Below are 87,280 nucleotides of genomic sequence, written 5' to 3' on the forward strand. Positions count from 1 at the left end.
TGCGGTCGCCGCATCCCTGACCGAGCCGTGGTCCAATGGCCAGACCGAGGGACAGATCAACCGGCTGAAAATGCTGAAGCGGCAGATGTATGGTCGGCCCGGACGGGACGGTGCCCGGCTTCGGCACGCGATCCCGGCGTCAGGAGACCTTGGCGGCGACCATCCCCTGCCGCGGCTCCAAGGGTCCGCTCCATCTGCTGATCGACGGCACGGGGATCAAGGTCGAGGGCGAGTGGCACGCTCGAAAGCACGGCGGCCCCGAACGGCGGGCTCGCCATTGTCCCCGGAGCAATGGCGGACACAGCTCGCGGCGCAAGATCCACCTCGGGATCGACGGGCAGACGTTCGAATGCCGGGCCGTCGAGATCACCGGGAGCCACATCGGCGATGCGCCGGTGCTGCCAGATCTGCTCGACCAGATCCCGGCGGAGGGGCGATCGGCAGCGTCACCGGCGAGTTGCCAGCGGATGCGCCACCGGTTCGAGCACCGCTGGCGACGCCCATGATCCCCGAAAATGCCATGATGCAATCGCCCATCGTGGCGTCCATGCCGTCATCCCGCAGCTCGGCATCCGCAGGCCGCCCTGGCCGCCGGCGATAGACCCGCGGGTCGATCCCGGCCAAGGCGCAGGCCCGCCGCTGGCTGCAGGTCCTCTCTGTCATGGCCCGGTCCAGAGCGCGTCGCCTTGGACCGGGCTTCGGAAGGGGCGGCAGCTTCTCTCGAACAGTTGGCGTTCGCCTCCCGCCAGTCCCGGCACCTCCTTCAGCGCCGCCGCGTGCGGCATGTGCTCGGCCAGCATCTTCCCGGTCCCGAGCGCCTTCCGCCGCCAGGCCCCGGACACCCCGTCGCCATGCTTGGAGCGCCACTTGCGGAACGTGCCGTCGCGGATGCCGCGCTTCCGGCAGGGCTCCCGGGCGCCCGCTTCCGCTTGCTGCTCCATCAGGATGCCCATGATCTGCTCTTCCGCATCGTCTGTCGCCTCGTTCAAGGATCAGGCGAACTTCGAAATGCGGAGTTTTCAGGGGAGCAGGGCCACAGCGTCCCCCATGGCGATACCGGGAAGGGCGGGGCGCGCACGGACGGACGGTCGCAGGGCTGCCTTGGGGTTAACATTGCAACTTGTCCGAAAGAAAGAAGCGATGTTAAGTTACGCCACCTCCGCGGTGGTGGTTGTCCAGCGTTCCCGGCGGAGCCTGTGTGTTTCGAGTGCGGCAGTCCGGCCGGGCCGAATGCGCCACGAGACTCTATCCCGCTCTGGCGACCGTCCAATCTCGGCCCGGCCGTTCTGCGCTTTGCATCTGCATCCGCCGGCCGGAGATGCCGGGCCCGGTTCGCTACGAGGCGGTGAGGGGCCGGGAACCGGCATGCGCGCCGGAGCCTGCCTCTTCGACGCGGACCTCCACATCCATCGACAGCAGATCGGCCGACGATCCGGAGAAGCTGCCCGCGACCGGCGCGACCTGCGAGATGTTGCGCCCGACCGCCACCGGGACCAGGTTGGCCGAGCCCACCGCGCGGTTGGTCGGGTCGAAAGGGATCCAGCCCGCTCCGGGCACGAAGACCTCTGCCCAGGCATGGGTCGATCCCGGGCCCGCCGAGCCCAGCTGGCCGCTGCCCGCGTCGTGGAGGTAGCCCGAGACGATGCGCGCGCCCAAGCCGAGCGCGCGGGCCGCCTCGGCGAAGAGAACGGCGAAGTCGCGGCAGGTGCCCCAGCCCCGGGCCAGGGTCTCGAGCGGCGCCTGCGTGCCTTCGCTTTCGCGGATCTGGTAGCAGAACTGGGCGGCAATGCCGTTGCCGAGATCCTTCAGCAGGGACAGCGTGTTCGTGGGGCGGGACATCACGAACTCTTCCACCCAGGCGCGGAAACGGCCCGACGGGTCGGGATATTGCGGCTGCGCCAGCGCGCCCAGATCGGTGTGGTCCTCGGCGGCATAGGCAAACGGATAGGACTGCGCAGAGGCGGCAATCGGGAAGACGGGCCAGCTGGGCGCTGTCAGCGAGACCGTCGCGCGCGAGCGGATCGTCAGCGCGTCCGAAACCCCGGTGAAGCTGGCGGTGGCAACGGCATTCCCGGACACGTCCTGCGACCAGTCGATCACCGCGCCGGGCGCGATCTCCAGATCATAGGCGAGGAGTTTCAGATCCGGGGTCTCGCGGGGCCGCAGCATGAGCCTGTGCGGTCCCAGGCCGACGGCCGCGCCGTAGCGGTAGCGGGTGACATGGACGATCGTGATGACGGTCACTGGCGGATCCTAGGCCGGGCGCAGGCGGTCGAGATCCGCCATGGCCTGGGTGATCAGCCCGAGGGACTTCGGGTCGCAGCGGCCGGGCTCTGCGGCGCACTGCTCCTTCAGCGCCTGGAGCGCGGTCATCGCGTTGCTCCAGAGCAGGGTCCGCTCCGATGCCGCCTCGATTTCGATGGCGGCAACCTGCGGAGGCGGAGACTTCAGGTTCGCGGTGTTCCGCCGCAAGCGCGACTTCAGCCGGTCTGCGGTTGTCCGGTGGCGGTCGAGGTCGATCGGCATGCCGGTCATCGGCAGGCCCTAGCGGTCCGGCCGGACCGGGACGCGGCAGCGCCCCGGCGGCGATGGCGGCGGCACGGGCAGGTCATTCGCCGATGCCCGGCCGGGTCGGCACCCGCATCGGACCGGTTCCGTCGAAGGCGCGCCTTGGCGGGGCGATCCGGGGTCCGGCCCCGCCCTGGCGCTGCTCCGGCCGCGATGCGGTGCCGTAGAGGTCGCGCATCTCCGCCTCGCCGACGCCGTCGGCCTTCATCACCAGGCGGATCATCGGATCGGCGAGCATCTCTTCCAGGAAGCGGTCGCGCAGCGTCCAGTCGCCCTGCTTGTCCTTGGCGATCGCGGCTTCCAGATCGGCAAGGGGCAGGGTCAGGGTGCGGTCCAGTCCGGGATGGGACGCCCGGGCATGGAGACGGACGAGCACGGAGGCGGCGCCGGTCCCGGCCGCGATTGTCGCGGGATCGCAGAGTTCGATCTCGTAGTCTCCGGGCGGAAGCAGTTCGTCCAGGCCCGGCAGCTCGAACGGCCGCAGGAAGGCGGCTGTCATTCGGATCGGATACGTCATGTCGTTTCCCCCAAGGGAGGCAACGGCGGCAGCCCGGCCGCAGAGAGGGGCAGGCGGCGCGATTGCGGTGTGCAGAGGCAAAATGCCGGCGGGACGCAGATCGGCCGCGCCCAAGCGCAGCCTCGCGGCAGAAGATCCGGCATTCAGAAGGTTCAGCCCGAAGATATGGAAACATGTGTCGGGCCCACAGGATATGCCCTTCTAACGGCTTCCGGCCGCTTTTGCGAGTCTTTGCACGGCGGGGCGGGCCACTAATCGGATGCGCCGGTGCCCGTCTGCGATGGCGCGAGGGCCCGCGCCCCGCGCAGGCACGCCCTCAAGGGCGCGGCGCGCCTGCGGTTTTCGTTGCGTCAGAAGCCGCGATGTGCCAGCAGCAGTCACGTGCCGGGACGGCTGGCCGCCTGCCAGGGCGGCCGGCGGGCCCGGAAGCCAGTGTTCTTTCCGGTTCCACGACATCACGGGCGCTGACCATCCCGCATGGACGCAGCGCCAGCCGCGGTCCGCGGTCCGGCCGGGACCATGGCCATGTCCGGACGCCCCGCCCGCAACGCCGACCCGGTGCCGCATGAAAGGCCCTCGATGCACTTTTCCGACATAAGAATACGGCTTGGCTGCCGCTTCCGTTTCGACCTGCCTCAGCCGACGCCGATGATTGCGCTTCTGAACGTCCATTTCTCGCGGGTCAGCGATCTGGAACATCCCGATCATCTCGTCGTCTCGCCATCGGTTCCGGTCAGCGCCTACCGGGACGGGTTCGGCAACTGGTGCACGCGGTTCACTGCCCAGCCCGGAGAGCTGGTCCTCAGCACCGAAACCGTCATCGCCGATCGCGGCATGCCGGATGCCGCCCCTCCCGAGATCTGCAATGACCGGGTCGAGACCCTGCCGGATGACGTCATCGTCTTCCTCATCGGCAGCCGCTACTGCGAAACGGACATGCTCTCGGACACGGCCTGGGGCCTCTTCGAGAAGACGCGGCCCGGGCGCGAGCGGGTCCAGGCGATCTGCGACTACGTGCATGGCCATATCCGCTTCGACTACCTGGCGGCGCGGGCCTCGCGCAGCGCGGCGCAGGCCCATGCGGAGGGGGTCGGCGTCTGCCGGGACTATGCCCATCTGGCGATTGCCTTCTGCCGCTGCATGAACATCCCCGCGCGCTACTGCACCGGCTATCTCGGCGATATCGGCATGCCGCCGCCCTATCCGCCGGGCGACTTCGCCGCCTGGATGGAGGTCTGGCTGGACGGAAGCTGGTGGACCTTCGATCCGCGCAACAACATGCCCCGCATCGGCCGTGTCCTGGTCGCGCGCGGCCGCGACGCGGCCGATGTTCCCCTGGTCCATTCCTTCGGCGCGAATACCCTGACGGGCTTCGATGTCTGGTGCGACCAGATCGGATGAGACCTGTGTCCGAACGGACTCATTGCGTGAATCGGCGCGCGCGTGTATGGGGGCTCGGCAATGTTTTTTCGCTTCGCATCCTGTCTCCTTAATTGGCTTCAGTCTGCCAATTGGAACTGACTGAGCCGAGCTGTCGCGCGACGTGGACAGCACCAATCGACAGGAGACATCACGATGGCCAATGGCACCGTGAAATGGTTCAACGCAACTAAAGGCTTCGGCTTCATCGCACCGGAATCCGGCGGCAAGGACATCTTCGTCCACATCTCCGCCGTGGAACGTTCGGGCCTCTCCGGCCTCAATGACGGCCAGGCAGTGACCTACGAAGTCGAGACCGGCCGTGACGGCCGCGAGAACGCCAAGAACCTGGCGCTCGCGTAAGACAATCTAGCGATGATCCGGCTCGTTCCGGGCCGGATCATTCCCATGGGAGTTTCGATGGGCCGCAACGACAAGACAGTCAGCCTCTCCTGGACCGGACCGGTCGAGGACAAGACTGAAAAGACGGAAGCGGATCTGGACCTCGACCTGCAGAAGGAAGAGCGCTCGGAGCTGACTGCCAAGCTTCGCGCGAAGCGCCTGGCCCGCGGGGACGACACCGGGACCGGGCCGGCGGAAGACGGCGACTGACGCCGTCGCGCATCCAGCCCCTCAGCGGGGCAGATGCCGCCCGCCAGGGCGACTTGCCACGATTTCGCCCGCCTCGGCTCCGCCAGAGCCCGGCCGAGAGTTCGACGGAGCGGATGCGGGCCGCTATGCCGATGCGCCCGGCCGACGGCCGTGTTGCATGCACCGGGGCTTCAGGCGTGACGTTCCCTCGTCCCGCCAGGTCCAGGCCCTTCCGAGGGCAGAGCAGCGGTTGATGATGGCGATGCGGATCCGGATTTCGGCGGTCTGGCGATCGCGGGACATGATGCGCTCGCCGAAGAGTTCGAGGCGGTTCATTCGAGCTTCAGCGCGACATCACGCGCGATAGCCAGCCCGCTTCCTCCAGAGTGCCCGGCCCGGACATCGCGTTGCGCGAGATCGCGGCAGGGCAGAGTGGCCTCCGCGCTCGACCATTTCGCCGGATCGGGATGACCGGTCCGGCGTCCTGCGCGAGGATCGCGGCATGGCCGCGCCGCGTATCGTGCGCGCCATCCGCAGTGACCGTTCCGACCGCGTCGTCCTCCGGGATATGCCGGCAGCTCGTGCAGGATCGGGCCGTCGCCGTGACGGCTGGAGGAGAGCTCGACAGCTCGGATGCCGCCGGTGCCTGCGTCCATCGCGTCATGAACCTTGCGCCAGTCGCGCCGTGCATGCGCGCGAGCCATTCTCCATCGCCAGGGAAACAGACCCCGGCGCGGCCCTGCGCAGCAATGTCCCGGGAGGGGAACGGCAGGTTCAGGGGCAGACCGGCACTGGGGTCGGGGAACTGTGCCGCGATCCGTGCCTGGCATCGGCACGGTGTCGACTGGCCAGGGGCAGGCCAGCCGAGCCAGCTCGCGATCAGGCCGACAGCCCGGCGAAGAGGCAAGCCGGGCACGACCTTCAGGGCCCGTCCGGATGGCCGTGTCCGGGAAGGTGCCGGGGTGCACCCGCTTTCCGCTGCCGCGCGCGCCGCTCGGTCTGGGGATCGAACCGGCCCGGAGCGAACCACGCCGCCCCGGCGAGGGGCCGCAATCAGACCGGTTTATCGCGCGCTAACGGGGGCAGGCTGCGGCATCTGGCCAATCCAACCATCAGCGTTCCCGCACGGAATCACTGTCGCCAATATGTGCAACACCGCCTCCCCAACTCGTCATCCGCGCCATCGAAACCCGCCGGGCATTCGCGTGCTGGCGGCAAGTCCGGGCGGCCGGTGGCAGGCGCGTTGCGAGGCAGCGGAGAGCGATCGAGCGGGGCGCGCTAGCGAAGCGGACAGCCCCGCCGTGCTCCTGTCACCTTTCTCGGGGCGACAGGAAATGGGCGCTTTCGGCGCAGCGCCCGGGTTCCGGCGGGCGGCCGCTTCAGCGCAGGCCGTGCGCGAGCCGGTTCTTCTCGGCGGTGAGGCGCGCCTCGATATCCGCCATGGCCTCTGCGGCCGGAAGGCCGGCGGGGATCGTCGGCAGGTAGGACAGGGTGACCGTTCCGGCCGCCTTGCCGGTGTCGGTCCAGAAGCAGCCCGCATTATGGGCGACCGGCACGACCGGGATGCCGAGCTTGCGGTAGAGCGCGATCAGGCCCGGCTGGAACTTGCAGTCCTGGCCGACATCCGCGCGCGTGCCCTCCGGGAAGATCAGGATCGAGCGGCCCTTCGCGACCTCGCGCCGTGCCTCGGTGATCATCGCGGCCAGGGCCCGCCCGCCGGCGCCGCGGTCGATCAGGATCATCGGGGCGTTGCCGAGATACCAGCCAAAGACCGGGATGCGCCGCAGCTCGTGCTTGGCGACCATGCAGATATCCGGCACGAGGTTGTTGAAGGCGAGCGTTTCCCAGGTGGACTGGTGGTTGCAGACATAGATGCAGGGCGTGCCGGGATGCTTGTTCTCCAGCCCCTCTTCGCGGAAGCGCAGGCCGAGCACGACGCGCATCAGCGCCAGGACGCCGCCGGTCCAGAACCGGATGGCGGCCCGGGTCAGCCGGGGACGGCGCAGCAGCGCGAGCCCGGGGATGAGCGGGCTCTGGAGCATGGTCCACAGGGCGAAGAGCCCGTCGAAGAGCTTCGTGCGGACCCGCGTCAGAGCGGGGCGGGGCGGCCGGGACTGCGCCCGGTAACCCGGCTCGGCGGAGGCGTGCAGATCAAGAGACACGGCGCGGGCGCTCCTGGGCCTGCGTCTTGAAGCCGGCCGTCTCGGCGGCGGAGAGGAAGGCATGGCGCGCGCTGCCGACGGAGCACATGCATTCGGCGGCGGCATCGAGCCGCCCGAGCGCCTGCTGGCGGGCCGTGTCGGCCACGGGCCATTTCCGGCGCAGCCAGTACTGCGCCTGCTCGATCGTGGTGATCTTGATCCGGTGGCCGTCCGGCGTTCGGGTGAGGGTGATCGGATCACCCCAGAATATTTCTATCAAGTCGTCGATTCTTTCATTGTTGGGTCTCGGGACTGAATCCCCGGCATGCCGGGGAGGCCCTGCCGGGCCCCGTCTCCGGCATGCTCCGTGCGGCGCGCAATCGGCTGCTGAGCCGGAAAGGGCGACGCTGGGCGGGACGGCCTTGGCCGATCCGCGCCGTCTAGACGGATACGCGGTCCTGTTCAGGGAAGTGTCCGGCGTCTGCCGGTCTCTGTCAGGCTGGGGCTCTCGACCGTGTTCCGGTTCGGGCCGCTCGCGATGTCAACGGACGAGTCCAGTTCCTTTCCGCTAGGGCCGCCCGCAGGATGCGGCGGCGAGGCACAGCTGGAGATCGAAGCTGAGCCGGAAGGAACAGTGTCCGAGACGAGGATATGCCCCGTTTACATAGGCGCTTCGGCCGCAAATTGCGAGAGAAATGCGACATCCGGCAGGGGGCCGCTCCGCAAGGGATTGGATGGGCGGCAATAAAACCGGGTTCCCCGGAAGGCGCGGGCCGGTGCGGCGCAAGGGCAGGGCGGGCGCGTCCCCGCGCGTCTGGCGCCCATGGGACACAGTCCCGCTTTGAAGTTCCGTCCTGCGAATGTCCCGGGACCGTAACAGTGGAAGCGGCTGTTCCCCGGCGCGCACTGCCGATGCAGGTTCTGGCGCCCAGACGCGGCATGTTCGTGCAGCAGGGCTCTTCGGTCTTCCCGCCTTCCGCCGGGCCGGGGACAGGCGGGGCGCCCCGGTTGGGGCTATCTCCTTGGTCCGGCGGGGGCGAAGCTCGTCCGGCGCGTGCCTGCTGGGCAAAACCGGCGGCGAATGCGCCGGAATGAGGCAGATGGGGGCGTTTTCTTTTCCGACTAAAAAACTCGGATTGCCAAACCCGACAAATCTTGTCAGAGTATTCCTTGTCACAGCCACCCCTCGCCGTGCCGTGGGGAAGCCGATGGACCCCACCGGAGACCCGCGATGCACATTTCCGACACTGGCGCCCGGCCAATGCCCCGGCCCGCCGCGCGGCCCGATCCCGCCACCGGCGGGAGGGCTGCAAGCGGCTTCCTGAACCTGCCTTCCCTTGAGGCGCTGCTCGACTGGCTGGAGACGCGACAATGACGTACATGACAAAATCCACACCTTCCCCCGACGCCGTGATCCGCCGCGACGGCATGCCCCCGCTCTATGACGCGCGGGCGCTGACCGATGGCGGGCAGATCGCGCTCCTCGAACTCGACGGCCAGATCTACACGCTGCGGATTACCCGCTCGTCGAAGCTGATCCTGACCAAGTAACGGCCGTTTCCACCGAAGCCCCGGCGCGCCGCGCCGCTGCCACGCAAGCCCAGCCCAAGGACATTCCGATGCCCAAGACCTTCCTGACTTCGACCGCCCTGGCCGTCACCCTGGCGGCTCCCGCCTTCGCCGTCGAGAAAGCCGACGTTCTCGCCAACTACATCGACATGGGCCAGGCCAAGTTCGAGGACAGCCTGGCCACCGCGAAGGTGCTGCAGGAGAAGGTCGCCGCGCTGGTCGCCGATCCCTCGCCCCAGGCGCTCGACGCCGCCAAGCAGGCCTGGCTGGCCGCGCGCATCCCCTACCAGCAGTCCGAGGTCTACCGCTTCGGCAACCCGGTCGTCGACGACTGGGAGGGCAAGGTGAATGCCTGGCCGCTGGACGAGGGGCTGATCGACTATGTCGATGACAGCTATGGCGGCCCGACCGACGAGAACGAGCTGGCCGCGCTGAATGTCGTCGCCACCCCCGAATTCGAGATGGGCGGCGCGACGATCGACGCCTCGGAGATCACCCCGGACTTCATCGAGGGCGTGCTGCACGAGGCGGACGGGGTCGAGACCAACGTGGCCTCGGGCTATCACGCGATCGAATTCCTGCTCTGGGGCCAGGACCTGAACGGCCATGCCGCCGGTGCCGGGGCGCGTCCCTGGACCGATTACGGCCAGGGCGAGGACTGCACCCACGGCAATTGCGATCGCCGCGGCGCGTATCTGCAGGCGGCGACCGACCTGCTGGTCCGCGACCTCGGCTACATGGTGGCGCAGTGGCAGGAGGGCGGCGAGGCCCGCGAGACGCTCGAGGCGGATGTCGATGCCGGTCTGGTGGCGATCGTCACCGGCATGGGCTCGCTCTCCTATGGCGAGCAGGCGGGCGAGCGGATGCGGCTGGGCCTGATGCTGAACGACCCCGAGGAAGAGCATGACTGCTTCTCGGACAACACCTACAACAGCCATTTCTACGACGGCATCGGCATCCGCTCGGCCTATATCGGCAGCTATACCCGGGTCGACGGCACCAAGGTCGAGGGCCCCTCGCTCTCCGCGCTGGTGGCCGAGACCGATCCCGAGCTCGATGCCGAGGTCCGCGCCAAGCTGGACGCGACGGTCGACGCGCTCTTGCAGATGAAGATCGCGGGCGATGCGGGCTTCAAGTACGACATGATGCTGGAGCGCGGCAATGCCGCGGGCGAGGCGCTGATCATGGGCGGGGTCGACGGGCTGGTGGACCAGACCCGCTCGATCGAGCGGGTGGTCTCGGCGCTCTCCATCGACGCGGGCGACTTCGAGGGCTCCGACAGCCTCGACAACCCCAACGCCGTCTTCCAGTAAACCGCATCTGTCCGGAGGGGGTGCGCCCCCTCCGCTCCAGCCAAGGGCAAGAGCACATGGGCAAGCTTCCCTCTCCCTGCCTCGATGTCTGCAAGTTCCGCCTCGAGGGCGGGCGCTGCATCGCCTGCGCGATGACCAAGAAGCAGAAGAAGAGCTACAAGGGCCTGTCGAAGGACAAGAAGCGGCGGGCCTTCATCGCCGAGCTGCTGGAGCAGCAGGCGGCGGCCAATTCCGCCAAGGGCTGGCAGCGCGCCTATCTGCGCAAATGCGCGAAAAAGGGCGCCGAGGCGCCCTTCTAGCCGGTCCTGCGACCGGAGCCGGAGCGGGCCCGCGGGCTCACTCCAGGTGCGATTTCAGCATCCAGGCGAATTTCTCGTGGACCTGGCCGCGGGCAATGCAGAGATCCTCGGTCAGGGTGTCGCCATTGTCGGCGGCCAGCTCGCCTGCGCCCGCCAGGGTCTCGGCGACGATCTGCTGGGCTTCCAGCATGTAGGCGATCATCTCGCGGTCGGTGGCCTTGCCGTCATGCTCCTTGACCTTGGAGCGCTCGACCATGCCGGCCAGCATCCCTTCGGCATGGCCGCCGAGCATGCGGACGCGCTCGGCCAGATCGTCCTGGCCTTCGAAATGGTCCTCGTAGATCTTCTGGAACAGGTCGTGCAGCGGTCCGAAAGCCATGCCCTTGACGTTCCAGTGGAAATTCTGGGCAAGCATCGTGGTCACCGCGGTTTCGGCGACGCATTGGTTCAGCGCGGTGCAAATGGCGGTCTGGGCGTCTGCACCAAGGGCTGCGGCAGTCTGGGTCATGTCGGGCCTCTCTGGTAAATAACTGAATAACAGGTTGGCTGGCTTTTGGCTGGCTATGCAAGCTCGCGACTGGCTGGCGGATAGCTGGCGGTCGGCTCGCTGTTGGGTTTAGAACTATTCCAAACAGCGCCGAATGCAAGAGGCAAAAAACCTGACAAATTCTCTTTTTTCTCCGGCGGTTAGAGTCCGCCGAAGTCCGAGTCAAATGGTATGGTTCTTGCTTGGACCGACGTCCGGCCGGCGTCAGGCGGGACGGTCGGGACGCGACACCAGCCCGTGCAGCAGGAAGGCGACCGAGCGGCGGTAGTCATGCGGCACCCGGCGGCGCAGCAGGAAATGCACGCTGTCATGGTCGCCCGATTCCAGCCGGTCGAGCAGCCGCATCAGCCAGTCCTCGTCGAAGCTGGTCGTGTCGGAGCCGGGGCGCAGGAAGACCGGGCGCTGTCCCAGCGCCTGGCCGAGCACGCGCAGCAGCGCCCGGGCGAAGACGATCGGCGCGCGATCGGCATCGAGGGTCAGCAGGCTGCAGGCGCGGAAGAAATCCAGATGCGGCGCGGTCCGGGCCCGGGCTGCCTCGCGGCGGATCAGGTCCAGGCGTTCGTCGGCGCGGCAGGGCAGCGGCGATGTGGTTTCAGAAGGGCTGCTGAAAACACTGGCGGTCTGGGACATGGGGCCGTTCCATCCTCGGTCTTGCTGTGCCATTTCACTGGCATCCGACTATTCCCGACTGTATTTATCAGGAAAAAGCCGCGTTGAGAAGATGCCCGACAGAAAGATTCTGGTATTGCCGTTCCTGGTCGCTGCGCCCGCTGTCGCGGAGCCTCCGGTCCTTCTGCCCCGCACCGCCGCGGAGGCGGAGCGGATCGCGGCAGTGACCGTGCCTGCGACCGGTTTCGACAGGCCCGAACCCTATGAGGGCAATCCCGGAGGAGCATCGACCGTGCCAGCCCTGGCGACGGACCGGGCGCTGGCGCAGCCCTCGGCGGGGATGGCGCCGGAGCGCGAGCTGGATTTCGTGCTGGGCAACGCGCTGTTCGAGAAGCTCTGGGTGGCGTCGCCCTCGTCGACACGGGCCTCGGACGGGCTCGGGCCGCTGTTCAACGCGCGCTCCTGCCTGCAATGCCATATCGGCGACGGCCGCGGCCATCCCCCGGCGGAGCCCGGCGTGCCGGGCGTGTCGATGTTCCTGCGCGTGTCGATTCCCGCACAATCGCCGCCCGCAGCCGCGGCGGAGATCGAGGGCTGGATCGCCACCGCGCCCGACCCGGTCTACGGCTTCCAGCTGCAGGATCTGGGCAATCGCGGGCTGAAGGCGGAATACCGGATGGAGATCGCCTACGAGGAGGTCCCGGTCGCGCTCTCGGATGGCGAGACCGCCAGTCTGCGCCGCCCCGCCTATGCGGCGTCGGAACTCGGCTACGGCCCTCTGCATGCGCAGGCGATGCTCAGCCCGCGGGTCGCGCCGCCGATGACCGGGCTGGGGTTGCTGGAGGCGATTCCCGAGGCCGATATCCTCGCCCGTGCCGATCCCGGGGATGCCGATGGCGACGGCATCTCGGGGCGGCCTTCCTACGTGCCCTCGCTGGAGGCCGGGCGGCCGATGCTCGGCCGGTTCGGCTGGAAGGCGGGCTCGCCGACGGTGCGCCAGCAGACGGCCGAGGCGCTGTCGAACGACATCGGCATCTCCTCGCCGCTCTTCCCGCATCACTGGGGCGACTGCACAGAGGCCCAGACCGCCTGCCGCGCGGCGCCCGATGGCGGCGATCCGGGGCAGGGCGGCCACGAGATCGACGCGGGCGCGCTGGATCTCGTGACCTTCTATGCCAGGAACCTCGCCGTGCCCGCGCGCCGCGGGCTCGGGGAGGCCGAAGTGCTGCGCGGCAAGCAGGTCTTCCACGAGACCGGCTGCATCGCCTGCCATGTGCCGAAATTCGTCACCGCGCGGATCGACGGGCAGCCCGAGCAGAGCTTCCAGCTGATCTGGCCCTATTCCGACCTGCTGCTGCACGACATGGGCGAGGGGCTGGCCGACCACCGTCCCGAGGGGCGCGCCACGGGGCGGGAATGGAAGACGCCGCCGCTCTGGGGCATCGGGCTGGCGCAGCAGGTGAGTAGAGACGCCGCGTTCCTTCATGACGGCCGCGCGCGTAGCCTCCTCGAAGCCATCCTCTGGCATGGCGGCGAGGCCCAGCCGCATCGCGACGCCGTCATCGCCATGCCCAAACCCGACCGAGACGCGCTGATCGCGTTCCTGGAGAGCCTCTGATGCGACACCTCTTCCTCGCCGCCTGCCTTGCCGCCTGTCCGCTCTGGGCCGCGGCCTCGCCGCAGGAGATCCTCGACACCGCGGTGGAGGACCATATCCAGCCCGGCTTCGACGCGCTGGCGGAGCGCTCGGACGCGCTGGTCGCGGCGGCGGCCTCGACCTGCGACCCGCAGGATCCGGCGCTGCGGGCGGCCTTCAACGACGCCTGGGATGCCTGGATCCGGATGAGCCATCTGCGTTTCGGCCCGACCGAGGTGGAGAACCGCGCCTTCTCCTTCGGGCTCTGGCCGGATGCGCGCGGCTTCATCCCGAAGACGCTGCAGGGGCTGGTCGACAGCGCGGATCCGGCGGTGGACGATCCGGCGGCCTTCCATGACGTCTCGATCGCCGCGCATGGCTTCACGGCGCTGGAATTCATGCTCTACGACCCGCAATTCGCCGATGCCGGCGAATATGGCTGCAAGCTGGTCCGCGCCATCGCCGCCGATATCGCCACCACCGCGCGGCTGATCGCCGATGACTGGCACGGGCCCTATGCCGAGGGGCTGCGCCATCCCGGGCCCGACACGCCCTATCGCAGCGAGGCCGAGGCGCTGGCCGCGCTCTACACCCAGGTCACGACCGGGCTGCAATTCACCGAGGAGGCGCGGCTGGGCCGGCCGATGGGCGAGTTCGACCGGCCGCGCCCGGCCCGCGCCGAGGCGCGCCGCTCCGGCCGCTCGGTCCGGCATGTCGAGCTGTCGCTCGAGGGCACCGAGGCGCTGGCGATGATCCTGGCGCAGGACGCGCCGGAGGATGCCGAGGCGCTGCGCAAGGTCTATGACCGGGCCTATGTCACCCTGGCGCGGCTGGGCGATCCGGCGCTCGGCGAGGTCGCCGACCCGATGGGCCGCTTCCGCGTCGAGACCGTGCAGCAGCGCGTCGGCGACGTGCTGGAGGACGTCAAGGAACATGTGGGCGGGCCGCTCGGCCTGACCCAGGGCTTCAACTCGCAGGACGGAGACTGACATGACCTCGCGCCGCAGCTTCCTTGCAGGACTTCTGGCCGCCGGCGCCCTGCCGCGCCCGAGCTGGGCCGAGGCCGGGGCCCCGGATTTCATCGCCGCCGGCAGGACCGGGCCGGACAGCTTCGTGCTCTGCGGGCTGAAGAGCTCGGGCGAGGTGGTCTTCACCCTGCCGCTGCCCGGGCGCGGCCATGCCGGCGCCGCCCATCCCGAACGCCCCGAGGCGATCGCCTTCGCCCGCCGTCCCGGCACCTTCGCGATCGTGCTGGACTGCCGCAGCGGCGCCGAGCTGGCGCGGCTCGAATCGCCGGAGAACCGGCATTTCATGGGGCACGGCAATTTCTCCCATGACGGCACGCTGCTCTACACCCCGGAGAATGCCTATGACCTGGGCGAGGGGCGGATCGGCATCTGGGACGCGACGGCGGGCTACCGGCGGATCGGCGAGTTCCATTCCGGCGGGGTCGGGCCGCATGACGTGATGCCGCTGCCCGGCAGCGACCGGCTGGTGATCGCCAATGGGGGCATCGACACCCATCCCGACAGCGGCCGCGCCAAGCTGAACCTGCCGCTGATGAAGCCGAATCTGTCCTATGCCGATCCCGACGGCACGCTGACCGAGACGGTCGACCTGCCGCCGGAATGGCACCTGAACTCGATCCGCCACCTGGCGCTGCGCGCCGACGGGCTGGTCGCGGCGGCCATGCAGTGGGAGGGCGACATCGCCCAGGCGCCGCCGCTGCTGATGCTGCACCGCCAGGGCGCGGCGCCGCTCTTTCCGGCCTTCGGCCCCGGCATCCACCACAGGATGAAGGGCTATGCCGGGTCGGTGGCGATGTCGCGCGATGGCAAGGTGGCGGCGATCAGCTCGCCCCGGGGCTCGGTGGTGCAGTGCTTCGACACCGAAAGCGGCGCGCCGCTGGCCTGCATCGAGGAGGCGGATGTCTGCGGCCTGGCCGCCACTGGCGAGGGCATCCTGACCACCGCCGGAACCGGCCGCGTGGCGCGGATCGACGGCGCCCGCCTGGCGGCGCTGTCGCGCCAGGACGTCGCCTGGGACAACCATGTCGTGACGCTGCATCCGGGCCCTGAGTCCCGCGCCTGAGGCCCTGCCGCGCCCGCCCGGCCGCTTCCGCCCCTCCCGGGGGCGGGAATCGCCGTCCGGAGCGGCTCATGGCCCTTGTTTTTCTGACCGAGGACGCCGCCGCATGCCGGCAGGGGTTGCATCGGCCCGTCCTTGCCCATACACCGCCCGGCAACCTAGAGACGGCCTTTCAAGAAGGAACCACCCATGCAGGTCACCGAGACCCTGAACGAAGGATTGAAGCGCGGCTACCAGATCCTCGTCTCCGCCGCGGAACTGGATGCCAAGGTGATGGAGAAGCTCACCGAGGCGCAGCCGGAAATCCAGATGAAGGGTTTCCGCAAGGGCAAGGTTCCGCTGCCGCTGCTGAAGAAGCAGTTCGGCCCGCAGATCCTGGGCGAAGCCATGCAGGAAACCATCGACGGTGCGATGAGCAAGCACTTCGAGGAGTCCGGCGACCGTCCGGCGCTGCAGCCGCAGGTCAAGATGACCAACGAGGACTGGAAAGAGGGTGACGACGTCGCCGTCGAGATGTCCTACGAGAAGCTGCCGGAAATCCCGGAAGTCGACCTGAAGACGATCTCGCTCGAGAAGCTGGTCGTGAAGGCCTCCGACGAGGATATCGACGAGGCGCTGAAGAACCTCGCCGAGAACGCCAAGAGCTGGGAAGACCGGATCGAGGGCGGCTACGCCGAGAAGGGCGACAAGGTCACCATGGACTTCGTCGGCAAGGTCGACGGCGAGCCCTTCGAAGGCGGCGCGGCCGAGGACTTCCCGCTGGAGCTGGGCTCCAACCAGTTCATCCCGGGCTTCGAAGAGCAGCTGGAAGGCGTGCATGTCGGTGACGAGAAGGTCGTGACCGTCTCCTTCCCGGAAGACTACCGCGCCGAGCACCTGGCCGGCAAGGAAGCCACCTTCGACTGCACGATCAAGCACATCGACACGCCGAAGCCGACCGCGATCGACGACGAGCTGGCCAAGCAGTACGGCGCCGAGTCGCTGGACGCGCTGAAGACCCAGATCGGCGAGCGCCTCGAAGCCGAATACGCAGGCGCCTCCCGCCAGGTGCAGAAGCGCAAGCTTCTGGACGCGCTGGACGGCCTGGTCTCCTTCGACCTGCCGCCGACCCTGGTCGAGGCGGAAGCCGGCCAGATCGCGCACCAGCTGTGGCACGAGGAAAACCCCGACGTGCACGGCCATGACCACCCGGAAATCACGCCGACCGACGAGCACAACAAGCTCGCCGAGCGCCGCGTGCGCCTTGGCCTGCTGCTGGCCGAGCTGGGCCGCGTCAACGAGATCGAAGTGACCGAAGCCGAGATGACCCAGGCGGTGATGGCGCAGGCGCGCCAGTACCCGGGCCAGGAACGCCAGTTCTTCGAGTTCATCCAGCAGAACGCCCAGGCCCAGCAGCAGCTGCGCGCCCCGATCTTCGAGGACAAGGTCGTCGACTACGTCTTCGAACTGGCGCAGGTCACCGAGACCGAAGTGTCGAAGGAAGACCTGGAGAAAGCCGTCGAGTCGCTCGAGGACGAGTGATCTCCGGCCATCTGGCGGAATGACGGAAGGGCGGGTCTTCGGACCCGCCCTTTTTCATGCGCTCGGGGCTGCGCTCCGCGGGGCGGCGTTTACCTTGTGTTCACCTAAAAGTTGATCGATTTCGCCTTCTGCGCGACCTCTCCCGGGCCGGGTTTCCGGCCGGAGCCATTGCGCAACAAGGGATATCGTGCATGCATCATCTGACAAGGACGGCCGCAGCGGCCGCGCTCGCGCTGTCGGCCTCTTCGGCGTCTGCCGCCGTGGTCCATATCGACCTGGGCGACCGGACGCTCGCCAGCAACCAGTCCGCGGTCTACGACCTGGATGGCGACGGACAGGCGGATCTGCGGTTCTACGATTACTACAGGCGCCATTATTATCCGGGCTGGAGCACCACTGACAGCGAGGTCACGGCCTCCGGGCTCTATGGCAGCCGGGTCACGGCCGGCGGGGCGCTGGCCTCGGGCAGCCTGATCGATGCCGGCCTGGCCTATGCGGGGGCGTCGAAGCTCGCGGACATGTACTACAGCGGCTATTCCGGCACGCTGAGCTATACCGGCAGCTGGGTCCGGCACAGCGGCGTGGTGCGCGGCTATCTGGGCTTCGCGCTGAATGTGTCGAACGGCCAGCATTTCGGCTGGGCCAGCCTGACGGTCGATGGCGACGGCATCGTCACGCTGCGCGATCTGGCCTGGGAGGATGCCGCTGGCGTCGCGATCGTGGCGGGCAGCCTCGATAGCCTGGCCCCCGAAGCGCAGGTGCCGCTGCCGGCGTCTGCGGGGATGATCTCGGCCGCGCTGGCCGGGCTCGGGTTCCTGGCGCGGCGCCGCCGCCGCGGCTGAGCCGGACCGGGGGGCCTGACATGGAAACGCCCTCCCGTCGGGGAGGGCGTTGCTGTTTTCAGGCTTTGGCCGCGGCTCAGGCGGCGCTGGCCTTGGCCGGACGGCGGCGGCTCCGCGCGCGGCGCGGACGGCCGCTCCCGGCCTTCGCCCCGTCGCCATGGCCATGGCCCTGGCCCTGCGGGCGGCCGTGCTTCGGCGCGCCGCCGGGCTTGCCGCCGCGGCCGCCGCCGGATTTCGCCGGACGGTGGGTGGCGCCGAGCGGACGGTCGCCGAAGCTGGTCTCCAGCACATTGCCGATCAGCTTCTCGATCGCCTTCAGTTCCTTGACCTCGTCGGTCGAGCAGAACGCCACGGCGCGGCCGTCGCGCCCGGCGCGGGCGGTGCGGCCGATGCGGTGGACATAGTTGTCCGGCACGTTCGGCAGGTCGAAGTTGTAGACATGGCGCACCTCGGGGATGTCGATCCCGCGGGCGGCGACGTCGGTGGCGATCAGCACTTTCAGCTGGCCGGTGCGGAACGACTTCAGCGCGCGCTCGCGCTGGCCCTGGCTCTTGTTGCCGTGGATCGCGCCGACGGCGAAGCCGGCCTTCTCGACGGCGCGGGCCAGCCGGTCGGCGCCGTGCTTGGTGCGGGTGAAGACCAGCGCCAACTCGGAGGGGTGGGCGCCGAGCAGGTCGATCAGGTGCCCGGTCTTCTCCGGCTGCTCGATGAAGCGGACTTCCTGCTCGATGCGGTCGGCGGTCTTGCCCGGAGGCGTGACCGAGATCTTCACCGGATCGGTCAGGTAGGCCTGCGCGATCTCTTCCATCTGGTCGGCCATGGTGGCCGAGAACAGCAGCGTCTGGCGCGTCTTCGGCAGCAGCGAGGCGATCCGGCGCAGCGCGTGGATGAAGCCGATGTCCAGCATCTGGTCGGCCTCGTCGAGCACCAGGAAGCGCGTGTCGTGCAGCGACAGGTCCTGGCGGTCGATCAGGTCCAGCAGGCGGCCCGGCGTCGCCACCAGCAGGTGGACGCCCTTCGACAGCTTCTGCGCCTGGCGGTTGATCGAGGCGCCGCCGGTGACGATGTGCAGCCGCAGATGCGCGCCGTCGGTGATCATGGCGAGGTTGTCATGGATCTGCTGTGCCAGCTCGCGGGTCGGGGCGAGGATCAGCGCCTGGGTGCTGCGCAGCTTGCATTTCTGCTGCTCGTGCATCAGCGCCTGGGCGATCGGCAGGCCGAAGGCCATGGTCTTGCCGGTGCCGGTCTGGGCCAGGCCCATGACGTCGCGGCCTTCCAGCGCATGCGGAATGGCCTGCTGCTGGATCGGGGTCGGATCGGTGATCTTGGCGGCGGCAAGCGCCTCCAGCAGGCGGGGCTTCAGCCCCATCTGGTCGAAACTCATGAATGGATATGTCCTGTCGTGGCGGCGTCATTGGCCGCGGAATGGGTCCGGCGAAGTCCGGGGAGGGGCTGCGGGCACCACCGCATCTTCGGAGCGCGGCGGGCGTAACCGCAGACCGGGACGGCCGCATCGAAGGGACATCCGGGCATCCAGTGCATGCGAAGCAGGGGCACCGGGCGATTACGAGTCCGTCAAATGGGGGCAGACGGACCGAAAGTCAATCGGAAACTCCACGAAGCCTGCTGCATCGCGGCAGGGACAGTGCGCGGACGCAGCATTTCCGCGGGTCTCTGCGCCCCGGCAGGCCGGGCGCGCCGGTCCGTCCGCCCCCTGTTGCTGGCTGCCGGGAAAGGGTCTGGGCGCCTGCCGCGATCGTACCGACGACGGGGGCGTCCGGGCCGGGCATGGACGCATGTCCTGCCGCCGCCCGGATCTCTCCTGTGGCAGAGACAGCTTCAGGGCCTGCTCAGGGTGCCCTGGAGTCAGGCAGTCGCGGCATCGCTGGGCGGCTGAAGCGAGGACGGCGCCGTCGGGGCTGATCCGGGGGTCGAAGCTCCCGCGCGGCCTGTGCCGGGAGGGTCCGGGCCGTTCCGCGTATGCACCGGCCGCGGCAGGGGCGAGGCGTTCCGATACGTGCGTCTCCCGCGCCATGCCTGCCGGAAGGTGCGGCCCCGGAACGGCCCCGAAGGCGCAGCGGGGACTCTGTTGGTCTGGGCCGCGCGCCGTCTTCTGCGGCGGCCCCCCGAGCCGCAGGATGTGCGCCGCCGGGGCCGGGCCCGGGTGCAGCTGCGCTATCCTCTCCTGAGCCGTTCATGCAGGGACGCCCCAAGCCGTCCGGTGACGCTGCCGCGCCTTGTCCCGCGCGCCGTCCCTTCCGGGAGGTTTCCGCCGGGCGTTCCGTGACGGCCAGCGAGGCCGGGCTGGCCCGGGGGGCGGAGGGCGCAAGGCGGTGCTTCGCCCGCCCAATCCGCCGGGACGGGGTCCAGAGTCGCCCCGCGGCCGATGCCGGGGGCGGGCCGCGAGGCAACGAGGGGCAGGCGCCCTAGCTGCGCTGCAGCTCCTGCGCCATCCAGGCCGTGAACGCGCCAAGGCGCTCGGCGAAGTCCGCCGGATCGTCGCCGGGGTCGCGCGCCTCGCGCAGGAAGGCACGCAGTGCAGCGCCCTGGCCGGGGTGGCGGCGGGCGAGCTTCTCCGCGTGGTCCTCGAGCGTGTCCGGCCAGTCGCGGTCGTCTTCGCGGCGCAGGACATTGGTGGAGCGGATCAGCTTGCGCGCCGCTTCCCGCATGAGGCGGCGGGCCGGCGCGCCGGGCGGGGCGGCCTCCAGCGCGCTGCGGTAGCCGCCGAGCACGCGCTCGAAATCGCCCTTCACCGCCAGGGCGAGGGCGCGGGAGGGGCGGAAGAGCGGGATGTCCTCGGCCGGGTCCGGCCCGCAGAGGCAGCGGCAGTGATGCCGCAGCCAGTAGCGCCAGGCCAAGCCCTGCTCCGCGGAGCGGAGCTCCGCGAGGGTGCCGATGTCGAAATCGACCTTGCTGGCGACCGGATGCGCCGCCTCGATCTGCCGCCGCAGCGCCTCGAGTCGGCGGCGCCCGGCAGCGGAGGGCGCCGCCCCGAAGATCAGCGACAGGTCGAGATCGGAGCGTCCGGGCACGGCACGGGCCTCGGCGACGCTGCCATAGACATGGAGGCTGTGGATCAGCGGTTCGGCGGCGGGCGAGAGCCGGGCGCAGACCTCCTCCAGCAGGGGGCGGAACGCCTCCTGGAAGGGGCGGTTGCCGACCGCCGTGATCCTGCCGTCGCGGCCGATGCCCATCCTGCCCCCCGTCGCCTCCCCGGAGCAGGGGGCTAGGCCGGATCGGACGCAAGGTCAACTGCCGCGTCCATGTCCGGGGAAGGGGCGCTCCGCCAAGGGCGGGCCGCCATGTCACCGGAACGTCGCCCAAGTGTCGCGGAACTGTCGCGATGGCCGGGCCATACGGGCGCCACAGAAAACGCCTATCCATCGACAGGACAGTGACATGACCGCCCGTATCTCCCGCCGTTCCGTGCTTTCCGGCGGCACCGTGCTTGCCGCTTCGCTCGCCATGCCCGCCATCTCCCGCGCCGATGACCGCCCGGTCTTCACCCATGGCGTGCAGTCCGGCGACGCGACCGCCAATTCCGGCATGATCTGGACCCGCGTGAACATGCCCTCGCGGGTGATGATGGAGGTCTCGACCACCGAGAGCTTCTCCAATTCCGTCAAGCTGCCGCCGCTGAACGCGCTGCCGGGCTCGGATCTGGCGGTCAAGCGGCTGGTCGAGGGGCTGCCCGCGGACCAGGACATCTTCTACCGCTTCACCGCGGCCGACCTGTCGAGCCTCAACGCCGTCTCCGACCCGCTGACCGGCCATTTCCGCACCGCCCCGGCCTCGCGCCGCTCGGTCCGCTTCGCCTGGTCGGGCGATACCGCGGGGCAGGGCTACGGCATCGACGATGACGGCATGCTGACCTATGCCACCATGGCGAAGCACGAGCCCGACTTCTTCCTGCATTCCGGCGACACCATCTATGCCGACGGCGCGATGGAAGAGGAGACCGTCAAGGACGGCAAGCTGATCTGGAAGAACACGCTGCTGATCGACGAGAAGCGCAAGGTGGCCGAGACGCTGGACGAGTACCGCGGCCAGTGGAAGTACAACCTGATGGACCGCCATGTGCAGGCGCTGAACGCCTCGGTGCCGACCTTCTTCCAGTGGGACGACCACGAGGTCGTCAACAACTGGTCGGACAGCAAGGACCTCTCGGGCGACGACCGCTATACCGAGAAGAACGTCCGTGTCCTCGCCGCCCGCGCGGGCCAGGCCTTCCACGAGATGACGCCGATCAGCTACCAGCCGGCCGAGCCGGGCCGCGTCTACCGCAAGATGTCCTACGGGCCGATGGTCGACGTGTTCTTCCTCGACATGCGGGCCTATCGCGGGCCGAACACGGCGAACCTGCAGGAGGCGATCAACGACGAGAGCGTCTTCCTCGGCGCCCGCCAGATCGAATGGCTGAAGCGCGAGCTGACGAATTCGACCGCCACCTGGAAGGTCATCGCCGCCGACATGCCGATCGGGCTGGTCGTGCGCGACGGCGAGTTCTTCGAGGCGATCGCCAATGCCGATGACGGCGCTGCCAAGGGCCGCGAGCTGGAGCTGGCCGACATCCTGCGCTTCATCAAGGCGGCGGATATCCGCAACACCGTCTGGCTGACCGCCGACGTGCACTACACCGCCGCGCATTACTACGACCCGAACAAGGCGCAGATGCAGGACTTCAACCCGTTCTGGGAATTCGTCTCGGGGCCGCTGCATGCGGGCACCTTCGGGCCGAACGCGCTCGACATGACCTTCGGGCCGGAGGTGAAATACGTGAAGGCGCCGAGCGAGGAGCAGGGCCAGAACCTGCCGCCGTCCGCGGGTCTGCAGTTCTTCGGCCTCGTCGATGTCGACGGCGCGACGCAGCAGATGAAGGTGCGGCTGATGGATCGCGGCGACAACGAGCTGTGGTCGATCACCCTCGATCCGGACTTCTCCGCCTGAGCGCGGCCGGGGCGGCCTCGGGGCCGTCCCCTCCCGTCGCGGTTAGCGGCGCATTAAGCCTGGCGGCGTATGACTGCGGGACAGGCTGCCAAGGGGGACATCGCCATGCGCCATTCCGGCTGCTGCTTCTTCCTGCTCACGGTTGTCGGGCTGGGACTGGTCGGTCTCGAAGGCTTCGCCTTCCTCTAGGGACCGCGCAAAGGAAAAGCGCGCCGCTCTGCCGAGCGGCGCGCTTTCCTGTCTTTCGGAAGGCCCGGATCAGGATTCCGGGCGGTCTTCCAGGTCCGGCTGGGGCGTGGAATCGCCGCTCTCGTCGTCGAGCGCTGCGGAGCCGATTTCGTCGAACAGTTCGGCGATCTCGAATTCTGCGGCGGCTTCGGCTTCGGCAGCCAGTTCCTGGATCGACTTGCCGGAGGCTTGCAGCTCGGCTTCTTCCTTGGAACGGGCGACGTTCAGGTGGATGTCGACTTCGACTTCCGGATGCAGGGTCACGTGCACGGTGTGCAGGCCCAGATCCTTGATCGGCTTCGACAGCTTGACCTGCTTGCGGTCGAGGGTGAAGCCCTCGGCGGTCGCGGCATCGGCGGCGTCACGCGGGGTGACCGAGCCGTAGAGCGCACCGGCATCCGAAGCGGAGCGGATCACGATGAACTGCTGGCCGTCGAGCTTGGCGGCCATTGCCTCTGCTTCCTTCTTGGTCTCGAGGTTATCGGCCTCGAGCTGGGCCTTGCGGGCCTCGAAGGATTTGATGTTGGCGTCCGAGGCGCGCAGCGCCTTGCCGGTCGGCAGCAGGAAATTGCGGGCGTAACCGTCCTTGACGGAGACGACCTCGCCCATCTGGCCGAGTTTGGCGACGCGCTGGAGAAGGATCACTTCCATGGGAATCGCTCCTTACTTCACGGCGTAGGGCAGCAGGGCGAGGAAGCGGGCGCGCTTGATGGCACGGGCCAGCTCGCGCTGCTTCTTCGCCGAGACGGCGGTGATGCGGGACGGCACGATCTTGCCGCGCTCGGAGATGTAGCGCTGCAGGAGACGGGTGTCCTTGTAGTCGATCTTCGGCGCGTTGTCGCCGGAGAACGGGCAGACCTTGCGGCGGCGGAAAAACGGTTTGGTTGCCATGTCAGTCTCTCCTTACCGGTCGCGATCGCGGCCGCGGCGGCCATCGCGCTCGTCGCGCTTCTGCATCTGGACGGAGGGGCCTTCTTCGTGGCCTTCGACCTTGATGGTCATGACGCGCATGACGTCGTCATGCAGGCGCATCAGGCGTTCCATCTCCTGCACGGCCGGCGCCGGGGCGTCGGTCTTCAGGAAGGCGTAGTGGCCCTTGCGGTTCTTGTTGATCTTGTAGGCCATCGTCTTGACGCCCCAGTACTCGGACTCGACGACTTTGCCGCCATTGTCCGACAGGACGGTGGAGAAGTGCTCCACGAGACCTTCGGCCTGCGCGTTGGACAGGTCCTGCCGCGCAATGAAGACATGCTCATAGAAGGGCATGCGGGCTCCAGTTCTGTTCAGGCGCGTTTCATAGGAGCAGGTTCCGTCCTCCGCCCCGCTCCGCGAGAGGCCGCGCCGTTCATGTGACTTTGCGAAGGATGCGCCTTCATACACATTCCGCGCGGCTTGGCAAGGGCGGGGCGCGGTCCGGGCGCGGGGGCAATGCACAGATCGTCGCGGTTCTGTTCGCCGGCGCACAGAACCCGTGAGCAAAGCGGCAATGGACTTGCACGGCATGCCAGACGACATTCCGGGCAGCAACCCAATCTTCCGGAGACGTTCCATGAAAAAGTTCCTGCTTGCCACCGCCATGACCGCCTTTGCCGCGACCGGCGCCCTGGCCGCCGACACCTACACCGTCGACACCACCCACGCCCAGATCATCTACCATTACAACCACCTGGGCTTCTCCACGACCTACGGCATGTTCTCGGGCATCACCGGCGACATCCAGTTCGACGAAGCCGATCCGGCCGCCTCCTCGGTCTCGGTCACCTTCCCGATCACCTCGCTCTTCACCGGCGACGACGAGCGCACCGCGCATTTCAAGACCGATGACTTCTTCGGCGCCGAGGCAAACCCCGAAGGCAGCTTCACCTCGACCTCGATCGAAGTGACCGGCGAGAACACCGCCGAGATCACCGGCGACCTGACCATCAACGGCATCACCAAGCCGGTCACGCTGGACACCACCATGACCCAGAAGGGCGACCACCCGATGGCCGGCAAGCCCTGGATCGGCTTCAACGCCACCACCACCATCACCCGCACGGATTTCGACATGGGCATGTACGCCCCCTATGTCTCCGACGAGGTCGAGGTCTTCATCTCGATCGAGGCGATGCAGGCCGACAGCTGATCGCAGCCGCAATTCCTGCCGGAAAGGGCCGTCCGCCGCCGCGGGCGGCCCTTTCCGCGTTCCGGGCTGTGCCCTTTTGCCCGCCCCCCGGAAGCGCCTCGGCCCGCTAGAACGGGAGGGAGGGACGCATCGGAGCAGGGAGGCGCGAGGATGACCGAGACGGCAGCGGCCGTGCTGGCCTGGGACAGCGGCAGCGGCGAGGCGGCCGAGCGGCACAATGCCGAGGCGCTGCGCGCGCTCGACCGGATGATCAAGGCCGGGGCGCGGCGCGAGGTGCTGGCGGCGCTGGCGGCCTGGCCCGCGGCCGACATGCTGGCCGCGATGATCCGGCTGCGCTCGAAGCGCGCGCAGAGGCTGCTGCTGTGGCTGCCCGAGGAGACCAGCCTGGCCATCCTGGCCGAGCTAGACCCGCGGCTGCAGGCGGTGCTGGTCGCGCCGGAGACCCGGGCGCGCTTCGCCAAGCTGATCCGCAAGTTCCGCCCCGAGGCCGCGCTGCGTCTGCTGCGCGAGCTGCCGCCCGGCATGGCCGCCGGGCTGCTGGCGGAGCGGCCGGATGCGGAGGCGCTGCGCGCCGATCTGGCCTATCACTGGGACAGCGCCGCGGCGCATCTGCAATTCGGCAGCCTCTCGGTGCCGCAGGGCTGGACCATCGGAGCGCTGGTCGAGGACATCCGCCGCCGCTCGGGCGAGATCGAGCGGATCGAGGGCGTCCATGTGGTCGATGCCGAACGGCGGCTGGTCGGCTACCTGCGCATCCGCGACCTGCTGCTGCATGCGCCCGGGACGGTGATTTCCGAGGTGATGCGCCGCGATCCGCCGCAGGTCTCGGCCGCGACCGACCAGGAGGAGGTGCTGGCGCTGGCGCAGAAGCGCCATGGCCGGGCGCTGGCAGTGGTCGATGCCGAAGGGCGGCTGCTCGGCGCGATCAGCCGCCGCGGACTGGAGGAGATCGCCCGCGAGGAGGCCGAGGAGGACATGTTCCTGATGGCCGGGCTCTCGCCCGAGTCCTCGGGCGCCGACCGGCTGCCGCAGATCGTCCGGCGGCGGCTGCCCTGGCTGGTGGCGGGGCTGCTCGGCGCGACGCTGACCGCGACGGTGATCGGCAGCTACGAGGCGACGCTGACCGAGGCGGCGATCCTGGCGAGCTTCATCCCGGTGGTCTGCGCGACGGCGGGCAATGCCAGCATGCAGGCCTCGACCGTGTCGATCCAGTCGCTCTCGGGCGGGGCGTCCTGGCGCGGCGACCTGCCGGCGCGGCTGGGCCGCGAGATCGGGGCGGCGGCGTTCAACGGCGCGGCGATGGGGCTGGCGATTGCCGGGCTGATCCTCTGCGTCTCGCTGCTCGGCGGGATCGACCGGCCGGGGATGCTGGCGGCGACGGTCGGGCTGGCGGAGTTCCTGGTGATCGTCATGGCCGGCACGATGGGCACGGTGGTGCCGCTGGCGCTGCATGCGCTGAAGATGGATCCGGCGGTGGCGACGGGGATATTCATCCTCACCGCCAATGACGTCTTCGGCGTGCTGGTGCTGTTCCTGATCGCGACGCAGCTTTACCTCTAGCCGGGCGGGTCCTGCGGCCGGGCGAGCCCGTCGAGCAGGGCGGAGAGATCCTCGACCGTCTCGGCGACCACGTGGGTCACCCCGGCCTCGCGCTGGATCCGCCCGGTGACGCGCAGCAGCCGCCCGGCGATCACCGCGCGGCGGAAGCGCTCGTAGATGCTGCGCCAGATGATGACATTCACGACGCCGGTCTCGTCCTCGAGGGTGACGAAGATCACCCCCTTGGCGGTGCCCGGGCGCTGCCGCACCAGCACCAGCCCGGCGACGGTGGCGCGGGCGCCCTGCGGCGGGCGGTCGAGCCAGCAGGCGGGCAGCGCGGCGGGCGGGCGCGGCCAGGGCGCGGCGGCATCGGCTGGCGGGGCGGGCGGCGAGTCGGGGGCCATGAGAACACATAGCGAACATTTGCGCGTTCACGCAAGCCGGCCGGGGTACTGGCAATGCCCGCCCGCATCGCCTAAATGGACCGGGTCGGTACAGAGCCAGTGAGGATGCGAGCATGCCCAAGATCACCTATATCGAGCATAACGGCACGGAACATGTCGTCGAAGTGCCTGTCGGGCTGACGGTGATGGAAGGGGCGCGGGACAACAGCGTGCCCGGGATCGACGCCGATTGCGGCGGCGCCTGCGCCTGCTCGACCTGCCATGTCTATGTCGACGAAGCCTGGGCGGAGAAGCTGCCGGCGATCGAGACGATGGAAGAGGACATGCTGGACTTCGCCTTCGAGCCGAAGCCCGGCAGCTCGCGCCTGACCTGCCAGATCCCGGTGACGGCGGCGATGGACGGGCTGGTGGTGCGCATCCCCGAGAAGCAGATCTGATCCCCGGGGAGGCGCCGCGACAGCCGTGGCGCCCGTGGCGGCGCCCGGCCCGCGGCGCTGCCCGTCCGCGCGCCCGAGGGCCGCGGAGAGCGGCGGCGGGGCGCCTGACCCCATCGTGACCGGTGCCGGGCTGTTGGCCGGGCGCCATCCGGTGTAGGGTGGCGCCGCCCGCGCCCCGCTTTCCTTCCGCCGGGCCCAGACGGAGACTGCGATGACGCGACGGATGCATGCGATGGCAGCGGCCGCTGCCGCCCTGGTGCTGGCCGGGGAGGCTGTCCTGGCCGGGCAGCCGATGTCGGGCGACGAGTTCGGCGCCTATGTCGACGGCCACACCGTCACCTATGCCCATGACGGCCGGGTCTACGGCATGGAGCAGTACCTGCCCGGCCGCAAGGTGATCTGGCGGCAGATCGGCGGCGAGTGCGAAGAGGGCACCTGGTACGAGGCCGGCGGGCAGATCTGCTTCGACTACGGCGACGGGATCCCGCTGCAATGCTGGCAATTCGTCAACGAGGGCGGGCGGCTCGGCGCGAGGGCGGACAGCGATCCGCAGGGGACCTGGCTCTACGAGGTACAGCGCTCCTCCGAGCCGATGCAGTGCCCGGCGCCCTATCTGGGCGCCTGAGACGCGCGCGGGGCGGCAGTGTTTCCGGCCCGGACCGGGCTGTGCGGTCCGGGGGTCTCCGGAGCCTCGGCCATATTGGCGGGAAGCGCCGCCAGATGCGGAGAGGGGGCGCTATCTGCGATCCCAGGGCAGCCCGGCACGGTCCAGTCGCAGCCCGTCGCCGCCGCTTCAGCTCTAGGACGCATCTTCAGCTTCGGGACGCATCGCTCGATCAGGCTGCGCCAGCGGTGGAACTCCGGTTGGCACCGCTCCTTGCGGTTCCGGCCCATCGGGATGAGCGCGGCGAAGCGGAGTTCCTCAAGTTCTTCCAGCGCATTGTCGGCATTCTAGCCTGTCCTGGGCAGGACAACCTGGGCAGGGCAAATGTGGGCTCTGGCAAGTCCTTTGCCATGACGGAGGCGAAGACGGCGGCGAACCCTCTGAAGCCCGCCGCCTCGCGCCGCACCGGCTTGGGGGCCGGAATGGCGCAGCCGGACTCTCGATCCTTCAGGTCCGCATGGGCGCTGCCTGTTCCACGGCCCGCATGCGCCGTGATCTGCGCCGAGCGCTCCTGCAATGGCATCCCCCTGTCCGGAGGCGCGGCCGGTGTCCTGCGCCTCGCGTGTCCCCTGTTCGACGCCGCCGCCACGCCACCGTGATCCTCGAAGGGCGGTGGCCTGCCGCGCGGATGCCTGGGCGTCCTGGGCGCCATCGCCAGCGGCGCTTCATCAGGTGGCGCCTCGGCCGTGAACTCGCGTCAGGGGCGGTCGCGCAGAGTTGCCTGCGCCTGCCCTTGGCACGCGGCAGCCCTTCGACGGCATCGAGCTGCTGCACGATCAGCGCATCCTTGCGGGCAAGGGCCCGGATCGCGGGGGCCTCCATGCGGACCGTCTCGGCCTTGGCCAATCCCGCCTTCCGGCCCTGCCGGGCGACCCGCGCGGAGACCGTCCGGAGCGTTTCTCCGCAGGGGCGCTGCCGGGGGCGCGCGACGAGGGCTCCGGCAGTCCCTCGTGCAGCGCGCGGCGCAGCGGATCGGCAGGTCCACCTGCGCTTCCCTCCCGAGCCACCGGCGCCGGACGATTCCGGTGCGGAAGCCCGCCAGCGTCAGGGGGATCGCAGCGCCGGGGGCCATGCCCGGGCGGCCCTTGTGAGGAATGCGGGGGGGACCGACGAGTGACCGCATCAACCCGCAGGAGCAGGTGGGCGGGCGGGATCAGGCTGCGCAGCGATCCGGTGCCGGACAGGGCGGGCCGCCCCTGCGGCTCGTGTGCCGGCATCGCCTTCGCCTCGTCAGCACGGGACCGGTGAACCTGCCCGAAGCGGCTTTTCCAGCAGCGCCAGGACCCTGGCCGGGCGAATTCTGCGGGCATGTCACGCCAGGATGCGCCGGACCGTGCGATCCTGGGCAACATGTTCCGAACAAGGTGATGACTGGCTGGCTCGCGGCTGCAAGGGCTGCGGATTGCGGCGATGACATGCTCGGAGGGCCGTCATTCCGCGTCGCACGTCAAATTGCGTGCCGGGACCGCCTCTGCCGCGATGGTGATCCCGAGACACGGAAGTGCCCAGGCGTGATTTGCCCTTGCCAGCGGCCTGGCCGGGCATTTCCGCGTGCTGCGGGCGGTCGCCCTGAAGGAGGGGCGGGCCTCTGGCTGTTTGCTCAGGGATATCTCGGTGGACCACCCGTGACACGCGGGCCAGCCCCGAGTTTGCCGCGGCGCGGCGCGGGGCGGGCGGAGCAGAGCCGCGCGCGATGGGACCGGAGGGACAACAGCCGGTTGGTGTCGCGAGGAACAGGCCGTCGGGCCTTTTTTGCCGCGGCGCGGGGCGGGCGGAGCCGAGCCGCGCGCGATGAGACCGGAGGGACAACAGCCGGCCGGTGCCGCGAGGAGCGGACCATCGGGCCTTGGCGGGCCGTTCGTCGACAGCTCCGCGCCTGTCCGGGACGCCGCGCCGGTCTCTGCGCGCTGCCGCTATGCGGCCGCGGCCTAGTCGGGGCCGGCGGTGGCGGCGCGGCGGCCGTCGGAGAATTCCAGCTCCAGCGCTTCGCCCGGCTTGGCCGTTGCGCGGCTGGTGACGAGCGCGCCCGATCCGTCGCGGACCAGAACGAAACCGCGGGCCAGGACCGCGCCGTGGTCGTAGCTCTGACGGATGCGCTCCAGCGCGGTCAGGCGGGCGGAGAGCTCGCGCAGCCGCGCCTCCTGCGCCTTGGGCAGGCGCGGGGCGAGGCGGGAGAGATCGGCGGCGCCCTGCGACAGGCTGCGGCGCAGCGGCACGGCGCTGAGCCGGAGCGTGCCGAGCCGCTCGCGGCGGCGGCGCAGCGCGGCCGTTCCGGCGCCCGGCAGCCGCGAGGAGACCGCGTCGAGGCGCGAGCGCTCGCGCTGGGCATTGGTCGAGAGGCTGCGCTCCAGCCGCCGCGAGAGATCGTCGAGCCGGGTGCGGTCATGGCGCAGCCTGTCGCCGAGGCGGCGGGGCGAGAGCTCGGCCGAGAGCTCCACGAGGCGCGAGCGGCGTGCCTGGGCCAGATCCCGCAGCGCCCGCGGCAGCCGGTCGGAGGCCAGGTCGAGCCGCTGCCGCGCGGTTTCGGCCAGCGCCTCGGGACGGGGCAGGGCACGGGCGAGGTCGCGCAGCCGCTGGCGGCGCAGGAGCACACTCTGCCCGCCGGCGCGTGCGAGCCGCGCGCCCTGGTTGTCGAGCCAGGCCATCAGCTCCAGCCGCACCGGCACCGCCATCTCGGCCGCGGCCGTGGGCGTCGGCGCGCGCCGGTCGGAGGCGAAGTCGATCAGCGTCGTGTCGGTCTCGTGCCCGACGGCCGAGATCAGCGGGATCTGCGACTCGGCGGCCGCGCGGACGACGATCTCCTCGTTGAAGCCCCAGAGATCCTCGACCGACCCGCCGCCGCGGGCGACGATCAACACGTCCGGACGCGGCAGCGCGCCGCCCGGGGTGAGCCGGTTGAAGCCCTTGATCGCGTTCTCGACCTCGATGGCGCAGCGCTGGCCCTGCACGGCGACCGGCCAGACCAGCACCTTGCGCGGGAAGCGGTCGCGCAGCCGGTGGAGGATGTCCCGGATCACCGCGCCCGAGGGCGAGGTGACGACGCCGATGATCTCGGGCAGGTAGGGCAGGGGCCGCTTGCGCTCGGGACGGAAGAGCCCCTCGGCCTCGAGCTTGGCCTTGCGCTTCTCCAGCATCGCCATCAGCGCGCCGGCGCCTGCGGGGACCATGTCCTCGATCACCATCTGGTACTTGGACTGGCCCGGGAAAGTGGTCAGCCGCCCGGTGGCGACGACTTCCATCCCCTCTTCGGGCTGCATTGGCAGCCGCGCCGCCTGGCCCTTCCAGATCACCCCGGCCAGGACCGAGCGGTCGTCCTTCAGGTCGAGATAGATGTGGCCCGAGCGCGGCCGCGAGATGCGCCCCAGCTCGCCGCGCACGCGCACATGGGAGAAATTCCCCTCCACCGTGCGCTTCACGGCGCCCGAGATCTCGGACACGGTGAATTCGGGGGCGTTGCCGCCCGGCTGGGGATCGTCTTCGAACAGGTCCATGGTCGTCTCCGCTGCGCGGCGCGACCCTAGCCGAGCGGCGCGCGGAGGAAAAGCCGTCAGGCGGGCTCGAGCGCGCGGCGAAGCGCCTGGGCCTCGTGGCAGGCGGGGCAGCAGTCGGGGCAGGCCGCCACTGCGCCGCGGAGCGTGCGGGCCTCGGCCATGGCATCGGCGGGCCGGTCGAAGCGGCCGACCAGCTCGGCCGGGCCGTCGAGCGCGCGGCCATGGCAGCGGTCGCCATGCAGCACCCAGGCAGTGCCGCCCGAGGCGGGCGGGACGAGGAAGTAGGTTGCGGGGCGAAGGTCGGACATGGGTCTCTCCTTTCAGCATCTCCTGCGGGGAAAACCCGCGACCCCGGCGCAAGGTTCCCCGGCGCGGGCGGGCATGGCGCTTGCCTCTGCGGCGGGTCTTGCCTAGGAGGCGGTGCGGAAACCCAGCGGAGGCGGCATGAACATTCTCATTCTCGGTGGCGGCGGGCGCGAGCATGCGCTGGCCTGGGCGGTCAAGCAGAACCCGAAATGCGACCGGCTGATCGTGGCACCGGGCAATGCCGGGATCGCGGCAATCGCGGAATGCGCGGCGCTCGACGTCAATGACGGCGGCGCGGTGGTCGAATTCGCCCAGGAGAACTCCATCGACCTGGTGATCGTCGGCCCCGAGGCGCCCCTGGTCGCGGGCGTCACCGACCGCCTGCGCGAGGCGGGCGTGCGCTGCTTCGGCCCGAGCCAGGCGGCGGCCGAGCTGGAAGCCTCGAAATCCTTCACCAAGGCGGTCTGCGACGCCTGCAATGCGCCGACCGCGGCCTATGCCCGCTTCGAGTCCGCCGCCCCCGCGCTCGACTACGTCAGGGCGCAGGGCGCGCCGATCGTCATCAAGGCCGACGGGCTGGCCGCGGGCAAGGGCGTGATCGTGGCGATGGAGCTGCAGGACGCACTCGACGCGGTCGAGGACATCTTCGGCGGCGCCTTCGGATCCGCGGGCGCGGCGGTGGTGATCGAGGAGTTCATGACCGGCGAGGAGGCCTCCTTCTTCATCCTCTGCGACGGCGAGACCGCGCTGCCGATCGGCACGGCGCAGGACCACAAGCGGGTGGGCGAGGGCGATACCGGCCCCAATACCGGCGGCATGGGCGCCTATTCCCCGGCGCCGGTCCTGTCGGCGGAGATCCAGGCGCAGGCGATGGCGGAGATCGTCCTGCCGACGCTGAAGGAGATGGCGCGCCGCGGCACGCCCTATGTGGGCGTGCTCTATGCCGGTCTGATGATCGAGGACGGCCGCGCGCGTCTGGTGGAGTACAATGCCCGCTTCGGCGATCCCGAATGCCAGGCGCTGATGCTGCGGCTCGGCGGCCAGGCGCTGGATCTGATCGAGGCCTGCACCGACGGGCGGCTGGCCGGGATGCAGGTCAACTGGGCCGACGACCACACGATGACGGTGGTGATGGCCTCTGCGGGCTATCCGGGCAGCTACGCGAAGGGCACCGAGATCCGCGGGCTCGACGCGCTGGAGGAAGACGGCAACCAGGTGATGTTCCATGCCGGGACCGCGCTGAAGGACGGCCATGTCGTCGCCACCGGCGGCCGGGTGCTGAACGCCACCGCCCGCGGCGCGACGCTCGCCGAGGCCCGCGACCGCGCCTATGCGCTGATCGACGCGCTCGACTGGCCCGAGGGCTTCTGCCGCCGCGATATCGGCCACCGGGCGCTGTGATGCGGCCGCGCGCCCGGCGGACCTGCCGGGCGCTGCGGTTTCCGCGCCGGGGTCTTCCCTTGGGGCGCAAGGACGTTTAGGCAGGCTCCGACCCAGACGGAGCCGTTTCCATGTCGTTCTTCAAGAAAATGAAAGACCGGATGTTCAAGTCCTCCTCGAAGATCGAGGACGGGCTCGAGGCGATCGTCGAGGAGGAAGGCTCCGTCGACGCCCCGGACACTCCTGCCGCGCCGCAGCCTGCCGCAGACCCCGCGCCCGCGCCCGCGCCTGCCCCTGCGCCAGCTCCGGCCCCTGCGCCGGAAGCGGCGCCCGTGCCGGCCCCCGCACCGGTGCCCGGACCTGCGCCCGCTCCGGCGCCTGCCCCTGCCATGCCCGCTCCGGCGGCCGCGCCCGCGCCCGGCCCGGAGAAGAAGGGCGGGCTCTTCGCGCGGATGCTGGGCCGCGCCGACAGTTCCGGCGCGCTGCGCCGCGCGCTCGATGACGAGATGCTGGAGCAGATCGAGGATCTGCTGATTACCGCCGACATGGGCGTCGAGACCGCCGCGCGGGTGACGGCGAACATGGCCGAGGGGCGGATGGGCCAGCGGCTTTCCACCGCCGAGCTGAAGCAGGTCATGGCCGAGGAGATCGCCCGCATCATGGAGCCGGTGGCGCGGCCGCTGCCGCTCTATCCCAGGACGCCGCAGGTGGTGCTGGTCGTGGGGGTCAACGGCTCGGGCAAGACCACGACGATCGGCAAGCTGGCCTCGCAGTTCCGTGCGGCGGGCAAGAACGTGGTGATCGCCGCCGGCGACACGTTCCGCGCCGCGGCGGTCGAGCAGCTGCAGGTCTGGGGCCAGCGCGCCGGCGTGCCGGTTCTGACTGCGCCCGAGGGCTCGGACCCGGCCAGCCTGGCCTACGAGGCGATGGAGCAGGCGCAGCGCGACGGCGCAGACCTGCTGATGATCGACACCGCCGGGCGGCTGCAGAACCGCGCCGACCTGATGGAGGAGCTGGCCAAGATCGTCCGGGTCATCCGCAAGAAGGACCCCGAGGCGCCGCATAACACGCTCCTGGTGCTCGACGCGACGACGGGGCAGAACGCGGTGACGCAGGTGCAGGAATTCCAGCGGCTGGCCGATGTCTCGGGCCTCGTCATGACCAAGCTCGACGGCACGGCGAAGGGCGGCGTCCTGGTGGCGCTGGCCGACCGGTTCGGCCTGCCGATCCACGCCATCGGGGTGGGCGAGCAGATCGAGGATCTGGCGCCCTTCGATCCCGAGGAATTCGCCGCCGCGCTGACCGGGCTCGACGTCCAGGCCTGACGCTTCCGGCTGCGGCCGAAGCGGCGCCGCCGGCGTTCCCGCGGACGGGCTGTCAGCGCCTTCGGCCGGCGTCTTGACGGGCGGGCGGCTAGCCGCGGTGCTCCAGCCGCCGGATGAGCTCCAGCACGATCAGCGCCAGGACGGTGGCCAGCGCGGCCATCGGGATATTGCCGATGCCGCAGGCCAGCCCCACGGCGCCGGCCATCCACATGCTGGCGCCGGTGGTCAGCCCGTGCACCCGGTCGCCCTGGAAGATGATCGTGCCAGCGGCCAGGAAGGCCACGCCCGACGTCACTGCCGGGATCAGCCGCAGCGGGTCGGTGCGCAGCGTGGTCGTGTCCCCGGGCAGCGCCATCAGGTCGAGCGCGATCAGCGTGAAGAGGCAGGCGGCGATGGCGATCAGCATATGGGTGCGCAGCCCGGCCGCCTTGTGCCGGACCTGGCGCTCGACCCCGAGCGCGCCGCCCAGGACCAGCGCCGCGCAGAGCCGCAGCGCCGCCACCGGCAGGGGCGTTGCCGCGAAGCCGCCGGCCAGCTCGTGGCCGAGCATCTCGAGGACGTTGCTCACTTTTTCCGTGCCCCGCGGCGGCGCGCCGGTCTTGCGGGACGGGGTCCGGAGGGGGCATAGGCAGGGGGTCGTTGTTCCGAGGTGATCATGTCCGGCTGGCTCCTGTCGCTCGAAGGTACCGACCAGGGGCGCACCCTGGCAATGCTGCTGGCGCTGTCCGCGGCTTTCCTGCACGCAATTTTCGGTGCGCTGCAGAAGGGACGGCACGATCCCTGGCTTAGCCGCGGGGCGATCGACTTCTGCTACGGGATCATGGCGATGCCGGTCGCGCTGTTCCTCGTCCCCAGGCCCGAGCCGCATATGTGGCCGATCTTCGCGCTCTGCTTCGCGGTGCATGTCGTCTACAAGACCCTGCAGGGCATGGCCTATGTGAAGGGCGCCTATACGGTGGTCTATCCGGTGGTGCGCGGCACCGGCCCCTTGTTCGCGATGATCGGCGCGGTGCTGATCTTCGGCGAGCGCTTCACCTGGGTGCAATGGGCGGGGCTCGGCGTGCTGCTTGCCGGCATCTACGGGCTGGCGGCCTACAACCTCGCCCATGTCACGGTGAACCGCCACACGCTGGTCCCGGCGCTGCTCTTCGCGGTGGCGACGGGGGTGATGGTCGCGGTCTATACCACAGTCGACGCCTACGGCATCCGCGCGACGGCCGATCCCTTCACCTTCCTCGCCTGGTTCTTCTTCCTCGACGGGCTGGTCTTTCCGGTGGTGGCGGCGATCCGCTACCGCCGCATGGCCGATCCGCCCGCCCCGGGACCCTTGATGCTGCGCGGGCTGATCGGCGGGGTGATCGCCTATGGCAGCTTCGGCACGGTGATGCTGGCGACGCGGCTCGACAGCGTCGGCGAGGCGGCGGTGCTGCGCGAGACCTCGACGGTCTTCGCCGCGCTGATCGGCTGGGTGCTGCTGGGCGAATCGACCGGGCCGCGGCGGGTGGCGCTGATGGCGCTGATCGCGCTCGGCGCCGTAATTGTTGAGGCCGGGGGCTGAGGCCGGCTCTGGACCTCCGCGCGCTTCTGCCCTAACCCGAAACCGGCAGTTCGCGGGAGACAGGAATGAGCGATCAGAACGACTGGCGGAAGCAGGCCCTGGATCTGGGACCGGTGCTGCTCTTCGTGGCGGGGTACCTGCTGGTCAGGGACAAGACCGTCTCGATCGGCGGGCGCGACTACGAGGGCTTCGTCATCGTCACCGCCTGCTTCATCCCGATCCTCGTGGCCAGCAACTGGATGCTCTACAAGATCTCGGGCAAGGTCAGCCGGATGCAGATCCTGACGCTGGTCCTGGCCGTGGTCTTCGGCGGGCTCACGGTCGCGCTGAACGACGAGCGGTTCTTCAAGATGAAGTCGACGCTGGCCTTCGGCATCTTCTCGGCGCTGCTGTGGATCGGCATCGCCCGCGGGCAGTCCTGGCTGGAATTCATCATGGACGGCGCGCTGCCGATCACCCATGAGGGCTGGATGATCCTGACCAAGCGCCTGGCGGTGTTCTTCGCCTGCGTGGCGGCCGCGAACGAGATCATCTGGCGCGGCTTCTCCACCGATGTCTTCGTCGCCTGGGACACGTTCGGCCAGATGGCGGCGACCATGGCCTTCTTCCTGGCCCAGGCGGGGCTCCTCAAGCGGCATTCCACCGAGGAGCTCTGATCCGCCCTAGCGGGTGCGGAACAGCGCCGCCTGCGCCTTGGGGTCGCTGAGCGCCTTGCGCCGGTCGGCATGGAGCGCGCGGCCCTTCTCGACGCCGGGCCGGGCGGCCACCTTGTCGAGCCAGCGGGCGAGGTTGGGCTTGTCCTCCAGCGTCTGCTGCTGCCCCTCCCAGAGCGAGGCCCAGGGCCAGATCGCCATGTCGGCGATGGTGAACTCGTCGGTGGCGGCGTATTCGGTGCGCCCGAGCTGGCCGTCGAGCACCCGGTAGAGCCGCCCGACCTCGGCGCGGTAGCGGTCCTGCGCATAGGGCAGCACCTGCGGCGGATCGAGATCGGGGGCGTATTTCAGGAAATGGTGCGCCTGGCCCGCCATCGGGCCGACCCCGCCCATCTGCCACATCAGCCACTGGTCGACGGCGATCCGCTCGCGCTCGCTGCGGCCGCAGAACCGCCCGGTCTTGCGCGCCAGGTACTGCAGGATCGCGCCCGATTCGAAGATCGAGACCGGCGCATCGTCCGGCCCGTCGGGATCGGTGATGGCGGGCATGCGGTTGTTCGGCGAGATCGCCAGGAAGTCCGGCTCGAACTGCGCGCCCGCGCCGATATCGACCAGATGGGTGCGGTAGGGGAGGTCCATCTCCTCCAGCGCGATGGATATCTTCCAGCCGTTCGGCGTGGGCCAGTAGTAGAGCTCGATCGGGGGCATGGCGCGTCTCCTCAGCGTCTGGCCCCATCCTGCACCAGCCCCGGCAGGGCGCAAGTGCCGGGGCATCGCATTGCCGCGAGGATTGCGACAGTCCCCGCTCAGTAGCCGAGCGCGCGGGGCAGCGCGGTGACGATGCCCGGGAAGACCATGCACATGAGCAGCAGCAGGTACATCGCCGCGATGAAGGGCCAGCTCTCGCGCACCAGCGTGCCCATCTCCACCTTGGTGATGCCGCAGACCACGAAGAGGATCACGCCCACCGGCGGGGTCAGCATGCCGATCACCAGGTTCAGCACGAAGACGAAGCCGAAATGCAGCGGGTCGATCCCGTATTGCAGCGCGATCGGATGGAAGAGCGGCACCAGCATGATGTAGGCGGCGTTCGATTCCAGGAACATCCCCACGACCAGCAGCATCAGCGCGATCAGGCAGAGAAAGGCGAAGGGGCTTTCGGTCAGCGACTGCAGCCCGGAGGCCAGCTTCATCGGCAGCATGTCGATGGTGAAGAGGAAGGTGATGGTCGAGGCGAAGGCGATCATCGCGCCGACGACGGCGGTGGTCTTCGCCGCGGTCAGCAGCACGCCCGGCAGGTCCGAGAGCTTCAGCTGGCGGGTGACGAAGAAGCCCAGCAGCATCGCGTAGCAGCAGCCGATGGCCGCGCCCTCGGTCGGGGTGAAGGCGCCGAAGACGATGCCGCCGATCACGCCTGCGGGCATCAGGAAGACGACGAGGTTGCGGCGGAGCTGGTGGAGGATGTTCCGCAGCGATACCGGCTCGCCCGTGACCGGGTAGTTGCGCGCCTTGGCGATCGCCCAGCAGAGCGCCATCAGCGCCGCGAAGAGCATCAGCCCCGGCACCACGCCCGCCATGAAGAGCCCGCCGACCGAGACGCTGGACCCGGCCATGAAGGCATAGACGATCATCGCCCCCGAGGGCGGGATGATCGGGCCCAGATTGGCCGCGGCGGCGACCAGCCCGGCGGAGACGCCGAGCCCGTAGTGCTTCTTCAGCGTCGGCACCAGCGTCGAGGACAGCGCCGAGGCATCCGCCACCGCCGCGCCCGAGACCGAGGCCAGCCCCGCGCCCGAGACGATGGCGACCTGCGCCAGCCCGCCGCGGGCGCGCCCGATGAAGGCATTGGCCAGGTCGACCAGCCGGTCCATGATCCCGGCCTTCAGCATCAGCTCGCCCGTGGCCATGAAGAGCGGGATCGACATCAGCGGGAAGGAGTTGACCGAATTCATCAGCCGGGTCGGCAGCACCGAGAGGTCGAAGCCCGAGATAAGCAGCCCGGCCAGCGCCGAGACGCCCAGCGAGAAGGCCAGCGGCATGCCGAGAAGCGCCAGCGCGAGGAAGATGCAGATGACGGCGAGGCTCATGACGGGGCTCCGGACAGGGGGGCATGCGCGTCCGGCCAGAGCGCCAGCACGGCCAGGTGCAGCGCGGCATGGGCGGCGCCGATGATGACGGGGAAGAAGAACACCGCAGAGGTGAGATCGAGCGAGCCCAGCCGCTCCGACCAGGTGGCGGCGGCGACATGGATGGCGGTGACGACCGTGACGGCCAGCATCGCGGCGGCGAGCACCGCCATCAGCCGCGCCAGCCCGCCCTGCAGCGCGGGCGGCAGGCGGCGGGTCACGAGGTCGATGCCGACATGGGCGCCGTCGCGCAGCCCCAGCGGGATCGCCAGGAAGACGGTCCAGACGAAGGCCAGCCGCGACAGCTCGTCGGCCCAGTCGAAGGAGCCGTTGAAGAGGTAGCGCATCGCCACCTGCGCGGAGACCACGGCGATCATCACCGCCATGCAGGCGATGGACGCGAGGCGCGCACCGGTATCGGCGCGCGCCAGAAGGCCCAGGAGGGAGGCTTTCATGCCTTCGGCGTCCCGCGGGTCACTGGCTGACCGGGGTCTCGCCGGCGAGCATCGCGGCGATTTCCGGCGACAGCGCCTTGCGGGCCTCCACGGCGACCGGGGCGGTGGCGGCGCGCAGCGCGGCGGCGAAGTCCGGCGAGACTTCCGAATAGGTCATCCCGTCGGCGACCAGCTTGTCGAGCGCGGCGGCATCCTGCTCGGCGGCAAGCTGGCGCTGGAAGGCGACGGCATCGGCCATCGCGGTGGTGACGGCCTCCTGGAATTCCGGGCTCAGCGCGTCGAACTTGTCCTGGTTGGTCACGACCGAGATGAAGTCGAAGAAGTGGTTGGTGTTCGAGACGTATTTCTGCACCTCGGCATAGCCCGCCACGTCGATGATCGCGAAGGGGTTCTCCTGGCCGTCGATCACGCCCTGCTCCATCGCCGAGTAGAGCTCCTTGACGTCCATCGCCACCGGGTTGGCGCCGAGCGCGCGGAAGGTCGCCATATGGGTCTCGTTCGGCTGCAGGCGGATCTTCAGCCCTTCGATGTCCTCCACGCTCTCGACCGGGCGGACGTTGTTGGTCAGCTGGCGGAAGCCGAGCTCCATGTAGCCCAGCGATTTCATGCCTTCCCCGGCCAGCTTGGCGTCGATCGCGGCGCCGATCGGCCCGTCGACAGTGGCGAAGGCCTCGTCACGGCCGGAGAACTGGAAGGGCATCGAGACCGCGGCCAGATCCGGCACGGTGCGCGACAGGTAGGCGGAGCCGACCCAGATGATCTCGACGGCGCCGAGCTTGACCGCCTGGACGTTCTCGGCCGCGCCGCCGAGCTGCTGGGCGGGGAAGATGTCGACGGTCAGCGCGCCGTCAGTGAGGCTTTCCACCTCTTCCTTGAATTTCTGCATGGCCAGCGAGGAGGAGTGCTCGGTGGCGAAGTTGCCCGCGACGCGGATCTTGTCGGCATCGGCGGTCGCGGCACACAGGGCGAGGGCGGAACCGGCGAAAAGGGGGAAAATGGCGTTCATGGGTCAGGTCTCCTGTCGGGTTTCGGGGTCTGCTTCAAGGGCCGGATGGCCCGCATTGGTCTGGTCTTGAACGGAAAGCTCCGGTCCGAGGGCGGCATCGATCCGCGAGCGGATCACCGCGGCGATCTGGTCGAGCGTCTCGCGCCGCTCGCCGCGCAGCGGGGCGGCCAGGCGCCGCTCGAAGAGCGCGAAGAGCTCGCCGAGGCTTGCGACGCGGAAGAGCGCGACGATGAAGGGATGGCCGTGGCGCTGCAGGTAGAGGGCGTTGAGCCGCTCCAGCCGCCGCAGCTCGCCGCCTTCGAGCCGGTCGAGCCCGAGCCGCCCCTGTTCGGTGGTCGAGGCCGCGGTCATCCGTCCGGCGCGGGCCTCCTCGCCGGCAAGGGCCGGGTGGCGGCGGAAGAGCGCGACCTGCGCCGCCGGGCCGAGCGCGTAGAGTTCCGAAAGCAGCGCCGCCTCCAGCGCCGCGGCCGTGCCGTAGGGGCGCCGCGCCAGCGCAGCGCCGACGAGGCCGGGCGAATTCTCCACCAGCGGCTCCAGCAGGCGCTGGGCCCCGGCCTCCGTGGCGGTGTTGATCTGCTCGAGTGTCAGGGGCATTGCTGTCCGTCCGTATCGTCCTTGCCTGCCCAGACTGCCCCAGACCATCATTGCCATCCATGACAATATGAGGCACGTTTCATTCTAGAAATTAGAATGCAAGAACGCGGAGGACCCGGCCATGGCGCTGCATCTCGTGCCCCGCCCGATGCTCTATCTCGAAGCGGTGGCGGAGGCCGGGTCGATCCAGGCCGCCTCCCGCGAGATCGGCATCGCGGCCTCGGCCATCGACCGGCAGATCATGCTGCTGGAGGAGCGGCTGGGCGTGCAGCTCTTCGAGCGGCAGAAAAGCGGCATGCGGCTGAGCCCGGCGGGCGAGTCCTTCCTGGTGATGGCGCGGCGCTGGCGCGCGGACGAGCGGCGGATCTGGTCGGACATCCAGCAGATGCAGGGGCTGGAGCTCGGCCAGGTGCGCATCGGCGCGATGGACAGCATGGCCAATGGCGCCGTGCCCCGCGTGCTGGCCGCGCTTTTCGAGCAGTTCCCGCGGGTGCAGGTCGATGTCGAGGTGATGACCCCCGACGATGTCCGCGCCGCGCTCGGCGAGGGGCAGATCGACATGGCGCTGGCCTTCAACCTGCGGCCGCATCGCGACCTGCACGTGCTCTGGTCGGCCGAGCTGCCGCTGGGCTGCCTGGTGGCGCCGGGCCATCCGCTGGCCGGGCAGGCCGCCGCGGGGCTGGCCGACGTGGTCCGCCATCCGGTCGCGCTGCAGAGCCGGGCGCTGGCGATCCGCCGGATGCTCGAGGCCAAGCATGGCTGGATCTTCTCCGAGACGCGGCATCCGGTGGCGACGAATTCGCTGCAGCTGGTCAAGACGCTGGCCGCCTCGGGCAGCCATGTCGCGCTGACCTCCGAGCTCGACGCCGCGCCCGAGATCCTCGACGGGCGGCTGCTGTTCCTGCCGGTCTCCGACCGCGGGGTGGCGCCGCAGAGCGCCTCGATCGCGGTCAGCTCGCGGCGCAGCCTGTCGCGGCTGGCGCGCAAGGTCTGCGACCTGGCGGCGGCGGAGATGGAGGCGCTGCTGGCCGAGGTGCGCGCGACGGCGGCGCGCTGAGCGGCGCCCGGGCGGGCCGGGGCTAGGCGAAACATCGAGGTTGTGCCATATTTTGCTGGTCCGCAGCGCCAGAACGGCGCGGCCCGCCCAAGGCTTGACCTTCGCGTCGCGGAGTCCTAATGCCAGCTATCGTGGCGCTTTGTTCACCGGATTGCGGGCCACGTTAAAAATTCCGCTAAAGAGGTCGAGGGCAGGGCCCTCCCCACTCTTCCCGGGTACTGAAAAGGAGACGCGCATGGCGGACGATCTGAAGATTTCCGGGAAAGCGGGATGGCAGCCCCGGACCAAGCTGGTGCATGGCGGCACCCGGCGCAGCCAGTACAACGAGGTCAGCGAGTCGATCTTCCTGACCCAGGGCTTCGTCTACGACACCGCCGAGCAGGCCGAGGCGCGGTTCAAGACCGTCGGTCCGGACGAGTTCATCTATGCCCGCTACGGCAACCCGACCGTGGCGATGTTCGAGGAGCGCGCCGCGCTGCTGGAAGGCGCGGAAGACGCCTTTGCCTGCGCCTCCGGCATGGCGGCGGTCTCGGGCGCGCTGACCTCGATGCTGCAGGCGGGCGACCATATCGTCTCGGCCAAGGCGCTGTTCGGCTCCTGCCTCTACGTGGTGGAGAACATCCTGTCGCGCTACGGCGTCGAGGTGACCTTCGTCGACGGCACCGACCTGGAGGCCTGGAAGGCCGCCGTGCGCCCCGACACCAAGGCGGTCTTCCTCGAGGCGATCTCCAACCCGACGCTGGAAATCGCCGACCTGCGCGCGATCTCGCAGATCGCCCATGACAACGGCGCGCTGGTGCTCGTCGACAACGTCTTCGCCACCCCGGTCTTCCAGCGCTCGCTGGAGCTGGGCGCCGATGTCGTGATCTACTCCGCGACCAAGCACATGGACGGCCAGGGCCGGGTGCTGGGCGGCATCGTGCTGGGCACGAAGGAGTTCATCCGCGGCACGCTCGAGCCCTACATGAAGCATACCGGCGGCTCGATGTCGCCCTTCAACGCCTGGGTGCTGCTGAAGGGGCTGGAGACCATGGCGCTGCGCTGCGACGCGCAGGCGGATGCGGCCGAGGCGCTGGCTGCCGCGCTCGACGGCCATCCGAAGCTGTCCCGCGTGATCTTCCCGGGGCTCGAGAGCCATGCCCAGCACGCGCTCGCCAAGGCGCAGATGTCGCGTCCGGGCACGATGCTGGCGATCGAGCTGAAGGGCGGCAAGGACGCGGCCTTCCGCGTGCTGAACGCGCTCGAGGTCTTCATCATCTCGAACAACCTGGGCGACGCGAAATCCATCGTCACCCATCCGGCGACCACCACGCATTCGCGGCTTTCGGACGAGCAGAAGGCCGAGCTGGGCATCGCGCCGGGGCTGGTGCGGATCTCCTGCGGGCTCGAGGATCCGGCCGATCTGGTGGCCGACCTGCTGGCGGCGCTGGAACAGGCATGACGCTGTCGCTGCGGCGGGGCGGGGCAGAGGATGCCCCCGCCCTGGCGCGGATCTTCCGGGCCTGCATCCTGCGCGGGACCAAGGGCGCCTATTCCGCCGAGCAGCGCCTGGCCTGGGCCGGGTCGCGCCCGGATGCCGAAAGCTGGGCCGCGCGGGTTTCCGATGTCGATCTGTGGATCCTCGAGGAGGACGGCGCGCCGGTCGGCTTCGCCGGTCTGCAGGGCGACAATTTCGACCTGCTCTTCGTCCATCCCGACCATGCCGGCCGCGGGCATTCGCGGCTGTTGCACGAGGCGCTGGTGGCCGAGGCGCGGGCGCGCGGCCTGACCGGGCTCGTTGCCCATGCCAGCCATGTCTCCCGCCCCGTCTTCGCCCGCTACGGCTGGCAGCTCGAGGAAGAGGCCGAGGCCGAGCGCGGCGGCGTGAAGCTGGGCTACGCGGTGATGCGGCTGGCGCTGGCGCCCGCCTGATCCGGCCGTCTCAGGCCGCGGCGCGGCGCAGGAGCTCGTCGCGGCGCAGCGCCGGGAAGCCGCCCGCATCGACCGCAGCGGCGAACCCCGCGGGATCGCTGCCGGGGGAGGGCAGGCCCAGGCGGCGCGCCGCAATCTCGGCCGAGCGTCCGGGCGGCGCGGTGCGCGCGGGCGGCAGGGCGGCGTCTTCGAGCCGGCCGGAATATCCCAGAAGCGCGAAATCGGCCGCATAGAGCTGGCGGGCCAGGGCGGTCTCGGCCGGTCCGAAATGCTCGGCCAGCCGGTCCGCGGCGCCGGTGGCGTGGCGCTTGCCGATCACCGCGTAGCTGCCGCCGCCGCTCTCGCCGTAGAAGCGGCGCTTCATCTCGGCGAAATCCGCCTCGAACCGCTCGAAGGCGCCGAGGAAGTCGTAGCCGATATCGCCGAGGCAGAGCAGCCGCGACTGCGGCGCGAAATGGATGTCGCGCGCCTCTTCGGGAATCGCGGCCAGCGCCTTCAGGAAAGTCCCGAGCGGGATCCGCGCGTCGGGCGCGAAGCCCAGCTGCGGCAGATGGCGGGCGCGCTCCCAGTCATTGGTCACGATCTTGTCAAGATAGCCTGACAGCAGCCGCGCGAAGGGATTGCGGGTGAAGGAGAAGCGCCGCCAGCTTCCGGCCAGCGCGGCGCGGCGCGTCGCGGGGGGCAGGGACGAGAGCATGGGCAGCGGCGAGCTGGCCCGGTCATGCACGTCGCGCCCCTCGGGCGTGCCGCCGGGCGGCGGCGCGGCGCGGTCCTGCATATACGCTTTTATCGCGGTGCAGGCGACCTTTGGCGTCTCGATATAGACGATGCGGCGGGCGGGATCGGGGTTGGCCAGGTAATCGAGCGTCCCGGCCTGCGCGCCGAGACGGCCGGCCAGATGTCCCAGCGCCCTGCGGGAGGCGGCACTTTCGGACGGCTTGACCATGGGCGCGGACCTCTCTAACCCCTCACTGACACATGCACATATTGGCGGCTGCGCGCGCTGCCGGCAAGGCTATGCCCTGTTGCCGTGCCGCTACGGCCGTCCCTGCATGGAAACTTCACTGGACAACTAGTCGCGGAGCCCCACATAACGCACTGACGGAATAAGATTAAGCTGCATTGGCAAAACATGGAGACCGGAGGTCATGAACATCCACACGCCCAAACCCGATCGTGAACCGACACGGGAGGACGCCGCAGAGGCGCTGGCGCTATTGCGCCGCTGGGCCGGGGATGCCAACCCGGCCGAGATCGAGATGCTCGATCCGGCCGTCCATGGACTAATGCCGGGGCAGCCGGACAGCTATCCCCTTCTGTCGCGCCGGTTTCCTGCGGATTTCGCGGTGGACGAGGCCTATATCGCGTCGATGCCCGACCTGCAGAACGGGCCGAGCAGCCTGATCCGCGGGGCGAAGGCGCGCATCCAGCATGTGGGCATCTCGAACTTCCGCCTGCCGATCCGCTTCCGCACGCGTGATTCGGCCGACATGGTGCTGGAAACCTCGGTCACCGGCACGGTCAGCCTCGAGGCCGACAAGAAGGGCATCAACATGTCCCGGATCATGCGCAGCTTCTACAAGCGCGCAGAGGAGACGTTCTCGATCGAGGTGATCGAGGCGGTGCTCGACAGCTACAAGGCCGATCTCGGCAGCTTCGACGCGCGCATCCAGATGCGGCTGAGCTTCCCGATGAAGGTCGGCAGCCTGCGCTCGGGCCTGTCGGGCTGGCAGTACTACGACATCACGCTGGAAGTGGCCGAGCAGGACGGGATCCGCAAGAAGATCGTCCACCTCGACTATGTCTATTCCTCGACCTGCCCCTGCTCGCTGGAGCTCAGCGAGCATGCGCGGCGCGAGCGGGGCCAGCTGGCCACGCCGCATTCGCAGCGTTCGGTGGCGCGCATCTCGGTGGTGCTCGACGACCGTGCCGGGGTGCTGTGGTTCGAGGATCTGGTGGAGCTCTGCCGCCGCGCCGTGCCGACCGAGACCCAGGTGATGGTGAAGCGCGAGGACGAGCAGGCCTTTGCCGAGCTCAACGCCGCCAACCCGATCTTCGTCGAGGATGCGGCGCGCTGCTTTGCCGAGCTGCTGCTGGCCGAGCCGCGGGTCGGCGATTTCCGCGTGGTTGCGAGCCATCAGGAAAGCCTGCACAGCCATGACGCGGTCTCGGTGCTGACCGAAGGCACGACCTTCGCCCATGCCTCGCTGGAGCCGCGGCTCTTCGGCAGCCTGATCCACGGCGGCTGACCCCAGGACCTGTTCCGGCGCCGCGGCCTCCCGAAAGGGACGGCCGCGGTTCCATTTACGCCCCCCCGTTTTCCATTTCCGGCCCCCCGGACCGGCGGGCAGGGCAGGGGCACATGCCCTTGAAGCGCGGAGGAAAACGGCGGCGCTGACGCATCCGTGCCGCGCTTGGCGCCCCGCATCGCGCCCGCCCGGCGTCCCCGCTTGACTTGTCCAGGCCCCCGCGCCATCGCAGGATCATGATCGATCTGCGCCCAGTCGCCTATGTGATCGGCATGCTTGTCGCGGTGCTGGGCGCGACCATGCTGGTGCCGCTCGCGGTGGATCTGGCCTATGGCAATGGCCATTGGCCGGCCTTCCTGACCAGCGCCGTTCTGGCCTGCCTGGCGGGCGGGCTGACCGCGCTGGCCTGCTCCTCCTCGGCGGGCGAGGGGCTGACGCTGCAGCAGACCTTCCTTCTGACCACGCTGGTCTGGGTGGCGCTGCCGGCCGCCGGATCGCTGCCCTTCATCTTCGGGGCCACCGATGCGCGGGTGGTCGACGCCTTCTTCGAGGCGATGTCGGGCATGACCACCACCGGCTCCACCGTCTTCTCGGGACTCGACACGCTGCCCAAGGGGCTCCTCTTGTGGCGCGGCATGCTGCAATGGTTCGGCGGCATCGGGATCATCGTCGTCGCCATGGTGTTCCTGCCCGAACTGCGCATCGGCGGCATGCAGATCTTCCGCTCCGAGGCCTTCGAGACCATGGGCAAGATCCTGCCCCGCGCGGCCGAGATCGCCAGCCGCATCTCGGTGATCTACGTCGCGCTGACGGTGAGCTGCGCGATCACCTTCTTCGCCTTCGGCATGTCGGGCTTCGATTCCATCGTCCATGCGATGACCACGATATCGACCGGCGGCTTCGCCAATTACGATGACTCCTTCGGCCAGTTCAACGCGCCCGAGACCTATGCCTGCTCGATCTACATGATCCTCGCGGCGCTGCCCTTCGTGCGCTACGTCCAGCTGATCCACCAGGGCCCCGTGCCGCTGTGGAAGGACAGCCAGGTCCGCGCCTTCGTCGGCACGATCACGGTCATGACGCTGATCCTCTTCGCCTTTGTCGAGCATATCGGCATGGGCGGCGAAGAGGGCTTCCGCGAGGCGCTGTTCAACACCGCCTCGATCATGACCGGCACGGGCTACGCCAATACCGACTACATGAAATGGGGCAGCTTCGCGGTCGGCTACTTCTTCTTCGCCGGGCTGATCGGCGGCTGCGCGGGCTCCACCGCCTGCTCGATCAAGATCTTCCGCTACCAGATCCTCTTTGCCGCGATCATCACCCAGATCAAGCGCATCCACTCGCCCTCCGGCGTGTTCTTCACCCGCTTCGAGGGCCGCCGCGTCGATGACGACACGCTGGCCTCGGTGATCGCCTTCTTCGTGATGTTCATCCTGTCGATCGGCGTGCTCTCGGTGGCGCTGACGCTGACGGGGCTCGATTTCATCACCGCGCTCTCCTCGGCGGCGACGGCGCTGGCCAATATCGGCCCGGGGCTCGGCGACCAGGTGGGACCGGCGGGGAACTTCGCCGGGCTGAACGATCTGGCGAAATGGCTGCTGAGCTTCGGCATGCTGGCCGGGCGGCTGGAAATCATGGTGGTCTACACGCTTTTCACCATGCAGTTCTGGCGCGCCTGAGCCCGCGGCCACTTCCCTTTCCGGTCCCGTCCCGCTAGGAGGCTGGCCAAGACCGTGAGGGGAAAACCATGAAGTTCACTCTGTCCTGGCTCAAAGACCATCTCGAAACGCAGGCGTCCCTGGACGAGATCGCCTATGCCCTGACCGATCTGGGGCTCGAGGTCGAGGAGATCTCCGATCCGGCGGAGAAGCTCGCGGGATTTGCCCTGGGCAAGGTCGTGAAGGCCGAGAAGCATCCCGATGCCGACAAGCTGCGCGTCTGCCAGGTCGAGACCGCCGACGGCCCGACCCAGATCGTCTGCGGCGCGCCCAATGCGCGCGAGGGCATCACCGTCGTCGTGGCCAAGCCCGGCACCTATGTCCCGGGCATCGACATCACCATCCAGAAGGGCGTGATCCGCGGCCAGGAAAGCTTCGGCATGATGTGCTCGGTCCGCGAGCTCGAGCTGGGCGAGGACCATGACGGCATCATCGAGCTGCCCTCGGGCGAGGTCGGCCAGAGCTTCCCCGACTGGCTGGCGGCGAACGATCCCGGCAAGGTCGATCCGGTCATCGAGATCGCGATCACCCCGAACCGCCCCGACGCGCTCGGCGTGCACGGCATCGCCCGCGACCTCGCGGCCCGCGGCATCGGCACGCTGAAGGCCCGTCCCGTCCCCGCGGTCGAGGCGAAATTCCCCTGTCCGGTCAGCGTCTCCATCGACGCGGACACTCTGGAGCAGGCGCCGGTCTTCTACGGCCGGCTGATCCGCGGCGTGAAGAACGGCCCCTCGCCGGAATGGATGCAGGAGCGGCTGAAATCCGTCGGCCTGCGCCCGATCAGCTTCCTCGTCGACGTGACGAACTTCTTCACCCATGACGTCTGCCGTCCGCTGCACGTCTTCGATGCCGACAAGATCACCGGCGGCACGCTGCGCCTGCACAAGGCCGCGGGCGGCGAGACCCTGACCGGGCTCGACGAGAAGCTCTACACCTTCGAGCCGGGCATGACCGTGATCTCCGACGCCGAGGGCCCCGAGAGCATCGGCGGCGTGATGGGCGGGCTGCGGACCGGCTGCACGGACGAGACCGTCAACGTCTTCGTCGAGGCGGCCTATTTCGACCCGGTCCGCACTGCGCTGACCGGCCGGGCGCTGAAGATCAATTCCGACGCCCGCTACCGCTTCGAGCGCGGCATCGACCCGCTCTACACCCCCGAGGGGCTGGATGCGGCCTGCGCGATGATCCTCGAGATCGCCGGCGGCGAGGCCTCCGAAGCGGTCACCGCCGGGGCGATGCCCGACGTGTCGCGCGCCTACAAGCTCGACGTGGAGCGCTGCCAGAGCCTCGTGGGCATGGAGATCTCCCCCGAGACCCAGCGCGGGACGCTGCGCGCCCTCGGCTTCGAGCTGGATGCCGAGGACATGGCGACCCCGCCCTCCTGGCGCCCGGACATCCTGGGCGAGGCGGACCTGGTCGAGGAAGTCGCCCGCATCGCCTCGCTGACCAAGCTCGAGGGGCGGCCGATGGCGCGTGCCCAGGCAGGCGTGCCGAAGCCGATCCTGACCCCGCAGCAGCGGCGCGAGCAGGCGGCGCGGCGGATGCTGGCGTCGCTCGGCTACAACGAATGCGTCACCTACAGCTTCGTCGATGCCAAGTCGGCCGAGCGCTTCGGCGGCGGCGATGCGGCGCGCGCGCTGGAGAACCCGATCTCGGCCGATCTCGGCCATATGCGTCCCGACCTGCTGCCGGGCCTCCTGGCCGCTGCGGCGCGCAACCAGGCGCGCGGCTTTGCCGATCTGGCGCTCTTCGAGGTCGGCCCGGCCTTCTCTGGCGGCGAGCCCGAGGAGCAGTCGACCCATGTCACCGGCCTGCTGGTCGGCCAGTCGGGCCCGCGCGATCCGCATGGCGCCCGCCGCGGGATCGACCTCTATGACGCCAAGGCGGACATGGAGGCGGTGCTTTCGGCCGTCGGCGCGCCGGAGAAGGCGCAGATCTTCCGCGACACCGCCGACTGGTTCCATCCGGGCCGCTCGGGGCGCGTCGGGCTCGGCCCGAAGAAGACCATCGCGGTCTTCGGCGAGCTGCATCCCCGCGTGCTGGAGCAGTTCGGCGTGAAGGGCCCTGCGGTCGCCTTCACCGTGCTGCCCGCCGAGGTGCCGCTGCCGAAGAAGTCGGCGACGACGCGCCCGGCGCTGATCCTCAACGACCTGCAGGCGGTGGAACGCGACTTCGCCTTCGTGGTCGACAGTGCGGTCGAGGCGCTGTCGCTGGTCAATGCCGCGGCGGGCGCCGACAAGGCGCTGATCGAGTCGGTGCGGGTCTTCGACGAATTCGCCGGCCCGAAGGCCGAGGCGCAGATGGGCGAGGGCCGCAAGTCGCTGGCCATCACCGTGCGCCTGCAGCCGGTCGAGAAGACCCTGACCGAGAAGGACATCGAGGCGGTCAGCGCCAAGATCGTCGAGAAGGTGAAGAAGGCCACCGGCGCCGAGCTGCGCGGCTGAGCCATCGCATCGCCGCCGGGGCAGGGCTCCGGCGGGCGGGAATGAAGAAGGGGCCGGGTCGATTGCGACCCGGCCCCTTTCTATTGTCCCGGTGGCGCCGCCCGCAGGCGGCGCGGCGCGGTTCAGCTCTCTTCGGCGGGGGCGGGCTTGCCGGTCTTGACTGGTTCCATCCCGAGCTTGCCCTTGGCCCATTCGCGTCCCGTCTGGAAGACGACGTAGAGCGAGGGGATCAGGAACACGCCGATCAGCGCCGCCGCCAGCATGCCGCCGAAGACGCCGGTGCCGACGCCCCGCCGGGTCAGCTGCGCCGCGCCGGTGGCGGTCACCAGCGGCCAGAGCCCGACGATGAAGGCGATCGAGGTCATCATCACCGCCCGGAACCGGGCGCGGGCGCCGGTCACCGCGGCCTCGAGGATCGGCATGCCGTCAATCTCGCGCCGCTCCTTGGCGAATTCGACGATCAGGATGCCGTTCTTGGCGGCAAGCGCGATCAGCACGACCAGCCCGATCTGCCCGTAGACATCGAGCGGCAGCCCGGTGACGAGCAGCGCCGCCATCGCGCCGAAGACCCCGACCGAGACCGACAGCAGCACCGGCACCGGGATCGTCCAGCTTTCGTAGAGCGCGACCAGGAAGAGATAGGCGAAGATCAGCGCCAGCACGAGGATTGCGGTGGTCTGCCCGGCCGCCTCCAGCTCCTGCAGCGCGGTGCCGGTCCAGTCGAAGCTGTAGCCCTGGGGCAGGTTGTCGGCCGAGATCTCCTCCATCGCCGCCAGCGCCTCGCCCGAGGAGACGCCCGCCGCAGGGCCGCCATTCATGGTCAGCGCGCGGAAGTTGTTGTAGCGGATGATCGAGGCCGGGCCGGTGATGTACTGCGCCTCGGCCACCGCGGCGACCGGCACCATCTCGCCCGCGCTGTTGCGGACATGGATGCGGCCGATATCGGTGGTGCTGGCGCGGTCGGCCTCCTGCGCCTGCAGCGTGACCTGCCAGGACCGGCCGTAGAGCGTGAAGTCGTTCACGTAGACCGAGCCCAGCGTGCCCTGCAGCGCCGAGAACAGGTCGGAGACCGACACGCCCAGGGTCTGCAGCTTCTCGCGGTCGATATCGAGGAAGAGCTGCGGGGTATTCGCGGAGAAGGTCGTGTAGGTCGCCGAGAGCCGCGGGTCCTGCGAGGCCGCGAGGGTCAGGCCGGTGGCGACCTGCGACAGCTCCTGCGGGCTGCGGCCCTGGGTGTCGAGCAGCATGTACTCGAAGCCCGAGCCGGTGCCGAGCCCGATGATCGGCGGCAGGTTGAAGGCGAAAACCTGCGCCTCGCGGATCGGGAAGCTCTGGACCATGGCCGACTGGATCGCGGCGAAGACGGTCTCGGAGGGGTCGGTCCGCTCGGCGAAGCTGTCCATCCGCGCGATCAGGAAGCCCGAGCTCGACTTCGCGGTGCCGTCGAGCATCGAGAAGCCGCCGATCGAGACCACGTCCTTGACCCCGGGCAGGGCGCCGATGATGTCCTCGACCTGGGTCAGCACCGCCTGGGTGCGGTTGAGCGAGGCGCCCTCGGGCAGGCGGACCTCGGCGAAGAAGGCGCCCTGGTCCTCGGCGGGCAGGAAGCCGCCCGGCACCTTGGTCATGATCCAGCCGGCGCTGGCCAGCGCCAGCAGCAGCAGCGCCAGCCCCAGCACCGCGCGGCGGGCGATGGCATGGGCGACCTTGGCATAGCCGTCGCGGGCATTGTCGATCCGCGCCGAGATCCAGGCCATCACGCCGCGGCGCGGGCCGGAATGCGGCTTCAGGATCATCGCCGCCAGCGCGGGAGACAGCGACAGCGCGTTGATCGAGGAGATCACCATCGACACCGAAACCGCCACCGCGAACTGCTGGAAGAGCGCGCCGGTGATGCCGGGAATGAACGCCACCGGCACGAAGACCGACAGCAGCACCAGCGTCGTGGCGATGATCGGCCCGGTGATCTGCCGCATCGCGAGTGAGGTGGCGTCGCGGGCGGACATGCCCGGATTCTCCTCCATGATGCGCTCGACATTCTCGACCACGACGATCGCGTCGTCGACCACGATGCCGATGGCCAGGACCAGCGCCAGAAGCGACACGGTGTTGAGCGTGAAGCCCATGGCCAGCATCACCGCGAAGGTCGCCACCAGCGAGACCGGCACCGCGACCACCGGGATCAGCGTCGCCCGCCAGTTGCCTAGGAAGACGAAGACCACTATGACGACCAGCACGAAGGCCTCGAACAGCGTTTTCTGCACCTCGTCGATCGAGTCGATGATGAATTCGGTCGTGTCGAAGGTGACGTTGTAGGCGACGTCGTCGGGGAAGTCCTCGGCCGCGCGGTCGAGCGCGGCGATCACCCCTTCGGCCGCCTGCAGCGCATTGGCCCCGGGGCTCTGGTAGACGCCGATCATCACCGTGTCGGTGCCGTTCAGCCGCGCCGTGGTGTCGTAGTTCTGCGCCCCCAGCCGCACCGTGCCGATATCGCGGATCCGCAGGAAGGAGCCGTCGGGATTGGCGCGCAGGACGATGTTCTCGAACTCCTCCGGCTCGGCCAGCCGCCCCTTTGTGGTCAGGTTCAGCTGGAAGAGCGGGTCGTCGGTCATCGGCTGGGCGCCGATCCGGCCGATCGCCGCCTGGGTGTTCTGCGCGCGGATCGCGGCGGTGACATCGGCGGGCGTCAGCCCCAGCTGGGTCATCCGGTCGACATCGAGGCTGATCCGCATCGAGTAGTCGCGCGTCCCGAAGAGCCGCGCATCGCCCACCCCGGGCACGCGGCGCACGGTGTCGAGGATGTTGATCGTCGTGTAGTTCGACAGGAAGAGATCGTCATAGGTGCCGTTCGGCGAGTGGATCGACAGCGCCAGCAGCATCCCGGAGGAGGCCTTGCGCACGCTGACGCCGCTGCGGACCACCTCGTCGGGCAGGCCCGACTCGGCCAGCGAGACGCGGTTCTGCACGTTGACTGTGTTCAGGTCGGGGTCGCTGCCCACGGCGAAGGTCACCGACAGCGAATAGGAGCCGTCCGAGCCGCTGGTCGAGCGCATGTAGAGCATGTCCTCGACGCCGTTGACCTGCTCTTCGATCGCCTGGCCGACCGTGGCCTCGACGGTTTCGGCATCGGCGCCGGGATAGACCGCCGAGACGGTGACGACGGGCGGCACGATGTCGGGGAACTGCTCCACCGGCATGCGGGCCAGCGAGATCAGCCCGGCCAGGGTCAGCACGATGGAGATGACGGCGGCGAAGCGCGGCCGGTCGATGAAGACCTGGGAGATCATCGGCTCAGCCTTCCTGTGCCGGGGCGGCATCCACCTTGGCGCCGGGCCGGACCTTGTTCAGCCCTTCGGTGATGACGTTCTCGCCCTCGGACAGGCCGCTGCGGATCTCGGTCAGCCCGTTGCGGGTGCCGCCGACATCGACCTGGCGCTGCTCGGCCGTGCCGTCATCGCCGACGACCAGAACGAAGGCGCCCGCCAGGCTGCGGCTGATCGCCTGGGCCGGGACGGTCAGGATCTGGTCGGCCTCGGTGGCCATCAGCGTCACCAGCACGAATTCCCCGTCGCGCATCCGGCCCTCGGGATTGGCGAACTGGGCGCGCACCAGGACGGTGTCGGTGCCCTCGGAGACGGTGCTCGACAGGTAGTTGACGGTGCCGGTCTCGTCCGGGGTCGCGCCATTGGCGAGGGTCAGGCTGACCGTGGCGTCGCGGGGCGCCTCGCCGCGGTCGACGGCGGCGCGGTAGTCCTGCAGCACCCGGTTCGGGACTGCGAACTCGGCGAAGATCGGATCGGTCAGCGTCAGCGTGACCAGCGCGCCCGAGGACGTGCCGACCAGCGCGCCGACATCGTACTGGGTCAGCCCGACGATGCCGTCGAAGGGCGCGGTGATCTTGGTGTAGCTCAGGTCGAGCGCCGCCTGGCGCCGCTGCGCCTCCAGCGTGACGAGCTGTCCCTTGGCCTGCGACAGCGAGGCCTCGGCCTGGTCGAGATTGCGCTGCGGCGTCGCCTGGCGGCGGACCAGCTCGGCCTGGCGGTCGCGCTCGAGCTGGGCGAGGTCGCGCTCGGCCTCGGCCGAGGCGATCTGCCCCTCGATCTGCTGCAGCGCCGCCTGGTAGCTGTCGGGCTCGATCTGGTAGAGCAGGTCGCCCTGCTTGACGCGGCCGCCCTCGGTGAAATCGACGCTTTCGATGAAGCCGGTGGAGCGCGCGCGGATGTCGACGCGCTGCGCGGCGACCAGACGGCCGGTGAAATTCGCGGTGCCCGCGCGCTCGGTCATCGTGGCTGGGGCCACCACCACGGCAGGGGCGGGCTGCTGCTGCTGGGCCGGAGCGGTGCCGGCAAGGAAAGCCAGGGCGGTGCCCAGAAGGGCCGCCCTGAGGGTCTGGGTGGTCAAGAAAGTCATCGCGCTAGCCATTTCTCCGGAATCTCCTGCACAAGAACACGATTCGGTGACTCTGTCCGTCCCCAATTGGACGCGGTGGTTCAGTTTCACCCATGACGGGTGCCTCCACCCGCGAAAATTGTGCCTGCCGCGGCGGGCCGGGCCGTGACCGTTCTGCCGCGGCAGGCGGAGGCACCCGCGCGGGCGTTGACCTCTGCCCGCCGGTGAGTCACCCAGCTTCAAACAGGCGGGAGCCCCGACATGACGACGCGTTTCACCGGCAGTTTCACCCAGCAGGAACCGATCCCCGAAGATGCCATCGAGGCCGCCGTGGCGGTGATGCGCTCGGGGCGGCTGCACCGCTACAACCTGGCCGCGGGCGAGGAGGGCGAGGTCTCGGCGCTGGAGCGCGAATTCGCCGCCTATATGGGGTCGCGCTACTGCCTGGCGGTGGCTTCGGGCGGCTACGCGATCTGCACCGCGCTGCGGGCGCTGGGGATCGGGCCGGGCGACAAGGTGCTGACCAACGCCTTCACGCTGGCGCCGGTGCCCGGCGCGATCGCCTCGGTCGGGGCGCAGCCGGTGCTGGTCGAGGTGACGCCCGGCCTGGTGATCGATCTCGACGATCTCGCCGCCAAGGCGGGCGAGGCGCGGGTGCTGCTGCTCAGCCACATGCGCGGGCATCTGTGCGACATGGACCGGCTGATGGAGATCTGCGACGGCGCGGGCATCCGCGTGATCGAGGACTGCGCCCACACGATGGGGGCGCGCTGGCGCGGCGTGCTGTCGGGGCGGCACGGGGCGATGGCTTGCTACTCGACCCAGACCTACAAGCACATGAATTCCGGCGAGGGCGGGCTGCTGGTCTCCGACGATGCCGGGCTGATGGCGCGCGCGGTGCTGCTGTCGGGCAGCTACATGCTCTATCCCCGCCATGGCGCGGCGCCCGGGCCCGAGGCCTTCGAGGGGATCGTGCTGGACGTGCCGAACATCTCGGGGCGGATGGACCATCTGCGCGCGGCGATCCTGCGGCCGCAGCTCGCGCGGCTCGACGCGCAATGCGCCGCCTGGACCGAGCGCTACCGCGCGGTGGAGGCCTGCCTGCGGGGCGTCCCTGGGCTGGTTCTGCCCGAGCGGCCGCAGGCCGAGGCCTTTGTCGGCTCGTCGATCCAGTTCCTGCTGCCCGGGCGCGGGGCGGAGGAGATCCGCGGCTACCTGGCCGCCTGCGCGGCCCGGGGGGTGGAGCTGAAATGGTTCGGCGCGGCGGAGCCCGCGGGCTTTACCTCGCGCTACGATCACTGGCGCTATGCCGCGCCGCAACCGCTGCCGGGCACCGACCGGGTGCTGGCGGGGCTTCTCGACATGCGGCTTCCGCTGACCTTCAGCCTGGAGGATTGCCGGATGATCGGCGGCATCCTGGCCGAGGAGGCGTCGCGGCTGGCCGCCTGAGCAGCCGCCCCTGCGCAAAAGGAAAGGGCCGCCCGGAGGCGGCCCTTTGCATGTTCAGGCAGACGCGCGGGCTCAGGCGCCGGCGCGGCCGAATTCCGGATAGGCTTCCATGCCCAGCTCGGCCATGTCGAGGCCCTCGATCTCGTCCTCTTCCGGCGCGCGGATGCCCATCACGGCCTTCAGGATCAGCCAGACGATGCCGGAGGCCACGAAGGTGAACACGGTGATGGAGAGGAAGCCGATGATCTGGGTCACGTAGTTGGCGTCCGAGTTGGTGAAGGGAACCACCAGGGTGCCCCAGAAGCCGCAGCAGAAGTGGACCGGGATGGCGCCGACGACGTCGTCGATCTTCATCTTGTCCAGTGCCGGGACGACCAGGGTGCAGAGGATGCCGCCGATCGCGCCGATCAGGGTCGCGGTGCCGAGGCCCGGGGTCAGCGGTTCCGCGGTGATCGAGACCAGGCCCGCCAGCGCGCCGTTCAGCACCATGGTGAGGTCCGGCTTGCGGTAGAGGATCGTGGTCATGAACAGGGCCGCCAGGGCGCCGCCTGCTGCCGCGGTGTTGGTGTTGGCGAAGATGCGCGACACGTCGGCAACGTCGGAGACGGTGCCCATTGCCAGCTGCGAGCCGCCGTTGAAGCCGAACCAGCCGAGCCACAGGATGAACGTGCCGAGGGTCGCCAGGGTCAGGTTGTTGCCGGGCATCGGGATGACGCGGCCGGCCGAGTCGTACTTGCCGATCCGCGGGCCGAGGACCAGGACGCCGGCCAGGGCTGCCGCGCCGCCGCAGGCGTGCACGACGGTCGAGCCTGCGAAGTCCTGGAAGCCCATGGCGTCAAGGAAGCCGCCGCCCCATTTCCAGGATGCGGTCAGCGGGTAGATGAAGCCGGTCAGGACGGCGGTGAAGATCAGGAAGGGCCACAGCTTGATGCGCTCGGCCAGGGTGCCCGAGACGATCGATGCGGTCGTGGCGCAGAACATCAGCTGGAAGAAGTAGTCGGAGCCGGTGGAGGCATAGGACAGGTCATCGAGCGCGTCGACGGCAACGCCGACCGGTTCCAGCACGGCAACGGCCGGGAACAGCGCCGAGAAGTAGCCGTCAATGGCCCAGGAGCCGAGCGGGTACATCAGGTTGTAGCCGATGAGGTAGTACATCACGCCCGCGATGGCGAAGAGCGCGACGTTCTTAAGGCACTGCATCGTCACGTTCTTGGAGCGCACGAGACCGGCCTCGAGCATGGCAAAGCCGGCCGCCATGAACATGACGAGGAAACCGCCGACCAGGAACAGGACGGAGGTCAGGATGAATTTGACCTGGTCGGTGGCCTCGCCGGTCGGTGCGACGGCTTCGGCTTCCTGCGCGAAGCCCAGCACAGGCAGGGCAATCGCGGCGGCAGCAGCCGTGACCAGCAGGGTTTTGTTGAGTTTCATTGCAAAAAGGTCCCTCACTTCACTCTTACTGTCAGAGCGCGTCTTCGTTTTCTTCGCCGGTCCGCACGCGCACCGCTTGGGCGACGTCGAGGACGAAGATCTTGCCGTCGCCGATCTTCTCGGTCTTGGCCGTCTCCTCGATGGTCTTCACCACCTGGTCGGCCATGTCGGCCTTCACGACGATCTCCAGCTTCACCTTCGGCACGAAGTTCACCGCGTATTCCGCACCGCGATAGATCTCCGTGTGACCGGACTGCGAGCCGAAACCCTTGATTTCCGTCACCATCATGCCGCGAACGCCGATGGCGGTCAGCGCCTCGCGGACCTCCTCCAGCTTGAACGGCTTGATTGCAGCAATGATCAGTTTCACGATTGTCCCCTTCCAGTATGCGCGCCTGCTCGGCATGTATCAGCCTATACAGGCCCGAGATGCTGATGGCCGGATCTGCTGCTCTTGCGGTAGGTGACACAAGCGACCAAGTGCGATTTCAGCGACGTTCCGAGGGGGGTCATGCCTATTTATTATGCGGAAAATCTGTATGTGACGATTTTTAGGCAGAATGAAAACTCCTGCTGCCGCTGGGGGCGGGGTACCGCTGCGCCTGCGAAAAGGCTAGAAAGGCAGCGAATGCCCGAAGACAGAGCGAGCAGAACATGAGCAGGCCAACGACCCCCCGGCGCCCGGTGCGCGCGACCGGCGGGCGCCCCGCGTCGACGGGCGCCAAGCCCCGCGCCGCCCAGAAGAAACCCGCTGCGAAGCCGCAGAAGAAGGCGGCGCCCGCGCGCAGCCGCAAGGGCGGAAGCGGCGGGTCCGGCGGCGGCAAGGGCGGCGGGAGCCGCCGCGCGCCCTGGCCCCTGCGCATGATCCGCGCGGTGATCGGCGCGATCTGGGGCCTCGGCTGGCGCATGGCGGTCTTCGCCGGGCTGATTCTCGGCGGCTGGGTGGCGGTGGTCTATTCGACGCTGCCGCCGGTGTCGCAGCTGATGGACGGCCGAGTCCGCGGCTCGGTCACGCTGCTCGACCGCTCGGGCGAGACCTTCGCCTGGCGCGGCGACCAGTTCGGCGGCGGGGTCCATGCCGACTCCGTCTCGCCCGATCTCAAGCACGCGATCGTCGCCACCGAGGACCGCCGCTTCTACCGCCATCCCGGGGTCGATCCGATCGGCATCCTCGGCGCGATGCGCATCAACATGGCCGAGGGGCGCGGGCCGCTCTCGGGCAATGGCGGCTCGACCATCACCCAGCAGACTGCCAAGCTGCTCTGCGTCGGCCGCGCCTATGACCCCTCCGAGGGGCTCAGCGAGGCCGAGTACGAGGCCCAGTGCCGCGAGAGCACGCTGGCGCGCAAGGCGCGCGAGGCGATCTACGCGCTGGCGATGGAAGTGAAGTACTCCAAGGACGAGATCCTGACGATCTACATGAACCGCGCCTATCTGGGCGCGGGCACCCGCGGCTTCGAGGCGGCCAGCGAGCTCTATTTCGGCAAGCCCGCCAGCGAGGTCGATCCGGCCGAGGCAGCGATGCTGGCCGGTCTCCTGAAGGCGCCCAGCCGCTACGCGCCGACCGCCAATCTCAAGCGCAGCCAGGAACGCGCGAATGTCATCATCGGACTGATGCGCGACCAGGGCTACCTGTCGGCGGAGGAGGCCGAGGATGCCCGCGCCTATCCGGCGACGATCTCGGCGGCGGCGGCGAACCGCACCGGCGGCTATTTCGCCGACTGGGTGATGGGCGTGGTGCCGGAATACTACGGCAAGGGCACGACCGAGGATGTCACCATCCGCACGACGCTCGACATGGACATGCAGGTCAAGGCCGAGGCGGCGCTGGCCGAGGTGTTCCGCACCAAGGTGAAGGCCGGATCCGAGGCCGAGGCCGCGATCGTGGTGATGGGGGCCGACGGCGCGGTGCGCGCGATGGTCGGCGGCCGCGATGCCGACGTGCCGGGCGGCTTCAACCGCGCGGTCCAGGCCAAGCGGCAGACCGGCTCGGCCTTCAAGCCCTTCGTCTACGCCACCGCGCTCGACCTGGGCTATTCCTACAACGACATGGTCGAAGACGCGCCCCTGACCATCAACGTGCCGGGCTCGGGTCCCTGGACGCCGCAGAACTACAGCCGCAACTACCATGGCTGGGTCTCGCTGACCCGCGCGCTGCAGGACAGCCTGAACATCCCTGCGGTGAAGGTCTCCGAGGCGGTCGGCCGCAAGAACGTGATCAGCGTGGCGACCGATTTCGGCATCGATTCCACGCTCTTCGACGGGCCGTCCCTGGCGCTCGGCGTGTCCGAGGCGTCGCTGCTGGAGCTGACCGGCGCCTATGCGGGCATCCTCAATGGCGGCCAGTCGGTGGCGCCCTACGGCCTGACCTCGCTTTCCGTGCGCGGCGAGAACGCCCCGGTCATGGAGAAGGAGGGCGGCATCGGCGAGCGGGTGATCTCGCGCGACGCGGCCGAGCAGCTCGTCTACATGATGAACCAGGTGATCGAGCACGGCACCGGCCACCGCGCCAAGCTCGACGGCCGTCCGGCGGCGGGCAAGACCGGCACCACCTCTTCGGCGCGCGATGCTTGGTTCATGGGCTTCACCGGCGATTTCGTCGTCGGCGTCTGGATGGGCTATGACGACAACACGCCGCTGACCGGGGTGACGGGCGGCGGGCTGCCGGCCGAGATCTGGCACGAGGTGATGCTGCGCATCAACGAGGGCCGCCCGGTCACGCCGCTGCCGATGATCACGCCGAGCGACAGCCAGCCCGAGCGGATGGTCGGCAACCAGGGCGGCCAGGGCCAGCCGGGGCGCGGCTCCGGCCAGGCGCAGATCCCGGTGCCGGACCTCTCGGACCTGCCCGAGAAGGCCCAGGGCCTGGCCGAGCGCATCATGAAGGACGTGCGCGGCCTCTTCGGCCGCAACTGACGCGCCCCCCGGGCGGAGCTGCCCGCCAGCTCCGCCCGTCGTCTTCCGCAGGGTCCGGCGCAGCTCCGGCCACGGCCCTTGCCCGGCTTGCCGGGGGCTCCGCTGTCGGAGCCGGGGTCGAAGAGAGCGCATCGAGCCGCCTGTCCTGGTTCCCATCCAGCGCAACTTCCGTCAGCTCTGTTCGCAGGCTCCTCCGCGGTTCCGGCGTCCCGGCGTTCGCCGCACCCTCGGCGCCCCCCGGCACTTGTCCTCCGCTGCGAGGCCCGGTGCCGGGGGGCGCCGCGCCGCCTCTCCGGGTGCCCTTCCGGCGTCGTCCCTGGTGCAGTTTCCCGCTGCTTGCGTTCATCTTCTTGCAATTCCGGCACGTCTTCGCCTGCCGCCTATGTCCTGGTCTGCGGCGCCTGTCCCCGATCTCTGCCAGCGCGGCCTCCGTCGGAGCTGCTTGGCGGGTCTGCTGGTTGCGCTCCGCCTTTTCCGCCGCGGCGAAGTCCGTGCCCTCCGAGCAGACCTCTTTCGCTCACCCTCGGCTGCGGCTTTCTGCGCCTGGGAGCGCGCCGGGCCAGCTCTCCGCGATCCCGTCCGGCGGCGCCCCGGGCGGAGCGGTTCGCCGACGCCGCCGGGTCCACCTCCGCCGGGTCCGGTGGGCCCCCGGCTGCCGCCTCCGCATTGGTGTCCGTTGTCTCGACGTCCGTTCGCGGGGGGCCTTGGAGGGGGATCGTGCACCGGGCCACCCGTCAGCGGTCGCGTCCTGCGAGGCCTCAGGCGGAGCGGTTCGCCGAGGCGGCCGGATCTTCCTCCGCCGGGTCCGGTGCGTCCCCGTCCGCCGCCTCCGCCCCGGTCTCCGGGGGCTCTCCGTCTTCTGCGGGGTCCGGGGCCGGGGAGAGGGCGTCGAGCAGCCTGTCGCCGATCCCTTCCAGCGCCTCCTCCGGGGCGGCGAGGCTGGCGGCGACGCCCTCGGCAATGCGGGCGATGGCGGCGGCATTGAGCCCCGAGAGGTTGATCCGTCCGTCCGGGGCGATGCCGATGCCATGCTCCGCCCAGAGATGCAGGCGCCGCGCCCCGGTGAGCGGCAGCTGCGAGAACAGCCCCAGACCCGTCGCCAGCGCCTGCCAGCGCGCCTCGCCCGTCGCGGTCTCCAGCGCCGCGGCCAGCGCCGCGCGGGTCTCGCCGAGCCCCATGCGCAGCTGCCGCAGCGCGGCCTCCCAGTCCTCGCGCTGGTCGCGCGTGCCGAGCAGGTCGGTCACGATCAGCTGTCCCGGCCGCGCGGCCGGGCCGAAGCCCGTGGCGGCGAAATCCTCCATCATGTCGCTGGCCCGCACGGCCTCGCCCATGGTCTCGGCGCGCACCAGCAGCATGCCGGTGCGCTCGCCATGAAGCGTGAAGCTCGACGAGCAGCTGAAGGCGAGGAAGGCCTCGGGCACGGCGATGGCCAGCCCGTGGGCGCCGTCGAGATCGCTCTGCGGCCCGGTGCAGAGCCCGGCATGGGAGATGTCGACCAGCGGCACCGCGCCAGTGGCGATGCAGAGCCCGGCGAGCGCCGCCCAGAGCTCGGGCGGCAGGTCGATCCCGGTCGGGTCCTGGCCGCAGGCCTGCAGCAGCAGCACGTCCCCGGGCGCCATGGCCGCTAGCGTGGCCAGCATGTCCTCGGTGCGCAGCGTGCTGCCGTCGGAATAGGGGTAGTAGCGCTGGTTCAGCCCCGTGGCGGCGACCAGCTCCGCCTGCAGGCGGCGCCCGGGCGCGGGCAGCCACAGCGTCGTCTCCGGATGCAGCTCCCTGAGCATGGCGAGGGCCATCCACAGGGCGCCGCGGCCGCCGGGGGTGGAGATGACGGCATGGCGCTCCTCCTCGAGGAGCTGGCCCGGCATCAGGTAGTCATGCAGCACGATCTGGAAGGCGCTGTCGCCGGTGGCCGGCCCGGCCTCGCGCAGGAACCCGCCCGCCTCGGCCAGGCGGCGGCGCATCTCGGCCACCGCGGCGAATTCCAGGAGTCCGCGCTCGGCGGTCAGGGCATGCTCCCCGCTGAGATCCAGCGCGTCCTCGCGCGTCCTGCACTCCAGGCACAGGTTGACGATATCCTCCGCGCCCCGCGGGGCGGGGCGGTACCGTCCCAGCAATCTGCCCATCAGATCCCACTGCTTGCTGCCTCGATCGGGCGGCACTGTCGCAAGCGCGGCTTAAGGGCGGGTGTAGCCCGCCCGGAATGCCTAGAACTCTAAGGACTTTCCGGCTGGCGCGGCCTCAGCCGGTGGCGGCGGCCAGCCCGTCATACATGCCCCATTCGGCCCAGGAGCCGTCATAGAGCGCATGGTCGGTCTTGCCGATCCGCTCCAGCGCCAGGCTGAGGATCGCGGCGGTGACGCCCGAGCCGCAGCTGGTGATCGCGGGCTTCGACAGGTCCACCCCGGCGGTCTCGAAGGCCGCGCGCAGCGATGCGGGCGCCTTCATCGTGCCGTCCTCGTTGAGCAGCAGCTGGTAGTGCAGGTTCTTCGAATTCGGGATGTGCCCCGAGCGCAGCCCGGGCCGCGGCTCGGGCTCCTTGCCGGCGAAGCGGGACGGGGAGCGGGCATCGATGATCTCTTGATCGCCCAGCTTGGAGGCGGCCGCGACCTGGGTCACGTCCTTGACCATGTGGTTCTGGCGGCTGACCGTCATGTGGCGGTCGCGCACGATCGGCGGCAGGTCCTCGACCTCGCGCTTCTCGGCCAGCCATTTCGGGAAGCCGCCGTCGAGCACGGCGATGTCGGTCTTGCCCATCAGCCGGAAAAGCCACCAGACGCGCGCGGCCGAGAACAGGCCCGAGCCATCGTAGACGACGATCTGGTGCCCGTCGCCGACGCCCATCTTGCGCATGCGCGACATGAATTTCTCGATCGGCGGCGCCATGTGCGGCATGTCCGAGCGCAGGTCGGAAATCTCGTCGATATCGAAGAAGCGGGCACCGGGGATATGGGCCTTCTCGTATTCCGCGCGGCCGTTGCGACCGGAATCCGGCATGTACCAGGACGCATCCAGGATCCTCAGATCGGGATCGCGCAGATGGTCCTCCAGCCAGTCCGTGGTCACCAGGGTCTTCGGGTCGCTCTCAGCCATGTCCGCCTTCCACACTCCGCCTCTCGCAAGGGGTACCGGCATGGCCCGGACTGCACAAGGCCCCGGATTCGCCGCGCTGCAGAAACCGGACGCTATCAGGCGGGGCGGCGGTCGTTTCTGGGGGGAGCGCCGAACTTGCGGGCATATTCGCGGCTGAACTGGGTGGGGCTGCCATAGCCGACCCCGAAGGCCGCCGCGGTGACGCTCTGCCCGGCCTGGAGCTGGCGGCGCGCCTCCACGAGGCGCAGCTCCTTCTGGTACTGCAGCGGCGTGGTGCCGGTCACGTCGCGGAAATGCTGGTGGAAGCTCGAGACGCTCATCCCCGCCAGCGCCGCCAGCTCGGCGACGCGCAGCGGCTCGCCGGCATGGGCGTCGAGATGGCCGGTGGCGCGCGAGATGCGGCTCGCCGCGCTGCCGGGGCGGGCGAGGCGGCGCAGCATCGCGCCGTTGCGGGCCATGAGCAGCCGGTAGTGGATCTCGCGCTTCAGCAGCGGCAGCATCACCTCCTGCTCGACCGGGTTCCCGGCGAGCGCGGGCAGGCGCAGCATGGCTCCGGCCAGGGCGGCGTCGGCCTCGCCGGGGGCGAGGGCGCGGGCATCCTCCACCTGGCTGCCGTCGAACCGGTCGCAGAGCGCGCGCAGCTCGTCGAGGTCGATGTCATGGGCCAGCGCCAGATAGGGCTGCGGGGCGGACGCGCGGGTGATCCGCGAGCGCACCGGCATCAGGTGCGAGACGATCAGCGACTCTCCGGCGCCGAAGCGCAGCGTGCCCTGCGCGCAGGACGCCTCCTTCTCGCCCTGCAGCACCAGGCAGACCAGCGGGCGGTAGCGGATGTGCTCCATCTCGGTCGGCGCCTCGGCGCGGACGATGGCGAGGCCGGGGATGCCGGTCGCCGCGGGGACCGGCCCGGCGCCGAGGCGGCGGGCGAAGCGGTCGAGCGCGGCGATGGTGTCGGGATCGGGGATCATGGCGGCTCCAGTCCTAGCGCCTGCCGCGCCGCCGGTCGAGTGGCGGGATCCGCGCAATCGTCACGAAGCGGCGAGCGATGTTTCGGAGGATCGGGCAGGAGCCGCGGAGGAACCGGCAGGACCTGCAGGGCGCCCGGGTGCATATCCCCGGCATCACCGATCGAAGGAGAACGGACATGACCGATCAGATCAAGGCGCGCCCGGTCGCGCTCGTCACCGGCGGCAGCCGCGGGCTCGGCCGCGCGATGGCGCTCCATCTTGCACGCGAAGGGGCGGATGTCGTCCTGACCTACCAGTCCCGCGCCGATGCCGCCGCCGAGACCGTGGCGGAGATCGAGGCCCTGGGCGGCCGCGCCGCGGCGCTGCCGCTCGATACGCGGGAGATTTCGGGCTTCGACGGCTTCGCGGCTGCGCTCGGGGCGCAGCTCTCGGGCTGGGGCGCGGCAGGGCTCGACATCCTGGTGCTCAATGCCGGGATCGGCCTCAATGCGCCGGTCGCGGAGACGGGCGAGGAGATGTTCGACACGCTCTTCGCCATCCACGTCAAGGGCGTGTTCTTCCTGGCGCAGCGGCTCCTGCCGGTGCTGAAGGATGGCGGGCGCGTGCTGGCGGTGTCGACCGGGCTCACCCGGTTCTGCATGCCGGGCTATGCCGCCTATGCCGCGGCCAAGGGCGCGGTGGAGGTCTTCGCCCGCTACCTCGCCGTCGAGCTGGGGCCGCGCGGCATCTCGGTCAACGTGCTGGCTCCCGGCGCGATCGAGACCGATTTCGGCGGCGGCATGATCCGCGACAACGCGCAGGTGAATGCCCATGTCGCCGGGGTCACGGCGCTGGGGCGGGTCGGCCTGCCCGACGATATCGGCGCGGCGGCCGCGAGCCTGCTGATGTCGGAGGGCAACTGGATCACCGGCCAGCGCATCGAGGTCTCGGGCGGCATGAAGCTCTGAACCCGCCCGGGTTGGCCTGCGCCGCGGTCTCAGCCGTGGCGCAGCAGCCTCTGCTTCTGGCGGTCCCAGTCGCGCTTGGCCTCGGTGGCGCGCTTGTCCTGGGTCTTCTTGCCCTTGGCGATGCCGATCTTCAGCTTCACCAGGCCCTTGTGGTTGAAGTACATCACCAGCGGCACCAGGGTCATGCCCTCGCGCTGGGTCGCCGACCAGAGCTTGGCCAGTTCCTTGCGCGATACCAGGAGCTTGCGCTTGCGCCGCTCTTCGTGGCCCCAGGTCTTGGCCTGCTCGTAGGGGGCGATGTAGCCGTTGATCAGCCACAGCTCGCCGTCTTCGACATTGGCGTAGCTGTCGGCGATGTTCGATCCGCCGAGGCGCAGCGACTTGACCTCGGAGCCCATCAGGATGATGCCGACTTCGATATCGTCCTCGATCGCGTAGTCGTACCGCGCGCGGCGGTTCTCCGCGATCACCTTGTAGTTCGGATCTGATTTCGCTTTTGCCATGGGAAGCGGGATATAGGCGGTAAGCGGCCGGTTGAAAAGGCGTCGCGCGCGCCCCGGCCGCAATTCCCCGCCGCAGTTCTGCCGCAATCCTGCCGGAGTTGGGTAAAATCCGCCATGTTTCCGCCTAGGTGATGCCGCGGGAATTGAGGTAATATCAATCTTGTCTTGAGATAGCCCCCATGTCCCTTGACCATTCAGCGAGGCTGGACATGTTCGATCAAGTTTACGGGCGCGAGCTTCCGCCCATGGAGGACTGGCCCCAGCGGCTCCTCGACGAAGCCATCAAGTGCAAGGTCCAGTTCGGTGTGCTGGTGCTCGGCCAGGGCATGGTGACGGGCCATCTGGTCAGCGCGGCGCCGAAGGCGAAGATCGCGGTGATCCGTATCGACCATGATCCGCGCGACATGCTGGTCGGCGTCGATTACCCGGCGGAGATGCGCTATGTCAGCGAGATCCGCCATCCCTGCAATGCGTTCTCCCTGATGCGCCCGCCGGTCACGGCGCGCTCGGCCATGGCCACGCGGATGGCGGCACGCCGCCTGCTGGAAACCGCCAAGCCCCAGGCAGGCGCGCCCGGCAAGGCGGGCCCTGCCGGCGCGGCTTCTGCCGCGACGCGCCCCAGGACGGTGCCGCGGCGGATCCTGCGGGTCAGCGGCTGAGCCTCCGCGCTTGATTTCCGTCCCAGGGCGGGCTCCTCTGCCGCAAGGGCAGGCCAGAGGAGGGTGCCATGATCCCGGTCGACGGAGATTTCATCCTGGAGGTCGCCCCGAGCTTCTCGGGGCGCTTCGCGCAGCGGCAGAAGGAGATCGTCACCGCGATTTCCGGCGATTTCGAGCAGGTGCTGCGCCGCTACGAGATCGACAGCGCGCTGCGGATCGCCCATTTCATGGGGCAGGTGACGCATGAATGCGCGGGCTTCCGCACCACCGAGGAATTCGCCTCCGGCGCCGCCTACGAGGGCCGCGCCGATCTCGGCAATACCGAGAAGGGCGACGGGCGCCGCTACAAGGGGCGGGGGCTGATCCAGCTCACCGGCCGGGCGAATTACCGCCAGATGGGCGAACGGCTGGACCTGCCGCTTGAAGAGACGCCGCATGTCGCGGCGCAACCGCTGGCGTCGCTGCGCATTGCCTGCGAGTACTGGGAGAGCCGCGGGATCAACGCGATCTGCGACCGCGACGACCTGATCGGCGTGACGAAACTGGTCAATGGCGGCACCCGCGGGCTGCAGGACCGGGCGGGCTATCTGCGCAAGGCGAAGACCGCGCTGGCGAAGCGCCAGGCGATCATGGTCGCGGCCCGCCAGCCGGGCAGCGATCCGGTGCTGCGCCGCGGCTCCTTCGGCACGCCCGTGGCCGAGCTGCAGGAGCTTCTTGCCGCCAAAGGCGCGGCGCTGACCATCGACGCGGAATTCGGCCCGGGCACGGAAACCGCGCTGAAGGCCTTCCAGGCGGCCCGCGGCCTCGCGATGGACGGCATCGTCGGCCAGAAGACCTGGGCCGCGCTGAGGAGCTGACGCACAAGGGCGGAGGTCCTGCACGCAAGGGCCCAGCCGGAAACCGTCTTCAGCTGCAGCCATGGCACGGCGCGGCACACGGCGTGCCGCAGGCCTCCAGTCGCGCCTGCCGTCGCGGTTCGCAGAGGCGGCGGACGCTGCCATCGGAAGGTGCGCGCCCGGCATCGGTCTTCCCCTCAGCACCCTGGTCGGCTGCGGCGGCGCTGCCGCTTCCCGTCTCGGCTAAGGTATCGGCCGGATGGCGTGTCTTCTCGGAGGGGACCACGCTCTTTGCGTGCGAGACCGCGTGCTTGTGCCCAGTCTCCGCGGCGAAAGGAGCAAAACAGGATTGCCCGGGGCCCTGCGGGGGACGGCTCTCCGGCCGCGGTGCTGGCACGCGCAGCGGCAGGGTTGCCGCGACGGGGATCGCGGCAGTTGCGGGGGCGGGCCCGGGGCAGGGTTGCCCGATGGAAACCGGCCGTTGTGGATGCAAATGCCGGCTCCTGAATGTCCCCGGGGGCCCGGTTGCGCAAATCCGTTGGCGACCGCCGTTCGCCTTTCCCGGGGCACTCTTATCCCGGGGCAACGGCGACCGGGATGCCGAGGGCCGTGAAGCGGCTCGGGATCGCCCCCGGACCTGGACCTCGGCAACCTGGCGGTCGAAGGTGAGGCATCGCGCCGCCATCGGTCCGAGGCCGATGCCGAACGGAGATCAGCTGCGGGCCGAGCTGCTTCACGCAAGTCAGTCAATCGCGGGGAAAATGTCCCCACGGCCTTTTCCCGATCCGGCTCGTATCTCGACCTTGCTCCGTCTGCGGTCCCCGCTCCGGTTCCGCCAGATCGCCAGGCCGAGGCGCCTCGCTGCGCGCCGGCGCCCCGGCGCTGTCCGGCTTCCATGGCCCGGCGCTGCGGCGGGGCGGAAGCGGGAAGGGCCAGAAATAGATCCGGGAGACCTTTTGCGCCGGGAACCGCCGCTGCACTGCGGGCAGCGATGGCGTCACGGCGTACCCGCGCGAACCTGGGCGCGGTCGGCGGTGACGGTGGCACTCTCCGCGTCCGCCGGGATCTGGGCAAGCAGGTTCGGCAGCATCGGGGCATCGCAGAGATTGCAGGACGCGACCTCGACAGCCCGGATCTCCGTGTTCGCCAGGAAACCGTCCGCCGGACGGCTTCCTGATGCACCTCGCTCGCCGTCAATGTCGAGGCGGATCCTGCGCCGAGAGCGGGCCGCGCCACCGGTCCGGGCGGATCCACGAACGCGCTGTTTCGTGCGGCCATGCTTGCGCCCGCGCCACGCGTCTTCGCCTTGATGCCATTCGGGACCGTCCCCGGACCCGCGCGCTGCCGCTTCGTCCAAGTGCAGGTGCAAGGTGCAGTTCGAGCCGCGATACGGTACGGCCGCATCCACTATTCAACGAATCTCCGCGGCGCCACTGACGCCGGGACAGGGTGCTGAAATCCGGCACGGATCGCGGAGCCCCGGGCAGTTTCGGCAGGGGCGCCAAGAAACCGGTCGCCAGCGGGCTTCAACCCATGGCGCCACACAGGTTCATCCTGGCGGAGCGGCAGGGCAAGGAGCGCCTTGATGATCAGGCAGACCCGGACGGCGTTCGTCGGGGAATTGATCCCCCTTGCCGCTGGACGCCTGCCGGCGGTCCTGCAGGGCGGCTTCGGCGGCCCGCGCATGCCATCCGGCGACTGCCTTCGATTTACGACGTCAATCAGAAGTCCCTCTGTACAACACGGGCTCGTGTCGATGGCGGACGGAGCCCGAAAAGGATCGAGCTATGGCGGCGCCATCGGTTGGAGCCCAATGGCGAGGGAGCGGCTGCGCAAGGCGGTGTCGGGTCTGGCGCTGGCGACGCCGATCCTGAAGGCGTGAGCGCGGACGCGCCACCGGTCCGGCGGACCGGTTCAGCCCTGAAAGCGCGGCGTCCCCGAGTCCCGTCCGCCGCCGGGCCTGCACCGACCATGAGGGGTCCGGAACGCCGTGCCTGCCGAATGCCCGGCCAGCACCGGTCGAGGCAACGCAAAGCGCCGCGCGGTCGGGCCGAGGAGGATGCCGTGACCGCGGGCATCATCGCGCTGGCCAGCCAGGACGGGCACTGCGGATATCGGCGCAGTGCGGCGCTGCCCCGCGAGGCCGGGCGGGCGGTGAACGCGACGCGGGCGGAACGGAGCTGACGGCGGGACAGAGGAGGATCAGGAAAAGATCCGGGGGATCGTTTCCCTGACGAAGCAGAAAGTGCCGCGGAAGGGACGGCTCTGGCGGAAGTTCCGGGGACCGTGGCGCCAGTGGTGCCGCGAAAGCCCGCGGAACGGCTCCTGTGCCCGCCTCGGGCCGGAGCGGCCGAACCACGTCCGGTGCTGCGATTTCGCCGAGAGCCTGACCGTCGCCATCGTCTCCCGGACCGATGGCGCGACGATGGCAACCGGCAGGAAATTCCGCGTGCTCACCCTGATCGGTGAATTCACCACGGAATGCCCGGCGATCCGCATCAGTCGCAGGCTGAGAATCGACGTGCTGGCCGACCTGTTCATCCTGGCGGTGTCCCGGGGACATCCGGTCTGAGTTGCCCATCGCGGCGCCATCGGCCCGAACCCGACGGGCGATGGCCCGGACTGCATCGCTTGGGCGGTGACGACATGAGCTGCCGCCGTCGACGCCCAGGCCGCCTGTATCGAGCCGGGCAGCCCTTTGTCCTGTCGAGGATCAGGTAGCGGTCCGGCGGACCGGTTTCCCTAGGCAGGGCCATTGCGACAGCTTCAGCGCCCGGCTCCGGGGCGAGCCGCGCATCGGCGAGATTTACTACCGCCTCGCGGGGACGAAAGTTGTCGTCGAAGTCTGGCGGCACCACGACAAGACGCAACGCCCGCATTCCCGGCTGGGCCATCGGCTCCGGAAGTCGCGCAATGGCCGCTTTCGCCATCCGGCTCGGCCCCGCCGACCGTCCAGGCCCTGGCGCCGAAGCCCGTCATGCACCAAGGTTGGAACCGGTCGATCCGACAGGGCAGGCCACCGCCATGATCCGCGGCTGGAACTGCGCCGCGATGGGCAACCTGGGATCGGCCTTCGGCGGGCAGGCGGCGTTGGCCGCACCGGGGATATCTGACGCCGCAATCGCAAGCGCGTCCGTTCGCGCCACCGGTTCGAGCGCGACGGGCGAATTCGCGCCCGGAGCGGCCAGCTGGCAATCGAGCGCGAACTTTCGCCCTCCGCTTGCTGTCTCCTCTCTGGCTCTGGAGGCAGAAGACAATGAGGAAGCCCAGCCTCCGGCGGCAGAGCGGCCTGCTGTCCCTGGCGCGTCCCGGCCTCCACTGCCAGCCGCGCGGCGCAAGCTCCGGGAACCGCGCCTTGGCGGCACTCATCGACCTGCAGTCCCGGAGGCGCCCCGGCATGGCTCGCGCCGGATGGCCTGCTGCATGCCGCGCGGAGGGCGTGAGTGCGGGCGCCGGGTGATGGAGCTCATGCCGCTCGTGCCGGTCTGGCAGGAACCGAAGGCCGGAATGAAGCATCCGGTGCACGAGGTGAATCGCTCGTCATCGTGCTCGAACCTGTGGCACAGGCGGGACCGCTATCTGAAGGACTTGCCCGCCACCCGGCCGAACCGGTCCGGTGCGCCGGCATCGCCGGACGGAATCGCCTTCAGACCGGCGGCGTTCGGTATTTCGCTCCCGATGCGGCGCATTCCCGTTGGGCCCAACGCGAGGCGCTCAAATGGGTCATTCCTCCGTCTCGTGGCTGTCATGGAGCGGCATTGCCGGACGGGCCGGAGGCGCTCGAACCGCATAGGCGGGGACCTCGGCGCCCGGAAATCGGCGCTGGCGGGGCACGGCACGCCAAAGATCTTCGGGACCGGCCAGGGGCTGCAATGCGCCAGAACCGGCTTCGCGGCTCTGCTGCACGGTGCGAAGTCGACGATCTTCGTGGACGGGCGCGGACACCGGGTCGGCAACCGGGGGAGCGAAAGGCAGTGGCCCATCCCGGGGGTTTGCGGGCGAAACCCCGGCCGTGCAGCGGCGCGCTGGACTACGAGTGCGCCCGCCTGAACGCCTTCGTGACCGGCTCGGCAGCCCCCAAAGGGTCAGCGCCTGGACCCCCGGAAACGAGAGCCGACTGCACTTGCCCCGTAAGGCGCCGTCGCCCCGGCGGGGCCTGTGTCAGCCGGACCCCGGGCCCGAGGACCTCCGCCTGACGTGAAACCGGTGCCATGGCTCGGCGCCGGGGCAACCTGCGCGGAAAGCCGGATGCGCTTCTGCCCCTGCAGGGGCATCTCGGGCGCCCTTTTTGCGCGCCATGCCCAGCGGCGAGCCTGCCCATCAACTGCGCGAGTGTGGCCCTGGCGCTGCCAGTTTCCGGAATTGCGGCGCGATTCCGGGGCCTTCACGGGGCCGTCGGCGCTACGCTCCGTCAAGCTGTGCGGAGCAATTTCCTCGGCGCTTCCCGCCATCGTGAGCCATTGCGATTGATGACGGTAATTCCGCTTGGCATGGGGAGCACCGGCCGGAGGTTTCCGTTCCACTTGGCGAAGCAAGACCCCGGACGCCACCTGGGCGTCGCTCAGCCAGAGAAGATCAGCATCTTACCACCCGCTTTCGGCGCTGTGACGCATGCAGCGCCCCCGGAAATCAATGGTTTGCGAGGCTAGAAACGGGAATTGTCCGGTCCGCAGGGCCGAACCTCTGCACGGAGAGGGGGGCGGAATGGCGGATGTCCTAGGGGCTTGCACCCCGCGTTCCGGTCGGGTCCGGTCTCAGGCGAGGGCGAGGGCGAGGGCGAGGGCGAGGGCGAGGGCGAGGGCGAGGGCGAGGGCGAGGGCGAGGGCGAGGGCGAGGGCGAGGGCGAGGGTGGTGCTCGGTAGACGGCCGTCGACCGGCGGCGGGCCCGTTGCGGCAGGCCGTCCCTCGGACAGTGCCAGGCAGGACGGGGCGGGCCGCGGTGGCCAGTGCCGCATCACGTGCGGGCCATCTTCACGTCCGAAGGGGGCGCTGCGCTATACCGGCGGCGGTGCTCCGCGGGGCGGGCGGGCCTCAGGCTTCCGGGGTCCAGCCGGGCGGGATGTCGACGGTGGAGAGCCAGGGCTTCAGGTCGACCAGCGGCGTGCCGTCGAAGACGTCGATCGCGTCGATGCCGATCACGCCGGCCCCGGCGTCGAGGCTGGTGATCACCACCACCGCCATCGCCAGGGAATTCGGCCGCACCGGCGAGCGCAGCGCGAAGGTGCCGCGGGGGCCGTCGGCATGGCCGGGGCTCTGCACGATCAGGTCGCGGCGGGCGCGGTCCATCCAGTAGACCGCGATCACCGGCTGGCCCACCGAGAGGCCGAGAAGGCCGCGCCCGTAGCCCGGGCGCAGCTCGATCCGCGCGCCCTTGCCGCTTTCGCGGGCGCGGGCGATGTTGCGCGGGCAGTCGCCCTTCGACCAGGGCGAGCGGATCGCCCCGATGAAGCTCAGCCCCGCCTCGGTCCGGTCCGCCGGATCGAAGGGAAGCTGTTCCTCGCCGGGGCGGATGTCCTGGCTCACAGCAGCCCCGCATGCTCCAGCGCGGCGTCGATCCGCGCCTTCACCGCATCGGTGACGGGCAGGATCGGCAGGCGGACCTCGTCGGAGCAGAGGCCGAGGCGGCTCATCGCGTATTTCGCCCCGGCGACACCCGGCTCGAGGAAGATCGCGATATGCAGCGGCATCAGCAGGTCCTGCAGCTCGAGCGCGCGGGCGAAATCGCCCGAGAGCGTCGCCGCCTGGAACTCGGCGCAGAGCTTCGGCGCCACGTTGGCGGTCACCGAGATGCATCCCACCCCGCCATGGGCGTTGAAGCCGAGCGCGGTCGCGTCCTCGCCCGAGAGCTGGACGAAATCCGTGCCGCAGGTGATGCGCTGCTTCGGCACGCGGCTGAGATCGCCGGTCGCGTCCTTGACGCCGATGATCCGCGGCAGCTTCGCCAGCTCGCCCATGGTCTCGGGGGTCATGTCGACGGCCGAGCGGCCGGGGATGTTGTAGATGATGATCGGCAGGCCGCAGGCATCGTGGATCGCGGTGAAATGCGCGATCATGCCCGCCTGGGTCGGCTTGTTGTAGTAGGGGGTGACGATCAGCAGGTGGCTGGCGCCGACCTTTTCGGCATGGCGGCTGAGATCGATCGCCTCGTCGGTGCTGTTCGAGCCCGCTCCGGCGATCACCGGCACGCGGCCCGCGGCGGCTTTGCAGACTTCCTCGACGACGGTGTAGTGCTCGTCGTAGTTCAGCGTCGGGCTCTCGCCCGTGGTGCCGGTGGGGACGATGCCCGAAGAGCCTTCGGCGACATGCCAGTCGACCAGCTTCTTCAGCGCATCCAGATCCAACTGGCCGTCCTTGAACGGCGTCACCAGGGCTGGAATGGACCCTTTGATCATGATGCGCTCCTTTGCATTCCGGGTTTTCGAATCCGTGCGTGCTTTAGCCGCCCTGCCGGGCAATGCCAAGGCGGCGGGCAGCAGAACGCTGCGCGCCGCGGCAGGAATGAAACCCGCTTGCCTCGCCGCGGCGCAGGGGTCAGGGTGCGCAAGGGAGTCTCTTCAAGTTTCAATTCACGGACGGAAATCAGTGATGGCACGGGCATGGGCGCTGGCCCTGGTCGCGGCGCTGGCAACGGCGGCAGCGCCGGGCTGGGCGTCGTTCGAGGATGCACTGGACTCGGCGGCGCAGGGCCGCTGGGACGAGGCAGCGCGGCAGGCGCGCGGCCAGGGCACCTACGCGCCGGTGGTGATCGAGTGGCAGCGGCTGCGCTCTGCCGCGGAGCAGCCGGATTTCGAGGATTACCGCGCCTTCCTGCGCGACCATGCCGACTGGCCGGGGATTCCGCTCCTGCGGCGGCGCGGCGAACTTTCGATCGACGCGCGGGTGCCGCAGGAGGAAGTGCTGGAATATTTCGCCGGCGGCGATCCGACCACCGCGAACGGGTCCTACTGGTTCGCGCTGGCCCTGGCCGGGGCGGGACGGCAGCAGGGGGCCGAGGACACGCTGGTGCGCGCCTGGACCGAGCTGAGCTTCTCGCGCGAGCAGGAGGCGCTCTATCTCGGGCGCTTCCGCGAGCTCCTGGCGCCGCATCACGCCGAGCGGCTCGACAGCCTGCTGTGGCGCGGCGCCTGGGGCGAGGCAGAGCGGATGCTGCCGCTGGTCTCGCCTGGCTGGCAACACCTCGCGGAAGCCCGCAAGGGGCTGCGCCAGGACGTGCCGGGGGTGGACGGGCTGATCGCGCGGGTGCCGGATGCGCTGCAGGACGATCCGGGCCTGGCCTTCGAGCGGATGGCCTGGCGGATGCGGCGCGGACGCTATGCGGACACGGCCGAGCTGATGCGGGCGCAGTCGGCGACCGCGGCGACGCTGGGCCGGCCGGACCGCTGGGCCGACTACCGGCGGCGGCTGGCGCGGCAGCTGATGCGCGACAAGGACTACCGCGACGCCTATCTGGTCGCCTCGGGCCACCGGCTGGAGCCGGGGGCGGACTATGCCGATCTGGAATGGCTCTCGGGCTATGTCGCGCTGCGCTATCTCGAGGCGCCCGGCGCGGCGCTCGACCATTTCCAGCGCATGCAGGCGGCGGTCAGCACGCCGATCTCGCTCGGCCGGGCGGGCTACTGGGAGGGCCGGGCCTACGAGGCGCTCGGCGAGGCGGAGCAGGCGCAGGAGGCCTATGCCTTCGGCGCGCAGTACCAGTCGAGCTTCTACGGCCAGCTTGCCGCCGAGCGCGGCGGGATCGCCCCGGACCCGCGCCTGGCGGGCGGCGAGGACTTCCCCGACGGGGTGCGTGCGCCCTTCCGCTCGTCAGAGGTCTACCAGGCCGGGGTGACGATCTTCGAGGCCGGGAACCTGCCCCTGGCGGCGCGGTTCTTCTCGCATCTGGCCGAGAGCCTGAACCGCGAGGATATCGGCTCGATGGCGGCGCGGCTCGAGCTGCTGAAATCGCCGCATGTCGAGCTGGAGATCGCAAAGCGGGCGGCGACGATGGGCTACGAGATCCACAAGCCGCTCTTTCCGGTCATGCGGCTCGACACCCGCAAGTCGCCGGATGTGGAGCCGGAGCTGGCGCTGTCGATCGCCCGGCGGGAGAGCGAGTTCAACCACGAGGTGGTCAGCCATGCCGGGGCGCGGGGGCTGATGCAGCTGATGCCGGGCACGGCGCAGATGATGGCGCCGGAAGTGGGCGAGGCCTATAGCGCGGCGCGGCTGGTCGGCGATCCGGTCTACAATGCCAAGCTGGGCGCGGCCTATCTGCAGCATCTGCGCGAGGCCTTCGGCGGCAGCACGGTGCTGGTGGCGGCGGGCTACAATGCCGGGCCGGGGCGGCCGCGCGACTGGATGGAGCGCTATGGCGATCCGCGAGATCCGCAGGTCGATCCCGTGGACTGGATCGAGCACATCCCGTTCCGCGAGACCCGCAACTACGTGATGCGGGTGATGGAGGCGATGGCGCCCTACCGCGCGCGGCTCTCGGGGAAATCCGGACCGCTGGGCCTCGAGGAGGCGCTGAAGGCGCGCTAGGGTCCGTGGTGCAGGGGGAGGGGTGCGGGGAGGGGGCACGCCCCCTCCCCGCACCCCTCCCCGGCGCACGCGGCCGGCCGGGCTCAGAGACGGCGGGGCAGGGCGGCGCGCTGGCGTTCGCGCCACCAGGTGAAGAGCCCCGCGGCCACCACGATCGCCGCGCCGAGCACCTGCCGCGGCACCAGCGGATCGGCGAAGAAGACGATGCCGACGATCGAGGCAAAGACCAGGTGGAAATAAGCGAAGGGCTGGATCGCGCTGGCCTCTGCCACCTCGTAGCAGCGGATGTAGAGCCAGTGGCCGAGGATCGCCGTGCAGCACAGCACCGCCATCACCGCCCAGCCCGCCGCATCCATCGGCTGCCAGGCCCAGAGCCCGACCGGGGTCATCACCACCGCGCCGGTAATGCCGGTCCAGAAGAAGCTGGTATCGGTGTTGTCCTGCCGCGCCACATAGCGGTTCATCACCCCGTAGAGCGCGAAGAGGAAGGCCGAGCCGAGCGGCATCAGCGCCAGCGGGCCGAACATCTCGCTGCCCGGGCCGATGATCACCAGGATGCCGCACATGCCGACCGCCACGGCGCTCCAGCGCCGCCAGCCGATCTTCTCGCCGAGGATCGGCCCGGACAGCGCGGTGACGAGCAGCGGCCCGGCGGAGAAGAGCGCGGTATGCGTCACCAGCCCGACCAGCGTGAAGCTGGCGATCGCCAGGCAGATCTCGGAGGAAAGCACCGCGCTGCGCAGGATCTGCACGCCCGGCTGCCGCGTGCGGGCGACGGCGCGGATGCCGCCCGGCTGGCGCGCGGCGCGGATCAGCACATAGGCGGCATGCGCCCAGTAGCGGATCATCACGATCATCAGCACGCTGTATTCGCTGGCCAGCGTGCGCGAGAACCCGTCCTGCATCGAGAAGACCAGGCAGGCGGCGATCATGATCAGGATGCCGAGGGCGGTATTCTGGTTCATGCGCGTGTTCCGGCCGTCATGTGGCGCTTGCGGCCGAAGCCGGGGACGCGCTCCACCGCGAAGCCCGCCTCTGCCAGCGCGGCGCGCACCGCGCCGGCCGCCGTGTAGGTGGCGAAGCTGCCGCCCGGGGCGGTGTGGCGGGCGACTTCCGAAAGCAGCGCGGGCTCCCAGAGCTCGGGATTGCGCGCCGGGGCGAAGCCGTCGAGGAACCAGGCATCGGCGCGGCCGTCCCAAGCGGGAAGGGTCTCGCGCGCGTCGCCCAGGATCAGCTCCACCTCGACCTCGCCCATGGTCCAGACCCGCATGTCCTGTTCGCGCGCCGAGATCATCGGCGCGGCAAGGGCTGCCGCCTCGGGGAAGTGCCCGAGCGCCCTGACCATGTCGTCGGCGGACATCGGGAAGAGCTCGAAGCTGGTGAAGCGCACGGGGCCTGCGGGCTTCGCCTTCGCCACCATGGCGACGAAGGCGAGCAGGTTCAGCCCCGTGCCGAAGCCGAGCTCGGCGACCTGGAAGCCGGGGCGGAGCCGATCGGGCAGGCCGTTCCCGGCCAGGAAGACATGCGCGGTCTCGTCCCAGCCGTTCTCCAGCGAGTAGTACGGATCGTCGAAACGGCGGGAGACCGGCACGGCGCCGTCGCGCCAGGTGATCTCCGCCTGCTGGTGATTGGTCATCTTATGTCCTAAGGGTCGGGCCCGGCAGCGGCTGCAGGAGGCGCCATCATGTCCAGAATTGACGTCACCATCCGCGGGGCCGGGATCTTCGGATTGTCCATCGCCTATGCCTGTGCGTGCCGCGGCGCAAGGGTGCGCGTGATCGACCCCGGCGGGATCGGCGCGGGATCCTCGGGCGGCATTGTCGGCGCGCTGGCCCCGCATGTGCCCGAGCGCTGGAACTCCAAGAAGGCCTTCCAGTTCGACAGCCTGCGCATGGCCGAACCCTTCTGGGCGGGCGTGGCGGCAGCGGGCGGGCGCGACCCGGGCTACCTGCGCTCGGGGCGGCTGCAGCCGGTGGCGGACGCGGCGGCGCGCGCGCTGGCAGAGGAGCGCGCGGCGGAGGCGGAGACGCTCTGGCAGGGCTTCGCCCGCTGGCGCGTGGTCGAGGCGGCCGCGCATGCGGGCTGGGCGCCGCCCTCGCCGAGCGGGCTCCTGATCGAGGACACGCTGACCGCGCGGCTTCATCCGCGCCTGGCCGGGCAGGCGCTGGCCGCGGCCGTGACCGCCCTGGGCGGCGAGGTCGTGGCGGAAGGCGCCGAGGAGGGGCGGCTTGTGCTGGCCACCGGCTGGCGCGGGCTCCTGGACCTGAACGGCGAGCTGGGCCAGGCGGTCGGCGCGGGGATCAAGGGGCAGGCGGCGCTTTTCCGGGCGGAGGCGCGGGCGCTGCCGCAGCTTTTCGCCGAGACGCTGCATATCGTGCCCCATGCCGATGGCACGGTGGCGGTGGGCTCGACCTCGGAGCGCGAATTCGACGACCCGGCGGCCCCGGATGCGCAATGCGACGCGCTCATCGCGGCGGCGCGCAGGCTCTGCCCGCTGCTGGCGGAGGCGCCGGTGATCGAGCGATGGGCCGGGGTGCGGCCGCGGGCGCGCAGCCGCGCGCCGATGCTCGGGCCCCATCCCGGGCGCGACGGCGTCTTCATCGCCAATGGCGGCTTCAAGATCGGCTTCGGCATGGCCCCGGCCGTGGCCGAAGTGATGGCGGATCTGCTGCTCGACGGCCATGACCGCATCCCCGAGGGCTTCCGCGTCGCCGACAGTCTGCGCGGCTGACGCGGCGCTGCCCGGAAACCGCGCATCCGCCGCGAAGCCCGGCAGCCGGGCGGCGCCGGGGCATTGACGGACCGGGCTTCGTGACGGTTTCATGACAGGGATCAAGGCAGTTCCGCGCGGACCGCGCTAGCGGGCAGGCGCGCGACAGCTGGAAAGGACCCTGCCGATGAGCTTCGATGACCGCCCCGATCTGCCCCCCGTTCCCCAAGTCCCGCCGGTTCCGGCCGGGCCGCCCCTGGTGCGCGGCTTTCCCCGGGTGCAGGCCGATGCCATCCGCCACGCCTTCGAGACCGGCGCCTATCCCTATGCCCGCAAGATGGCCCGCCCGGCCTACGAGAAGGAGAAGGCGCGGCTGCAGGCGGAGCTTCTGAAGGTGCAGCTCTGGGCGCAGAGGACCGGGCAGAAATTCGTCATCCTCTTCGAGGGGCGCGACGCGGCCGGCAAGGGCGGCACGATCAAGCGCTTCATGGAGCATCTCAACCCCCGCGGCGCGCGGGTGGTGGCGCTGAACAAGCCCAGCGAGGAAGAGAAGGGCCAGTGGTTCTTCCAGCGCTATGTCGAGCACCTGCCGACCAATGGCGAAATGGTGTTCTACGACCGCTCCTGGTACAACCGCGCCGGGGTCGAGCGCGTCATGGGCTTCTGCACGCCGAACGAGTACCTGGAATTCATGCGCCAGGCCCCCGATCTGGAGCGGATGCTGGTGCGCTCGGGGGTCCGGCTCTACAAGTACTGGTTCTCGGTCACCCAGAAGGAGCAGCGCCTGCGCTTCGCCGCGCGCAAGACCGATCCGCTGAAGCAGTGGAAGCTCTCGCCGATGGACATTGCCAGCCTCGACCGCTGGGACGACTATACCGAGGCGAAGGAGGCGATGTTCTTCTACACCGACACCGCCGACGCGCCCTGGGTGATCGTGAAATCCGACGACAAGAAGCGCGCGCGGCTCAACTGCATGCGGCATTTCCTGTCCGGGCTCGACTATCCCGGCAAGGACGGCGAGCTCGTCGGGCGGCCCGATCCGCTGATCGTCGGCCATGCCTCGCACGTGATCGACCGCTCGGAGCATATCCTGGGCACGTCGCTGCATCCCGACCAGCGCCGCGGCGAGGGAAAATCCGGGGGCTGAGGCCCGCGGGCAACCACCCGGGCGGGACGGCACCGCGGGCCATTCCCGTTTGCGCGCACATGGTCTAAGCCGCATGCATGGTTCAGCTTGCCGATCACCGCCCCCATGTCCGCTCTCTCCTGGCGCTCGGCCTGCCGCTGGTCGGCGGGCAGATCGCGCAGGTGTCGATCCAGATCGTCGATACGCTGATGCTGGGCTGGTACGACCCGCGCGTCCTGGCCGGGGTCGCGCTGGCCAATTCGATCTTCTTCGCGCTCTTCATCGTCGGGGCGGGCTTCTCCTGGGCAGTGACGCCGATGGTGGCCGCGGCGGCGGCGAAGCACGACCAGACGCGCATCCGCCGGGTGACGCGGATGGGGTTCTGGATCTCCATGGGCTATGCGGCGGCCTCGATGCCGGTGCTGCTCAATGGCGGCGCGCTCCTGCGGCTGCTCGGGCAGGAGCCGGAGCTGGCGGATCTGGCGCAGGACTACCTGCGGGTCGCGGCCTGGGGGCTGTTCCCGATGCTGACGATCATGCTGATGCGCTCCTACCTGGCGGGGCAGTCGCGGACCCGGGTGGTGATGTGGGTGACGCTGGCCGGCATGGTCGTCAACGCGCTCTTCAACTGGCTGCTGATCTTCGGCAATCTCGGCTTCCCCGAGCTCGGCGGCCCGGGCGCGGCGCTGGCCTCGGTCATCACCAATCTCTGCGGCGTCGCCGCGCTGGCGGCCTATGCCCGGCGCGCCTTCCCCGAGGCGCAGCTTTTCGTGCGCATCTGGCGGCCCGACTGGGAGGAGCTGAAGCAGGTCTTCCAGCTCGGCTGGCCGATCGGCATGGCGACGCTCGCGGAGACGGCGCTGTTCTCGGCGACGGCGGTGATGATCGGCTGGATCGGCGTGGCCGAGCTGGCCGCCCATGCCATCGCCATCCAGATCGCGACGCTGACCTTCATGCTGCATGTCGGCATGGCGCAGGCGGCGACGGTGCTGATGGGCGGGGCCTGGGCGCGCGGCGACCTGGAGGAGCAGCGCGGGCTGGCGCGCACCGCGCTGGCGGTGACGGTGGTGCTGGCGACGGCCACGGTCGCGGTCCTCGTGCCCCTGCGCGCGCCGCTGGTGCTGTTCTTCCTCGATCCGGCCGATCCGCTGCGCGACGCGGTGCTGGCCACCGGCACCGGGCTGGTGGTGATGGCTGCGCTCTTCCAGTTCGCCGACGGCGCGCAGGTGGTGATGATCAGCCTCCTGCGCGGGGTGCAGGACACGCGGGTGCCGATGTGGCTTGCCGCGGTCAGCTACTGGGGCATCGGCGCGCCGCTGGGCTTCGTGCTGGGCTTCCCGGCGGGCTTCGGCGCGGTGGGCGTCTGGGTCGGGCTGGCGGGTGGGCTGAGCTGCGCGGCGGTGCTGCTCGGGCAGCGGCTCTGGCGGGTCAAGCTGGCAGAGGGCTGAGGCGGCTCTCCGCGCCTGTGCACAGTTCCCGTGCGCGGGCGGCCTGTCTTTGCCGCTGCATTTTCCGGGGCAGTGGCCTATCTGTTGCGGCAACGGATCAACACGCAATTGTAAGAGGTATGACATGGCCAAGACTGTCGTCGTCTACTACTCCGGCTACGGCCACACGAAACTGGTTGCCGAGCGCGTCGCCGAAGGCGCCGCTGCCGAGCTGGTTGCCATCGACGCGGAAGGCAACATCGCCGACGCGGACTGGGACACCCTGAACGCCGCCGACGCGATCATCTTCGGCGCGCCGACCTACATGGGCGGGGCCCCCTGGCAGTTCAAGAAATTCGCCGACGCCTCCTCCAAGATCTGGTTCGGCTCCGGCTGGAAGGACAAGATCTTCGGCGGCTTCACCAACTCCGCTTCGCTCAACGGCGACAAGCAGGGCACGCTGACCTACCTGCAGACCCTGGCGTCGCAGCATGGCGGCATCTGGGTCTCGCTGGGCATGCTGCCGGCCAACACCCTGGCCTCCACCCGCGAGGACATGAACAACCTCGGCGGTTCGGTCGGCGTGCTGGTGCAGTCGCCCTCCGATGCCGGCGATGACGCCATCCCCTCGGGCGACCTGGAAACCGCGAAAGTCTATGGCGCCCGCGTCGCAGACGTCGCAGCCCGCTTCTCGGCCGCTGCCGCCGCCTGACCGTCCGTCCCTTCCCGGAGGACACCGAAGCCTGCCGCGTTCCCCCGCGGCAGGCTTTTTCCGTTCCGCTTCCGTTTCGCCGGGGCCGCGGCGCGGGAAAAATCCGCCCGGCGATGTCACATCGCGCCGCCCTGTCCGGTCATCCCTGCAGTCCATGCCGAAAGGCGCTGCTCAGGAGAGACCCCGATGACCCGTCCCGGAACCGCAACCATCACCGCCGCCGCCGCGCCGCTGGCGCTCGTCAATGTCTACGAGGTCGACCCGGCGCAGCAGGCGGCGCTCTGCGCTCTGCTGTCGGAGCAGACCGAGGCGGTGCTGCGCCATGTGCCGGGCTTCGTCTCGGCGAGCTACCATGCGAGCCTCGACGGGACGAAAGTGGTAAACTACGCCCAGTGGCGAGGGCAGGAGGAGTTTGCGGCCTTCATGGCGGATCCGGACAACCGTGCGCAGCTGGCGCGTTTCGCGGCACTGGCGCGGAGCGTCTCTCCGGTGCTCTGCCGCGTGACCGCGGTCCATGCCGCCCCGGCGGGCTGATGGCGGAGGACGCCGTCTTCGAGGCGCTGCGGCCGCGGCTCCTGCGGCTGGCCCACCGGATGCTCGGCTCCCGCGCCGATGCCGAGGACATGGTGCAGGAGGCGTGGCTGCGCTGGCAGGCGGCGGACCGGGCGGCGATCCGCGCGCCGGAGGCCTTCCTGCGCACCGTCCTGGCGCGGCTCTGCCTGAACGAGCTCGCCTCGGCGCGCCGCCGCCGCGAGACCTATCCCGGCCCCTGGCTGCCAGAGCCGCTGGTGGACGGGGCGGAGGAGGAGTGGCGCGGCGACATCACCCTGCCGCTGATCCTGGCGCTGGAGCGGCTCTCGCCGCTCGAGCGGGCGGCCTATCTGCTGCACGACATCTTCGGGATGGGCTTTGCCGAGGTGGCGGAGGCGATCGGCCGCGATCCGGCGGCCTGCCGCCAGCTGGCCTCGCGCGCCCGGGGCCATGTCCGCGCCGCGCGGCCGCGCTTTGCCGTGCCGCCCGGGCGCGGGCAGGAGATCGCCGCGGCCTTCTACCGGGCCTCGCGCGAAGGGGACATGCAGGCGCTGAGCGCGCTTCTGGCCGAGGATGTCGCTGCCCATGCCGATGGCGGCGGCCGCGTCCCGGCCTCGCCCGCGCCGCTCTTCGGCCGGGACGCCGTGCTGGCGCGGCATGCGGAGATGGCGGCGGAGTTCGCGCGGAGCCCGTCGCGGCTCCTGCGCTATGCCCGGATCGACGGTCTGCCGGGCTTCGTCACGATCGAGGCCGGGGGGCTATTGCAGACGACCGCCCTCGAGATCGGGGGCGGCCGCATCCTGGGCATCTACGTGATGCGCAATCCCGACAAGCTCCGGCACCTGGCCGGAGCCCATGGGATCACTTGAGCCCGGCGCAGAACTCGCCGATGCGGGTGCAGGCGTCGGTCAGCGCCTCGTCCGAGGTCGCATAGCTGACGCGGAAGGCCGGGGACAGGCCGAAGGCCGCGCCGAACACCACCGCCACGCCGGTCTCGTCAAGCAGCGCGTTGCAGAAATCCTCGTCCGTGGCCAGCAGCTTGCCGCCCTTCGAGGTCTTGCCGAGGCAGCCGCCGATCTGCGGGTAGACGTAGAAGGCGCCCTCGGGCGTCGGGCAGTCGATCCCCTCGGCCTGGTTCAGCATCGACACGACCAGGTCGCGGCGGCGCTTGAAGGCGACGTTGTTCGACGCGATGAAATCCTGCGTGCCGTTGAGCGCCTCGACCGAGGCCCACTGGCTGATCGTGCAGGGGTTCGAGGTCGTCTGCGACTGGATCTTGCGCATCGCCGAGATCAGTTCCACCGGCCCGCCGGCATAGCCGATCCGCCAGCCGGTCATCGCATAGGCCTTCGACACGCCGTTCATGGTCAGCGTCCGCGGATAGAGCGCGGGCTCCACCTCGGCGGGGGTGCAGAACTTGAAATCGTCGTAGACGAGATGCTCGTACATGTCGTCGGTCAGGATCCAGACATGCGGGTGGCGCAGCAGGACCTCGGTGATCTTCTTCAGCTCGTCCCAGGTGTAGCCCGCGCCGGTCGGGTTCGAGGGCGAGTTGAAGATCAGCCACTTGGTCTTCGGCGTGATCGCCGCCTCCAGCGCCTCGGGCTGCAGCTTGTAGCCGTGCTCCGGGCCGCAGGGCAGGGGCTTCGGCTCGCCGCCGGCCAAGAGCACCATGTCGGGATAGCTGACCCAGTAGGGCGCCGGGATGATGACCTCGTCGCCGGGGTTCAGCGTCGCCATCAGCGCGTTGATCAGGATCTGCTTGCCGCCGGTGCCGACGCTGATCTGCGCGGGCTCGTAGGACAGGCTGTTCTCGCGGGCGAACTTGGCGCAGATCGCCTGCTTCAGCTCGGGCATGCCGTCGGGGGCGGTGTATTTCGTCTTGCCGGCGCGGATCGCGGCGATGGCCGCTTCCTTGATGTTGTCGGGCGTGTCGAAATCGGGCTCGCCGGCCGAGAGGCCGATCACGGACTTGCCCGCGGCCTTCAGCTCCTGCGCCTTGGTCGTCATCGCGATGGTCGGCGAGGGTTTCACGCGGGACAGGGTTTCGGACAGGAACGGCATCGGAGGAACCTCAGGTTGAAAGGACACGCCGACCTCTCTAGGTTGGCGCGGAACCCGGCGCAAGAAGGAGCGGGCCATGTCGGCCGACTTGCCTGAAATCGACTGGTACGGCGCGGAGGCGAGCACCTTCGGCGACCGCCTGGCCGCGGCGCGCGAGCGGATGGGCCTGCCGCGGGCGGAGCTGGCACGGCGGCTGGGCGTGAAGGCCGCCACGGTCCAGGCCTGGGAAGACGACATCGCCGAGCCGCGCGCCAACCGGCTGCAGATGGCGGCGGGGCTGATGAACGTGTCGCTCGGCTGGCTCCTGACCGGCGAGGGCGAAGGGGTGGAGCCGCCCTCCGACGAGACGATCGATCCCGAGGATGTCGAAACGGTGCTTGCCGAGATGCGCCAGATCCGGGCAGAGATGCTGCGCTTCGCGAACCGCGTGAGCGTGCTGGAGAAACGCCTGCGCCAGGCGGCGCGGGAACTGGGATAGGACCATGGAAACCCGAGAGAACCGACTGAAGCGCCTGCACATGCGCTCGATCCGCCGCGGCATCAAGGAGATGGACATCATCCTCGGCCGCTTCGCCGAAACCGGGCTGCGCGCCCTGCCCGAGGACGACCTGACGCTCTACGACACGATGCTGGCCGAGAACGACCACGACCTCTACCAGTGGGTCTCGGGACAGCAGCCGGTGCCGCCGCGCTATCTCGACCTGGTGTCGCGGATTGCCGAGTTGAATCGAATTGCAGTGGAAAAGTAACCAAGTTCCCGGAAAATAACGGAATAAGCTACCGTACGCATTAAAGCTTTTTTTCCGTATTCTGACGACATTCCCTTCATGTGCAATTTATCATGGAGGGTATTTTATGAGTGTGCACCCCGGACTGGGCGAGGCGCAGGAAAAGGGCTTCATCACGGCCTACCTGGACTCGCTGGCCCTGGTGGAGAGGCTGCACCGGCTGCTGCTGGACGTGATCAAGGATGAGTTCGAACGAGTCGGCATTCTGGAGATCAACGCCGTGCAGGCGCTGCTCCTGTTCAATATCGGCGACAACGAGGTAACGGCCGGGGAACTGAAGTCCCGCGGCTACTACCAGGGCTCGAACGTGTCCTACAATCTCAAGAAGCTGGTGGAGATGGGCTACATGCACCATCAGCGCTGCGAGATCGACCGGCGCTCCGTGCGGGTCCGGCTCACCGACAACGGCAAGCAGATCCGCGACATCGTCGAGGACCTCTTCCAGCGCCACGCCGAAGGGCTGGAGGCCCGCGGCATCCTGGGTCCCGACGGGATCAACGACATCAACTCGTCGCTCCGCCGGGTGGAGCGGTACTGGTCCGACCAGATCCGCTACATCTACTGACTGCTTTCGAAGCGATCCGCGCTTCAGGCAAGACCGCCACTGGGAAAATCCTCCGGTGTCGAGAATGGCAGAAGGCCATGGGGGCAGGACCCCGACCGCGCGGCTCCCGCGCCCGTTTCCGAGCGAAACGCCTCTGATCTCCAAAAATCCGTCTCTTCCGTAATTCCGCCGACCGCATCTGCGCGCCTGCCGGCACTGTCCCGCATCGGGACTGCAGCATCCGCGAAGCGCAGGCCCGTCCGTCGGCGTCCCTCCGTCTGGGACAGCCGAAATGCGCGCGATCGCGCTCCGGGACGCATCCGTCCGCGGGGCCAGCCGCGACTCGCCCAGCCGTCTGCCCAGGCCAGTCCGCACAGGGCCTGGCAGCGGCCGCGAAGCGCTCCCGTGGGCCGGTGCGCGTCCCAGGTGACAGCCGCGATGCGTGCGGCCACGCGCGGAGGGCGATCCGCACAGGGCAGGCAGACACTGCGAAACCCATCCTTGCGCAGGTCTCCGGTCTGCGCAGGGGCGCGCTTGCTCGTGGGGCCCTCCGCCCATGCGCTAACAACGGTTCGCCCGGGGTGGCCAGAGGCCGTGAAGCGCATCCACGCCGCTGACGAGCGTCCGTTGCGGGCTAGGCCTTGTTGACAAAAGGGAGTCACAACCGAGCGCTTCCGTGAGTCAAGATCACCGCCATGACGGAGGCGACCTTGGCGTGGAACCTGTGTCCGATGCGGGATGGCGGTTCTTCGAGCATTTCATCGCCGCCATCCGCGCCCCGAACGGGCGCAAGCCAGTTGATCATCGCCTTGTTCTGGATGGCATATTCTGGAGTGAGGCGTGAATGTGCCACTGGTTCGAGAATCGCGCCGAACACGGACCGGTGCCCCGTGGCGCGACCTGCCCGGCGAGTTCCGAAAATGGGGGTCCGTCTACCGCCAGTTCCGGCGCTGGAATGAGCCATCCGCGCCATCGGTCCGAGCGCGATGGCGAATGCCGGACTATGGGAGACCATGCTCCTGTTTCTCAACGATAGCGACCTCGTGCCCGCCCGGCTCCAGATGATCGACAATGAGGCGCAAGCGCCACTGGTCCGAGCGCAGCGCCGAATGGTGATCCGCGCCCGTCAGCAGGCAGCGGGCGCGAAAGGGGGACTCGGAAAGAAGGTTTCGGCCGTTCTCGACTGTCCGGCGGGAAAACGGTCCCCCGGATCGTTTTCTGATCCGCCTTCCACTTCACGACCAGGATCCATCTCCGGATGAATGGCGCGGGACTGCCGATGCGCAGCGAGATCACAGGCGGCGAGACGGCGGACATCAAGGGGTTCGACCTGGTAATGCCGCAGGATCTGCCGGAGCCTGAATATTTCCTCGCCGACAAGGGCTATGAT

General features: G+C 69.6%; 80 protein-coding genes, 5 pseudogenes and 1 riboswitch. Of the genes and pseudogenes, 47 read left to right on the top strand and 38 right to left on the bottom strand.

Annotated features, from left to right (window positions below; translation table 11 throughout):
- Positions 1-89: 89 nt before the first annotated feature.
- Positions 90-561 (top strand): annotated as a pseudogene (locus FGX59_RS20390) (transposase); the annotation flags it as partial.
- Here the strand turns inward: FGX59_RS20390 and FGX59_RS20395 are convergent.
- The 4 genes and pseudogenes from FGX59_RS20395 to FGX59_RS20410 all read right to left on the bottom strand — a co-directional run.
- A pseudogene (locus tag FGX59_RS20395) lies at positions 559-953 on the bottom strand (IS3 family transposase); the annotation flags it as partial. The pseudogenes FGX59_RS20390 and FGX59_RS20395 sit on opposite strands and share 3 nt — an antisense overlap.
- 382 nt (positions 954-1,335) lie before the next feature.
- Positions 1,336-2,244, bottom strand: a complete 909-nt coding sequence (locus FGX59_RS20400) for a transglutaminase family protein (RefSeq protein ID WP_138468971.1) — start codon at positions 2,242-2,244, stop codon at positions 1,336-1,338.
- 9 nt (positions 2,245-2,253) lie between these two features.
- Positions 2,254-2,535 carry a hypothetical protein gene (locus FGX59_RS20405; RefSeq protein ID WP_138468972.1) on the bottom strand — a complete coding sequence of 94 codons (282 nt, stop codon included), beginning with the start codon at positions 2,533-2,535 and terminating at the stop codon, positions 2,254-2,256.
- Positions 2,536-2,608: 73 nt separating this feature from the next.
- Positions 2,609-3,085, bottom strand: a complete 477-nt coding sequence (locus FGX59_RS20410) for a hypothetical protein (protein WP_206078397.1) — start codon at positions 3,083-3,085, stop codon at positions 2,609-2,611.
- Positions 3,086-3,679: 594 nt separating this feature from the next.
- Here FGX59_RS20410 and FGX59_RS20415 point away from each other — a divergent pair.
- The 3 genes from FGX59_RS20415 (at position 3,680) to FGX59_RS20425 (ending at position 5,116) form a co-directional block, all read left to right on the top strand.
- Positions 3,680-4,486, top strand: a complete 807-nt coding sequence (locus FGX59_RS20415) for a transglutaminase family protein (protein ID WP_138469046.1) — start codon at positions 3,680-3,682, stop codon at positions 4,484-4,486.
- A 174-nt stretch (positions 4,487-4,660) separates the two neighbouring features.
- Positions 4,661-4,867: a cold-shock protein gene (locus FGX59_RS20420; RefSeq protein ID WP_138468973.1), complete on the top strand. Its 207-nt coding sequence runs from the start codon at positions 4,661-4,663 to the stop codon at positions 4,865-4,867.
- A gap of 12 nt (positions 4,868-4,879) precedes the next feature.
- Entirely contained in the window at positions 4,880-5,116 is a 237-nt protein-coding gene (locus tag FGX59_RS20425; RefSeq protein ID WP_138468974.1) for a hypothetical protein, read from the top strand.
- A gap of 204 nt (positions 5,117-5,320) precedes the next feature.
- Here the strand turns inward: FGX59_RS20425 and FGX59_RS38810 are convergent.
- From FGX59_RS38810 to FGX59_RS20440, 3 genes and pseudogenes are all read right to left on the bottom strand, one after another.
- Positions 5,321-6,191: pseudogene (locus tag FGX59_RS38810) on the bottom strand (IS5/IS1182 family transposase); the annotation flags it as partial.
- 283 nt (positions 6,192-6,474) lie between these two features.
- Positions 6,475-7,257: a 1-acyl-sn-glycerol-3-phosphate acyltransferase gene (locus tag FGX59_RS20435; RefSeq protein ID WP_206078398.1), complete on the bottom strand. Its 783-nt coding sequence runs from the start codon at positions 7,255-7,257 to the stop codon at positions 6,475-6,477.
- Positions 7,247-7,516: a DUF982 domain-containing protein gene (locus FGX59_RS20440; protein ID WP_138468976.1), complete on the bottom strand. Its 270-nt coding sequence runs from the start codon at positions 7,514-7,516 to the stop codon at positions 7,247-7,249. The genes FGX59_RS20435 and FGX59_RS20440 overlap by 11 nt, the downstream gene beginning before the upstream one ends.
- A 1,148-nt stretch (positions 7,517-8,664) precedes the next feature.
- Here FGX59_RS20440 and hemP point away from each other — a divergent pair.
- The 3 genes from hemP (at position 8,665) to FGX59_RS20455 (ending at position 10,417) form a co-directional block, all read left to right on the top strand.
- Positions 8,665-8,787, top strand: coding sequence for a hemin uptake protein HemP (gene hemP, locus FGX59_RS20445; RefSeq protein ID WP_138469048.1), 123 nt, complete (start codon positions 8,665-8,667; stop codon positions 8,785-8,787).
- 68 nt (positions 8,788-8,855) lie between these two features.
- Positions 8,856-10,118, top strand: a complete 1,263-nt coding sequence (locus FGX59_RS20450; protein WP_138468977.1) for an imelysin family protein — start codon at positions 8,856-8,858, stop codon at positions 10,116-10,118.
- Between the two features lie 56 nt (positions 10,119-10,174).
- The gene (locus tag FGX59_RS20455) at positions 10,175-10,417 is read left to right on the top strand and encodes a DUF1289 domain-containing protein (RefSeq protein ID WP_138468978.1); all 243 of its coding nucleotides are present in this window, start codon (positions 10,175-10,177) and stop codon (positions 10,415-10,417) included.
- A 37-nt stretch (positions 10,418-10,454) separates the two neighbouring features.
- Here the strand turns inward: FGX59_RS20455 and FGX59_RS20460 are convergent, their stop codons facing one another.
- Together FGX59_RS20460 and FGX59_RS20465 are read right to left on the bottom strand one after the other, a co-directional pair.
- A complete protein-coding gene (locus FGX59_RS20460; protein WP_138468979.1) occupies positions 10,455-10,925 on the bottom strand; it encodes a Dps family protein in 471 nt (156 codons plus the stop codon).
- Positions 10,926-11,168: 243 nt separating this feature from the next.
- A complete protein-coding gene (locus tag FGX59_RS20465) occupies positions 11,169-11,594 on the bottom strand; it encodes a hypothetical protein (RefSeq protein ID WP_138468980.1) in 426 nt (141 codons plus the stop codon).
- Between the two features lie 91 nt (positions 11,595-11,685).
- On the opposite strand from FGX59_RS20465, the gene FGX59_RS20470 reads away from it, so the two are divergent.
- The 5 genes from FGX59_RS20470 to FGX59_RS20490 all read left to right on the top strand — a co-directional run bounded on the left by FGX59_RS20470 (position 11,686) and on the right by FGX59_RS20490 (position 17,660).
- Entirely contained in the window at positions 11,686-13,191 is a 1,506-nt protein-coding gene (locus tag FGX59_RS20470; protein ID WP_138468981.1) for a di-heme oxidoredictase family protein, read from the top strand.
- Positions 13,191-14,198, top strand: a complete 1,008-nt coding sequence (locus FGX59_RS20475; protein ID WP_138468982.1) for an imelysin family protein — start codon at positions 13,191-13,193, stop codon at positions 14,196-14,198. Before FGX59_RS20470 ends, FGX59_RS20475 begins: the two co-directional genes overlap by 1 nt.
- Before the next feature lies 1 nt (position 14,199).
- Complete coding sequence (locus tag FGX59_RS20480; protein ID WP_138468983.1) at positions 14,200-15,300, top strand: DUF1513 domain-containing protein; 1,101 nt, start codon at positions 14,200-14,202, stop codon at positions 15,298-15,300.
- Positions 15,301-15,486: 186 nt separating this feature from the next.
- Positions 15,487-16,818: a trigger factor gene (gene tig / locus FGX59_RS20485; RefSeq protein ID WP_138468984.1), complete on the top strand. Its 1,332-nt coding sequence runs from the start codon at positions 15,487-15,489 to the stop codon at positions 16,816-16,818.
- Between the two features lie 191 nt (positions 16,819-17,009).
- Positions 17,010-17,660, top strand: a complete 651-nt coding sequence (locus FGX59_RS20490) for a VPLPA-CTERM sorting domain-containing protein (RefSeq protein WP_171060747.1) — start codon at positions 17,010-17,012, stop codon at positions 17,658-17,660.
- Positions 17,661-17,736: 76 nt separating this feature from the next.
- On the opposite strand, the gene FGX59_RS20495 is transcribed toward FGX59_RS20490, so the two are convergent.
- Positions 17,737-19,044, bottom strand: coding sequence for a DEAD/DEAH box helicase (locus FGX59_RS20495; protein WP_138468986.1), 1,308 nt, complete (start codon positions 19,042-19,044; stop codon positions 17,737-17,739).
- Positions 19,045-20,086: 1,042 nt separating this feature from the next.
- The gene (locus FGX59_RS20500; protein WP_138468987.1) at positions 20,087-20,854 is read right to left on the bottom strand and encodes a nucleotidyltransferase domain-containing protein; all 768 of its coding nucleotides are present in this window, start codon (positions 20,852-20,854) and stop codon (positions 20,087-20,089) included.
- 205 nt (positions 20,855-21,059) lie between these two features.
- Here FGX59_RS20500 and FGX59_RS20505 point away from each other — a divergent pair, with 205 nt between their 5' ends.
- Entirely contained in the window at positions 21,060-22,607 is a 1,548-nt protein-coding gene (locus tag FGX59_RS20505) for an alkaline phosphatase (protein WP_138468988.1), read from the top strand.
- Positions 22,608-22,865: 258 nt separating this feature from the next.
- Here the strand turns inward: FGX59_RS20505 and rplI are convergent, their stop codons facing one another.
- From rplI to rpsF, 3 genes are read right to left on the bottom strand one after another with little or no spacing between them, the layout of a single operon-like run.
- The gene (gene rplI, locus FGX59_RS20510) at positions 22,866-23,486 is read right to left on the bottom strand and encodes a 50S ribosomal protein L9 (protein WP_138468989.1); all 621 of its coding nucleotides are present in this window, start codon (positions 23,484-23,486) and stop codon (positions 22,866-22,868) included.
- Between the two features lie 12 nt (positions 23,487-23,498).
- On the bottom strand, positions 23,499-23,726 hold the full coding sequence (gene rpsR, locus FGX59_RS20515) for a 30S ribosomal protein S18 (RefSeq protein ID WP_013961325.1): 228 nt from the start codon (positions 23,724-23,726) through the stop codon (positions 23,499-23,501).
- A 12-nt stretch (positions 23,727-23,738) separates the two neighbouring features.
- Positions 23,739-24,101 (bottom strand): 30S ribosomal protein S6, encoded by a 363-nt coding sequence (gene rpsF / locus FGX59_RS20520; RefSeq protein WP_138468990.1) that lies wholly within the window; start codon positions 24,099-24,101, stop codon positions 23,739-23,741.
- 283 nt (positions 24,102-24,384) lie between these two features.
- Here rpsF and FGX59_RS20525 point away from each other — a divergent pair, with 283 nt between their 5' ends.
- Together FGX59_RS20525 and FGX59_RS20530 are read left to right on the top strand one after the other, a co-directional pair.
- The gene (locus FGX59_RS20525) at positions 24,385-24,960 is read left to right on the top strand and encodes a YceI family protein (protein ID WP_138468991.1); all 576 of its coding nucleotides are present in this window, start codon (positions 24,385-24,387) and stop codon (positions 24,958-24,960) included.
- A gap of 150 nt (positions 24,961-25,110) precedes the next feature.
- On the top strand, positions 25,111-26,520 hold the full coding sequence (locus FGX59_RS20530) for a magnesium transporter (protein WP_138468992.1): 1,410 nt from the start codon (positions 25,111-25,113) through the stop codon (positions 26,518-26,520).
- On the opposite strand, the gene FGX59_RS20535 is transcribed toward FGX59_RS20530, so the two are convergent.
- Complete coding sequence (locus tag FGX59_RS20535) at positions 26,517-26,903, bottom strand: OB-fold nucleic acid binding domain-containing protein (protein WP_138468993.1); 387 nt, start codon at positions 26,901-26,903, stop codon at positions 26,517-26,519. The genes FGX59_RS20530 and FGX59_RS20535 overlap by 4 nt on opposite strands.
- Before the next feature lie 113 nt (positions 26,904-27,016).
- On the opposite strand from FGX59_RS20535, the gene FGX59_RS20540 reads away from it, so the two are divergent.
- The 3 genes from FGX59_RS20540 to FGX59_RS20550 all read left to right on the top strand — a co-directional run bounded on the left by FGX59_RS20540 (position 27,017) and on the right by FGX59_RS20550 (position 28,603).
- The gene (locus FGX59_RS20540) at positions 27,017-27,340 is read left to right on the top strand and encodes a 2Fe-2S iron-sulfur cluster-binding protein (protein ID WP_138468994.1); all 324 of its coding nucleotides are present in this window, start codon (positions 27,017-27,019) and stop codon (positions 27,338-27,340) included.
- Between the two features lie 211 nt (positions 27,341-27,551).
- Positions 27,552-27,965, top strand: a complete 414-nt coding sequence (locus tag FGX59_RS20545) for a hypothetical protein (RefSeq protein ID WP_240722610.1) — start codon at positions 27,552-27,554, stop codon at positions 27,963-27,965.
- 239 nt (positions 27,966-28,204) lie between these two features.
- Entirely contained in the window at positions 28,205-28,603 is a 399-nt protein-coding gene (locus FGX59_RS20550) for a hypothetical protein (RefSeq protein WP_138468995.1), read from the top strand.
- Positions 28,604-29,932: 1,329 nt separating this feature from the next.
- Here the strand turns inward: FGX59_RS20550 and xseA are convergent.
- Entirely contained in the window at positions 29,933-31,495 is a 1,563-nt protein-coding gene (xseA, locus tag FGX59_RS20555) for an exodeoxyribonuclease VII large subunit (protein WP_138468996.1), read from the bottom strand.
- Between the two features lie 56 nt (positions 31,496-31,551).
- Positions 31,552-31,803: a hypothetical protein gene (locus FGX59_RS20560; protein WP_138468997.1), complete on the bottom strand. Its 252-nt coding sequence runs from the start codon at positions 31,801-31,803 to the stop codon at positions 31,552-31,554.
- Positions 31,804-31,939: 136 nt separating this feature from the next.
- On the opposite strand from FGX59_RS20560, the gene purD reads away from it, so the two are divergent.
- Positions 31,940-33,202 carry a phosphoribosylamine--glycine ligase gene (gene purD, locus FGX59_RS20565; protein ID WP_138468998.1) on the top strand — a complete coding sequence of 421 codons (1,263 nt, stop codon included), beginning with the start codon at positions 31,940-31,942 and terminating at the stop codon, positions 33,200-33,202.
- 110 nt (positions 33,203-33,312) lie between these two features.
- On the top strand, positions 33,313-34,506 hold the full coding sequence (ftsY, locus tag FGX59_RS20570; RefSeq protein WP_138468999.1) for a signal recognition particle-docking protein FtsY: 1,194 nt from the start codon (positions 33,313-33,315) through the stop codon (positions 34,504-34,506).
- Positions 34,507-34,594: 88 nt separating this feature from the next.
- On the opposite strand, the gene FGX59_RS20575 is transcribed toward ftsY, so the two are convergent.
- Positions 34,595-35,074 carry an MgtC/SapB family protein gene (locus FGX59_RS20575; protein ID WP_370296143.1) on the bottom strand — a complete coding sequence of 160 codons (480 nt, stop codon included), beginning with the start codon at positions 35,072-35,074 and terminating at the stop codon, positions 34,595-34,597.
- Between the two features lie 87 nt (positions 35,075-35,161).
- Here FGX59_RS20575 and FGX59_RS20580 point away from each other — a divergent pair, with 87 nt between their 5' ends.
- Complete coding sequence (locus tag FGX59_RS20580; protein WP_138469000.1) at positions 35,162-36,064, top strand: EamA family transporter; 903 nt, start codon at positions 35,162-35,164, stop codon at positions 36,062-36,064.
- Between the two features lie 65 nt (positions 36,065-36,129).
- Positions 36,130-36,720: an inner membrane-spanning protein YciB gene (locus tag FGX59_RS20585; RefSeq protein ID WP_138469001.1), complete on the top strand. Its 591-nt coding sequence runs from the start codon at positions 36,130-36,132 to the stop codon at positions 36,718-36,720.
- Positions 36,721-36,726: 6 nt separating this feature from the next.
- Here the strand turns inward: FGX59_RS20585 and FGX59_RS20590 are convergent, their stop codons facing one another.
- From FGX59_RS20590 to uraD, 5 genes are all read right to left on the bottom strand, one after another.
- Positions 36,727-37,425, bottom strand: a complete 699-nt coding sequence (locus FGX59_RS20590) for a glutathione S-transferase N-terminal domain-containing protein (protein WP_138469002.1) — start codon at positions 37,423-37,425, stop codon at positions 36,727-36,729.
- Positions 37,426-37,523: 98 nt separating this feature from the next.
- A complete protein-coding gene (locus FGX59_RS20595; RefSeq protein ID WP_138469003.1) occupies positions 37,524-38,804 on the bottom strand; it encodes a TRAP transporter large permease in 1,281 nt (426 codons plus the stop codon).
- Positions 38,801-39,298 (bottom strand): TRAP transporter small permease, encoded by a 498-nt coding sequence (locus FGX59_RS20600; protein WP_138469004.1) that lies wholly within the window; start codon positions 39,296-39,298, stop codon positions 38,801-38,803. The genes FGX59_RS20595 and FGX59_RS20600 overlap by 4 nt, the downstream gene beginning before the upstream one ends.
- A 19-nt stretch (positions 39,299-39,317) precedes the next feature.
- A complete protein-coding gene (locus FGX59_RS20605; protein WP_138469005.1) occupies positions 39,318-40,304 on the bottom strand; it encodes a TRAP transporter substrate-binding protein in 987 nt (328 codons plus the stop codon).
- 3 nt (positions 40,305-40,307) lie between these two features.
- Entirely contained in the window at positions 40,308-40,898 is a 591-nt protein-coding gene (gene uraD, locus FGX59_RS20610; protein ID WP_171060748.1) for a 2-oxo-4-hydroxy-4-carboxy-5-ureidoimidazoline decarboxylase, read from the bottom strand.
- Between the two features lie 121 nt (positions 40,899-41,019).
- On the opposite strand from uraD, the gene FGX59_RS20615 reads away from it, so the two are divergent.
- The 3 genes from FGX59_RS20615 to FGX59_RS20625 all read left to right on the top strand — a co-directional run bounded on the left by FGX59_RS20615 (position 41,020) and on the right by FGX59_RS20625 (position 43,866).
- Positions 41,020-41,955, top strand: a complete 936-nt coding sequence (locus FGX59_RS20615) for a LysR family transcriptional regulator (protein ID WP_138469007.1) — start codon at positions 41,020-41,022, stop codon at positions 41,953-41,955.
- Between the two features lie 121 nt (positions 41,956-42,076).
- A riboswitch (SAM riboswitch) is annotated at positions 42,077-42,155 on the top strand.
- Positions 42,156-42,190: 35 nt separating this feature from the next.
- Positions 42,191-43,396, top strand: a complete 1,206-nt coding sequence (metZ, locus tag FGX59_RS20620; protein WP_138469008.1) for an O-succinylhomoserine sulfhydrylase — start codon at positions 42,191-42,193, stop codon at positions 43,394-43,396.
- Positions 43,393-43,866 carry a GNAT family N-acetyltransferase gene (locus FGX59_RS20625; RefSeq protein WP_138469009.1) on the top strand — a complete coding sequence of 158 codons (474 nt, stop codon included), beginning with the start codon at positions 43,393-43,395 and terminating at the stop codon, positions 43,864-43,866. The genes metZ and FGX59_RS20625 overlap by 4 nt, the downstream gene beginning before the upstream one ends.
- Before the next feature lie 10 nt (positions 43,867-43,876).
- Here the strand turns inward: FGX59_RS20625 and FGX59_RS20630 are convergent, their stop codons facing one another.
- Complete coding sequence (locus FGX59_RS20630) at positions 43,877-44,812, bottom strand: sulfotransferase family protein (protein ID WP_138469010.1); 936 nt, start codon at positions 44,810-44,812, stop codon at positions 43,877-43,879.
- 202 nt (positions 44,813-45,014) lie between these two features.
- On the opposite strand from FGX59_RS20630, the gene folE2 reads away from it, so the two are divergent.
- The 3 genes from folE2 (at position 45,015) to pheT (ending at position 50,280) form a co-directional block, all read left to right on the top strand.
- Positions 45,015-46,115 carry a GTP cyclohydrolase FolE2 gene (gene folE2 / locus FGX59_RS20635; RefSeq protein WP_138469011.1) on the top strand — a complete coding sequence of 367 codons (1,101 nt, stop codon included), beginning with the start codon at positions 45,015-45,017 and terminating at the stop codon, positions 46,113-46,115.
- Positions 46,116-46,351: 236 nt separating this feature from the next.
- Positions 46,352-47,797, top strand: a complete 1,446-nt coding sequence (locus FGX59_RS20640) for a TrkH family potassium uptake protein (protein ID WP_138469012.1) — start codon at positions 46,352-46,354, stop codon at positions 47,795-47,797.
- 68 nt (positions 47,798-47,865) lie between these two features.
- Positions 47,866-50,280: a phenylalanine--tRNA ligase subunit beta gene (gene pheT / locus FGX59_RS20645; protein ID WP_138469013.1), complete on the top strand. Its 2,415-nt coding sequence runs from the start codon at positions 47,866-47,868 to the stop codon at positions 50,278-50,280.
- A 122-nt stretch (positions 50,281-50,402) separates the two neighbouring features.
- Here the strand turns inward: pheT and FGX59_RS20650 are convergent, their stop codons facing one another.
- Both FGX59_RS20650 and FGX59_RS20655 read right to left on the bottom strand, forming a co-directional pair.
- Entirely contained in the window at positions 50,403-53,567 is a 3,165-nt protein-coding gene (locus FGX59_RS20650) for an efflux RND transporter permease subunit (protein WP_138469014.1), read from the bottom strand.
- A 4-nt stretch (positions 53,568-53,571) separates the two neighbouring features.
- The gene (locus FGX59_RS20655) at positions 53,572-54,681 is read right to left on the bottom strand and encodes an efflux RND transporter periplasmic adaptor subunit (protein ID WP_206078399.1); all 1,110 of its coding nucleotides are present in this window, start codon (positions 54,679-54,681) and stop codon (positions 53,572-53,574) included.
- 249 nt (positions 54,682-54,930) lie between these two features.
- Between FGX59_RS20655 and FGX59_RS20660 the strand changes: the two genes are divergently transcribed.
- Positions 54,931-56,118 (top strand): DegT/DnrJ/EryC1/StrS aminotransferase family protein, encoded by a 1,188-nt coding sequence (locus tag FGX59_RS20660; RefSeq protein ID WP_138469016.1) that lies wholly within the window; start codon positions 54,931-54,933, stop codon positions 56,116-56,118.
- Between the two features lie 72 nt (positions 56,119-56,190).
- On the opposite strand, the gene FGX59_RS20665 is transcribed toward FGX59_RS20660, so the two are convergent.
- Together FGX59_RS20665 and FGX59_RS20670 are read right to left on the bottom strand one after the other, a co-directional pair.
- Entirely contained in the window at positions 56,191-57,549 is a 1,359-nt protein-coding gene (locus FGX59_RS20665; protein WP_138469017.1) for an ammonium transporter, read from the bottom strand.
- A gap of 31 nt (positions 57,550-57,580) precedes the next feature.
- Positions 57,581-57,919 (bottom strand): P-II family nitrogen regulator, encoded by a 339-nt coding sequence (locus FGX59_RS20670; RefSeq protein WP_138469018.1) that lies wholly within the window; start codon positions 57,917-57,919, stop codon positions 57,581-57,583.
- A gap of 284 nt (positions 57,920-58,203) precedes the next feature.
- On the opposite strand from FGX59_RS20670, the gene FGX59_RS20675 reads away from it, so the two are divergent.
- Positions 58,204-60,465 (top strand): transglycosylase domain-containing protein, encoded by a 2,262-nt coding sequence (locus FGX59_RS20675; RefSeq protein WP_138469019.1) that lies wholly within the window; start codon positions 58,204-58,206, stop codon positions 60,463-60,465.
- A 758-nt stretch (positions 60,466-61,223) separates the two neighbouring features.
- On the opposite strand, the gene FGX59_RS20680 is transcribed toward FGX59_RS20675, so the two are convergent.
- The 3 genes from FGX59_RS20680 to FGX59_RS20690 form a co-directional block, all read right to left on the bottom strand.
- The gene (locus tag FGX59_RS20680; RefSeq protein ID WP_138469020.1) at positions 61,224-62,588 is read right to left on the bottom strand and encodes an aminotransferase class I/II-fold pyridoxal phosphate-dependent enzyme; all 1,365 of its coding nucleotides are present in this window, start codon (positions 62,586-62,588) and stop codon (positions 61,224-61,226) included.
- A 115-nt stretch (positions 62,589-62,703) separates the two neighbouring features.
- The gene (gene sseA / locus FGX59_RS20685; protein WP_138469021.1) at positions 62,704-63,555 is read right to left on the bottom strand and encodes a 3-mercaptopyruvate sulfurtransferase; all 852 of its coding nucleotides are present in this window, start codon (positions 63,553-63,555) and stop codon (positions 62,704-62,706) included.
- A 95-nt stretch (positions 63,556-63,650) separates the two neighbouring features.
- A complete protein-coding gene (locus tag FGX59_RS20690; protein WP_138469022.1) occupies positions 63,651-64,523 on the bottom strand; it encodes an AraC family transcriptional regulator in 873 nt (290 codons plus the stop codon).
- A gap of 176 nt (positions 64,524-64,699) precedes the next feature.
- Here FGX59_RS20690 and FGX59_RS20695 point away from each other — a divergent pair, with 176 nt between their 5' ends.
- A complete protein-coding gene (locus FGX59_RS20695) occupies positions 64,700-65,470 on the top strand; it encodes an SDR family NAD(P)-dependent oxidoreductase (protein WP_138469023.1) in 771 nt (256 codons plus the stop codon).
- Positions 65,471-65,499: 29 nt separating this feature from the next.
- On the opposite strand, the gene smpB is transcribed toward FGX59_RS20695, so the two are convergent.
- A complete protein-coding gene (gene smpB / locus FGX59_RS20700; protein WP_138469024.1) occupies positions 65,500-65,973 on the bottom strand; it encodes an SsrA-binding protein SmpB in 474 nt (157 codons plus the stop codon).
- Positions 65,974-66,182: 209 nt separating this feature from the next.
- Between smpB and FGX59_RS20705 the strand changes: the two genes are divergently transcribed.
- Together FGX59_RS20705 and FGX59_RS20710 are read left to right on the top strand one after the other, a co-directional pair.
- Positions 66,183-66,632, top strand: a complete 450-nt coding sequence (locus FGX59_RS20705) for a hypothetical protein (protein ID WP_138469025.1) — start codon at positions 66,183-66,185, stop codon at positions 66,630-66,632.
- Positions 66,633-66,700: 68 nt separating this feature from the next.
- On the top strand, positions 66,701-67,489 hold the full coding sequence (locus FGX59_RS20710) for a peptidoglycan-binding protein (protein WP_138469026.1): 789 nt from the start codon (positions 66,701-66,703) through the stop codon (positions 67,487-67,489).
- Between the two features lie 551 nt (positions 67,490-68,040).
- On the opposite strand, the pseudogene FGX59_RS39725 reads toward FGX59_RS20710, so the two are convergent.
- Positions 68,041-69,076: pseudogene (locus FGX59_RS39725) on the bottom strand (hypothetical protein); the annotation flags it as partial.
- On the opposite strand from FGX59_RS39725, the gene FGX59_RS20720 reads away from it, so the two are divergent.
- The 3 genes from FGX59_RS20720 to FGX59_RS38170 all read left to right on the top strand — a co-directional run bounded on the left by FGX59_RS20720 (position 69,054) and on the right by FGX59_RS38170 (position 72,330).
- Positions 69,054-69,350 carry a hypothetical protein gene (locus tag FGX59_RS20720; RefSeq protein ID WP_138469028.1) on the top strand — a complete coding sequence of 99 codons (297 nt, stop codon included), beginning with the start codon at positions 69,054-69,056 and terminating at the stop codon, positions 69,348-69,350. The pseudogene FGX59_RS39725 and the gene FGX59_RS20720 sit on opposite strands and share 23 nt — an antisense overlap.
- A 567-nt stretch (positions 69,351-69,917) precedes the next feature.
- Positions 69,918-70,040 carry a hypothetical protein gene (locus tag FGX59_RS39345; RefSeq protein ID WP_255471616.1) on the top strand — a complete coding sequence of 41 codons (123 nt, stop codon included), beginning with the start codon at positions 69,918-69,920 and terminating at the stop codon, positions 70,038-70,040.
- Between the two features lie 2,152 nt (positions 70,041-72,192).
- Positions 72,193-72,330: a hypothetical protein gene (locus tag FGX59_RS38170; protein WP_206078400.1), complete on the top strand. Its 138-nt coding sequence runs from the start codon at positions 72,193-72,195 to the stop codon at positions 72,328-72,330.
- Positions 72,331-72,499: 169 nt separating this feature from the next.
- On the opposite strand, the gene FGX59_RS20730 is transcribed toward FGX59_RS38170, so the two are convergent.
- Both FGX59_RS20730 and dapA read right to left on the bottom strand, forming a co-directional pair.
- Positions 72,500-72,991, bottom strand: coding sequence for a TrmO family methyltransferase (locus tag FGX59_RS20730; RefSeq protein WP_138469029.1), 492 nt, complete (start codon positions 72,989-72,991; stop codon positions 72,500-72,502).
- Complete coding sequence (gene dapA, locus FGX59_RS20735; protein WP_138469030.1) at positions 72,988-73,860, bottom strand: 4-hydroxy-tetrahydrodipicolinate synthase; 873 nt, start codon at positions 73,858-73,860, stop codon at positions 72,988-72,990. The genes FGX59_RS20730 and dapA overlap by 4 nt, the downstream gene beginning before the upstream one ends.
- A gap of 193 nt (positions 73,861-74,053) precedes the next feature.
- Between dapA and FGX59_RS20740 the strand changes: the two genes are divergently transcribed.
- On the top strand, positions 74,054-75,988 hold the full coding sequence (locus FGX59_RS20740) for a lytic transglycosylase domain-containing protein (protein ID WP_171060749.1): 1,935 nt from the start codon (positions 74,054-74,056) through the stop codon (positions 75,986-75,988).
- A gap of 83 nt (positions 75,989-76,071) precedes the next feature.
- Here FGX59_RS20740 and FGX59_RS20745 read toward each other — a convergent pair whose 3' ends face one another.
- Positions 76,072-76,953: a DMT family transporter gene (locus FGX59_RS20745; RefSeq protein WP_138469032.1), complete on the bottom strand. Its 882-nt coding sequence runs from the start codon at positions 76,951-76,953 to the stop codon at positions 76,072-76,074.
- A complete protein-coding gene (gene mnmD / locus FGX59_RS20750; RefSeq protein WP_138469033.1) occupies positions 76,950-77,624 on the bottom strand; it encodes a tRNA (5-methylaminomethyl-2-thiouridine)(34)-methyltransferase MnmD in 675 nt (224 codons plus the stop codon). Before mnmD ends, FGX59_RS20745 begins: the two co-directional genes overlap by 4 nt.
- A 48-nt stretch (positions 77,625-77,672) precedes the next feature.
- Between mnmD and FGX59_RS20755 the strand changes: the two genes are divergently transcribed.
- From FGX59_RS20755 to FGX59_RS20780, 6 genes are all read left to right on the top strand, one after another.
- The gene (locus tag FGX59_RS20755) at positions 77,673-78,719 is read left to right on the top strand and encodes an FAD-binding oxidoreductase (protein ID WP_138469034.1); all 1,047 of its coding nucleotides are present in this window, start codon (positions 77,673-77,675) and stop codon (positions 78,717-78,719) included.
- Between the two features lie 166 nt (positions 78,720-78,885).
- A complete protein-coding gene (ppk2, locus tag FGX59_RS20760; RefSeq protein ID WP_138469035.1) occupies positions 78,886-79,845 on the top strand; it encodes a polyphosphate kinase 2 in 960 nt (319 codons plus the stop codon).
- A 77-nt stretch (positions 79,846-79,922) separates the two neighbouring features.
- Positions 79,923-81,272 carry an MATE family efflux transporter gene (locus FGX59_RS20765; protein ID WP_138469036.1) on the top strand — a complete coding sequence of 450 codons (1,350 nt, stop codon included), beginning with the start codon at positions 79,923-79,925 and terminating at the stop codon, positions 81,270-81,272.
- Positions 81,273-81,396: 124 nt separating this feature from the next.
- Positions 81,397-81,963: a flavodoxin family protein gene (locus FGX59_RS20770; RefSeq protein ID WP_138469037.1), complete on the top strand. Its 567-nt coding sequence runs from the start codon at positions 81,397-81,399 to the stop codon at positions 81,961-81,963.
- Between the two features lie 186 nt (positions 81,964-82,149).
- Complete coding sequence (locus tag FGX59_RS20775) at positions 82,150-82,497, top strand: antibiotic biosynthesis monooxygenase (RefSeq protein ID WP_138469038.1); 348 nt, start codon at positions 82,150-82,152, stop codon at positions 82,495-82,497.
- Complete coding sequence (locus FGX59_RS20780; RefSeq protein WP_138469039.1) at positions 82,497-83,363, top strand: sigma-70 family RNA polymerase sigma factor; 867 nt, start codon at positions 82,497-82,499, stop codon at positions 83,361-83,363. The genes FGX59_RS20775 and FGX59_RS20780 overlap by 1 nt, the downstream gene beginning before the upstream one ends.
- Here the strand turns inward: FGX59_RS20780 and FGX59_RS20785 are convergent.
- The gene (locus FGX59_RS20785; RefSeq protein ID WP_138469040.1) at positions 83,356-84,558 is read right to left on the bottom strand and encodes a pyridoxal phosphate-dependent aminotransferase; all 1,203 of its coding nucleotides are present in this window, start codon (positions 84,556-84,558) and stop codon (positions 83,356-83,358) included. The genes FGX59_RS20780 and FGX59_RS20785 overlap by 8 nt on opposite strands.
- Before the next feature lie 76 nt (positions 84,559-84,634).
- On the opposite strand from FGX59_RS20785, the gene FGX59_RS20790 reads away from it, so the two are divergent.
- The 4 genes and pseudogenes from FGX59_RS20790 to FGX59_RS38815 form a co-directional block, all read left to right on the top strand.
- Positions 84,635-85,036: a helix-turn-helix transcriptional regulator gene (locus tag FGX59_RS20790; RefSeq protein WP_138469041.1), complete on the top strand. Its 402-nt coding sequence runs from the start codon at positions 84,635-84,637 to the stop codon at positions 85,034-85,036.
- A gap of 4 nt (positions 85,037-85,040) precedes the next feature.
- Positions 85,041-85,307: a succinate dehydrogenase assembly factor 2 gene (locus FGX59_RS20795; RefSeq protein WP_138469042.1), complete on the top strand. Its 267-nt coding sequence runs from the start codon at positions 85,041-85,043 to the stop codon at positions 85,305-85,307.
- 106 nt (positions 85,308-85,413) lie between these two features.
- Positions 85,414-85,911 (top strand): MarR family winged helix-turn-helix transcriptional regulator, encoded by a 498-nt coding sequence (locus FGX59_RS20800; RefSeq protein WP_138469043.1) that lies wholly within the window; start codon positions 85,414-85,416, stop codon positions 85,909-85,911.
- Positions 85,912-86,605: 694 nt separating this feature from the next.
- Positions 86,606-87,280: pseudogene (locus FGX59_RS38815) on the top strand (transposase); the annotation flags it as partial.

The organism is Poseidonocella sp. HB161398, from assembly GCF_005870025.1.
In the GTDB taxonomy this organism is placed as follows: Bacteria; Pseudomonadota; Alphaproteobacteria; order Rhodobacterales; family Rhodobacteraceae; genus Mangrovicoccus.

Bases quoted from the DNA above. Each gene is read 5' to 3' on its own strand.
- FGX59_RS20405 (WP_138468972.1), bottom strand. From the start codon at position 2,535: ATGACCGGCATGCCGATCGACCTCGACCGCCACCGGACAACCGCAGAC.
- FGX59_RS20410 (WP_206078397.1), bottom strand. From the start codon at position 3,085: ATGACGTATCCGATCCGAATGACAGCCGCCTTCCTGCGGCCGTTCGAG.
- FGX59_RS20420 (WP_138468973.1), top strand. From the start codon at position 4,661: ATGGCCAATGGCACCGTGAAATGGTTCAACGCAACTAAAGGCTTCGGC.
- FGX59_RS20425 (WP_138468974.1), top strand. From the start codon at position 4,880: ATGATCCGGCTCGTTCCGGGCCGGATCATTCCCATGGGAGTTTCGATG.
- hemP (WP_138469048.1), top strand. From the start codon at position 8,665: ATGCCCCCGCTCTATGACGCGCGGGCGCTGACCGATGGCGGGCAGATC.
- FGX59_RS20450 (WP_138468977.1), top strand. From the start codon at position 8,856: ATGCCCAAGACCTTCCTGACTTCGACCGCCCTGGCCGTCACCCTGGCG.
- FGX59_RS20455 (WP_138468978.1), top strand. From the start codon at position 10,175: ATGGGCAAGCTTCCCTCTCCCTGCCTCGATGTCTGCAAGTTCCGCCTC.
- FGX59_RS20460 (WP_138468979.1), bottom strand. From the start codon at position 10,925: ATGACCCAGACTGCCGCAGCCCTTGGTGCAGACGCCCAGACCGCCATT.
- FGX59_RS20465 (WP_138468980.1), bottom strand. From the start codon at position 11,594: ATGTCCCAGACCGCCAGTGTTTTCAGCAGCCCTTCTGAAACCACATCG.
- FGX59_RS20470 (WP_138468981.1), top strand. From the start codon at position 11,686: ATGCCCGACAGAAAGATTCTGGTATTGCCGTTCCTGGTCGCTGCGCCC.
- FGX59_RS20475 (WP_138468982.1), top strand. From the start codon at position 13,191: ATGCGACACCTCTTCCTCGCCGCCTGCCTTGCCGCCTGTCCGCTCTGG.
- FGX59_RS20480 (WP_138468983.1), top strand. From the start codon at position 14,200: ATGACCTCGCGCCGCAGCTTCCTTGCAGGACTTCTGGCCGCCGGCGCC.
- tig (WP_138468984.1), top strand. From the start codon at position 15,487: ATGCAGGTCACCGAGACCCTGAACGAAGGATTGAAGCGCGGCTACCAG.
- FGX59_RS20490 (WP_171060747.1), top strand. From the start codon at position 17,010: ATGCATCATCTGACAAGGACGGCCGCAGCGGCCGCGCTCGCGCTGTCG.
- FGX59_RS20495 (WP_138468986.1), bottom strand. From the start codon at position 19,044: ATGAGTTTCGACCAGATGGGGCTGAAGCCCCGCCTGCTGGAGGCGCTT.
- FGX59_RS20500 (WP_138468987.1), bottom strand. From the start codon at position 20,854: ATGGGCATCGGCCGCGACGGCAGGATCACGGCGGTCGGCAACCGCCCC.
- FGX59_RS20505 (WP_138468988.1), top strand. From the start codon at position 21,060: ATGACCGCCCGTATCTCCCGCCGTTCCGTGCTTTCCGGCGGCACCGTG.
- rplI (WP_138468989.1), bottom strand. From the start codon at position 23,486: ATGGAAGTGATCCTTCTCCAGCGCGTCGCCAAACTCGGCCAGATGGGC.
- rpsR (WP_013961325.1), bottom strand. From the start codon at position 23,726: ATGGCAACCAAACCGTTTTTCCGCCGCCGCAAGGTCTGCCCGTTCTCC.
- rpsF (WP_138468990.1), bottom strand. From the start codon at position 24,101: ATGCCCTTCTATGAGCATGTCTTCATTGCGCGGCAGGACCTGTCCAAC.
- FGX59_RS20525 (WP_138468991.1), top strand. From the start codon at position 24,385: ATGAAAAAGTTCCTGCTTGCCACCGCCATGACCGCCTTTGCCGCGACC.
- FGX59_RS20530 (WP_138468992.1), top strand. From the start codon at position 25,111: ATGACCGAGACGGCAGCGGCCGTGCTGGCCTGGGACAGCGGCAGCGGC.
- FGX59_RS20535 (WP_138468993.1), bottom strand. From the start codon at position 26,903: ATGGCCCCCGACTCGCCGCCCGCCCCGCCAGCCGATGCCGCCGCGCCC.
- FGX59_RS20540 (WP_138468994.1), top strand. From the start codon at position 27,017: ATGCCCAAGATCACCTATATCGAGCATAACGGCACGGAACATGTCGTC.
- FGX59_RS20545 (WP_240722610.1), top strand. From the start codon at position 27,552: ATGACGCGACGGATGCATGCGATGGCAGCGGCCGCTGCCGCCCTGGTG.
- xseA (WP_138468996.1), bottom strand. From the start codon at position 31,495: ATGGACCTGTTCGAAGACGATCCCCAGCCGGGCGGCAACGCCCCCGAA.
- FGX59_RS20560 (WP_138468997.1), bottom strand. From the start codon at position 31,803: ATGTCCGACCTTCGCCCCGCAACCTACTTCCTCGTCCCGCCCGCCTCG.
- purD (WP_138468998.1), top strand. From the start codon at position 31,940: ATGAACATTCTCATTCTCGGTGGCGGCGGGCGCGAGCATGCGCTGGCC.
- ftsY (WP_138468999.1), top strand. From the start codon at position 33,313: ATGTCGTTCTTCAAGAAAATGAAAGACCGGATGTTCAAGTCCTCCTCG.
- FGX59_RS20580 (WP_138469000.1), top strand. From the start codon at position 35,162: ATGTCCGGCTGGCTCCTGTCGCTCGAAGGTACCGACCAGGGGCGCACC.
- FGX59_RS20585 (WP_138469001.1), top strand. From the start codon at position 36,130: ATGAGCGATCAGAACGACTGGCGGAAGCAGGCCCTGGATCTGGGACCG.
- FGX59_RS20590 (WP_138469002.1), bottom strand. From the start codon at position 37,425: ATGCCCCCGATCGAGCTCTACTACTGGCCCACGCCGAACGGCTGGAAG.
- FGX59_RS20595 (WP_138469003.1), bottom strand. From the start codon at position 38,804: ATGAGCCTCGCCGTCATCTGCATCTTCCTCGCGCTGGCGCTTCTCGGC.
- FGX59_RS20600 (WP_138469004.1), bottom strand. From the start codon at position 39,298: ATGAAAGCCTCCCTCCTGGGCCTTCTGGCGCGCGCCGATACCGGTGCG.
- FGX59_RS20605 (WP_138469005.1), bottom strand. From the start codon at position 40,304: ATGAACGCCATTTTCCCCCTTTTCGCCGGTTCCGCCCTCGCCCTGTGT.
- uraD (WP_171060748.1), bottom strand. From the start codon at position 40,898: ATGCCCCTGACACTCGAGCAGATCAACACCGCCACGGAGGCCGGGGCC.
- FGX59_RS20615 (WP_138469007.1), top strand. From the start codon at position 41,020: ATGGCGCTGCATCTCGTGCCCCGCCCGATGCTCTATCTCGAAGCGGTG.
- metZ (WP_138469008.1), top strand. From the start codon at position 42,191: ATGGCGGACGATCTGAAGATTTCCGGGAAAGCGGGATGGCAGCCCCGG.
- FGX59_RS20625 (WP_138469009.1), top strand. From the start codon at position 43,393: ATGACGCTGTCGCTGCGGCGGGGCGGGGCAGAGGATGCCCCCGCCCTG.
- FGX59_RS20630 (WP_138469010.1), bottom strand. From the start codon at position 44,812: ATGGTCAAGCCGTCCGAAAGTGCCGCCTCCCGCAGGGCGCTGGGACAT.
- folE2 (WP_138469011.1), top strand. From the start codon at position 45,015: ATGAACATCCACACGCCCAAACCCGATCGTGAACCGACACGGGAGGAC.
- FGX59_RS20640 (WP_138469012.1), top strand. From the start codon at position 46,352: ATGATCGATCTGCGCCCAGTCGCCTATGTGATCGGCATGCTTGTCGCG.
- pheT (WP_138469013.1), top strand. From the start codon at position 47,866: ATGAAGTTCACTCTGTCCTGGCTCAAAGACCATCTCGAAACGCAGGCG.
- FGX59_RS20650 (WP_138469014.1), bottom strand. From the start codon at position 53,567: ATGATCTCCCAGGTCTTCATCGACCGGCCGCGCTTCGCCGCCGTCATC.
- FGX59_RS20660 (WP_138469016.1), top strand. From the start codon at position 54,931: ATGACGACGCGTTTCACCGGCAGTTTCACCCAGCAGGAACCGATCCCC.
- FGX59_RS20665 (WP_138469017.1), bottom strand. From the start codon at position 57,549: ATGAAACTCAACAAAACCCTGCTGGTCACGGCTGCTGCCGCCGCGATT.
- FGX59_RS20675 (WP_138469019.1), top strand. From the start codon at position 58,204: ATGAGCAGGCCAACGACCCCCCGGCGCCCGGTGCGCGCGACCGGCGGG.
- FGX59_RS20680 (WP_138469020.1), bottom strand. From the start codon at position 62,588: ATGGGCAGATTGCTGGGACGGTACCGCCCCGCCCCGCGGGGCGCGGAG.
- sseA (WP_138469021.1), bottom strand. From the start codon at position 63,555: ATGGCTGAGAGCGACCCGAAGACCCTGGTGACCACGGACTGGCTGGAG.
- FGX59_RS20690 (WP_138469022.1), bottom strand. From the start codon at position 64,523: ATGATCCCCGATCCCGACACCATCGCCGCGCTCGACCGCTTCGCCCGC.
- FGX59_RS20695 (WP_138469023.1), top strand. From the start codon at position 64,700: ATGACCGATCAGATCAAGGCGCGCCCGGTCGCGCTCGTCACCGGCGGC.
- smpB (WP_138469024.1), bottom strand. From the start codon at position 65,973: ATGGCAAAAGCGAAATCAGATCCGAACTACAAGGTGATCGCGGAGAAC.
- FGX59_RS20705 (WP_138469025.1), top strand. From the start codon at position 66,183: ATGTTCGATCAAGTTTACGGGCGCGAGCTTCCGCCCATGGAGGACTGG.
- FGX59_RS20710 (WP_138469026.1), top strand. From the start codon at position 66,701: ATGATCCCGGTCGACGGAGATTTCATCCTGGAGGTCGCCCCGAGCTTC.
- FGX59_RS20720 (WP_138469028.1), top strand. From the start codon at position 69,054: ATGATCAGGCAGACCCGGACGGCGTTCGTCGGGGAATTGATCCCCCTT.
- dapA (WP_138469030.1), bottom strand. From the start codon at position 73,860: ATGATCAAAGGGTCCATTCCAGCCCTGGTGACGCCGTTCAAGGACGGC.
- FGX59_RS20740 (WP_171060749.1), top strand. From the start codon at position 74,054: ATGGCACGGGCATGGGCGCTGGCCCTGGTCGCGGCGCTGGCAACGGCG.
- FGX59_RS20745 (WP_138469032.1), bottom strand. From the start codon at position 76,953: ATGAACCAGAATACCGCCCTCGGCATCCTGATCATGATCGCCGCCTGC.
- mnmD (WP_138469033.1), bottom strand. From the start codon at position 77,624: ATGACCAATCACCAGCAGGCGGAGATCACCTGGCGCGACGGCGCCGTG.
- FGX59_RS20755 (WP_138469034.1), top strand. From the start codon at position 77,673: ATGTCCAGAATTGACGTCACCATCCGCGGGGCCGGGATCTTCGGATTG.
- ppk2 (WP_138469035.1), top strand. From the start codon at position 78,886: ATGAGCTTCGATGACCGCCCCGATCTGCCCCCCGTTCCCCAAGTCCCG.
- FGX59_RS20765 (WP_138469036.1), top strand. From the start codon at position 79,923: ATGGTTCAGCTTGCCGATCACCGCCCCCATGTCCGCTCTCTCCTGGCG.
- FGX59_RS20770 (WP_138469037.1), top strand. From the start codon at position 81,397: ATGGCCAAGACTGTCGTCGTCTACTACTCCGGCTACGGCCACACGAAA.
- FGX59_RS20775 (WP_138469038.1), top strand. From the start codon at position 82,150: ATGACCCGTCCCGGAACCGCAACCATCACCGCCGCCGCCGCGCCGCTG.
- FGX59_RS20780 (WP_138469039.1), top strand. From the start codon at position 82,497: ATGGCGGAGGACGCCGTCTTCGAGGCGCTGCGGCCGCGGCTCCTGCGG.
- FGX59_RS20785 (WP_138469040.1), bottom strand. From the start codon at position 84,558: ATGCCGTTCCTGTCCGAAACCCTGTCCCGCGTGAAACCCTCGCCGACC.
- FGX59_RS20790 (WP_138469041.1), top strand. From the start codon at position 84,635: ATGTCGGCCGACTTGCCTGAAATCGACTGGTACGGCGCGGAGGCGAGC.
- FGX59_RS20795 (WP_138469042.1), top strand. From the start codon at position 85,041: ATGGAAACCCGAGAGAACCGACTGAAGCGCCTGCACATGCGCTCGATC.
- FGX59_RS20800 (WP_138469043.1), top strand. From the start codon at position 85,414: ATGAGTGTGCACCCCGGACTGGGCGAGGCGCAGGAAAAGGGCTTCATC.